At 33.4% G+C, this 115,343-nt stretch carries 91 protein-coding genes (1 of these 91 running past the window's edge); 42 read left to right on the top strand and 49 right to left on the bottom strand.

All coding sequences use genetic code 11. The annotated features are described in order from the left end of the window. The 3 genes from FJV36_RS11055 to FJV36_RS11045 form a co-directional block, all read right to left on the bottom strand. Positions 1-635, bottom strand: partial view of a M56 family metallopeptidase gene (locus FJV36_RS11055; protein WP_158729915.1) — the beginning only. The gene continues 1,204 nt to the left of window position 1, outside the view; only the first 635 of its 1,839 coding nucleotides appear in the window; its start codon is at positions 633-635; its stop codon lies beyond the left edge, outside the window. 37 nt (positions 636-672) lie between these two features. Beyond that, the gene (locus FJV36_RS11050) at positions 673-1,041 is read right to left on the bottom strand and encodes a BlaI/MecI/CopY family transcriptional regulator (protein WP_144892109.1); all 369 of its coding nucleotides are present in this window, start codon (positions 1,039-1,041) and stop codon (positions 673-675) included. 282 nt (positions 1,042-1,323) lie between these two features. Then, a complete protein-coding gene (locus FJV36_RS11045) occupies positions 1,324-2,547 on the bottom strand; it encodes an MFS transporter (protein ID WP_158729914.1) in 1,224 nt (407 codons plus the stop codon). Between the two features lie 211 nt (positions 2,548-2,758). Between FJV36_RS11045 and FJV36_RS11040 the strand changes: the two genes are divergently transcribed. From FJV36_RS11040 to FJV36_RS11020, 5 genes are read left to right on the top strand one after another with little or no spacing between them, the layout of a single operon-like run. Beyond that, positions 2,759-3,361, top strand: coding sequence for a DUF1684 domain-containing protein (locus tag FJV36_RS11040; protein WP_158729913.1), 603 nt, complete (start codon positions 2,759-2,761; stop codon positions 3,359-3,361). Next, a complete protein-coding gene (locus tag FJV36_RS11035) occupies positions 3,361-4,014 on the top strand; it encodes a TatD family hydrolase (protein ID WP_158729912.1) in 654 nt (217 codons plus the stop codon). Before FJV36_RS11040 ends, FJV36_RS11035 begins: the two co-directional genes overlap by 1 nt. 40 nt (positions 4,015-4,054) lie before the next feature. Then, positions 4,055-4,768 (top strand): ThiF family adenylyltransferase, encoded by a 714-nt coding sequence (locus tag FJV36_RS11030; protein WP_158729911.1) that lies wholly within the window; start codon positions 4,055-4,057, stop codon positions 4,766-4,768. Between the two features lie 57 nt (positions 4,769-4,825). After that, on the top strand, positions 4,826-5,500 hold the full coding sequence (locus FJV36_RS11025; RefSeq protein WP_158729910.1) for an HAD family phosphatase: 675 nt from the start codon (positions 4,826-4,828) through the stop codon (positions 5,498-5,500). 51 nt (positions 5,501-5,551) lie between these two features. Further along, positions 5,552-6,397, top strand: a complete 846-nt coding sequence (locus FJV36_RS11020) for a DUF2911 domain-containing protein (protein WP_158729909.1) — start codon at positions 5,552-5,554, stop codon at positions 6,395-6,397. A gap of 307 nt (positions 6,398-6,704) precedes the next feature. On the opposite strand, the gene FJV36_RS11015 is transcribed toward FJV36_RS11020, so the two are convergent. From FJV36_RS11015 to panB, 7 genes are all read right to left on the bottom strand, one after another. After that, the gene (locus FJV36_RS11015; protein ID WP_158729908.1) at positions 6,705-8,432 is read right to left on the bottom strand and encodes a sodium:solute symporter; all 1,728 of its coding nucleotides are present in this window, start codon (positions 8,430-8,432) and stop codon (positions 6,705-6,707) included. Positions 8,433-8,552: 120 nt separating this feature from the next. After that, positions 8,553-11,084 carry a PIG-L family deacetylase gene (locus FJV36_RS11010; RefSeq protein ID WP_158981094.1) on the bottom strand — a complete coding sequence of 844 codons (2,532 nt, stop codon included), beginning with the start codon at positions 11,082-11,084 and terminating at the stop codon, positions 8,553-8,555. A gap of 1,219 nt (positions 11,085-12,303) precedes the next feature. Continuing rightward, on the bottom strand, positions 12,304-13,101 hold the full coding sequence (locus tag FJV36_RS11005; RefSeq protein ID WP_158981092.1) for a hypothetical protein: 798 nt from the start codon (positions 13,099-13,101) through the stop codon (positions 12,304-12,306). A 55-nt stretch (positions 13,102-13,156) separates the two neighbouring features. Beyond that, positions 13,157-14,485 carry an aldehyde dehydrogenase gene (locus tag FJV36_RS11000; protein WP_158981118.1) on the bottom strand — a complete coding sequence of 443 codons (1,329 nt, stop codon included), beginning with the start codon at positions 14,483-14,485 and terminating at the stop codon, positions 13,157-13,159. A 139-nt stretch (positions 14,486-14,624) separates the two neighbouring features. Next, positions 14,625-15,314 (bottom strand): RluA family pseudouridine synthase, encoded by a 690-nt coding sequence (locus FJV36_RS10995; protein ID WP_199251039.1) that lies wholly within the window; start codon positions 15,312-15,314, stop codon positions 14,625-14,627. A gap of 9 nt (positions 15,315-15,323) precedes the next feature. Next, positions 15,324-15,464, bottom strand: a complete 141-nt coding sequence (locus FJV36_RS10990) for a four helix bundle protein (RefSeq protein ID WP_158981090.1) — start codon at positions 15,462-15,464, stop codon at positions 15,324-15,326. A gap of 54 nt (positions 15,465-15,518) precedes the next feature. Beyond that, on the bottom strand, positions 15,519-16,337 hold the full coding sequence (gene panB / locus FJV36_RS10985; RefSeq protein WP_158981089.1) for a 3-methyl-2-oxobutanoate hydroxymethyltransferase: 819 nt from the start codon (positions 16,335-16,337) through the stop codon (positions 15,519-15,521). A gap of 99 nt (positions 16,338-16,436) precedes the next feature. Between panB and FJV36_RS16500 the strand changes: the two genes are divergently transcribed. Together FJV36_RS16500 and FJV36_RS16495 are read left to right on the top strand one after the other, a co-directional pair. After that, the gene (locus tag FJV36_RS16500; RefSeq protein WP_233264944.1) at positions 16,437-16,625 is read left to right on the top strand and encodes a hypothetical protein; all 189 of its coding nucleotides are present in this window, start codon (positions 16,437-16,439) and stop codon (positions 16,623-16,625) included. Between the two features lie 78 nt (positions 16,626-16,703). Continuing rightward, positions 16,704-16,880 (top strand): hypothetical protein, encoded by a 177-nt coding sequence (locus FJV36_RS16495; RefSeq protein WP_233264943.1) that lies wholly within the window; start codon positions 16,704-16,706, stop codon positions 16,878-16,880. A gap of 86 nt (positions 16,881-16,966) precedes the next feature. Here the strand turns inward: FJV36_RS16495 and FJV36_RS16355 are convergent, their stop codons facing one another. From FJV36_RS16355 to FJV36_RS10970, 3 genes are all read right to left on the bottom strand, one after another. Beyond that, positions 16,967-17,137 (bottom strand): hypothetical protein, encoded by a 171-nt coding sequence (locus FJV36_RS16355; RefSeq protein ID WP_199251038.1) that lies wholly within the window; start codon positions 17,135-17,137, stop codon positions 16,967-16,969. Between the two features lie 193 nt (positions 17,138-17,330). Continuing rightward, positions 17,331-18,317 carry a fumarylacetoacetate hydrolase family protein gene (locus FJV36_RS10975; protein ID WP_158729903.1) on the bottom strand — a complete coding sequence of 329 codons (987 nt, stop codon included), beginning with the start codon at positions 18,315-18,317 and terminating at the stop codon, positions 17,331-17,333. A 51-nt stretch (positions 18,318-18,368) separates the two neighbouring features. Then, positions 18,369-19,796 (bottom strand): L-serine ammonia-lyase, encoded by a 1,428-nt coding sequence (locus tag FJV36_RS10970; protein WP_158729902.1) that lies wholly within the window; start codon positions 19,794-19,796, stop codon positions 18,369-18,371. Positions 19,797-20,043: 247 nt separating this feature from the next. Between FJV36_RS10970 and FJV36_RS10965 the strand changes: the two genes are divergently transcribed. Next, positions 20,044-22,551: a M14 family metallopeptidase gene (locus FJV36_RS10965; protein WP_158729901.1), complete on the top strand. Its 2,508-nt coding sequence runs from the start codon at positions 20,044-20,046 to the stop codon at positions 22,549-22,551. 63 nt (positions 22,552-22,614) lie between these two features. On the opposite strand, the gene FJV36_RS10960 is transcribed toward FJV36_RS10965, so the two are convergent. From FJV36_RS10960 to FJV36_RS10950, 3 genes are all read right to left on the bottom strand, one after another. Beyond that, positions 22,615-24,909 (bottom strand): BamA/TamA family outer membrane protein, encoded by a 2,295-nt coding sequence (locus tag FJV36_RS10960; RefSeq protein ID WP_158729900.1) that lies wholly within the window; start codon positions 24,907-24,909, stop codon positions 22,615-22,617. Positions 24,910-24,972: 63 nt separating this feature from the next. After that, entirely contained in the window at positions 24,973-29,931 is a 4,959-nt protein-coding gene (locus FJV36_RS10955) for a translocation/assembly module TamB domain-containing protein (protein ID WP_158729899.1), read from the bottom strand. 264 nt (positions 29,932-30,195) lie between these two features. Continuing rightward, a complete protein-coding gene (locus tag FJV36_RS10950; RefSeq protein WP_158729898.1) occupies positions 30,196-30,615 on the bottom strand; it encodes a thioesterase family protein in 420 nt (139 codons plus the stop codon). A gap of 329 nt (positions 30,616-30,944) precedes the next feature. On the opposite strand from FJV36_RS10950, the gene FJV36_RS10945 reads away from it, so the two are divergent. From FJV36_RS10945 to FJV36_RS10930, 4 genes are all read left to right on the top strand, one after another. Then, positions 30,945-32,063, top strand: coding sequence for a VWA domain-containing protein (locus FJV36_RS10945; protein ID WP_158729897.1), 1,119 nt, complete (start codon positions 30,945-30,947; stop codon positions 32,061-32,063). A 143-nt stretch (positions 32,064-32,206) separates the two neighbouring features. Further along, the gene (locus FJV36_RS10940) at positions 32,207-33,664 is read left to right on the top strand and encodes a magnesium chelatase (RefSeq protein ID WP_158729896.1); all 1,458 of its coding nucleotides are present in this window, start codon (positions 32,207-32,209) and stop codon (positions 33,662-33,664) included. A 114-nt stretch (positions 33,665-33,778) separates the two neighbouring features. Continuing rightward, the gene (locus FJV36_RS10935; RefSeq protein WP_158729895.1) at positions 33,779-34,372 is read left to right on the top strand and encodes a 2OG-Fe(II) oxygenase; all 594 of its coding nucleotides are present in this window, start codon (positions 33,779-33,781) and stop codon (positions 34,370-34,372) included. Positions 34,373-34,421: 49 nt separating this feature from the next. Beyond that, the gene (locus FJV36_RS10930) at positions 34,422-35,273 is read left to right on the top strand and encodes an EamA family transporter (protein WP_158729894.1); all 852 of its coding nucleotides are present in this window, start codon (positions 34,422-34,424) and stop codon (positions 35,271-35,273) included. On the opposite strand, the gene mptB is transcribed toward FJV36_RS10930, so the two are convergent. The 5 genes from mptB to FJV36_RS10905 form a co-directional block, all read right to left on the bottom strand. Next, positions 35,270-36,559 carry a polyprenol phosphomannose-dependent alpha 1,6 mannosyltransferase MptB gene (gene mptB, locus FJV36_RS10925; RefSeq protein WP_233264602.1) on the bottom strand — a complete coding sequence of 430 codons (1,290 nt, stop codon included), beginning with the start codon at positions 36,557-36,559 and terminating at the stop codon, positions 35,270-35,272. The genes FJV36_RS10930 and mptB overlap by 4 nt on opposite strands. Before the next feature lie 116 nt (positions 36,560-36,675). Further along, entirely contained in the window at positions 36,676-38,157 is a 1,482-nt protein-coding gene (locus FJV36_RS10920; protein ID WP_158729893.1) for a cellulose synthase family protein, read from the bottom strand. 1 nt (position 38,158) lies between these two features. Further along, positions 38,159-38,848: a glycosyltransferase family 2 protein gene (locus FJV36_RS10915; RefSeq protein WP_158729892.1), complete on the bottom strand. Its 690-nt coding sequence runs from the start codon at positions 38,846-38,848 to the stop codon at positions 38,159-38,161. Positions 38,849-38,852: 4 nt separating this feature from the next. Then, positions 38,853-39,251, bottom strand: coding sequence for a toxin-antitoxin system YwqK family antitoxin (locus FJV36_RS10910; protein ID WP_158729891.1), 399 nt, complete (start codon positions 39,249-39,251; stop codon positions 38,853-38,855). A 41-nt stretch (positions 39,252-39,292) separates the two neighbouring features. Beyond that, positions 39,293-40,012 carry a DUF547 domain-containing protein gene (locus FJV36_RS10905; RefSeq protein WP_158729890.1) on the bottom strand — a complete coding sequence of 240 codons (720 nt, stop codon included), beginning with the start codon at positions 40,010-40,012 and terminating at the stop codon, positions 39,293-39,295. A 905-nt stretch (positions 40,013-40,917) separates the two neighbouring features. On the opposite strand from FJV36_RS10905, the gene FJV36_RS10900 reads away from it, so the two are divergent. From FJV36_RS10900 to FJV36_RS10855, 10 genes are all read left to right on the top strand, one after another. Continuing rightward, positions 40,918-42,363 carry an MFS transporter gene (locus tag FJV36_RS10900; RefSeq protein WP_158729889.1) on the top strand — a complete coding sequence of 482 codons (1,446 nt, stop codon included), beginning with the start codon at positions 40,918-40,920 and terminating at the stop codon, positions 42,361-42,363. 90 nt (positions 42,364-42,453) lie between these two features. Next, positions 42,454-43,290 carry a 5-dehydro-4-deoxy-D-glucuronate isomerase gene (kduI, locus tag FJV36_RS10895; RefSeq protein ID WP_158729888.1) on the top strand — a complete coding sequence of 279 codons (837 nt, stop codon included), beginning with the start codon at positions 42,454-42,456 and terminating at the stop codon, positions 43,288-43,290. Positions 43,291-43,295: 5 nt separating this feature from the next. Then, positions 43,296-44,081 carry a gluconate 5-dehydrogenase gene (locus tag FJV36_RS10890; protein WP_158729887.1) on the top strand — a complete coding sequence of 262 codons (786 nt, stop codon included), beginning with the start codon at positions 43,296-43,298 and terminating at the stop codon, positions 44,079-44,081. Positions 44,082-44,097: 16 nt separating this feature from the next. Further along, complete coding sequence (uxaC, locus tag FJV36_RS10885) at positions 44,098-45,498, top strand: glucuronate isomerase (protein WP_158729886.1); 1,401 nt, start codon at positions 44,098-44,100, stop codon at positions 45,496-45,498. A gap of 11 nt (positions 45,499-45,509) precedes the next feature. Beyond that, complete coding sequence (locus FJV36_RS10880) at positions 45,510-45,857, top strand: cupin domain-containing protein (RefSeq protein WP_158729885.1); 348 nt, start codon at positions 45,510-45,512, stop codon at positions 45,855-45,857. 14 nt (positions 45,858-45,871) lie between these two features. Then, complete coding sequence (locus tag FJV36_RS10875) at positions 45,872-46,894, top strand: sugar kinase (RefSeq protein WP_158729884.1); 1,023 nt, start codon at positions 45,872-45,874, stop codon at positions 46,892-46,894. 11 nt (positions 46,895-46,905) lie between these two features. Then, positions 46,906-47,586 carry a bifunctional 4-hydroxy-2-oxoglutarate aldolase/2-dehydro-3-deoxy-phosphogluconate aldolase gene (locus tag FJV36_RS10870; protein ID WP_158729883.1) on the top strand — a complete coding sequence of 227 codons (681 nt, stop codon included), beginning with the start codon at positions 46,906-46,908 and terminating at the stop codon, positions 47,584-47,586. Then, on the top strand, positions 47,587-48,402 hold the full coding sequence (locus tag FJV36_RS10865; protein ID WP_158729882.1) for an SDR family oxidoreductase: 816 nt from the start codon (positions 47,587-47,589) through the stop codon (positions 48,400-48,402). Positions 48,403-48,588: 186 nt separating this feature from the next. Then, entirely contained in the window at positions 48,589-50,034 is a 1,446-nt protein-coding gene (locus tag FJV36_RS10860) for a tagaturonate reductase (protein WP_370514397.1), read from the top strand. Between the two features lie 27 nt (positions 50,035-50,061). Next, positions 50,062-51,678, top strand: coding sequence for a UxaA family hydrolase (locus tag FJV36_RS10855; RefSeq protein ID WP_158729880.1), 1,617 nt, complete (start codon positions 50,062-50,064; stop codon positions 51,676-51,678). Positions 51,679-51,769: 91 nt separating this feature from the next. On the opposite strand, the gene FJV36_RS10850 is transcribed toward FJV36_RS10855, so the two are convergent. After that, complete coding sequence (locus FJV36_RS10850) at positions 51,770-52,798, bottom strand: LacI family DNA-binding transcriptional regulator (protein ID WP_158729879.1); 1,029 nt, start codon at positions 52,796-52,798, stop codon at positions 51,770-51,772. Between the two features lie 306 nt (positions 52,799-53,104). On the opposite strand from FJV36_RS10850, the gene FJV36_RS10845 reads away from it, so the two are divergent. The 7 genes from FJV36_RS10845 to FJV36_RS10815 all read left to right on the top strand — a co-directional run bounded on the left by FJV36_RS10845 (position 53,105) and on the right by FJV36_RS10815 (position 64,759). Further along, positions 53,105-54,550, top strand: coding sequence for a glycoside hydrolase family 28 protein (locus tag FJV36_RS10845; RefSeq protein WP_158729878.1), 1,446 nt, complete (start codon positions 53,105-53,107; stop codon positions 54,548-54,550). A gap of 34 nt (positions 54,551-54,584) precedes the next feature. Next, on the top strand, positions 54,585-57,662 hold the full coding sequence (locus FJV36_RS10840) for a SusC/RagA family TonB-linked outer membrane protein (RefSeq protein ID WP_158729877.1): 3,078 nt from the start codon (positions 54,585-54,587) through the stop codon (positions 57,660-57,662). Positions 57,663-57,674: 12 nt separating this feature from the next. Beyond that, complete coding sequence (locus FJV36_RS10835; RefSeq protein WP_158729876.1) at positions 57,675-59,303, top strand: RagB/SusD family nutrient uptake outer membrane protein; 1,629 nt, start codon at positions 57,675-57,677, stop codon at positions 59,301-59,303. 157 nt (positions 59,304-59,460) lie between these two features. Beyond that, positions 59,461-60,420 carry a DUF4861 family protein gene (locus FJV36_RS10830; RefSeq protein WP_158729875.1) on the top strand — a complete coding sequence of 320 codons (960 nt, stop codon included), beginning with the start codon at positions 59,461-59,463 and terminating at the stop codon, positions 60,418-60,420. Positions 60,421-60,439: 19 nt separating this feature from the next. Beyond that, a complete protein-coding gene (locus tag FJV36_RS10825; RefSeq protein WP_158729874.1) occupies positions 60,440-61,627 on the top strand; it encodes a glycoside hydrolase family 105 protein in 1,188 nt (395 codons plus the stop codon). Between the two features lie 182 nt (positions 61,628-61,809). Continuing rightward, complete coding sequence (pelA, locus tag FJV36_RS10820) at positions 61,810-63,831, top strand: pectate lyase (RefSeq protein ID WP_158729873.1); 2,022 nt, start codon at positions 61,810-61,812, stop codon at positions 63,829-63,831. Between the two features lie 196 nt (positions 63,832-64,027). Beyond that, positions 64,028-64,759: a rhamnogalacturonan acetylesterase gene (locus FJV36_RS10815; protein ID WP_158729872.1), complete on the top strand. Its 732-nt coding sequence runs from the start codon at positions 64,028-64,030 to the stop codon at positions 64,757-64,759. A 152-nt stretch (positions 64,760-64,911) separates the two neighbouring features. Here FJV36_RS10815 and FJV36_RS10810 read toward each other — a convergent pair whose 3' ends face one another. The 3 genes from FJV36_RS10810 to FJV36_RS10800 form a co-directional block, all read right to left on the bottom strand. Beyond that, positions 64,912-67,146 carry a cation:proton antiporter gene (locus tag FJV36_RS10810; protein ID WP_158729871.1) on the bottom strand — a complete coding sequence of 745 codons (2,235 nt, stop codon included), beginning with the start codon at positions 67,144-67,146 and terminating at the stop codon, positions 64,912-64,914. A gap of 89 nt (positions 67,147-67,235) precedes the next feature. Next, positions 67,236-68,582 (bottom strand): adenylosuccinate lyase, encoded by a 1,347-nt coding sequence (purB, locus tag FJV36_RS10805; protein WP_158729870.1) that lies wholly within the window; start codon positions 68,580-68,582, stop codon positions 67,236-67,238. Positions 68,583-68,697: 115 nt separating this feature from the next. After that, on the bottom strand, positions 68,698-69,393 hold the full coding sequence (locus tag FJV36_RS10800; protein WP_158729869.1) for an NAD-dependent deacylase: 696 nt from the start codon (positions 69,391-69,393) through the stop codon (positions 68,698-68,700). Between the two features lie 223 nt (positions 69,394-69,616). Here FJV36_RS10800 and FJV36_RS10795 point away from each other — a divergent pair, with 223 nt between their 5' ends. Beyond that, positions 69,617-70,282 (top strand): RNA methyltransferase, encoded by a 666-nt coding sequence (locus FJV36_RS10795; protein ID WP_158729868.1) that lies wholly within the window; start codon positions 69,617-69,619, stop codon positions 70,280-70,282. A gap of 89 nt (positions 70,283-70,371) precedes the next feature. Here the strand turns inward: FJV36_RS10795 and FJV36_RS10790 are convergent, their stop codons facing one another. The 23 genes from FJV36_RS10790 to FJV36_RS10680 all read right to left on the bottom strand — a co-directional run bounded on the left by FJV36_RS10790 (position 70,372) and on the right by FJV36_RS10680 (position 104,791). Next, positions 70,372-70,572 carry a DUF4177 domain-containing protein gene (locus FJV36_RS10790; RefSeq protein ID WP_158729867.1) on the bottom strand — a complete coding sequence of 67 codons (201 nt, stop codon included), beginning with the start codon at positions 70,570-70,572 and terminating at the stop codon, positions 70,372-70,374. 139 nt (positions 70,573-70,711) lie between these two features. Next, complete coding sequence (locus FJV36_RS10785; protein WP_158729866.1) at positions 70,712-71,440, bottom strand: hypothetical protein; 729 nt, start codon at positions 71,438-71,440, stop codon at positions 70,712-70,714. A 2-nt stretch (positions 71,441-71,442) separates the two neighbouring features. Continuing rightward, complete coding sequence (locus tag FJV36_RS10780) at positions 71,443-71,934, bottom strand: hypothetical protein (RefSeq protein WP_158729865.1); 492 nt, start codon at positions 71,932-71,934, stop codon at positions 71,443-71,445. 307 nt (positions 71,935-72,241) lie between these two features. Beyond that, complete coding sequence (locus FJV36_RS10775) at positions 72,242-73,573, bottom strand: serine hydrolase (protein WP_158729864.1); 1,332 nt, start codon at positions 73,571-73,573, stop codon at positions 72,242-72,244. Further along, positions 73,563-74,012, bottom strand: a complete 450-nt coding sequence (locus FJV36_RS10770) for a MarR family winged helix-turn-helix transcriptional regulator (RefSeq protein WP_158729863.1) — start codon at positions 74,010-74,012, stop codon at positions 73,563-73,565. Before FJV36_RS10770 ends, FJV36_RS10775 begins: the two co-directional genes overlap by 11 nt. Before the next feature lie 483 nt (positions 74,013-74,495). Continuing rightward, entirely contained in the window at positions 74,496-75,146 is a 651-nt protein-coding gene (locus FJV36_RS10765) for an SCO family protein (protein ID WP_158729862.1), read from the bottom strand. After that, positions 75,115-75,708: a toxin-antitoxin system YwqK family antitoxin gene (locus tag FJV36_RS10760; protein WP_158729861.1), complete on the bottom strand. Its 594-nt coding sequence runs from the start codon at positions 75,706-75,708 to the stop codon at positions 75,115-75,117. The genes FJV36_RS10765 and FJV36_RS10760 overlap by 32 nt, the downstream gene beginning before the upstream one ends. Beyond that, positions 75,708-76,487 carry a YHYH protein gene (locus tag FJV36_RS10755; RefSeq protein WP_158729860.1) on the bottom strand — a complete coding sequence of 260 codons (780 nt, stop codon included), beginning with the start codon at positions 76,485-76,487 and terminating at the stop codon, positions 75,708-75,710. The genes FJV36_RS10760 and FJV36_RS10755 overlap by 1 nt, the downstream gene beginning before the upstream one ends. A gap of 1,314 nt (positions 76,488-77,801) precedes the next feature. Further along, positions 77,802-78,122 carry a hypothetical protein gene (locus tag FJV36_RS10750; RefSeq protein ID WP_158729859.1) on the bottom strand — a complete coding sequence of 107 codons (321 nt, stop codon included), beginning with the start codon at positions 78,120-78,122 and terminating at the stop codon, positions 77,802-77,804. A gap of 196 nt (positions 78,123-78,318) precedes the next feature. Next, positions 78,319-80,256 (bottom strand): glucosamine-6-phosphate deaminase, encoded by a 1,938-nt coding sequence (gene nagB / locus FJV36_RS10745; RefSeq protein WP_158981086.1) that lies wholly within the window; start codon positions 80,254-80,256, stop codon positions 78,319-78,321. Between the two features lie 139 nt (positions 80,257-80,395). Further along, complete coding sequence (locus FJV36_RS10740; protein ID WP_158981084.1) at positions 80,396-81,277, bottom strand: DMT family transporter; 882 nt, start codon at positions 81,275-81,277, stop codon at positions 80,396-80,398. A 54-nt stretch (positions 81,278-81,331) separates the two neighbouring features. Next, positions 81,332-82,453, bottom strand: a complete 1,122-nt coding sequence (nagA, locus tag FJV36_RS10735) for an N-acetylglucosamine-6-phosphate deacetylase (RefSeq protein ID WP_158981082.1) — start codon at positions 82,451-82,453, stop codon at positions 81,332-81,334. A 225-nt stretch (positions 82,454-82,678) separates the two neighbouring features. Then, a complete protein-coding gene (locus FJV36_RS10730) occupies positions 82,679-88,276 on the bottom strand; it encodes a LamG-like jellyroll fold domain-containing protein (protein WP_158981080.1) in 5,598 nt (1,865 codons plus the stop codon). A 56-nt stretch (positions 88,277-88,332) separates the two neighbouring features. Further along, entirely contained in the window at positions 88,333-89,520 is a 1,188-nt protein-coding gene (locus FJV36_RS10725) for an AGE family epimerase/isomerase (protein ID WP_158981078.1), read from the bottom strand. A 207-nt stretch (positions 89,521-89,727) separates the two neighbouring features. Beyond that, entirely contained in the window at positions 89,728-91,824 is a 2,097-nt protein-coding gene (locus FJV36_RS10720) for a GDSL-type esterase/lipase family protein (RefSeq protein ID WP_158981076.1), read from the bottom strand. A 129-nt stretch (positions 91,825-91,953) separates the two neighbouring features. Beyond that, complete coding sequence (locus tag FJV36_RS10715; RefSeq protein ID WP_158729852.1) at positions 91,954-93,195, bottom strand: MFS transporter; 1,242 nt, start codon at positions 93,193-93,195, stop codon at positions 91,954-91,956. A gap of 63 nt (positions 93,196-93,258) precedes the next feature. Further along, entirely contained in the window at positions 93,259-94,419 is a 1,161-nt protein-coding gene (locus tag FJV36_RS10710) for a galactose oxidase (protein WP_158729851.1), read from the bottom strand. A 29-nt stretch (positions 94,420-94,448) separates the two neighbouring features. Then, on the bottom strand, positions 94,449-95,369 hold the full coding sequence (locus FJV36_RS10705; protein ID WP_158729850.1) for a dihydrodipicolinate synthase family protein: 921 nt from the start codon (positions 95,367-95,369) through the stop codon (positions 94,449-94,451). Positions 95,370-95,449: 80 nt separating this feature from the next. Next, positions 95,450-96,913, bottom strand: coding sequence for a RagB/SusD family nutrient uptake outer membrane protein (locus FJV36_RS10700; RefSeq protein WP_158729849.1), 1,464 nt, complete (start codon positions 96,911-96,913; stop codon positions 95,450-95,452). A 17-nt stretch (positions 96,914-96,930) separates the two neighbouring features. After that, positions 96,931-100,365 (bottom strand): SusC/RagA family TonB-linked outer membrane protein, encoded by a 3,435-nt coding sequence (locus tag FJV36_RS10695; protein WP_158729848.1) that lies wholly within the window; start codon positions 100,363-100,365, stop codon positions 96,931-96,933. Between the two features lie 505 nt (positions 100,366-100,870). Then, on the bottom strand, positions 100,871-102,103 hold the full coding sequence (locus FJV36_RS10690; protein ID WP_158729847.1) for an ROK family transcriptional regulator: 1,233 nt from the start codon (positions 102,101-102,103) through the stop codon (positions 100,871-100,873). 291 nt (positions 102,104-102,394) lie between these two features. Then, positions 102,395-104,431 carry a tetratricopeptide repeat-containing sensor histidine kinase gene (locus FJV36_RS10685; protein ID WP_158729846.1) on the bottom strand — a complete coding sequence of 679 codons (2,037 nt, stop codon included), beginning with the start codon at positions 104,429-104,431 and terminating at the stop codon, positions 102,395-102,397. A gap of 129 nt (positions 104,432-104,560) precedes the next feature. Beyond that, positions 104,561-104,791 carry a hypothetical protein gene (locus tag FJV36_RS10680; RefSeq protein WP_158729845.1) on the bottom strand — a complete coding sequence of 77 codons (231 nt, stop codon included), beginning with the start codon at positions 104,789-104,791 and terminating at the stop codon, positions 104,561-104,563. 99 nt (positions 104,792-104,890) lie between these two features. On the opposite strand from FJV36_RS10680, the gene FJV36_RS10675 reads away from it, so the two are divergent. From FJV36_RS10675 to FJV36_RS10630, 11 genes are all read left to right on the top strand, one after another. Further along, entirely contained in the window at positions 104,891-105,565 is a 675-nt protein-coding gene (locus FJV36_RS10675; RefSeq protein ID WP_158729844.1) for a response regulator, read from the top strand. 645 nt (positions 105,566-106,210) lie between these two features. Beyond that, a complete protein-coding gene (locus FJV36_RS16585) occupies positions 106,211-106,345 on the top strand; it encodes a hypothetical protein (RefSeq protein WP_255470377.1) in 135 nt (44 codons plus the stop codon). A gap of 152 nt (positions 106,346-106,497) precedes the next feature. After that, positions 106,498-106,665 carry a hypothetical protein gene (locus FJV36_RS10670; protein WP_158729843.1) on the top strand — a complete coding sequence of 56 codons (168 nt, stop codon included), beginning with the start codon at positions 106,498-106,500 and terminating at the stop codon, positions 106,663-106,665. Then, entirely contained in the window at positions 106,658-106,945 is a 288-nt protein-coding gene (locus FJV36_RS10665) for a hypothetical protein (protein ID WP_158729842.1), read from the top strand. The genes FJV36_RS10670 and FJV36_RS10665 overlap by 8 nt, the downstream gene beginning before the upstream one ends. 132 nt (positions 106,946-107,077) lie before the next feature. Further along, positions 107,078-107,281 (top strand): hypothetical protein, encoded by a 204-nt coding sequence (locus tag FJV36_RS10660; protein ID WP_158729841.1) that lies wholly within the window; start codon positions 107,078-107,080, stop codon positions 107,279-107,281. A gap of 83 nt (positions 107,282-107,364) precedes the next feature. Continuing rightward, a complete protein-coding gene (locus tag FJV36_RS10655; protein ID WP_158729840.1) occupies positions 107,365-107,613 on the top strand; it encodes a hypothetical protein in 249 nt (82 codons plus the stop codon). A 565-nt stretch (positions 107,614-108,178) separates the two neighbouring features. Further along, complete coding sequence (locus tag FJV36_RS10650; RefSeq protein ID WP_158729839.1) at positions 108,179-108,466, top strand: hypothetical protein; 288 nt, start codon at positions 108,179-108,181, stop codon at positions 108,464-108,466. Continuing rightward, entirely contained in the window at positions 108,463-108,915 is a 453-nt protein-coding gene (locus tag FJV36_RS10645; RefSeq protein ID WP_158729838.1) for a CHAP domain-containing protein, read from the top strand. The genes FJV36_RS10650 and FJV36_RS10645 overlap by 4 nt, the downstream gene beginning before the upstream one ends. Before the next feature lie 111 nt (positions 108,916-109,026). Continuing rightward, positions 109,027-109,515 carry a hypothetical protein gene (locus FJV36_RS10640; protein WP_158729837.1) on the top strand — a complete coding sequence of 163 codons (489 nt, stop codon included), beginning with the start codon at positions 109,027-109,029 and terminating at the stop codon, positions 109,513-109,515. 49 nt (positions 109,516-109,564) lie between these two features. Then, positions 109,565-111,733, top strand: coding sequence for a hypothetical protein (locus FJV36_RS10635; RefSeq protein ID WP_158729836.1), 2,169 nt, complete (start codon positions 109,565-109,567; stop codon positions 111,731-111,733). 3 nt (positions 111,734-111,736) lie between these two features. Further along, positions 111,737-113,566, top strand: coding sequence for a hypothetical protein (locus FJV36_RS10630; protein WP_158729835.1), 1,830 nt, complete (start codon positions 111,737-111,739; stop codon positions 113,564-113,566). 34 nt (positions 113,567-113,600) lie between these two features. Here FJV36_RS10630 and FJV36_RS10625 read toward each other — a convergent pair whose 3' ends face one another. Continuing rightward, positions 113,601-114,407 carry a leucine-rich repeat domain-containing protein gene (locus tag FJV36_RS10625; protein WP_158729834.1) on the bottom strand — a complete coding sequence of 269 codons (807 nt, stop codon included), beginning with the start codon at positions 114,405-114,407 and terminating at the stop codon, positions 113,601-113,603. A gap of 483 nt (positions 114,408-114,890) precedes the next feature. Here FJV36_RS10625 and FJV36_RS10620 point away from each other — a divergent pair. Continuing rightward, a partial coding sequence (locus FJV36_RS10620) for a hypothetical protein (RefSeq protein ID WP_158729833.1) occupies positions 114,891-115,343 on the top strand: 453 nt, incomplete at its 3' end.

The raw sequence follows: 115,343 nt of genomic DNA, 5'->3' as shown, positions 1-115,343 counted from the left end.
GCTTCACTATCTGCAATGAATTCTAGATTTTGCAATATTGCTTTTTTGTACAACCAGATAAAGGGATTGAACCAAAAAACAATACAAAACAGTCTTGAAATTAATACGTCAACAGTGTGATTTTGCTCACTGTGTACTTTTTCATGCTCCAAAATATTTTCTAATTCGGCTTTGCTGTACAACGTGGAATTATAAACAATAGTTTTAAAAAAAGAGAAGGGCGCTATGTTTTCTGTGGTGTCAATGTATTTAAAATCAGCTTGATTTTTAAAGTGTTTTCCTTTTAATACACGGTGTAAACTATAAAAATCAAATGCAAGTTTTAGTATAAAAAGAAGCATGCCAATGGCGTATAGCATTCCAATAACTAAGTACCAATTGATTTCCGAAATATCCTTTTCAGAACTGGTGGTTAGTGGAATTTGGGACCAGTCAATGGTGTTGGTGCTTGGTTCAACCCAGACAATTTTTGTAAAAGCCACCAATGGCAAAACAACCGAAGTGAATAAACCCAATACTAAAAACCATCGGTTACTAGTAAAAAAAGTTTCTTTGCGCAGTAAAAAATGATACGCTACAAAAAAAAGTGCTAGTAAGCCGCTGGATTTTATGAGATATAAGTAAAGTGCTTCCATGCTGGTTTTATTTTTTGGTTAGTTGGTTTTAAATAGCTTAGTTGTTTTGTTCTTGTTGCTCAATCATGGCCAAAATTTCACGTAATTCAGCAGCTGATATTTTTTCTTCTTTGGCAAAATGGCTTACCATATTTTTATAAGAACTGTTAAAGTAATGATCAATAGCAGTGTGCATAAAACGTTTTCTGTACTCTTCAAGGGATACTACGGGAAAGTATTGGTGTGTGTTCCCAAAGGCATTGTGTGATACAAATCCTTTTTCTTCAAGATTGCGCACTATAGTAGAGAGCGTGTTGTAATGCGGTTGCTCCTCGGTGATTTCGGCCAAGATTTCTTTTACAAAAGCTTTTTTGAGCTTCCATAATATGTGCATGATTTCCTCTTCTTTATTAGTCAGTTTTTGCATGATGTTTTTTATTTGATTCAAACTTACAACTATTTTTATAGTTTGAAAACTATTTTTATAGTTATTTAACTAAAATTATAGTTTTTGTAATGGGTTGTATGTTTTCAAATAGTCTAAATATCTGTTATATATTGTTTTAGTGTTTCAGGTTGGGCCGCGTGAGGGATAGGGGCAAACCGCCGCAGCGGTGCGGATAGCCCGACCGTAATCTAAAAAAGGGGCTTATTCAACGCTATGTTGATAAGCCCCTTTTTGGATTAGGGTCACGCCCAAATTATAAAATTATTTAGATCGTTTTTCCTGCTGAACTAGTTTTTGCAACCACATGCAACCTGCAACGGCAAAAATCCCAAGTGTTCCCATAATGAACCAATTTGCTTGATAACCCCAACTGTCAATAATTTCCAAACCTGTTTTTGAACTGGCAATATGCGCCAAACTAAAACTCATGGTAAACAATGCCATGTAACGTCCCTCATGACCTTTTGGTGCTCTACTAAGGGCAAAGGAATTGGAGAATGGAAATATAAACATCTCGCCAAAAGTGATGAACAATATGCTAATAACAAGAACACCAGCCCACATATTAAATAATAAAACGTAAAAACTAAGTGCCATAAGTAAGGAACCCCAAAGGATTATCTTAAGTTTTTTGATATTTTTTCTTTGGCTAAAACTTACAATGGGCATTTCTAGAAAGAAAATTAAAAGCCCATTCAGGGACAATAAAAGTCCGCTTTGAAACTCCGTTAATCCAAATTTTTCATTGTGATACAGCGGTAAAGTGGTAAAAAGTTGGAAAAACAAAACTGCAGTTATAAAGCATACAAAAAGAAAAATCCAAAATATTTTGTCTTTGAAAACTGATGCTGGAATCTCAGTTTCACTAGTGCTGCTATTCAAATCAGATGGTTTTTTGCGTTCTTTTACGAGCAGTGTAAAAATTAAAATAGAGATGATACAAGAACTCCCATCTACCCAAAATAAGCCGCTATAGCCCATATTCATGATGATTAACCCACCCAATGCTGGTCCTGCCGTAAAGCCAAGGTTCACCGCAAGGCGCACTAATGTCAAGGCTCTGGTACGATTTTCAGGTTTTGCATAGGTAGCTAGTGAAACGTACATGGCGGGACGAAACATATCAGCAACGGTCATGATCACAAACATTCCGGCACACAATCCCCAAAATGTTCTTATATATTGTACCATAAAAAGCAATAGTCCGCTAGTGAATAAGCTGAATATCATAATTTTGTAAAACCCTATTTTGTCTGATAATTTACCTCCCAACCAAGAGCCAAGCATGGATCCAAAGCCAAAAGCCACCATTATCCATCCCACTTGCGCGTAAGTAAATTGTAAATCCTCCTTTAAATATTTAGATAAAAACGGAAGCACCATGGTTCCGGCACGATTAATAAAAGTAATTAAGGTAAGGATCCAAATTTCTCTGGTAAATCCTCTAAAATTATTGATATAGCGTTGAAAAGCAGTTTGCAGCATAAAGTAGTTTTGTGAGTTGCAAATTTACAATGTTTTTTAGGAGCTTTTTCCAGCTATTCGCTACAATCTTGTATTTTTTCGAAAAGAAAAAAATACAAGGATTTTCGCTGCTATCTGGGCTAAGGAATAGGCTTTTCATAACGTTTCTTGCTCCTTAATTTTCGTTGTGGTATTGTAACTTTTACACTATTTTTGCATAAAAATCAAACCATTGAAAACTGTACTGTCCTTTTTTTTATGTTTACAACTCACTTTTGTTGCGGCGCAAGAGTCTTATAATGCTGATGCCGTAGCTCAGTTTCAACAAGAATTAAACGCACAGTATTCAAATCCAGAAAAAAGTCCGCTCACGGCACAGGATTTAGCAGTTTTTAAATATTTGGAATTTTTTCCTGCAAACCCAACTTATTTTGTGACTGCAAAATTAGTTAAAACACCTAGCGAGAAACCTTTTTTAATGAAAACATCAACCGATAGAAAACCAACTTACATTAAATACGGTGAAGTTTATTTTACTATGGATGATCAGGAATTTAAGTTAAATGTATATCAAAATATAGAGTTGTCTAAACAAAAGGAATACGTTAATTACTTATTTCTACCATTTTCGGATACAACATCAGGTCATGAAAGTTACCTTGGCGGGCGATACATAGATTTACAAATACCAGAAGGGGATCTCATTACAATAGATTTTAACAAGGCCTACAATCCGTATTGTGCCTATAATCCCGATTATTCTTGTCCCTTAGTTCCATTAGAAAATGATTTGAGTATAGCTATTAAGGCTGGTGTTAAAAAGTTTCGCGAGTAATGGATTTTTTTAATTTACATACGCATCACTCTACAAATCAACCTGGAATACTGGAGTTGGTTAATCAATATCCTCATGAATTTGATGCGAAATTCCCTTTTTATTCTATTGGGATTCATCCTTGGTACATTACAGAAGAACGAGTTGACGCTGATTTGAAAATCATTGAAACACAATTACAACAATCCAATTGTCTTGCAGTAGGCGAATGTGGGTTGGATAAACGCATTGAAATCCCGCTAGAATTGCAGCAGTTGGTTTTTGAAAAGCAGTTGCTTTTAGCACAAAAATACAATAAACTAGTTGTCATTCATTGTGTGGCTGCTTTTGATGAATTGATTGTCATTAAAAGAAAGCTCAACATCTCAGTTCCCATCATAATTCATGGATTTTCTAAAAATGCAATTGTAGCTAAGCAATTGTTAGAGCAGGGATTTTACCTTTCTTTTGGAAAATATTTGTTACGTAATCCAGCTTTAGAGTCGGTTTTTAAAAGCATTCCCCAAGATCGTTTTTTTCTAGAAACCGATACTGTAGAAGATGGGATAGAAGCCGTTTATGAACGTGCTGCCCAATACAAAGAAACCACAGTCAAACAAATTCAAAAAATAATAAATAATAACTTTAGTACTGTTTTTGGAATTCAATTTTAATTGGATCACATATAAATAAAACACTTTTAAACATAAAAAAATGGCAGAATGGACAGAACGAGCAGAACTTTTATTTAAAAAAGAAGGTTTGGCTAATTTACAAAATGCAAACGTATTAGTGGTAGGATTAGGAGGCGTAGGCTCATTTGCTGCTGAATTTTTGGCGAGAGCCGGAGTAGGCAAAATGACAATTGTAGATGGGGATGTGGTAGATATTACCAATATTAACAGACAATTGCCAGCTTTACACTCTACAGTTGGACAACCAAAAATCACTATCGTTGGCGATAGATTGATGGATATTAACCCAGATTTGCAATTAACAAGCGTACAAGAATTTTTATCACCTGAGCGTGCTTTTGAGATTGTTACGGAGGAGTTTGATTATGTTTTGGATTGTATTGATAGTGTGACGCCAAAACTAAATTTAATCGTTGCAGCAAAACGCAAAAGAGTGAAAATCATCAGCAGTATGGGTGCAGGTGGAAAAATGGAAGCCTCTAAAGTAAAAGTGACTGATATTACGAATACTGTAAATTGCTTTTTTGCCAAAACCATTCGCAGACGCTTGAAAGAGTTAAAAATAGATAAATTAAAAGTTGTTTTCTCCTCTGAAATCCAAGACGAATCTAGTTTGAGAATGACCGACGGATCTAATTATAAAAAATCGTTTTACGGAACCAATAGTTACATGCCAGGATTATTTGGCTTGTATGCCGCAGAAACCGTGATACGCTACTTGCTAAAAAAATAGTGTTCCGTTTTTTAGTTCTCTTTTTAGTGATTCATAATTCATAACTCATAATTTAAAATGATACAAACAGTAATTTTCGACATGGATGGCGTAATCGTAGATACAGAGCCGGTTCACCGCTACGCGTATTTCAAGCAATTTGAAGAGCTAAATATTGCTGTTACCGAGGAAATGTACACTTCGTTTACGGGTTTTTCCACACGAAATACCTTTCAGAAATTGAAAGAGTTATTTACAATTGACCAAGAAGTAGAGGAATTAATTCAGCGGAAACGTACTATTTTTAATGATGCTTTTGATAGTAAGGCTGATTTAGAATTGCTAGAAGGTGTTGAAAATTTAATCAAAGAATTACATCAAAATGGGATACAATTAATTTTGGCCTCGTCAGCATCTAAGGTGACCATTGAACGTGTTTTTAATAGGTTTAAGTTGCACGACTATTTTACGCATAAAATAAGCGGGGAAGATTTTGTACAATCAAAACCACATCCAGCTATTTTTGAACATGCCGCAAGCCTCTCAATTGCCCAAAAAGAAAATTGTATCGTCATTGAAGATAGTACTAATGGCATAAAAGCTGCAAATGCAGCTGGAATTTTTTGTGTGGGTTATAACAGTGTACATTCTGCTGCTCAAGATTTGTCAATTGCAGATGTGATCATCAATCATTTTAACGAATTGAATTTCGAATTAGTCCAGGAAATCAAATCTAAATTAGGAAATAATTAACATTTGAAAGCTGTTGAATTTGTAAATTTGAAGCTCATAAAATAAAAAACCATGAAAAAAATGATTATCGCGCTGGCCCTTTTTGTGGCTGGGTTAAGTGCCGAGGCACAATTAAAAACACCGCAATCGAGTCCAAAATCTACAATAACACAAGCCGTAGGTTTGACTGATGTTGAGGTTGTATATTCTAGACCAAGTGCAAAAGGCCGAGTAGTTTTTGGTAATTTAATTCCATTTGGAAAAGTGTGGAGAACAGGAGCAAATGAAAATACAATTGTTTCTTTTAGTGACGATGTAATTATTGATGGAAAAACTTTAAAAAAGGGTAAATATTCATTATTTACGATTCCAAAAATTGAAAGTTGGGATGTTATTTTCTATAAAACTACTGATAACTGGGGAAATCCAGAAGAATGGAAAGAAGAAAATATTGCTTTAAAAACAACTGTTAGTCCAGAAGTATTGAACAAAAAAGTAGAGACTTTTACCATTGGATTGAGTGCCTTAGATAATAACTTTGCCTTTTTAGAAATGTATTGGGAAAATTCATATGCAGCAGTAAAATTTGAAGTTCCTACACAGCAAAAAACTACTGCTAATATAGACAAAGTGTTGGCAGGTCCATCGGCAGGAGATTATTTCTCTGCAGCTCAGTTTTTATTCCAATCAAATGGGGATAATGCTAAAGGGTTAGAATATGTAAACAAAGCTTTAGACTTGACAAAAGAAAAGCCATTTTGGTACAACAGATTAAAATCTTTGATTCAAGCAAAATTAGGCGATAAAAAAGGAGCTGTTGAAACTGCAAAAGCTTCTCTTGCAGCAGCAGAAATTGCAAAAAATCAAGATTATGTAAAAATGAATAAAGATAGCATTGCAGAGTGGAGTAAAAGCTAATTGCAAAACAAATTATAAAAATCCCGAATTACTATAGTAGTTCGGGATTTTTTTATAGGGGATAATTTTGGAGTATGGGATTTTCAGCAAGCTACTTTCTTATTGAATAATCTGTTTAAAGTTTATTGCGCAACTTCATGTATTCAAGTTGAAAATTTGATAAAATCCATTGGAAGGGACGAATCTAAATTTTTTAGCTTTCTCGTATTCAAATAGTTTGTGAATGAAGATAAAATAAAAAAATCTTATTCTGGTTTTAAAACTATAAAACAAGAATAAGATTTTTTATCAGGAATAAGCACAGTATTTAGTGCGCTACTTCTTTTTGGGAGTTTCTAAAAATTGTAAACTGAAATAGCAATGAAATAATTATAGTTAGCATAGCGCCAATGAAATTCAGCCATAAATAACCTAATTTTTCCTGCCCACTAGGATACACATAAATGGCGTAGTAGTAAATAATAAAAATGGTAAGTTGACTTAACACCGCGCTATAAAAAATAGCTTTAGATTGTACTTTGTTTATATAGAAACCTACTAGAAAAATACCTAAAACGGTTCCGTAAAATATAGATCCAATAATGTTTACTAATTGAATTAAATTTTCAAATAAAGTTCCAACACAAGCAAAAAGAATGGCAATTACACCCCACAAGAGAGTAAAAAACTTAGTAGCATACAAATAATGTTTTTCTGATTTTTCACCTTTTACATTTCTTTTATAAATATCGATTGCTGTTGTAGATGCTAGAGCATTAAGTCCTGAGGCAGTGGAAGACATAGCCGCTGATATTATTACAGCCAATAATAACCCAATAAGACCTTTGGGCAAATAATTAAGAATAAAATGAAAAAACACATAATCTTTATCATTGGTTTCGCTGTTACTATCTGCTTTTAGAATGATTTCTTTGGCTTTGTCTCTTAAATCTTTTTCTTTATTAGATAAAGCAACCAATTCTTTTCTCAATATAGGATTGTCATAATCTTGGTTTAACTGATCGATATATAGTAAGTTGATTACTTTTTTATCTTCAGATAGATCATTCAGTTTTTGCTCTAATGCGTTGTACTCTCCTTTGTATGCTGATTTTTCAATCAATGTTTTATTATTTGGATTAAAATTTAAAGGCACTGGATTAAATTGAAAAAAAACAAAAACCATGACACCAGTAAGTAATATAAAAAACTGCATAGGAACTTTTAAAAGTCCGTTCATAATCAGTCCCATTTGACTTTCTCGTACAGATTTACCCGATAAGTAGCGACCCACTTGGGATTGATCTGTTCCAAAATAGGCTAGTGCCAAGAAAAAACCGCCTGTTATACCACTCCAAAAAGTATATTTTTCTTCGGGATCAAAAGAGAAATTGACAATGTTCATTTTATCATTGGCACCTGCAATATGAAGAGCACTAGAAAATGTCATATCATTAGGTAAATAATACAGAATAAGAAAGAATGTGATAAACATTCCAGACATGATTACAAACATCTGTTGTTTTTGGGTCACATTTACAGCTTTTGTCCCTCCAGAAAACGTGTAAATAATTACCAAGAAACCAATTATAATATTCATATAAGTCAGGTTCCAACCGAGTATAGCAGATAGAATTATTGCGGGAGCATAAATAGTTAATCCAGTTCCTAGACCTCTTTGAAATAGAAAAAGTATGGCAGCAAGAGAGCGTGTTTTTAAATCAAATCGTTTTTCGAGATACTCGTAGGCTGTATACACTTTGTACTTGTGGTACAACGGAATAAAGGTTACACAAATAATAACCATGGCAATAGGTAAACCAAAATAAAACTGCACAAAACCCATACCGTCATGGTAAGCCTGTCCGGGAGTAGACAAAAAAGTAATAGCACTCGCTTGAGTTGCCATTACAGAAAGTCCTACAACATGCCAAGGAGTTTCATTGTTACCTAAAATAAAATCTTCAACGTTTTTACTTCCTTTTGTTTTCCAAGCGCCATAAACAACTATAAAAAGTAGCGTAACGATTAATATAATCCAATCAAATAATTGCATAGTTTAAGAGTATAATTTCATAATAAGACAAAAAATAGCAATGTAGATAGCATTAGCCACCAATACCCATGTATAATTTTTTTTCCAAGTTTTTTGTTTCAATGGTTCCATAGTGATAAATTAGAGCTTGTTGTTTTGAATGGATATGGTTTGCGAAGGCTTTAAAGAGATAATATTTGAGATTAATTTATAAGCACCCGCAACACCTTCTGGTAGTTCCCTAAAAAAACTAATGCCTGTGTATACATAATGTCCTTTGCCATAAGGCGCAATTAATAACGCACCATTTTTAGGTGTTTCTCCTTTATCATTTGATGAAAAAATAGGGGTAAACGCCTTGTCAAATTCATTTGGGTAGTATAAACCTTGCTCTTGTTTCCAACCCTTAAAATCTTGTTCCGTTATTGTATTTGGATAATTCATGACGGGATGATTTGGAGCCAAAAATCGTATTTCGGCATCTTCTTCAGTGACACGATCTCGAGATAATTTTAAAGGATAAGGTGCAATTTCATTAGTTACTAAATCACCAGCGGTATTATATTGAACAATCATTGTTTTTCCGTTTTTTACGAAATCAAAAAGGATTGCTTGTTTGTTAACCAATGCGTTTATGGTATTGTAAGCTCTAACTCCTGTCATTACAACGTCAAATTTTTCTAGCTTTTCGGGTGTAATTTCATCTGCTTTGATTAATGTTACTTTATATCCTAATTGTGTCAAGCTGTTTGGGACTTCATCTCCAGCACCCATAATGTAAGCAATTCTTTCTTCATTTGTTTTTAAGTCTGTTTTGATACATTTGGCAGATGCAGTTTGTAGTACTTGCTGTTTTGTAATATGATCGTAAGAAATGATAATTTGTTCTTTATCAAATCTTTTATTATCAATGATTGCAACACTTTTGGCTATTGTTTCCTCTGCTTTTTTGGGAGCTGTAACATCAAAATAAAAAATTTGCTCCATTCCCTTTTTTTCAAATGAAAACGGAATATTTTGAGGCATTACAATCCAGTTTTTTGGAAGTTCAAGCTGTAAGTTTCCTTTAATATTATCTTTACCAGCTTTAATTTTAACACTTACTTGTTTAGTTTTTGTATCCTTAAAAAGCAAAACCTTATCTGTAATTGCAGTTGTTACATCTGGAACAACATCAAGATAATTGTATATTTCACCTTTTACGTCATCATTGTATTTGTAAACAATGGTGCGCTCGTATGGAATTTCAATTCCATTTATTAGCATAGTAAATTCTATTTTCGTTTCTCTTAAAATATCAGGAAGGCCTCTTTTATTTTGTTCGTTTACAGTATACATTCCAGTTGTACCCGCCTCTTGCAGCCAATACGGTTGTGTATAATTTAGGGTTTCAGGAAGTTTAAAATCTAGATTTATTGTTTTGAGCTGGTTGTATTTTAAATCTTGATTTTGACTAGAAATGGTATTATTTGGTATTGTTTTAACACTAATCAACTCTATAGGAATTGTACTTCTATTTATTGCTTCCAGTTTTAATTTTACGGTACTTCCAGGAGTTGCTTCTTGGTTTTGGGACACTGCCTCTAGGTATAAACCGGCACATGCTGCAATGATTTCTTTTATTGCGGCTGCTTTCACCGGTGACCATTGATTAGGCTCTAAGACTTGCATCATGGTATAGGCTTTAGCCAAATTTGGAATACTTGCCGATGGGTTTTTGTGATCAAATTCTTTTGCTATGATTGCGAGAAGTTCGCCAATAGGAGCGCCTCCTTTGACACGATTCCATGAGGTATCTACACCTTCAAAAAGAGATTTTTTATCGGTTAAAGCTTCTCCATTTATGAATTCTAAATATTCAGTCTCCTCGCCGCGTGCACCTGTACTACCAAAACCTTGCGATTGATGACGACTGCGACTTAATGCAGCAATTTCTTGGTTTGATTTCCCGAGATTACTATAATATGTTCCCGTTTGAAGGCTAATTAAATTGGTTTTATCAGCAGCATTGAATTTTTCCATGGTACCATAAAACCACCACGAAGTATTAAAAAATTGTCTTTTAGTTTGCCAAGGTTTTACAAATTGTAATTGCTCTGGAAAAACAGTTGGATCATTAGCCATCTTAAAACTTTCAACGCTTAACATGGCTGATGCAGTGTGATGCCCGTGTGTAGTTCCCGGAGATCTGTGATCAAAGCGATTTACAATTACATCTGGTTGGAATTTTCGAATGGCCCAAATTACATCAGCCAATACTTTTTCTTTTTCCCAAATGGATAAGGTCTCAGATGGATTTTTTGAGAATCCAAAATCATTCGCTCTCGAGAAAAATTGTTCGCCACCATCTATTTTTCTAGCTTCTATAAGTTCTTGTGTTCGAATAACACCCAGTAATTCTCGTAATTGTGTACCAATTAAATTTTGTCCACCATCTCCTCTGGTTAAAGACAGGTAAGCAGTGCGAGCCTTTTGATCATTGGCAAGAAAAGAAATAAGTCTTGTGTTCTCATCATCAGGGTGGGCAGCAATGTATAAAACTGAGCCTAGAAAATTGAGTTTCTCAATTTGATTGTAAATTTCAACTGAATTAAGTTTTTGAGGCTGTTGTGCATTTGTGATTTGCAAACAAATTAGCAATACAATACTGATTAAATAGCTTTTTTTGTACATTGTTTAAATATATGATTCCTTTAACTCCAAATGTAGGGATTAAAATTTTTTTATAAAATTTTTTAACGCTGTGTTCACATCATAAGTGTAACTAACTTATTTTTGGGATTTTCAATAGAACTAAGGTAATTGAATTTTCTAAGAGGTACCTTATTTATTGAAAATTCTACTTAATTAACTCTTTCGTTAGTTACATTTCTCAAATCCGTTTTCTTTGGAAAAAAGCGTCCAATAAAACTGATTTTGTTTTTTACTGAACTATTTTTTTGCGAAGTATACGATGTTATATAGTATGTTTTTAGATTGAATATCTATGCAAGTTCAGTATATCAAGTAAACTGTTTCCCGTTGTCAAAAGTTGATTTTTTAATATTGCTGGAATTGTATCTGGAAAGTCTTTCAATTATTTTCTCGGGGACTTGTAATTTTTTTTTCTAAGACTTATCTACCATAGTAATTAACGTAATTCTTTTTTTTAAGACTATTACGGCTGTTTTATTGATTTTTCCTAATATCAAGTCAGTTTCCAAATCTCCAATTCTTTTTCTCTGTTCAATAACTGCTGGCCGCTCATGTATATGTTTACGGTTGAAATGTGCTACAGGAGTGACCTTTATAGTACTTCTTCTTTGGTTGCTTTTACCATGTTTCAATTCTTGGTAAAATATCATAAAAGTTTGTGCTCGATTCAGTTACTATGTTTTGAATCCCATATACTTTTATGGATGGTTTCATAAATAACTATTAATTTACCTTTTAATTTCCGACGTTCTGAAATTAACACCAACCTTACTTACTTAAGATTGTTTTACCGAAGATAGCTTTCTTAAAACTTGGTATTAACATAAAAAAATATATTTTTTTTATGTCGTTTACACCTCTTTCTTTGGGTGGTTAAAGTATTATATTCACCAGAATAGGCACTGCTTTTGGGTATTGATTTATTTAATTCTCTGCAAATGGTACTGTTATCTTTATTTTATTAGATTTAGCTTGTAGCAGAGATTCAATTTAGAATTATTGCGCTACGGTTATTTATATATATTATTCAAGACAAATTTAGGTTTTTGACCTTAAACACTTATGGGATAACTGCAAGTGCTCTAAGTTAGCTGTTGCAATTATGAGTATAGCTTACTTAATATAAAAAAAACAGATAGCTAGTTTTATTTGATAAAGCCAAAATTGATTTCGAAATCAATTTTGGCTTTGTTTTTTATTAAAAAGATTCAAAATTTGTAGGTACTTCCTCTTCTATATTTTCAGGAAAACCAATAATGTATTTGTAAATTACAAAAATCATAGCGTATATAAAAGGAATGGTAAAAAGAATCCCAATACAACAGCCAAAAATCCCTAAGATTACAGCTATTATCCCAACAATCAAGAGAGCAAATAATATAAGTGGTTGTTTAGCCACAACAATTACACTACTTTCTATAGCATTAATAGCTTTTAAATTTCCAAAAATTATTAAAGGAATAGTTAAAAACGTAAATAATGAAATTATAACTGATATTACAGCTCCTAACAAAGGTATTTCTACATAGTTTAGAGCTCCACGGATCAAGCTGTCTAAAACACTTAGTAAAAATGTAGCAATAACAATCTCCTGAAAATACGGTGATTTGTAATAATGAAACATGGTTGATACATGAAATTCTTCATCTTTATCTGCGTTATGAGCCATTTTAAATAATCCAGCTATAAAAGGACTTACTAATGTGCCAATGGCAATACTTATTAAGGATAAAATTAATAAGCCATAAAGATCTAAATTTTCAGGTTTAAAATCTTCTGATTTTAAAATTGTTAAAGCTTCATCGGTTCCAAAAATCACTGAAAAAATGCCACTAAGACCTAATACAAAAACAACAAAAAACATAAAAAGTACAAGACCGCCATACATAGCAATTTTTTTATAGTTTTCTATAGTTTGATTAAATACATCGCCAAAATCTATATTGTAGCCTTGTGATTTAATTTCATCAATACGTTTTTTTACATTTGCATTCATTTTATAATTAGGTTAATGGTTATTAATTAATGTTTAGTTTTAAGGTTAAATACTTTTAAATCAGTTTTAATAATTTCCGAATCATTTTTAGTTTTTCATTGTACGGAGCATAGCGGATGGGTAAATCAAGCCAAGTACCACGCTTTACAATTGCTTTTTTATGTGAAAATATATCAAAACTTAATTTTCCGTGATAGGCACCTAGTCCGGAATGACCCACACCACCAAACGGCAATCTATTGTTTACCAGATGTACTACGGTATCATTGACACAACCGCCACCAAAAGAATAGTTATGTAGCAGTTCATCAATGAATGATTTATTAGTACTAAAAATGTATAGTGCTAATGGCTTTTCATATTTTTTGATTATTCTTTCTAAATCTGTTTTACTTTGGAAAGATAAGATAGGTAATATAGGGCCAAAAATTTCCTCATTCATTACTGGACTTGTACTTTTAGGCTCGTCTAGTAAAGTAGGGGCAATGTATAGCGTGTCTTTATTTGTCTGTCCTCCGTATAAAATGGTTTCACTACTTAATAAATCATTTAATCGCTGCCAGTTTTTTAAATTTACAATTCGAGCAAAGTCTGGTGATTGCTCAGGATTTGTACCTAGTGCTTTTTCAATTTCTTGAATCAAATAAGTTGTGAATTCTTTTTTTACTTTTTGGTGAACCAAAATATAATCAGGTGCTACACAGGTTTGTCCAGCATTGATGATTTTTCCCCATACAATTCGGCGCGCGCTAAGTTGTAAATTAGCCGTTTCATCTACAATACAAGGGCTTTTTCCTCCTAGTTCTAAGGTAACTGGCGTAAGATGAACAGCAGCGGCTTGAGCAACAATTTTCCCTACAGAAACACTTCCTGTAAAGAAGATATAATCCCAACGTTTGCTCAATAATTGTGTTGCCACGGTGGCATCGCCAGTTATGACAACGACATCTTTTACGGCAAAGGCTTCACTAATAATTTTTGAAATGATGTGTGAAGTATTAGGAGTAAGCTCAGAGGGTTTTAGTGTTACTCTATTTCCTGCGGCTACAGCTGCTACAAGAGGACATAAGGCGAGCTGAAACGGATAATTCCAAGGAGCTAAAATTAAAACATGTCCGTAAGGTTCACTGTAAATATAATCTGAGGAAGGAAAATTAAGTATGGAAGACCTAACTTTTTTTGGCTTTGCCCAAGAATTTATATTTTTAATAGTTTCTTTTAAGTCGCTGATAACATAATTAGTTTCAGTTAAAACAGCCTCAAAAGCAGGTTTTTTAAAATCATCATACAAAGCTTTTATTATTGCTTCTTCATGGTTTATGATGACTTGCAGTAATTTTTTCAAAGATTCTTTACGAGTACTTATGTCAGATTGATTCACAATTTAGATTTTAAATATTACAGTATTCTTTTAGAATAAGATATCGTATAATTAGCTAAACAAATAAACTAACTAGACTCTTTATGTACTGTTAGTAGCTAAAAAGTAAATTTTGTTACTCCTTGTATAAATATGCTGCTTATTAAATTGCATTCCATATAGCATCATCTGGTGTGGGAGCAATAATGGTAGTTACTTCTTTAGAGACTGGGTGGGTGAATACTAATTTTCGGGCGTGCAAATGAATGCCACCGTCTGGATTGCTCCTGTCAAAACCATATTTTAAATCTCCTTTTATGGGCGTATTTATGGCAGCGAGTTGCGCTCTAATTTGATGGTGTCTGCCAGTATGAAGATTTATTTCTAACGCATAATAATTATTGAGTTCCTTAATAATTTTATAATCTAAACTTGCTAGTTTACTATCAGGAACTTCTTTTAAATGTGCTTTTGAGCTGTTGTTTTTTTCGTTTCTTTTAAGATAGTGCACGAGTTTATCCGTATCCTGTAAGGGTTTGTTTTTTACCACACACCAATAGGTTTTTTGAGTCTCTCGGTTACTAAACAGCTCATTCATTCTAGTCAACGCTTTGCTGGTTCTAGCAAAAACTACAATTCCTGTTGTAGGTCTGTCAAGCCTATGTACCACTCCTAGAAATACTTCACCTGGTTTATTGTATTTATCTTTTATGTATTCTTTAACCACATCAGACAAAGGTTTGTCACCCGTTTTATCACCTTGCACAATATCGCCTACACGTTTGTTCACTACAATTAAATGGTTGTCTTCGTGTAGAATTTGTAAGTTATTTTTATCAGAAACTATTTTCATTTGGATATTTTAGATTGTTAGATTTTTAGACTGGTTAGACTTTGTTAGTCCAAATTTTTCTTCGTTAGGAAAAGACGAAGTCACTGTGTAAATTTTTGAACAAAAAAATCTACTTTTTTTCCAAATTTCTAAATCTTTAAATCGATGCATTTCATTTTTTTATTCTAACAATCTAAATAGTCTGATAATCTATGTGGTCTATATTTAATATTGTTCGTTTGCATTAGGGAAATCACTTGACTTTACATCCGTAACATATTGCCCTATTGCAGCTGTCATTTCTTTGTATAAATCCATATAGCGTCTTAAAAAACGTGGACTAAATTCATTATTCATCCCTAGCATGTCATGAATTACCAGTACTTGACCGTCTACACCACCGCCTGCACCAATACCGATAACCGGAATAGAAATGCTTTGCGCTACTTTTTCGGCTAAATGAGCTGGTATTTTTTCAAGAACTAATGCAAAACAGCCTAATTTTTCAAGTAATTTAGCATCCTCAATTAGTTTGTCCGCTTCTTCTTCTTCTTTGGCTCGAACGGTATATGTACCAAATTTATAAATTGATTGCGGCGTAAGACCTAAATGTCCCATAACCGGAATTCCAGCATTCAATATTTTTTTTATAGAGTCTTTAATTTCTTTACCGCCTTCAAGTTTAACAGCATGACCACCGCTTTCTTTCATGATTCTAATAGCAGATCGTAAGGCTTCTTTTGGGTCTGATTGATAACTACCAAAGGGTAAATCAACCACAACAAGTGCTCTTTCTATGGCGCGTACTACAGATGAAGCATGGTAAATCATTTGGTCAAGTGTAATTGGCAATGTAGTTTCATGACCCGCCATTACATTTGATGCCGAATCACCTACAAGAATCACATCAATTCCTGCGGTATCTACAATTTTTGCCATTGTAAAATCATAAGCTGTTAGCATTGAAATTTTTTCGCCATTGGCTTTCATTTCAATCAACGATTTAGTTGTAATTCTTTTATAATCTTTTTTAGCTACAGACATAATTTTATATTTAAGTTTGTAAAGGTACTAAAATGAATATTTTTATTCTTTAATGTCTAACTAAAGTTTTTGTATTCAAAAACTCGTAAATCATCTGCTATGAGAACTATTATTGTATTATTATTTCTAACTGTAAGTAACTGTATTCAAGCACAAAATAAGGAAGCGCAAAATGCAATTGAAAAATTTTTCTTGGCTTTTCATGCCAAAGATACAATGACGTTAAAATCTCTTTGTGATAAAAAAATGATTTTAGAAACCATTTCAGAGAAAGAAGGAAGTGCTTAATTAGAGAATAGCGATCCAGATGCGTTTTTTATAGCAATAGCCAATATTCCAAAAGGAACTGTATTTCATGAAAAAATATTGTCTTATTCAGTTCAAATAGAAGGAAGTTTAGCCCACGTATGGACACCTTATGAATTTTACAGTAACGGTAAACTGAGTCACAAAGGAGTTAATTCATTCACTTTGTTTAAAGATCAGATTGCAGTAACTTCAAATTGGAAAATCATTCATTTAATTGATACTCGCCGAAAATAATAGATGTTTTTGAGAATTTTTCTGGTCGAATGGTACTCAAATAGAAATTAGGATCGATTAAAATTGCAGTTCAAAAAAGGGAATGCTTAGTAACTTTCATCGTTTAAGTCGGACTCTTGTTCTTCTTGTTTTTTAAAATCTTGGTTTAAGAAATTAGTATAGTCTTTTTTGTCTTTATCGTTTTTTCTTATCAAAAAACAAATTAAAACTAGAATCCCTATAGCTAATCCAATAAGTAGTATCCAATTGATTTTCATGATTTTGATGGGGATTAATATATGAGAAAGTATAATGTAGATTGTCTCAAAAGTAACGCGCTGTTTCGGCGCTTGGCAAGTTTGGAATTATGAAAACTTTTTTTTTAAAATTAAATACGAAACTTTGAAAAGAACAAAATCATCTTTAAATTATATCTAAAACCCAAACTTGCCAAATGCCTTTTTACAACAGTTATTTTTTATACTCTTTTATAATTTGATTTATTTTACCAAAAATTGACTTACCATCATTATCTTTCATTTCAATTTCTATTCTGTCCCCAAAACTCATAAATGGAGTAGAGGCTTTTCCATCTTTTATTATTTCTAAACATCTAACCTCTGCTAGACAGCTAGAACCATCGAGACTTCCTTGATTTGCAACTGTTCCTGAGCCAATAATTGTTCCAGCCATTAATGAACGAGTTTTAGAAGCATGTGCAACTAATTGACCAAAGTCAAAAGTCATATCAATCCCAGCATTTGGCGAACCAATAAGATTTCCATTTAAGGTTGAATGTAGTGGCAAATGAAGTTTTGCATTTTTCCAGCTATCAGCAAGTTCATTTGGAGTTACAACCACAGGTGCAAATGATGTCCAAGGTTTAGATTGATAGAATCCAAATTGTTTGGATAGCTCATTTGGTATTAAATTACGTAAAGACACATCGTTAATAATGGTGATTAACTTAATATGTTTTAAAGCATCTTCTGAATTAGTTCCTGCAGGAACATCATCTGTAATAACAGCTACTTCCGATTCAAAGTCAATACCCCAATCTTCATTTTCGATTTCAATGTCATCATTTGCTCCAATAAATGCGTCAGAAGCTCCCATATACATTAATGGATCTGTCCAAAAAGATTCAGGTAATTCAGAATTTCTAGCTTTTCGAACTAGTTCTACGTGAGTTACATAAGCACTTCCGTCAGCCCAATGATACGCTCGAGGAATTGGCGCTAAGACTCTAACAGAAGAAAAGGGAAACGCATTAGGCAACTTATCAGAGTTTAAGTCATTATAAACACTTTCTAATTTAGTTTCTGTTTCTTTCCAGTTATCAATTGCGAATTGCATTGTTACTGCAATTTCTGGTACTGTAACTGCTTTTGTTAAATCTTTATTTACAACAACTAATTGTCCATCTCTGGTCTTATTGTCAATTGAAGCTAATTTCATTTAGAATTTGTTTATGAGTTTATTATTGTAGCTTAAATATTTATTTCAAGGTTAACAATCGGCCATGTTTACTGCAATTGCAAGTCCACCTTCAGATGTTTCTTTGTATTTATTATTCATGTCCTTGGCAGTTTCCCACATCGTGTCAACTACTTTATCCAATGGAACTTTTGCATTCTTTGGATCAGTTTCAAGAGCCAGTTCAGCAGCATTAATGGCTTTTATGGCTCCCATTGTATTGCGCTCAATACACGGAATTTGAACTAAGCCTCCTATTGGGTCACAAGTTAAACCTAAGTGATGTTCCATTGCAATTTCGGCAGCCATAAGTACTTGCTCAGGTGTGCCACCCATTACTTCACAAAGTGCCGCCGCTGCCATAGCTGATGATACTCCTATTTCTGCTTGACAGCCACCCATAGCAGCTGATATTGTGGAACCTTTCTTGAAAATACTGCCTATTTCGCCAGCCACCATCAAGAATTGTTTGATTTCTTTATTACCTGCGTTGTGATTTTCTATTACTAAATAGTACATTAAAACTGCTGGAATTACTCCAGAACTACCATTTGTAGGGGCGGTAACTACGCGACCTAAAGCTGCATTAACTTCGTTAACGGCCAGTGCAAAACAAGAAACCCATTTTAGAATTTGACGAAATTTTACCTCCGTTTTTCTGATTTCTTCTAACCAAGATTGTGGCGAATCATAATTTGCCAAGCCAATTAAATTTTGATGCATATCAAAGGCGCGTCTGCGTACATTGAGTCCGCCTGGGAGAATCCCTTCAGAGTGGCAACCGATGTACATACATTCTAGCATGGTTTTCCAAATACGCATGAGTTCATGATCAATTATCTCTTCAGTACGCATTGATTTCTCATTCTCAAATACTATTTCTGAGATTGATTTTTTTTCTTTGGTACAAATTTCTAGTAATTCAGATGCCTTATCAATCGGATAGGGAAATGCACATTTTACTTGTGTTTTCTTTTTAGCATTGGTTCGTTCTTCTTTTACAACAAAACCACCACCTATGGAATAAAATGTAGCTGTGTAGTTTAAATCGTTAGTAAGAAATGCGGTAAAGGTCAATCCATTTGCATGAAAGGGAAGGAAGTTTTTATTGAAAACAATGTCTTGTAAAAAATAGAAAGGAATATTTTTTTCGTTCCCTAAATTGATTTCGTTTTTATTTTCGATAGATTTAATGATGCTATCGATATTTTCAACAGGAATGTATTCTGGATCTTGGCCACTTAATCCTAGCATAACTGCTAGATCTGTTGCATGGCCTCTTCCTGTTAAGGAAAGTGAACCGTATAAATCTATTTGTACACGAGTCACAGTTGAGAGTAATTTTTCAGTTCGTAGTTCTTCTAAAAAGCGTTCAGCTGCTCTCCAAGGCCCTAATGTATGAGAACTTGAAGGACCAACACCAATCTTTAGCATGTCAAAAACAGAGATACATTCTTCCATCTAGATTTAATTTTGTTTACTGCAAATATAATAGAATGTTGCAACGAAACGAATTTTTGAACTCCTAAAAGTGCTTTTTTAACAATGAGAATGTAGTTTTTATTCATTTTTATTAAAATTGAAACATCGTACATTTCGATATCTTTTGGAGCAATAGTACTTTCAATTTTTTCATTTCCTTAATTAAAGGTTCATTGTAGAAAACTAATTTTATAGTTAAATTTGGAGCATAACTAATTTTAATTCTATGAAAAAAATCGTTTTTTCAGTTTTGTTCAGTGCAGTAATGGTGCTGCAAGCGTATGCTCAAATTCAATCTCCTGAGCAATATTTGCCTAACTATGGCAATCAAATTTCGCATTACCATCAAGTTGAAAACTATTTCAAACAGCTTATTGATAACTCTTCTGCCATTGTAAAACATAAATACGGAGTAACGGCGGAGCAAAGAGATTTAAATGTGTACTATATTTCAACTCCAGAAAACTTAGCAAATCTTGAAGAAATCAGAACTAATAATCTGGCATCAATTGGGCTTTCGCTAAAGAAAAATCAAACTGTAGGTAATAAAGTCATTGTCTGGTTGAGTTTTAATGTTCATGGCAATGAATTTGCTGGAACAGAAAGTGCGATGACTGTTGCTTATGAATTGCTAAATCCTTCCAATACAACAACCAAAAAATGGTTAGAGAATACCATTGTAATTCTAGATCCGTGTATTAATCCAGATGGATATTCTAGATACGGGAATTGGCTAAGAGAAATTTCTGGAAAGAAAACACATCCTGAACTATCCGATAGAGAACACATGGAGGATTGGCCAGGTGGAAGATTCAATCATTATCTTTTTGATTTAAATAGAGATTGGGCTTGGCAAACTCAGCTAGAATCGCAACAGCGCATTGCTTTGTACCATCAGTGGATGCCTCAAGTTCATACTGATGTGCATGAAATGGGGTATGACTCTCCTTATTTTTTTCCTCCGTCAGCTGAACCTTTGCATGAATTTATTGAAAAATATCAACGGGATTTTCACCAAACTTTAGGTCAAAATATTTCTAAAAAATTTGATGCGCAAAACTGGATGTACAACACCGGAGAACGTTTTGACTTGTTTTACCCAAGTTACGGCGATACGTATCCTACGTACAACGGAGCTGTGGGTATGACGCTAGAACAGGGCGGAATAGGAGCTGGGCGCGCGGTACAAATGAGTAATGGATCTATATTGACCATTAGAGATAGAGTAGCGCATCATGCAACTGCGGTTTTAACAGTGGTCGAGTCGGCTTCTAATAAAGCAGAGGAATTACTAAAGGGTTTTCGTGGATTTATGAACAATTCTCGAAAAACAGTTAAGGGAGCTTACAAAACCTATGTCATGAAAAGCAATCCGAAATTAGTTCAAATGACTGATTTACTTTCAAAAAACAAAATTGAATTTAGTTTTGCTGCAGCAAGTGCAAAAACATCAGGTTACAATTATTCCACAAAAAAGGAAACCAGTTTTACAATAGAACCTAATGATTTAATTGTAAAGGTAGACCAACCAAAGGCGGTACTGACTCAAATTCTTTTTGAACCCAATCAAAAATTAAATGATAGTTTGTCCTATGACATTACCGCTTGGGCTTTGCCGCTTGCTTACGGAGTTCAAGGTTATGCTGTAAAAAATGAGGTTGCCATTTCAACTAAGACATCTGTAGAAACTCCAGTTCGTGAAGTTTCAAAAAATGTATATGCTTTTCATATTCCTTGGAATAATAGAGTTTCAGCGCAAGTTTTATCGGTTTTACATCAAAATAGTATTAAAGTTAGGACAGCTGCAAAAGAAGCCATTTTTGGTGCTGTTACAGTAGCTCCAGGAGGATTAGTAGTGACCAAAACGGACAATCCACAAATACCAAATTTTGAACAAACCATTTCTAATTTAATCAAAGACAAATCTGATTTTAATACTATTTCAACGGGTTTTTCATCGAATGCTAGGGATATTGGCGGTGAAAATTTTAGTCTTTTAAAAGCTCCAAAAGTGGTGTTGCTTTCTGGAAAAGGAGTGAGTCCAACAGAGTTTGGAGCCACTTGGTATTATATGCAAGAAACATTAGGATATCCTGTGGGTGTTGTTGAAACCAATAATTTTAACAGATTGAATTTAGCTTCATATAACACATTGATTTTAGCAGATGGCTATTATGATTTTACTGAGGCACAGCAGAAAAAAATATCAGAATGGATTAACAATGGCGGAAAAGTGATTGCCATGAATAATGCTATTTCCCTTTTTGATGGAAAAGAAGGTTACGCTTTGACGCCATTTGCTTCAGAAGAAGAAAAACTGTTAGCAGAAAAAGAGGCGGATGAGGATGTTTTATTAGAACGAACACTTGATTATCAAAATGCAGAGCGTAGGTTTATTTCTAAAGCAATTCCAGGAGCAATTATTGAGAATAAATTAGATCAATCACATCCTTTAAGTTTTGGATTAGGAGATAGCTATTTTAGTTTAAAAACAGATGACAAACGCTATTCATTATTAAAAAATGCATCTAATGTAATATATGTTCCTACTGATTACAAAAGTTACGGGTTTGTAGGTAGTAAAATCAAGAAAAAACTAAATAATACAGTAAGTTTTGCAGTAGAATCAAAAGGGGCTGGATCTGTTGTTTACATGATTGATAATCCCTTGTTTAGAGGTTTTTGGGAAAATGGAATTCTCTTATTTAGTAATGCACTATTTCTTGTGGATTAATTATAAGAATTTCTTTTAACAAAAAAAGCACGTTGATTCGTGCTTTTTTTGTTAAAATTAATTTTAAAAAGGATAACCAATTGCTAGGTTGAATATTAAATTTTCTTTTCGCCAAGCACCACTACCAAAATTGATTTGGTCTATAACCCAACGGTTCTCTTGGGGTAAATTTGGTTTTCGTAAAGGAAAAGCAAGATCCGTACGCAATACTAAAAAAGACAAATCAAAGCGTAATCCGGCACCCGCTCCAACGGCCATTTCACTCATAAATTTATTTGAAAATTTAGCGCCTGGCTTTTCTGTATTTTCACGTAATAACCAAATGTTTCCTGCATCAATAAACAAAGCTCCTTTTACGAGTCCGTAAATTTGTGCGCGGTATTCTGTATTGAATTCGAGCTTAATGTCACCTGATTGATCGGGTAAAAAAGAATTTGTATTTTGGTTTTCATTTTTAAAACTTCCTGGTCCTACAGATCGAGCTCTAAAAGCACGTAAACTATTGGTTCCACCAATGAAGAATTGTTTAATAAAAGGCATTTCTCTTGAATTTCCGTATGCAATACCTGCGCCAGCAATGATTCTGGTTACCAATTGGGAATTTTCTGAAAATTTATAATAATGCCTAAAGTCATTTTCTATTTTTATAAATTGACTAAAAGGAACATCAAATACGGTAATTGGGTCTTCTTTTTTTGCATTTGCACCTGTGGCTAATCCTGCAATATTTCCAGCTAAATCAACGGTACCTTTATAGTAGAACGTATTTTTTCTACGTTTTTGAGTAGTATTGGTATACGTATACGAATAGGTAGGACCAAAAATCAATTGTTTTTCGATTACTTTATTTAAAGATGGATTTTCTGCAATTTTTTCTAAATACAATTCGGTAACATTCTGAGGACTTGCGTATGTTATTTCACTTACATTAAGTTGGTGTTCTTTTCTTTCATTTTCTTTCCAAAGGTATCCAAAAGAGCCTTTAAATGTTTGCAAAGAGTATAATTTTGTTCTATTTTGAAACTCATAGCCTATTGTTGCTTTCGTTTTTGGTACAAAACCTGAAGGCGATTTAAATTTAAAAGGAGCGATAATTCTTGGCCAAATTAAATTAGCTTCAGTACCAAAACGGTAAACATTAAAGCCATTATTTTGTCCAGAAACTTGTACTTCAACACCACCAAATGCTGAAATAGTTAGCAACTCAGCACCTCTAAAAGTGTTGCGATTACTCCAGTTTAGGTTTAATTCTGTCCCAGTATAATTAGCTGAATTGGTTTTACCCAAAAGCTCTAATTGAATAGATTTCCTTGGTAAAGGTGTTAAATAATAATAGGCATCAAGATAATTTCCTACGGTATCAGAAACTTTGAATTGATTTTTTACAAATTTAAAAACGCCCAAATTTACAAGTCTGTTTAAGGATAGATTATGATTGGTACGGTTGTATAAATCCTCTTTTTTAAAATACAAAGCCCTATCAAAAATGCGAGGTTTAAATAAATTTTCGGGATCAATAATAGCAAGACCATTTTGTTTTTTAATGGTATCAATTTTAAGGGCTTTGTTTTCAGCATCAAGAGTATAATTAGAAAACACTACTATTTTATTTATTTTGTAGGGTGTTGTTGCAAGTTTAGATGCATCAGACTTGACTTTAACAATAAGGTCTACTTTATTTTTTGCAACAGTTGAGTCTACTTGAACAATAATATTATCAGGATTAAAGTAAAAAAAACCTTTTTCTTTTAGTCTAGCATCAATCCTATTTCGTTCCTCTTTTATTTGTTCTAAACTGTATGGATCTCCTTTTTTTAATAAGGATCGTCGTTGCGTATTGCGTATTTCAATTCCTATTTTTGAGGAGTCAATTGGGAACTTTACTTCATTAATTGTATACTGTTTTCCTGTAGTTACCGTGTATGTAGCGCTAGCTTTTTTATCAACACGTGTTGAATCGGCTTTGCTTTTTCCATTAAAATACCCATTGTTTTCAATGTAGTTTTGCAAGACACTTTTGTTATACTCTAAATCAACTTGGCTATATAATACAGGCGGTTCTCCCACTTTTTTTTTAAGCCAGTATCGCAGTCCTTTTTCTTTTTTTGGAGTTCCAGCAAGGTTATAAATGTATAATTTTGGTTTTAACCCTAAAATAGATTTATTGGGCTTGGGTCTTACTAGTGCTTCTAAATTGTTTTTGAGTTCTTTTCTGGATTTCTTAGTACTGTCATTTTTTTCAATAGTAACATCGGCACCTGTATACAACAATTCACCTTCAGGTAAAAAACGGGTGTTGCTGCAGGATTGAAGTAAAAAAAATAAAATTATTAAGTTAAAAACACCTTTGCTTTTCATTGTGATAGGGTATGAAGTAAATAAAGTCATTTGAAATAAATCAGCTTTATTTATGATTTGAAATTATTTTTTTGATGCATTTTTTCGAAACAATTCACTGAACTTGTTGTAATCCATAGTGATTACAAATGCAACTCCAGTTTCTACAACCTCACCTTGAAGTGCTACTTGGTATTTATTGACACGATAAGCTCTTACTTTGTATCTTCCATCTTTTGTAAGTTGATAATCTATAGAAACATCACCAGCTATATTGTTAGCATTTTGATTGGTTTGTTGAGAACCTTCTATCCCAAAACTACTTCCTACGGTTATTTTGAGTCGGTCATTGAGTAGTTTTTTGGAAACACCTACACTCAAATCGGTTTTATTTTGACGTTGTCCTGATGTGAAATCTTCAGTTGTATTTAAATCAAAATTCAATTCGATTCCTTGAATTAAATCTCCTGCCAAGTTATTGAGTTGTTGCGATAAAATTTTGCTGGCGCTTTCTCTAGCTAATGATGAAACGGTTGTACCACCATTTTCACTAGTAAAAGGATTCTCCCCAATAAAACGATTTAATAACAACAACGCAAAAACTTGTTTGTTCAACTCATCTTGTTGTTCTCTTAATTGACTAAGTTTAGCTTGAGTTGTATTAATAATTTCAGTAGAAACATTGTTGTTGCCATCAGGTAAAATGATATCAAATGAAATGTTTGGTTTCATTAGTTCGCCATTCATTTTTAGGGCTGTTTCAAAAGGAATTTTTTCTTTGTATGTATTTCTTACCGTAGCTGTTATGTCACCCAATTGATCGTTTACTAAATCAATAGGCGCAGCATTAGTTTTATAAATAGCTGTAATATTAATATCTGCACTAGTTGGTTCGCCAGTCCATAAAATGTAACTACCTTCTTTGATATTGAATTTTCGTTTAATACCGTTAAAATTCATTTCGTAGCTTCCTTCATTCAACTCATATCGACCTGTTAAGTTCGTTTTCCCTGATGCATCTATGCCACCAGTTAATTGAGCCTCGCCTTTTAATTTTAAATAATCTCCATTTGCTTTGTCAATAACCAGAGAAAGCTCTGCATCTTTATCTATTTCAATATTTACTGATGCATTAATACCTTTTACGGTTGATTCACTGCTTATAGTTTCAAGATTTGTATTCGTAATTATTTGAGGATTATCTTGATCAATAAATTCAACAATTCCCTCTCGATCAGCAATTGATGGATCAGATTGCGGTAATACAATGGTAAACTTGGTGTCCTTATTGATTTTTATTGTACCATCAATTATTGGATTATCAATACTACCAGCTATCCTGATGTTGTTATCCAGAAATAATTCACCGTAGTATAAATCATTGTCTTTTGCTTTTGAATTTACTGCTTTAAAATTTTTAGCATCAACAGTTAGATTAAATCCGAAATTACTAAAAGTTGAGGTGTCAATTGTCCCATTAACGTTCAAAGCATTGTCATTTTCGTCCTTTATGGTAAAGGTTTCAAAAACAATTGTGTTGGGTTGAAAAACAATTTTATCATTTATAGATTTGAATCTAGCATTAAGTGGGGTTACCTTAAAACCAACATCGTTAAATCCGATTTCACCTTGTACATTAGGTTGGCTTGTACTTCCCGTTATTGATAATTTTCCGTTTAAAAAACCAGTACTTTCTGTTAGATTATTTAAAGTAAATCCTTGTATACTTTTAAGGTTTAACCTGTCAATAATTAAATTCATATCAAAACTACTGGTGGTAGTTTTATAATTCCCTTCAAGATTTACTTGATTTCCTTGACCTGTTATTGCAACAACGGCATCATACTGATTTGCAATAGTGTTCTTTACTTGAAGCTTTATATTTCCAATAGTATCTTTTTTGAATGTAAAATTTTCGACATTTAAATCAGAAGTGAAAAGCGGAGATGTGTTTAAATTACTAATTTCTGCCGTTCCATTGATTTTTCCACTAAGTTGTAAATCCTTTTTCTCTACAAAACTTGTAATAGTGTTGATATCAAACTCCTTAAAATTGACTTGTAACGGAGCATTGGCATTACTTGATTTTGATTGCACTTGAATAGTACTTCCGTTGTTTTTAAGATTAAAATTATTAATAAACAAGCCTTTAGTTAAACTCCTAACTACGTTTTCTTTATCAATGTTCCACGGTTCATAATTCAAAATTAATTTCTCAGGATTCAATCGTATTTCTGTCCCACCATTTTGAGATTGAACAGCACCTGCAATGAGGTAGCGTTCTTCTTCTTTAGTGTTTTTTAACTGAAGTGCATACGTTATGATGTTATTTTGAATATTCCCGGTCAGTTCTGTATGCGGAAGTTCAAACTGTTCGTTTTGGATATCATCAACCATAAAATTATAAAGCAACTTTTTATCTTGTGTATCCAGTTTTAAGGTAGCATTTGTCACAGTAATGCTCTCATAAACTAGTTTTGGAATGGCTCCATTTAAAACAATCGTATCATTTACACTGTTGTAATTACCTGTAATAGTTATCGGTTCAAGACTTTTAATTTGAGGAATCAATTGCATCACAATTGGGCTATCCTTGATTTGAACCTTAAAATCAAACTGTTGATTTTCTTTAGTTTTCTTTTTCGCTTTTTTAGGAGTAGTATCGTAATAAGCAGCAATCGAGTTGGTAATAGCAGTTCCTATTTTTGATAATTTGTATTTCCCTTCTAAAAACGCATCCATAAAAGGTGCTTTTACTTCAATAGAATTTTTTTGAGCAGTTGCTATTGCATAAACTTGGATAGAATCAATAGTATAGTTTTCTTTGGCATTGGTGATATTAATATGATGAGCAGTTAATGAACCATTGAGATAATCTAAATCCCCCGATTGTATGTCTGCATCTACAATACCACGAATTTTTAAAGGTCCAGCATGTAAATTCAGTTTTTCTAAATCAGCAATATCTACATTTAATTTTATTTTTCCGGACGGATATTTATCTTGAAATCTACCATTACCTACTAAATTAAATGTCAAATTAGGGTCTCTAGCCACTGCTGTAGCGTTAAAATTACCTTTTTTGATAGTCCCTTTTACAGCTATATTTTTATAGGTATACTTGTTAAAATACGCTTTTTGGACATTTGCATTAAGCGCTACTATTGCTGTTTTTGGGTTGAAACCAGTGCCTTTGATGGTGGTTTTTAGGGTGATTTTACCAATGGAGTCGTTCTTGATAAATTTTCCCAAATCAAAGTTTACAAAATCAGCTTTGGCATCATATTTTTCAAAGTTTTTGCGACTTTGATCAAATTTGGCTTTGATATTTGCATTTCCATAACTACTTATGAGCTTCAAATCAGTCAAAAAAGTAGCAATAGTTCCCTTAAAAGTTCCTGTAACAGTCATTCTCGAAGGTAGTTGAATGGTGTTAGGAATGGTTCCCTTGGGGACAAAATTATTGATGTCTTTTTGACCAGATTGAAATTTTTTAATAGTAATGTCAAAATAGGTTTTATCAACATTTGGTAAACCAATTATTGTACCGCTTGCTGCCAGTGAGGTTGAGCCGATTCCGCTGATTTCCATTGACGGAATTATTATATTTTTTACTTTTCCTTTTACCTTTCCGTTTATAGAAATGATTGCTTTTGGATTACTTTTAAATGGATTTGTAGAAGCTAAATTAGGTGCAAATAACAGAATGTCTTGAAAACCAATACTACTTTTGGTAAGGTTTGCTATTAAACTCAGATCTCCAATATTTTTGGAAATAGTAGCAAGAGATGAATATCCTATTTGTATTTCATTCTTTATTTCGGTTTGAGGAGTTTTTAAATACAAATTTTTGATAAAAGCATTTTTATTACCATAGAAAAAGTCACCGTTTAGCTCCGTAATATTCAATCCGCTTTTATCTCTTGCAGATAAAGATTTGAGTTCACCTGATATGTTTTCAGTGTTGTAATTAAGAACCTCTAGGTCTAGATTCAAGTTTTTGATATCTAAATGATTGTAGTCTAGTCCTTTTGAAGTAAAAGAAACGTTATTGTTATCATATTTAAAATTGATTCTCTTAAAAACACTCTTTTTTACTTTAATATCCCAATTGTTTGAACTGTTTGAGGCTTTAGTATTTTGGGAAACTAATTTTTTTATTTTTCCCAGTTCTAGCTGGCCTTCAACTCCAGTTAACTCTAAATTTTCTAGAATAGCATATTGATTGTTCAAGTCTATTTTATCTACTTTGGTGATCAATTTTTTCACGTAGATATTGGTAGCCAATTTAGATTCTTGGCTTTTGTATTCAATTTTTATTTTACCAAGGTCTACATCACCAAATTTTAATTTCAATGGCTTTTCCGTGGCATTATTCTCTGTTACAATATTTGATTTTTTTATAGAAGTAATGCCCTGAATTAACTTGAATTGCAAACCATTAATCTTGATTTTTGGAATATCAAAGTTCATTTGGTTTAAATCAAATGTTTTGATACTAGTTTTAAAATGATTGAGATAGGTTGCAATTTCATTATTTGAAATAGCATCAGAATAGTGAAAATTAATTCTATCCAACTGAATTTCTTCTACCGAAAATTCCATTGGGGCTGAATCAGTCTTTTGTTTTCCTTGAGATGCAAGGGCTTTAATAATGTAGTCAAAATTAAAAGTTCCTTTGCTATCTTTTTTTATGTGCGCCGAAATACCTGATAAATCAACACTATTTATGGCTACTTTATTGTTTATAAGTTGAAATAAACTGATGTTTACAGCAAGAGTATCTCCAGCAAAAAGAGTGTCTTTTTTTTGGTCTTCAAAGTAAACTCCTTCTAAAATGACTTTTTTGGGGAAGCCTATTTCTAAGTGGTTAATTACAACCTTTGTTTTGATTTTTTCTTCAAGATAGTGTACCGCTTTGTCCTTGGCATAATTTTGAACGGATGGAATTTGAATCACCAAAAAAAGTATCAAAAATAGTGATATCAAGGAGCCAACTATCCAGAGGAACACTTTTAAAAGAAGCTGTAAATATTTTTTCAAACGAAGTTTTTTATCTATCAAAATCATGTGATGTATGTGCTAATGCAGAAACATAAATGTCTACAAATATCGCTACAAAACAACAATTACCATTATAGAATTGTATAAAATAGTTATATAATTCTTTCAAAAAAATAGTTTGGCAATTGTTCTTATTTTTATTTTCAAGAAGAAGAAGTAATTCGTTATGCTTAAATACTTTGGGTGAAATATTTTAAGTATGTATTTCACCCAAAGTAAGTAAGTGTGTTTGATAAGAACGTATTATTCTTTTGGAAAAACACTCAAAGCTTTTTTGGCCAATTCAGGTGTAGGCAAAGCTAATTTTCTCAGTTTAATATCCATCCAAGCACCATCAACGGTTATGGTTGCACAAACTTGATCGGCATCATTTCTAAACTCGTGAATAATAGACCATCTTGAGCCGTCTTCATTAACTTGAGAACTTCTGGTATGCATGACAATTTTGTCTGAAAGTTTGATTTCTTTTCTAAAAACACATTCTTCTCTAAACAAAATTGGACCAAAGCCTTGGGATTGCATTACTTTCATGGTTAAGCCTAGGCTTTCTAGTATTTCAATACGGTGTTGTGCTCCAAAATCATAATACGCACTGTGTCTTACATGAAAGTTAGGATCAAGATCAGACCAACGAAAGGACAATTCTTTTATAAATACGCTCATTTTTAATCGGGGTTTTTGTTTTTAAAATGGATTGCTAAGGTGCGAAAAAGTTTTTAGAGTATTCATATTCTTATTTTACAATTACACTCTGAATTTACTTTTATAGGAAATATGTTCTTTTTAAGTGGTTTTGCGTGAGTGATGGTAGTGGAAATCCTCCCTTTTTTTGGGAGATTGAGAACGTACAGCACGACCTCACCGCAACGGTAGTGGAGGTGAGGGCACGCCCAAATCATTTTTGTAACGTTTATATTCTTGAAATTGCTTTTAACTAAAAATTAATAAACGTTTGTAAGCTGTCGTTTTAAAATGATGTAATTTTATGTTCTATGAAAAACGATAATAAAAAAGGATTTTATTTCAAGCAATACGAAGCACCTTTCCAGTCTCCGTTTGATAAACTCTTTGGTATTTTCAAGGAATTGATCACACATACTTCGGGAGATTTTGATGAGGCAATTGATTGGTTGCGAGAATTAGATGTAGAGTATAAACTTACTGATGAGGCTTATACCATTGATGATTTTGTTGAAGATTTAAAGAAGAAAGGCTATATCCGGGAAGAGTTGAAAGAGGATGGAAGTTCTGGAATGGGGATTACAGCCAAGACCGAGCGCGCCATAAGGCAGCAAGCTCTGGATAACATTTTTGGAAATCTTAAACGCTCTGGCAGTGGCAATCACAAAACTAAGCATGTAGGCAATGGCGATGAGCATACGGGAGAGTTTAGAGAATTTCATTTTGGTGACGGACTCGAACGCATTTCTTTGACGGAGAGTTTGCGAAATGCTCAAATTAATAATGGTGTTGGCGATTTTATGCTCACCGAAAATGATTTGGTTGTAGAGGAAACTCAATTTAAGTCGCAAATGAGTACGGTTTTAATGATTGACATCAGTCACAGTATGATTTTATATGGCGAGGATAGAATTACGCCCGCTAAAAAAGTTGCCATGGCACTGGCAGAATTAATCACCACGCGATATCCCAAAGACACCTTAGATATTCTTGTTTTTGGTAATGATGCCTGGACTATTGCCATTCGGGATTTACCTTATTTAAAAGTGGGTCCGTATCACACCAATACGGTAGCTGGCCTGCAACTAGCCATGGATATTTTGCGCAGAAAGCGTAATACAAACAAACAAATTTTCATGATTACGGATGGGAAACCAAGCTGTGTTCGTGAAAAAGATGGTTCGTATTATATGAACAGCAACGGTCTTGATGAATATATTGTGGATAAATGTTACAATCAAGCGCAACAAGCTAGAAAATTACACATCCCCATTACTACCTTTATGATTGCTAATGATCCTTATTTGCAAAAATTTGTAAATAAGTTTACGGAGTCAAATCAAGGAAAAGCCTTTTATACAGGATTAAAAGGATTGGGCGAAATGATTTTTGAGGATTACGAGACCAATAGAAAAAAGAGAATAAAGTAATTTTGGGCGTTTCCCTGCGGGTCGGGCTATTCGTTTCAATCTTTTTTGAGTCCCGATAATTTCGGGACTCAAAAAAGGATTTACACTGCTATCCCTAACGCAAACCCCAATACGAAAGCAATATCAATTTCAATAAAAAATAGATGAATACTATAAAAACATTAGGAGAATTAAAAAAATCAGGATACGAAAGCAAAAGCATTAAAGATGAATTGCGATCGAACTTAAGAGAAAAAATAAAATCAGGAAAACCCACTTTTGAAGGGGTTCATGGTTTTGAGAATACCGTAATTCCAGAACTTGAACGTGCTATTTTATCCCGTCATAACATCAATTTATTAGGTCTTCGCGGTCAAGCCAAAACGAGAATGGCTCGCAAGATGATTGAATTGCTTGATGAGTACATTCCTTTTGTAACAGGTTCTGAGATCAATGATGATCCGTTGCAGCCGATATCTCGTTTTGCCAAAGATCTTATCGACGAAAAAGGAGATGATACCCCAATATCTTGGTTGCACAGAAGTGAACGTTTTTTTGAAAAACTAGCCACTCCAGATGTAACGGTTGCCGATTTAATAGGTGATGTAGATCCTATAAAAGCTGCAAATTTAAAATTATCGTATGCTGATGATCGCGTAATTCATTTTGGGATGATTCCAAGAGCGAATCGTTGCATATTTGTGATCAATGAGTTACCTGATTTACAAGCAAGAATTCAAGTAGCATTGTTTAACATTCTACAAGAAGGAGATATTCAAATTCGCGGATTTAAATTAAGAATGCCTCTGGACATGCAATTTGTCTTTACCGCAAACCCTGAAGACTATACTAATCGTGGCAGTATTGTAACTCCATTAAAAGATAGAATTGGGTCACAAATCCTGACGCATTATCCTGAAACCATCAAAATTGCTAGAACTATCACAGAGCAAGAAGCAAAACTGGATGTTACACAAAATGACATGGTGTATGTACCCTCATTAGCAAGAGATTTATTAGAACAAATAAGTTTTGAAGCTAGAGAAAGTGAATACATTGATAATAAAAGTGGGGTGAGTGCCAGATTGAGTATCACAGCTTTTGAAAATTTACTAAGCACTGCAGAAAGAAGAGCATTAAAAGCTGGTGCAGATAAAACTACTTTGCGTTTGTCTGATTTTATGGGAATTATTCCAGCCATAACTGGAAAAGTTGAGCTTGTTTATGAAGGAGAGCAGGAGGGAGCTGCTGCCGTAGCACAACACTTATTGGGTGATGCCATTCATACTTTCTTTCCAGCGTATTTTCCTAAAATTGAAAAACTAGAAAAAGAAGGTGTCAAAAATGCGTACACCGATATCATAGAATGGTTCTTTGCCGAAAGTGGTTTTGAATTACTTGATGATTGCTCAGATGAAGAGTATGAAAAAATTCTAGGTGGAATAGCACCATTGGAAGTTTTGATTAAAAAATACCAACCGCAAGTAAGTTCAGAAGATAAATTTTTCATGATGGAATTTATACTTTGGGGATTGGTAGAATACAAGAAACTAAGTAAAGATCGTTTTTCCGAAGGATATCAGTTTAAAGATATTTACGGTAGTTTTATCAGTAAATTATAAATGCAAAAGGGTTTAGTTTTTACTAAACCCTTTTTTTTATAAAAACAGCCTTTGTAATTTTATTTCATCTACCTTGCTACGTTGACTGTATTTTCAGTCTTTCCCAAAATTAAAATGGAAAATTCCTTTGAGAATTTGATATCAAGTTATGTTGAAAATAAAGTAGGTATAGCAGAGCATTTTTTGACTCCAGAACTTTCAGATCATTTAATACAAAACATTCTTAACTTAAATGAAAGAAGTTTGCTTACTGCTGCTGGCATTGGCAACTCAGATAAATTGCTTTATGATGGTGCCATACGGAGTGATTCTATTTATTGGTTGGATAAAAAGCACAATAATGTTTTTGAGAATGAATATTTTAAATTAATTGAAGCCTTCATTTTATACTTGAATCAAAGTTGCTATGCTGGAATTACAGGTTATGAATTTCATTATTCCCTGTATGAAAAAGGAGATTTTTACTTAAAGCACTTGGATCAATTTAAAAGCAATCCTAGCCGAAAATTTAGCATGATCAGTTATTTAAATGCAGACTGGAAAGTTACAGATGGCGGTGAGCTAATGATACATCAAAACGATATTCCTCAAAAAATTGCTCCTACTCTGGGAAAAACAGTTTTTTTTAAGAGTGATGAGCTGGTTCATGAAGTATTGGAAACAAACTGTCCCCGCATGAGTATTACGGGATGGCTCAAAAGAGATTAGGTTGCTATTTTTAAAATTGGTACTTAAATAGTAATTTTGAGGAAAAAACATGATTTATCTTTTACTTAGTGTAGTTTGTAGTGTTACTGTAGGCGTGATTTTTAAATTATCTAGACAATATAACTCTAGTGCTATTCAAATGGTAGCAACTAACTATGCAGTTGCCGTACTTCTATGTTTCTTTTTTTTCGATTTTAAATTCACTTCTTTATCCACTGCTCCATTGGCATTGTATCTAAGTATTGGTTTTTTATTACCAACAGTTTTTTTGTTTTTGGCAACCTCAATTAAACAAGTGGGGATTGTAAGAACAGATGCAGCTCAAAGACTGTCTTTATTTATTCCTATTTTGGCAGCTTGGTTGATTTTTGACGAGACTTTTAATTCGTACAAACTTGTAGCGCTAATTATTGGTTTCCCAGCTATACTTATGATATTGATGAAACCTGTTTCAAAAGAAAAAACAAATTGGACTTACCCCTTATTAGTTTTACTAGGTTTTGGGATCATCGATATTCTTTTCAAGAAAATTGCACTTTATACAACGATGCCTTTTACCAGTTCATTGCTTGTAGTTTTTTCGATAGCTTTAGTTATTATGCTGTTGGTGATATGTTATGATACAGTTGTAAACGCATCTGAAATAACTCTAAAAAACATTTTGTTAGGTGGTCTCGTGGGTGTGTTTAATTTTGGGAACATCCTTTTTTATCTCAAGGCGCACCAAGTATTTACTGCAAATCCATCTACTGTTTTTGCAGGAATGAATTTAGGAGTTATAATTTTAGGAAGTGTTATAGGTGTTGTTGTTTTCAAAGAAAAGTTATCTGTAAAAAATTATTTAGGTTTACTTATTGCTTTAATCGCGATACTCTTGATTGTGTTTTCTCAGCAATCTTAAGCTTTTATAGAAAATGAATTTAAAACTTTTGATTGTAATCTTTTATAAATTTCTATGGGTTTAAGTTCTAATTCTCGAAACATAAACCAAAAAACCACGGCATATTCAATAGCAATAAGCATTAAATTCTCTTTGAATATTTGACCTGAGTAAGCAAAATAGCTCAGTACAACTGTAAAACTCCATATAATTGGGAATTTATATTTCGTAAAAACCGAAACTAAAACAAGATTTATTACATACCAAGGATGTATTGTTGTAGATACAAAAAAGTAAATACTTAGCACAAGTAATATACTTTTTAGTAAGTCTGGTGTGGTTTTATTTTTCCCAAAAAAGGACTGTAAGAGGATAAAGATTATGATTAGTATTGGGATTACTTTTCCGGTGCTATGAATGATATTATACCCTTTATAGTAAAAACCTATTTCTCTGATGATATAATAAACACTGGCATTAAATTCAAAATTTACAAACCATAAAGCAATTGTATTTGAATAATTCTCAGCCATTGTGGTTGATAAAAACGGCAAGAAAAGCAGTATGTTAATGCCAATAATTATTGTATAAAATACAAAGCTTTTTTTCCATCCTAATTTTTGAAAAAATAATGGAAGTAGTATAAGTGGTAACAGTTTAGTTGCAATTGATAAGGCTATTGCTACTGCAGCCGTTTTCCACTTGTTTTGGTGTAATAAATAGATGCCCCATATAAAAAAGAACAGCATAACACCTTCAAAATGTAAGTTTCCTGTGAGTTCGATAAGTACCAATGGGTTTAATATGTACCAGTATATTTTATACTTTTCGAAACCCATTGATTGTAGTAATCTTGCTCCAAAAATAGCTGTACCAAAATCAGCTACAATGATAATACATCGCAAAACAATGGTTGCCGTAACTATGGATTGGGTGCCAAAGATCCCCGCGATCACAAAAAAAAGTTGGTTAATTGGCGGATAATTTGAAAAATGAGAAGCACTCAAACTCCCCATCGATTTAAATAATTCTTGTGCCTGAGCAATATTAAAATTAGGTTTAACAATTAAATCATTGGGCAAATTGGTGTAAGGATTAAATCCTTCTATGAGTATTCTCCCGTCCCAAATAAATCTGTAAAAATCCTGAGAAAGATTAGGTAAGGCAAATGCAAATAGGATTCTAAAACAAAGACCTAAACCAAGTAAATAGTTAATGTTTTCTTTTTGTTCCTGAATGATTTTTACAAGTGAGAAAAATAAAACACCAAATAATAAAAGCAAAACAACAAAATCCTTTCGGTCCATAAAATAGCCTATGTAGGTATAGCATAGAGCGCTCAATAGTGTATAAAGTTTACATGAGTTACTAAGTGCTTTCATTTTGCGTAAGCGAATAAAATTTTAAATAATGGAATTACATTTTAGTTTCCAATTCGGAAAGAATTAACAATCACAAAACCATAACCAAAGGATAACATAATATGAAACGGAAGTAATCCATAGTCATTTAATTGAATTCCACTATAAATCCCAAAAAGAAAATAGAGTAGTAGCAGACTTTCAATGATAATATTTTTTGATATCTTTTTATTAATGTAACTGTTTTGTTTCCATTTCTCTTTTAAGCTTTCAATGTTAAACTTAGGGGTACGGATAAAATCAGTTTTTTTTCCAATAAGCCCTTGAACAACAGCAATGGTATTGTGAAATGTAAAACCCATGGCAATGCTATAAAAAGTAAAAAATAAACCAATGTATTTAATGAAATTTATAAATCCTCCACCATATATTTTTTTGTAAGTAAACCAATAACAAGTAAAAAAAACAACTGAGGTAAATACAAAAAACGCTAAAATTTTAAAAAAAACTTCTAGCTGTGGAAACCAACTTTTTATAAACAATACAGGTACACTAAAGATTGCCATTGTAAAAACAAATAAAAACATAGAACTATTTAGCAAATGTAGTAATCCATGAATTTTTGTTTTAAAATTGATATTTGTAGCGCTAATGATGCGCTGATTCATTTTTACAAAATTTTCAGCGCCACCTTTATTCCAACGAAATTGTTGTGAACGGGCAGCACTTATAATAACTGGAAGCTCTGCAGGAGTTACAACATCAAGTAAATATTTGAATTTCCAGTTTTTTAATTGTGCTCTGTAACTTAAATCTAAATCTTCGGTTAAAGTATCACTTTCCCAGTTTCCAGCATCAATAATACAAGATTTACGCCATACGCCAGCAGTGCCGTTAAAATTTATAAAATGGGACTGTGAATTTCGGCCTACTTGTTCTAATGTAAAATGAGCATCAAGTGCAAAGGCTTGAATTTTTGTTAAAATGGAATAATCTCTATTCAGGTGACCCCATCTAGTTTGTACCACTCCAATTTTTGGATCTTTAAAATGCGGAATAGTTTGCAACAACCACTCTTTTTGTGGCACAAAATCAGCATCAAAAATCACAATAAATTCGCCTTCAGCAGTGATTAAACCTTCTTTTAGTGCACCTGCCTTAAAACCGATTCTAGTGCTTCGGGTAATGTGTTTTATGTTTAAACCAGTTGCAGCTAATTCATTTACAATATGAATATTTTCGGTTAAACTTTCGTCAGTGCTATCGTCTAATACTTGAATGTCTAATTTGTCTTTTGGATATTCTAAATTAGAAATAGTATGCAACAAGCGTTCTACCACATATTTCTCATTGTAAATAGGCAGTTGAATGGTAACTTTTGGAATTTCATTTGGATTATCAAAGTCAAATTGATTCGATTTTAAAATTTTCTTGGAACTTTTAATGTAATTAACCAACAAGTTCAATTGAGAAAGGCCATAAAAGAAGATCAATATAATAGATACACTATAAAAAAATAGTATGATATATGATAGTACTAACATATTATTTGAAAGCGTATTTAATGATCCAACTAATAATTTTAACTCCTGCCATAATAGTCCCTTTTACAGTGCCGGATACTTTTGAAACTCCAATTCTATTTTTGTAGCGAACAGGGATTTCAGTATAGCTGATATTTTTTTTTAGTACTTTCAATTGCATTTCAACAGTCCAACCATAGGTTTTATCTACCATGTTGAGTGACTGTAAAATGTCATATTTTATGGCTCTAAATGGTCCTAGATCAGTAAATTTAGATCTAAAAAAAACACGCATTAACACAGTGGCTAATTTGTTTCCAAAAATTTGTTGTGGTGTCATGGAACCATGTTCTCTTAATTCAGGAACTCTCGCACCAATGACAAAATCAGCTGTATTATTTAAGATGGGAGCAATTAATTTAGAAAGATCTTTAGGGTAATCCGAATAATCACCGTCAAGAAAAACAACGATATCGGGTGTATTGGGAGTAGTATTTATGTAATCAAGTCCTTTTAAACAGGCATAACCATATCCTTTTTTATTTTCTGATAATACAGTAGCACCAGCTTGTTGAGCTACTGCTACCGTGTCATCAGTAGAATTGTTATTGATTACTATTATTTCGGCTACATAACTCGGAATTTCTTGAATTACATGTTTAATTGCATGTTCCTCGTTATATGCAGGGATGATTACTTTAATTATTTTCATCGTGTTATGGATTGTCTTTTTTATAACTCGCTATGGATGTCCATTCTTTTATTTTAGATCCGGCATTGTATCTTGCTGCTTTGTAAATTTTACCTTCGTGGTAAAAAATGCTTAAGCCATTTTCAAGATTGTTATTAAATTCAATTTTCCTTTGAATTTTACCGTTGACATCATATACAATCCACCACTTTGTTTTTTTATCGTTAAAGTAATGTCCTTCTTCTTTCTTATTGCCGTTTTTGTGATAAAAGAACCAGTAATCTGTTTTTTTGTTTTGGTTTACCCAACCCTCAGAACTTAGTTTTCCGTTATCGTAATAATTTTTTATATATGTTTTTTGTGCTTTTGCAGCTATAAAACATAGTAAAAATAATATTGTAAGTAATTGATTTTTGTTTTTCATATAATTCTATTTGCCCTACACAGCGGTAGGGCCATATAGGATTATAACTTATTTAATGTCCAATCAAATTCATAAGTTTTTACGGTCAACTTATTGTCTATTTTTTTCTCTAAGAATAAATTAATGAAGTCAATTTCATTAAAATAGTTTACTGCAAAGTCTTTTTTGTACCACTCAAATATTTTTGGCAATTCTATTGTCTTATTTTCCTTGTCAACATAAAAGTAATACTTAGAGTTGATTACTAATGTTGCTCTTGCTTTTATTTGTTCATCAACTGTTGTTGGCAAATAAGCAGTATTTAATAAAGGTGAACCACCATTTGCAGCACTTGTTAGTGTAAAGTGAATAGCTGGATCAAAAAATAAATCTCTCAAGATAACATTTTCAATATCATCTAAAGTCAATTCTTGATTTCCTACTAAAAAACTTTCAACACTAAAAAATCCTGGAACTTTCTCTACTGATTCAATTGGGAATTTATCAACTACACTTTTAATGACACGTAAATTATATACATTAATCCAGAATGCTTTTGCTACTTTTTTATCGCTAAATTTTGTATCTAGTTTTTCTATATTACTTAAAATATAAACAAGTTCTCCTGGACTTTTTTTGATTGAAAAGTAATCTACTTTACCCTCTGGAGATACGTTTTTCTTCAAGAACATTGTTGCTTGTTCAAAAAACAATTCTGTAGTTTGAGCTTTAGAAACTAATGTTAAGCCAAAAAAACAAAGCGTTAAAATAATTTTTTTCATTTTGAAATTCTTTAATTACTATTGGTTATAAATCTATTTAATTGAAAATTTAATTTTTAATGTTGTTCTCACTGTTTTTAAACATAAAATGTTTTGCAAGTCCATTATGTATGAATATTATGCAATTAAAAACTTTGATTCCTAAATTTTTAAATGAAATGATTATTAATGTATTAGTTATAAATGTTTTAACTAAGATAGTGAATTAATAATACCATAACATGCAATTCATTTGACTGTTCAAAAAATCAGTACTTCAAACTCTATTCCAAATTTTGCGCAAAGATATAATAATTATATAGACAATCGAAAATATTGTTCATTTAGCTCATAATTCAATAATTCCCACTATTACAAAGAACGTATTTTAATTAAAAAATCATTTTTATAAGATCTTAATATATTTTATAGGAGCACTTTTTACAAACTATCGTATTCCTATTATTATAAAGATAAAGATTTGGAGTATGTATCTCCTTTATTTAGCTATCTACGAGTTATTAGCTTATGTAGTTTTAGGATTTAGCAATTAAAATTTATAAGCGTTTTTTTTTAAAGCAAGAAGCTAAGCTATGTTGTTGCTTTATAATGAGTTGTTAACTTTAAAAGTTTAATTTATTTATGTGCCAGTGTATTTTTAATTCTGTGAAAATTACTTAATCGTTAATCTGTATTTTAATTTATTAACATTTAAATTGTCTATTATGCAGTTTCTACTTGTGGTTTTTTATTAGTGTATTTTTTTAGTCTGTTTATTTAAAATTATATGCAATTAATTTGGATAGTCATTTTTTACATCTATATTTGTGCAATCGATTACATTTTGTGTTTTTTAATAATTATTTATAAAATGTTTTATCGTTCAATAGTCAATAATTAATGAAATAAATGATACCCACAACAATATGAATCAAAAAAATAATAAAATTGGAAGCTATCGTTGGTCTATTTGTGGATTGCTATTTTTTGCAACAACAATTAATTATCTAGACAGACAAGTTTTATCTTTGACTTGGAGTGAATTTATTGCACCAGAATTTCATTGGACGAATAATGATTACGGAAACATAACTGCGTTATTCTCTATTTTTTATGCTGTTTCATTGTTGTTTGCAGGTCGTTTTGTAGACTGGATGGATACCAAAAAAGGTTTTTTGTGGGCTATCGGGATTTGGTCATTTGGTGCTTGCTTGCATGCTTTTTGTGGTATTGCCACTTCTGGAATTATCACTGGCAATTGGTTTGTGGGTTTTGAAGGCGCAAAAGAAGCTTTGAAAACAGTTAATGACACGGGACTAATCATAAATGTTAGTGTAACCTTATTTATTTTTGCCCGATTTGTTTTAGCGGTAGGTGAGGCCGGTAATTTTCCTGCTGCAATAAAAACTACGGCAGAGTATTTTCCTAAGAAAGATAGAGCTTTTTCGACCAGTATTTTTAATGCTGGTGCAACAGTAGGTGCCTTAGCAGCTCCTATCTCAATTCCGTTTATTTCTAAAGCATTTGGTTGGGAAATGGCTTTCATAATTATTGGTGCACTTGGTTTTGTTTGGATGGGTTTCTGGGTTTTTATGTATGATAAACCTGAAAAACATCCTAAAGTTTCACAATCAGAGTTAGAATACATTCAACAAGATGATATTGCCGATAGTAAACTAGTGGGCTATGCTCCAGAGTCAAATTCAAAAGTTACACTTAAAGATTGTTTTAAATACAAACAAACTTGGGCATTTGCTTTTGGCAAATTCATGACTGATGGCGTTTGGTGGTTTTTCTTATTTTGGACACCAGCCTATTTAAGTTCTGTTTATAATATGGGTTCAACACAATCAGCATTGCCATTGTTTGTGCTTTATATGATTACATTATTATCAATAATTGGTGGTTGGTTGCCAACGTACTTTGTTGAAAAGAAAGGTATGAATCCTTATGAAGGCAGAATGAAAGCCATGCTTATTTTTGCTTTTTTTCCACTCTTAGCACTCATAGCGCAACCACTTGGGCATATTAGTTATTGGCTTCCAGTAATTATTATTGGGATTTCAGGAGCGGCACATCAATCGTGGTCTGCTAATATTTTTACAACCGTGGGAGATATGTTTCCTAAAAAAGCAATTGCTACAATAACAGGAATAGGAGGTCTGGCAGGAGGAATAGGTTCAACATTAATTAATAAAGGTTCTGGTGTTTTATTTGATTATTCAAAAGAAACGAATATGGTTTTTATGGGTTTCAAAGGTATTGAGGCTGGATATTTTATTATTTTTTCAATCTGTGCTGTGTGTTATTTAACAGGCTGGATAGTAATGAAGTCTTTGGTGCCTAAATACAGTCCTATAACCTCTCTGTAATTCTTAATTTAAAATATTTATAAACTATTTTGCCAAAGTTTTATTTTATCAAGTACCTTTGTGCAATCGATTACATAAAAAAAATAATACATGACAAATTTTTCTTTTAGATATGCAACCAATCCTACTGATTTCAAAAAGTATGGAACTGATGAATTGAGAGAACAGTTTTTAATAGAAAATATATTTGTTCCTGATGAAATTCAGCTTACGTATTCCATGTATGATCGGTATGTTGTTGGTGGAGTTATGCCAGTACAATCAAGCTTAAAATTAGAAACAATTCCATATTTAAAGTCTGAAAACTTTTTAGATAGGAGAGAATTGGGAATAATCAATGTAGGTGGAGCTGGAGTTGTAACCGTTGATGGAGTTGTCTATGAATTGAATACTAAGGAAGCGCTTTATGTAGGTCAAGGTTGTAAAGAGGTTCTTTTTGCAAATGCTGATGGACAACAAGCCTTGTTTTATATCAATTCGGCACCAGCTCATACTTCTTATCCAACAAAAAAAATTGGTAGAGAAGATGCGGAAATCATTCCACTGGGAGATGAAATTACAGCTAATAAACGCATTCTAAATAAGCTGATAGTAAATAGTATTGTACAAACCTGTCAACTTCAAATGGGACTAACAGAGTTGTTACCGGGTAATGTTTGGAACACCATGCCCGCTCATACTCATGATCGCAGAATGGAAGCTTATTTTTATTTTGATATAAAAGCTCCACAAACAGTGTGTCATTTTATGGGAGAGCCACAAAATACAAGGCATCTTTTTATGCAAAATCACCAAGCAGTTTTATCACCAGAGTGGTCTATACATTCAGGTGCGGGTACAAGCAATTACTCTTTCATTTGGGGTATGGCTGGAGAGAATTTAGATTATGGAGATATGGATATTGTAGCACCTAATGAACTAAGATAATACCTATGAATTTATTTGATTTAAATGGAAAAAGAGCTTTGATTACCGGTGGAACCCACGGATTAGGTTTGGCTATGGCCGAAGGTCTCGCTCAAGCTGGTGCAGCACTTGTCATTACAGGAACAACACCCTCTAAAATGGAAGAAGCTCTTGCCTATTATTCGCAAAAAGGATATACCGTTTCGGGTTATTTATTTGATGTTACGGATGAGAATGCAGCAGCAGAAAATCTTGAACGCATTACAAAAGAGCAAGGTGATATTCATATTTTAATAAACAATGCGGGTATTATTAAGAGAGAATTAGCTGTTAATATGCCTATTGCTGATTTTAGAAAGGTGATTGATGTAGATCTTGTTGGTCCGTTTATTATGTCTCAACTTGTTGCTAAACAAATGATTGAAAGACAAGAAGGCAAGATAATTAACATTTGTTCTATGATGAGTGAGCTAGGACGCAATAGCGTATCTGCTTATGCTGCTGCAAAAGGTGGACTCAAGATGCTTACTAGAAATTTAGCTACAGAATGGGCAAAGTACAACATTCAAGTTAATGGGATTGGTCCAGGATATTTTGCCACTACACAAACAGAACCTATACGCGTAGATGGTCATCCGTTTAACGATTTTATAATCAATAGAACACCAGCTGCACGTTGGGGAAATCCTGAAGATTTAGCAGGTACAGCTGTTTTTTTAGCTTCAAAAGCTAGTGACTTTGTAAACGGTCAAATTGTATATGTAGATGGTGGAATTTTGGCCACTATTGGGAAACCTACAAACGAAAATTAATTCAAAAATTAAAAAAATGAGTGCGCCATTTATACACGATAATTTTTTATTAGAAAATAAATATGCAGAAGAGTTGTATCATGATTTTTCTAAAAATCAGCCTATTATAGATTATCATAATCACCTTTCACCACAGTATATTGCTGAAGATAAAATTTTTGAAAATTGTACTCAAGTTTGGATAAATGGAGACCATTACAAGTGGCGTGCCATGAGAACTCTGGGTATTAAGGAACAATTTATTACTGGAAATGCAACTGATAAAGATAAGTTTTTACAATGGGCTAAAACGGTTCCTTATACTATGCGTAATCCATTGTATCATTGGACACACCTAGAACTTGCCAGATATTTTGATATTCATGAGCTATTAAATGAAAAAACAGCCGAAAAAATCTATGAGGAGTCATCGGCAAAAATAGCTTCAAAAGAATACAGTACTCAAAACTTGTTGAAAAAAGTAAATGCCAGTTTTGTGTGTACAACTGAGGATCCAATTGACACTCTAGAACACCATCAGTCTTTGACTAAAAACCCATTTGAAACGAAAGTTAGTACCGCTTTTAGACCAGATAAAGCTATTCTTATTTTAAACGATGGTTATAATGCTTACATCAATTCATTAGGTGAAGTTGCAGGTATTTCTATTGATTCGTATGCTGATTTGTGCATAGCTTTAGAAAAAAGAATTGATTATTTTGATCAAAACGGTTGTAAACTTTGTGATCATGGCTTGGATCAAATTTATTTCGAAAGTTTTACTGAGGTTGAAGTAAATCGTATTTTTAGAAAGAAAAGAGAAAATGTGTCTATAACTACTGCGGAGGCTTTTAAATTTCAATCAGCGATTTTATTGTTTTTATCCGAAACGTATCACAAGTATGGCTGGGTGCAACAGTTTCATTTAGGAGCATTACGAAATAATAATGAGCGAATGCACCGTGTTTTAGGGCCAGACACAGGATGGGATTCTATAGGGGATTATCCGCAAGCTTTAAAACTTTCTCGTTTTTTAAACGCTTTGGATAGCCAAGATAAATTAACAAAAACGATAATTTATAATTTGAATCCTGCTGATAATGAAGTTATGGCTACTATGATTGGTAATTTTAATGATGGTAGCGTAAAAGGAAAAGTGCAATTTGGTTCAGGATGGTGGTTTTTAGATCAAAAGGATGGAATGACAAAACAATTGAACGCACTTTCTAATATGGGGTTAATAAGTTGTTTTATAGGAATGTTGACTGATTCTAGAAGTTTTTTATCATTTCCAAGACATGAATATTTCCGTAGAATTTTGTGCAATTTGTTAGGTGATGAAATTAAAAGGGGAGAGTTACCACCAGATATGGAATGGATTGGTAAAATGGTTTCTGACATTAGCTACCACAATGCAAAAGAGTATTTTAATTTGTAATTCAAAAGCTTATGTCTCAAAATAGTTCTAATCAATTATTTTTCTTGGCAGATAAAATGCAATGGGAAATTGCTAGTACTGGTGTTTTAAGACAGCTAACAGGATTTGATGATCGTGTTATGATGGTGAATGTTAGGTTTAAAGAAGGCGCTATAGGACCTATGCACAAGCACACGCACACACAACTGACGTATGTAGCCGAAGGCAAGTTTGAGGTTACCATAGAATCTGATACCTGTGTTTTAAAAAAAGGGGATTCATTTCAGGTTCCTTCTAATAGTTTACATGGTGTTTTATGCTTAGAAGAAGGCATTTTGATTGATGTTTTTAGTCCTATGAGAGCTGATTTTATTAAATAGTAAAGGAATATTGAATGAGTAAAGTAGTCACTTTTGGCGAAATAATGTTAAGACTTTCAACAGAAAGGCATTTGCGTTTTGAACAAGCCAAAACTTTTACTGCATCTTACGGTGGAGGTGAATTTAATGTAGCGGCATCATTGGCAAATTATGGAATTGAAGCTGAATTTGTTACTAGAATTCCTGATAATGAGATAGGAGTTTGTGCAGAGAAAGAAATGAGAAAAATGAACGTAAGTTCTAAAAACATTCTTCGGGGCGGGGAACGTTTGGGTACTTATTTTTTAGAAACTGGAGCAGGAACAAGAGGTAGTAATGTGGTTTATGATAGGGCTCACAGCGCTATGGCTACAATTACTAAAGGGTTAATTAATTGGGAACAGGTTTTTGAGGGTGCAACATGGTTCCACTGGAGTGGTATTACTCCAGCAATTTCTAATAGTGCTGCCGAAGCTTGCTTAGAGGCTGTTCTTGTGGCTCATAAATTGGGATTAACTATTTCATGTGATTTAAATTATAGATCTAAATTATGGCAATATGGTAAAACTCCTAGTGAAGTTATGCCAGAAATTCTTAAATACAGTAATGTCATTTTAGGTGATATTGATACAGCATATTTTATGTTGGGTTTATCTAAAGTGCAACCTAATTATCAAGACTTAGTTTCGTTGCCGTCCTTATATGGTAAATTATTTCAGCTATGTCCTAACTTAAAAATTGCAGCTACGACACTCCGCTATTCTGTGAGTGCATCACACCAAAGAATTGGAGGTATATTATATGATGGTAAACATATAAGTAATGCAGCAGTAAAAGAAGTAACGCCTGTGGTGGATAGAGTGGGTAGTGGTGACGCTTTTATGGGTGGTTTAATTTATGGATTATTGAATTTTCCAGTAAGTAATCAACGTGCTTTAGATTTTGCAGTTGCCGCTTGTTGTTTAAAACATACCATTGCAGGAGATTATAACTTGGTTACAATAAAAGAAATAGAAAACATGCTAGATGGAGACGGGTCTGGTTTAGTTTCACGATAAAATAGTAATATATGGCACGATATTCTAGAATTGAAGTAGCAAATGCAATGGCGGCAACGGGTTTAGTCCCATTGTTTTTTCATAATGACGTAGAACTTGGAAAAAAAATTATAAAAGCATGTTATGATGGTGGTGCCAGATTGATGGAGTTTACCAGTCGTGGTGATTTTGCTTTTGAAGTTTTTGGAGCCTTAAACAAATATGCATTATCAGAACTTCCAGGAATGATTCTAGGTGTAGGTTCTGTTACTGATGCTGCTGCAGTATCGCTGTACATGCAACTTGGAGCTAATTTTATTATTACGCCTGTATTGCGGGAAGATATTGCACTTATTTGCAATCGTAGGAAAGTACTTTGGTCACCGGGTTGCGCATCCCTTACAGAGATTGCTCGTGCAGAGGAATTAGGATGTGAAATTGTAAAACTTTTCCCTGGAGATGTATACGGTCCTCAATTTGTTAAGGGGATCAAAGGTCCTTGTCCTTGGACTAGTATTATGCCTACAGGTGGGGTAACTACAGATAAAGCAAACTTAAAAAGTTGGTTTGATTCAGGTGTAACTTGTGTAGGTATTGGTTCTCAATTAATATCACAAGTTGTAATAGAAAATCAAGATTTTTTTGGACTTGAAAACACAGTAAGAAACACCCTTGAAAATATAAAACAGATTCGAGACGAAAATAAAAAGTAAATGGAAACTAATTTTTCATTAAAAGGGAAGGTGATTGTAGTCACTGGAGGAACTGGAATTATAGGATATTCATTTATAAAAAGTATTGTTAGTGCAGGTGGTATTGTTGGTATTCTGGGCAGAAATGAAAAAATAGCTCATCAACGAGTTCAAGAAATACATGATAAAGGTGGTAGGGCCATTGCCTTACTTGCAGATGTTACAAATGAAGCCCAATTACTTTTAGCAAGGGATAAAATGTTAGATGCTTTTGGAAGGATTGATGGTTTAGTAAATGCTGCAGGAGGAAATATTCCAGATGCCGTTGTGCAACCAGATCAGGATATTTTTAGTCTTAACATTAATGCTTTAGAACAAGTGATGCAGTTAAATTTACTAGGAACAATTTTACCTACACAGGTTTTTGGTGCAAGTATTCAACAAGCAGGATCGGGCAGTATAGTTAATATTTCATCTGTAGTATCTCAACTGGCGGTAACTAAAGTTTTAGGGTATAGTTTAGCTAAATCATCAATAGACAGTTACACTAAATGGTTTGCAACAGAACTTGCCAAACGGTATGGAGATGCCATCAGAATGAATTCTATTGCGCCAGGTTTTTTTTTAACAGAACAAAACAAAACCTTGCTTACAAACCAAGATGGAACTCTTACTGATAGAGGAAATCAAGTATTGCAAAGTACTCCTTTCAAACGTTTTGGTCATCCTGATGAACTTGCAGGAGCATTAATATGGTTGTTAAGTGACGCATCAAAATTTGTCACCGGTTCTAAAATTACAGTAGATGGTGGCTTTACAATTTTTAGTGGAGTATAAATATAGTATTATAGTAAAGGTATAATAAGCGACTTATACTGTGTTTTTTTGATCGTTATTCTTAACTCCTCATAGAGAATAAAAGGATGTAAGCATAAAAGTAAGTCGTTTATAATACTCTTTCAGAAAATTTCTACTTTTTTAGGTCTATTATAAGTGCCATAAAAGAGTTTTAAATAATTTAAAATCATGAATTTAAATAGAAAAAATACAAACCTAGAGGTCTTAAATCCTATAAAAGTGGTGCAATTTGGCGAAGGTAATTTTTTAAGAGCTTTTGTTGATTATGCTTTTCAAGAGCTTAATGATTCTTTAGAATTTAATGCAGGAATTGCGGTTGTTCAACCCATAGAGAATGGTATGGTCGACTTGCTTAACAATCAAGATGGTTTGTATACGCTATTCTTGAAAGGATTAGCTAAAGGTCAAGAAATCCAAGAGAAAAAATTAATTACAAACTTGGTTACAGGGATTAATCCTTATGTAAACTTTCAGGATTTTTTGGCTTTAGCCAAAGAAAAGGAGCTTCAATTTGTGATTTCTAATACTACTGAGTCTGGAATTGCTTATGTCTCATCAGACACTCCTACAATGCAACCACCTAGTTCTTATCCCGCTAAGTTAACACTTCTTTTATACGAAAGATTTAAGTTTTTTAACGGTGATCCTAATAAAGGTTTGTGTATTATTCCATGTGAGTTAATTAATAATAATGCAGATACGCTTAAGGAATTCATTATCAAATACAGTAATGATTGGAATTTAGGCACTGATTTTATGGATTGGATAAACCAAAATAATAGTTTTCATAATACGCTAGTTGATAGGATTGTACCTGGTTATCCAAGAACTGAAATTGAGGAATACAACAATCAATTAGAGTATACCGACAATTTAATTGTAACTGCTGAAACCTTTTTTCTGTGGGTTATTGAAGGTGGTGACGCTTTAAGAGCCAAATTACCTTTTCATAAAACCAGTTTAGATGTGAAAATTGTAGATGATATGCAACCGTATAGAACGAGAAAAGTTCGTATTTTAAATGGTGCTCATACTGCTATGGTTCCATTTTCATTGCTATTTGGTAATAAAACTGTAAAACAAACTGTAGATCATATTTTTACAGGATCTTTTGTCAATGATGCTATTTTTAAAGAAATAAATGAAACCATAGCAATGAACAAGGTTGAACTTGATCTTTTTGCAGAGGACATTTTAGACCGTTTTAGAAATCCATTCATAAAACATAATTTATCAAGTATTGCGCTCAATTCTATTGATAAATTTAAAGTTAGAGTGTTGCCAAGTATTGTGGAATATGTTAAAAAGTTTGATAAAACACCAACAAATCTTACCTTCTCTTTTGCTTGTCTTATTATGTTTTATCAAGGAACTTGGAACGGAGAAAAACTGCCGCTTGATGACAATCCCGAAATTATAACTTTTTTTCATGAGATTTGGAAAACAAATAGTTTAGAGGAAGTAGTTCAGAAAACGCTTTCAAATATTGGTTTTTGGGGGCAAGATTTAAATGCAATTAATGGATTATCCCATGATTTAGTGTTAGCATTGACGGAAATTGAAAAAAATGGGATTGAAAAGGGCTATGCTAATTTCAGTCAAAAAAAATAACTTCATCAACGAATTACATTTTTTATTATGCAAAAGAAATTAATAAAAGTAAACCCATCAGATAATGTAGCAGTTGCATTAGTTAATCTTGCAGCTGGTGAAAATATCAATTTTGAAAATGATACAATTACCATTACTGCTGCAGTAAAAATGAAGCATAAAATTGCCTTGAATGATTTAAATTTAGGGGATAGAATCATCATGTACGGAGTTTTAGTTGGCAAAGCGAGTGCATTTATAGAAAAAGGTGGATTACTTTCTACTGATAATGTAAAGCATGAAAGTGATGCTGTATCTGGAAAAACAGATACTATTGGTTGGGAGGTTCCTAATATTGATAAATGGAAAAGTCGAACTTTTAATGGGTATCACAGAGAAGACGGTCAAGTAGGGACCGAAAATGTGTGGCTTTTTTTTCCGCTTGTTTTTTGTGAAAACAGAAATATTGAAATCTTAAAAGATATTTTTGAAAAAGAACTCATGAAGCCTAAAGAGAATGATTATCAATTGTTATTGAGGTCATTAGTAAGTGCTGAAAACGGGGAAAACGAAACGATTTCAAAGACAAAAAATTCAGATTTGTTTCAAAATATTGAAGTGAAATTTATAACTCATCAGGGTGGTTGCGGTGGTATTCGTCAAGATTCACATAGTTTAGCTAAATTATTAGCTGGTTATGTAAATAATCCTAATGTTGCTGGTGCAACTGTTTTAAGTTTAGGGTGTCAAAATTTACAAATCCAAATTTTTAAAGATGCGCTACACGAAATAAATCCTACGAGTACAAAACCAGTTTTGATTTATGATCAGCAACAAATAGGTACTATTGAAGCTATGTTAAATAGTGTTGTTAAAGACACTTTTGAGGCGATTAAAAAAGCCAATGAATTGGAAAGAAAACCAGCTCCTTTGTCTAAACTTTCTATTGGTTTAGAATGCGGTGGATCTGATGGTTTTTCAGGTATATCGGCAAATCCAACTTTGGGAGTTACCTCAGATTTGTTGACGGCTCTTGGTGCAACTGCCATACTCTCAGAGTTTCCAGAATTGTGTGGAGTAGAACAAGAATTAGTGAACCGTTGTGTTGATGATGAGGCTGGCGTTCGATTTTTGGAACTAATGAAATGGTACGAAAAAACAGTAGTTGATGCAGGCTCAGGATTTGATATGAATCCGTCACCTGGTAATATTAAAGATGGTTTGATTACAGATGCAATGAAATCTGCTGGCGCTGCAAAAAAAGGAGGAACTTCACCTATTGTTGGTGTTTCTGATTATGGAGAATATATTACAAAACCAGGCTTGAACTTACTTTGCACACCCGGAAACGATGTTGAATGCACTACTGCTATGGTAGGATCAGGAGCTAATATGGTTCTTTTTACCACAGGTTTAGGAACGCCAACGGGGAATCCTATTGCACCAGTTGTAAAAATTTCTTCTAATACTGACTTAGCGCAAAAGATGTCTGATATTATTGATATTGACACGGGAGGTATCATAACAGGAGAAAAATCAATTGATGAAATGGCCGATGAAATGCTGGAATTTATTATCCAAGTGGCAAGCGGCGACATAAAAACAAAAGCTGCTTTGTTAAATCAGAATGATTTTATACCTTGGAAAAGAGGAGTTTCCTTGTAAATCAAAGTATTAAATTTTTTCAAGTATTTTTAATTGAATACTAAATAGAATTAATTAAAAACGGGTGTTGCTCAACAGTAACACCCGTTTTTTATTCCTGATTTCTTAAGGATGATTTTCTGATGTGTAATATTGGATTGAGAACAATCTTTTTTTCAATTTTAAAATTGTCAGAAGAACTCATTTGTTCTAAAAATACTTTTGCAGCCATTTTACCCATTTCTTGTGGGGATTGATCTATAGTTGTGATAGAAAGTTCCATAAATTTTGTAAACGGTTCGTTTCCAAAACCCACTACACAAAAATCTTGTGGCAAAGTATAACCTTGACTTTTTAATTCTTGTATGGCTCCTAATGCAGCAAAATCACTCGCCGAAAATATAGCGTCTGGTGGCGTTTCTAGTTGTAATAATGTTTTGGTTACCAATGCTCCTTCCTCTAAATTACTTTTTGATCGAATAACATATTCCTCTATAAAAGGAAATCCATGGTCTAGTAATGCTTTTTGATATCCTTTAAAACGATTTTCATAAATTTCAAGAGATTGATCACCACTCAAATGAGCAATTTTCGTACAGCCTTGATCTATCAAATGTTTAGTAGCCATATAACCCGCTTTGAAATCATCAATAGTAATGGAGCTTACGCCATCTATATTTTTCTTTCTATCAAAAAAGATTAGCGGTACATTTTTTTCTAAAACCCTATGAATTATTTTTTCATTTTTCTTTGACTCGTTTGTAATAGAAATCATAATCCCATCTACTTGAGCGTCAAGTAAGGTGTTTATGTTTTCAATTTCTCTATTTTCATCTTCATGAGTTTGACAAATGATGACGTTGTATTTATTAGGGTGAAGTTCTTCTTCGATACCACGAATAACAGAACCAAAAAAATTAGTATTGATACGAGGAACAATTACACCAATATTTCCGCTTTTTCCACTGCGTAAAGCTAGAGCAAGTCGGTTTTGCTTATAGTTCATTTTTTCGGCAGTATCAAGAACAAGCTTAATGGTGGACTCACTAATTTTGGGGTTTTTATTTAGCGCTCTTGATACAGTTGCTGCTGATATGTTGAGCTCTTTAGCGATATCGTAAATTGTTGTTTTCTCACTCATTGGGAATCAGTAGTTTATATTGATGTTGTAAAGTTAGTGCTTTTTTATTAATAATACGGCTATGTTATCGATTGTATAAATCTAAATTTAGTTTCATTTTCACAAAAGTAATACTAGTTATAATGTAGTTTATATAACAATATATTACATTAAGTGAATAAAAACAATATTTTTTTTATAGTACTGATATTTTTATCGATTTAATTTTGGTAAAATGAAAATAAATATTTACGTTTGTGTAATCGATTGCATTAATTGATTGCATTATTTAATAAGTACACGCATTTTTTAATTTTGAAAAATAAAATGATAGCAAAATACTCTTATACAGTTCAGTTATTCTTATCTATCGCTCTATTGTGTTGCGTGGTACTTTCTTGTTCTACAACTAAGACAAAAGTAGCTGTAGGTGTTGATCCATGGAAAGAAATGGCTTTAATATTAGATAGTATCAAAGCTCCTCAATTTCCAAATAAGAATTATATAATTACTGATTTTGGGGCTCAATCTGGTGGAGTAATTAATGCAAGTGAGGCTTTTAAAAAGGCAATAAATGCTTGTACAAAGAATGGAGGAGGGAAAGTGGTTGTCCCTGCGGGAAAGTTTTTAACGGGACCTATTCATCTTGAGGATAATGTAAACCTACATTTAGAGCAAGGTGCAGAAATTGTGTTTAGTATTAACCCAAAAGATTATCCACTAGTGCATACCTCTTGGGAAGGAACTGAATTAATGAATTATTCTCCACTAATATATGCATATCAAAAAAAGAACGTTGCTGTGACAGGCAAAGGAGTTTTAAATGGTCAAGCCAATAATGAAAATTGGTGGTGGTGGTGTTCTAAAAAAGAATATGGATGGGAAGAAGGAAAACCCAATCAAAACGATCCTCTAAACCGATTGCGATTGATTGATTTGGCTGAAAAAAGAGTGCCTGTTGAAGAGCGTATTTTTGGCGAAGGCCATTACTTAAGACCTAGTTTTGTGGAATTTTTTGATTGTAAAAATGTGCTTTTAAAAGATGTGAAAATAATAAATGCTCCTTTCTGGATTGTGCATCCTATAAAATCAGTAAATGTTACCATTGATGGAATTACGGTGGAGAGTCATGGTCCTAATAATGATGGTTGCGATCCTGAATATTCTAAGAATGTATTAATTAAGAATTGTGTTTTTAATACAGGAGATGATTGTATTGCAATAAAATCAGGAAGAGATGCTGATGGTAGACGTGTGGCTATGAAAAGTCAAAATATTATTGTTCAAAACTGCAAGATGATTGACGGTCACGGCGGTGTGGTGATAGGCAGTGAAATATCTGGAGGAGTGAGTAATGTTTTTGTTGAAAATTGTGTGATGGACAGTCCAAATTTAGACAGAGCCATCCGAATCAAAACCAATTCGAATAGAGGAGGGCTAATAGAGAATGTTTTTGTTAGAAATTTAAAAGTAGGTCAGGTTAAAGAAGCGGTTTTAAAACTGAATATGTTTTATGAAGTCTATGGCGCTAAACCAGGTACTTTTATACCCCAAATTCAAAATATACATTTAGAAAATATAACCGTTCAAAACGGCGGAATGTATGGAATACTTGCTAAGGGTTATGAACAATCTCCTATAAGAAACGTGACTTTAAAAAATGTAAAAATCATAAAAGTTAAAGAAGCTTTCTCTATAGAAAATCTGGTAGGGCTTAAGTTGTCCAATACTTTCATTAATGGTGTAAAAGTAGAAGCACCAGCAAAAAATTAAATTTTATTATACTAACCAACCAAATTATTAAATTATGAATTTCAGACATTTATTAAAAAAAGGCTCTGCATGTTATGTTGCCTTTTTCTTATTACTGAGCTTGTTCACAGTTCAGGAGATGAAGGCTCAGCAACCTTCCTCTGTTACAGGAACTATTACTGATGCTGCAGGATTGACATTGCCAGGAGTAAATGTGGTTGAAAAAGGAACGCGTAATACAGCAAGCACAGATTTATCTGGTAATTTTACTATAAAATTGACAAATGAAAAAGCAGTATTACAAATAAGTTTTGTAGGTTTTGTTTCTCAAGAAGTAAATGTAACAGGTAAGGAAACTATAAAAATTGCTTTAGTAGAGGAATCTCAATCCTTGAAAGAAGTAGTAGTGGTTGGATACGGTAAGGTTAAGAAAAGTGACTTGACAGGTGCAGCAACAACATTAGATGCTAAGGCATTAACAGAAAGAGCGGTAACAAATGCTGTAGAAGCGCTACAAGGAAATGTTGCTGGAGTTCAAATTTCTACTTCAACTGGAAGAATTGGTGATAAATTTCAAATTGCTATTCGTGGTAAGAGTACTTATGGTGACGCTACTCCACTCTTTGTAGTTGATGGCGTATTAACTGATGGAATCGATTTTTTAAACCCACAAGATATCGCTCGTATTGATGTGTTAAAAGACGCCTCTTCTACAGCGATTTATGGGTCAAGAGGTTCAAACGGGGTAGTAATTGTAACTACAAAAAGTGGAAGTACAGCAAAAAAAGGAATGACTGTTACCTTCGATTCGTTTTTAGGAATAAAAGAGGTGGCTCGTATGCCTAAATTTATGGACGGTCCAAAATGGTTTTTGTACCATCAGTCTGCATTTATTACAGAACCAAATGTAACGACACCAGCTACTTTAGAAACGGCTGTTGTAGGTACTCAAAATACGTTGTTAAGACAACGTGTTAACAATAATGAAACCTACGATTGGGTAGATGGTATTTTACAATCTGGAATACAAAAAAACAATTATCTTTCTATCTCTGGATTGTCTGGAAATGGAATAGGATATAACTTAGGGTTGGGTGTTCAAAATGAAACTGGTAGTATTGCTAACGAGTCATTGGATAAATACAATTTTAAGGCAGGAATTACAAATAAGGTAAATGAGCAATTTAATTTTGGTGTAAACACAACAATCGCTGTGAGTGATCAACAGCAAGGTAGTGCTGTAGCTATGCGCGAAGCATTTAGATTAAGCCCATATTATTTACCTTACGATAGCAGCGGACAATTAACACCAACACCAGGTAGAATTTTTGCGCCAGGTACTACAAACACAATACTTAACAAGACAACGACTTATAATCCTTTTTTAGAGATACAAAATACATCTGACGAAACAAGAAGATGGAACGGTATTATGAATGTTTTTTTAGAATACAAACCTTTACAATGGCTTACTTTTAAAACTAACTATTCTGGTAATTATGATAGTACAACTAGAGGAAGATCATGGGGGCCCTTAACAAACACTGGTACTACAAGTGACAATAAGCCATCTGGGGAGTTGACAAAAACGCAACGCTATATTTTTAACTGGGATAATCAATTTAATATCAATTATACTATCAAGAAACACGCGTTCAATTTTTTAGGACTTCAATCTATTTACTCCAATACTTTTGAAAGTGCATTTCAAAGCTCAAGAAATTTACTTCAAGATACTGGATATTACAATTTAGGTTTTGGACTACAATCTACCTTTAATTTATCTAATACCTTTTCTAAAGAAACTTTAGCTTCTTTCGCAGGAAGATTAAATTATAGTTATAATGACAGATACCTTTTAACTGTATCTAACAGATGGGATGGCTCTTCGAAATTTGCAAAAGGAAATCAATGGTCCTCTTTCCCTTCTGCAGCTATTGCGTGGAAAATCAATGAAGAATCATTTTTAAGGAACGTAAATCAAATTTCACAACTAAAAGCAAGAGTAAGTTACGGTTTTACAGGAAATAATAATATAGATGCTTACAGCTCTCAAAACTTAACTAACTTGCAAACTTTTTATGACTTTAACGGTGTATTAGCATACGGATTGTTTGCTAATTCACTTTATAATCCTAATATTACTTGGGAAAAAAATAGAGAGTTAAACTTAGGATTGGACTTTGGTTTATTTCAAAATAGAATCTCTGGAACTGTCGATGTGTACGATAGATTATCTAAAGATCTTTTGTTTAGACGTCAATTACCAAGAGAATCTGGATGGGCTTACACGAATGATAACGTAGGTTCTGTGAGTAATAAAGGGATTGAAGTACTTTTAACTACAAAAAACATTAAAACCAGTAATGTTCAATGGGAAACGACTTTCATTTTTAACAAAAACACCAATAAGATTAAATCCATTTACGGACAAGATCAAGTGAGTGATGTAGTCAATAATTTATTTATAGGTCAGTCTATTGATGTGTTGTATAATTTTCAATTTGATGGTATCTGGCAACCTAATCAAGCAGCTCAAGCAGCTGTTTATGGACAGGCTCCTGGTCAAGCAAGAGTAGTTGATATTAATAATGATGGCAGAATAACACCTGAAGACAGAACCTTCCTGGGAAATACTAATCCAGATTGGTCTGGAAGTATCACTTCCAGATTGACCTATAAAAACTTTGATTTTACAGTATCTGCTTTTACAAACCAAGGGGTATTAGCATTCAGTCAATTCCACCAAAATTTTACTGACTTAAATGATAGAGGACGTCAAAAATTAGACATCGATTGGTATATTCCTGAAAATACAGAAGGTTTACCTGTTAACTTTTCAAATGAATATCCTTTTCCAAGAAATGAAGGGACGTATTGGAGAGATAATGGTGTAGGATATTACAAAGATGCATCATTCATTAAAATCAAGAATATCAATTTCGGGTATACCTTAAATAAAGAAGTAAGTAAAAAAATTGGGTTAAGCGATTTTAGAATTTATGCAAATGTTCTAAATCCATTTGTTTTCACTAAATATGAAGGCTATGATCCAGAATGGGCAAGTGCAGGTTTCAATGTATCTCGTGTAAGTACCATTACATATCAACTTGGTTTAAGTGTTAAATTTTAAATAAAAATGAAAATGAAAAAAATAGTAAAACTATTAAGTGTTTTTATAATACTTGCAACTTATTCTTGTAGCGATTTTCTAGAAGAAGATAATAGAACTTTCAATGAAGCAGATCAATATTATCGTACTGCTGATGGCTTTGAATCATTAGTAAATGCAAATTTTTCGCAACTAAGAGAAATTTATGGAAATGACCCTTGGTTGTTCGAAGCAGGCACCGATTTATATGCACGAGGCAGAAATGTTGAACCTCTTGGATTAAGTGAATATAAAGAGCTAAATTCAACTTCACCAGGTGTTGAGATGCTATACAATGCTTGTTACAACGCAATATTGAAAGCCAATACAGGTTTATATTATTCAACTTTAACACAACAAACTTCAACTATTCCTGCTAGAAAAGGAGAATTAAAATTTCTTCGTGCAAATGCTTATTTTCTATTGGTGCAAACCTATGGCGGTGTTGGATTAGTAACTGACTATAGTCCCAATGCGGTCCTACAATTTGACAGAAGTTCGGCTGAAACAATTTATACTTTTGTAGTAAAAGAATTAGAAGAATCTCTTGCTTTAATTTCTGCTAATGCGTCTAGTTCTAGAATAAACAGAAGAGCTGTACAGCATTTATTAGCAAAAGTGCATTTAACAAGAGCCTATGAAACTTTTGCTGCTCCCACTGACTTTGCTACTGCTGCTTCTTATGCAGACGCCGCCATTGCAGGCAATGGTTTAACTCTTTCTTATAGTGCTTTATGGACACCTGGTTTTGAAGCAAACTCAGAAGTTCTTTTTTCAGTGCAATATGACGCAAACTCTGTGACAGCTGATCCACAAACTTTAGGTAATAAGCAAGCGAATTACTTTAGTTCTTACTTGGGCGGACCAGGTTTAGGTGCACCATTTAAAACCTATACTTTGTGCCCAACTGCTTTTGCCATTGGTTTATTCGAACAAAATGATACTAGATGGTCAGCAACGTTTATGACAGAGGTGTACACAAGATACAATGACTTCTATGAATCTGCAAATTTGACAGCCGCTAACGTGAGACATTTCTATGAACCAAAATGGTTTACACTTGCTGATAGAGCCGCATATAAAGCTACTCATCCTGGTGTTCTTTCTCCATCAACTAATTATCATAATTATGGTACTTATATGGCTGCTGGTGGTTTAAGTAGAGATTACCAAACTATACCTGTGAAAAAATTTGATGATCCTAAAGCGCCTTATGCCTCTGGAAATAACTCTAGAGTAAGTAGAAGAGATTTCATTGTATCACGATTAGCAGAAACTTATCTAATTGCTGCTGAGGCTTATTTAAACACAAATCCAACTACAGGTTTGGCTAGGTTAAATGTAGTAAGAGCAAGAGCTGGAGTGGCTAATGCTACACTTGCACAATTTAATATTGATTTCATTTTAGATGAAAGAGCTCGCGAGTTATTGGGTGAATACCATCGTTGGTTTGATTTGAAACGTACTGGAAAACTAGTACAAAGAGCTTCTCTACACCATTATTTAATACAACCTAGCAATTTTAATGGTACTGGCGGAAATCTTAAAATATTAAGACCAATACCACAAGAAGCATTAGACCTTAATCGTAATAAAAACTATCCGCAAAATCCTGCGTACTAAATATATTGAAGTTTTGGTTTAATGATTTTTTTTGAGTTTGTTAAAAAAGGGGTTTGATGTTTGTATCAAGCTCCTTTTTCTCTTAAATTTCATTATTCTTAAAGTATAAAATAGCTAAAAAAACTTATTTATATCATTTCTTTAGTCAAAGACAATTATGAAAAATTTAAAAATAATAGCAGGTGTTTTTTTGTTGAGTTCTCTTGCTACACTAGCACAAAAAACTCATAATAGTAGAAAAACCTACGCCGAAATCTCTGTAAAAGAGGGCGGCAAATGGGAAGGTCGAAAATACATTGGTGGTACCTTCAAAAATGTTCAAAAATTGAAACTAGCGCCAGAACATATTGATCATTCGTTTGATATTCGCTACGAAGGTCCAGGCTGGGAAAGCAACAAAATTGGCTACCGTTTGTATCTAGATTGGAGAAATGCCATTGACATTTTTGGAAAAAAAACCGAAGCGATTGTTTTGCCGCAAGTCGGACAAGATGGTTTTGACTCCTATCACGAAATGAGTGATTGGGGTGCCGACATCCTTAAAGCGGGAAAAGGAATTGGAATTGGTTCCATAGATCGATATGTTAACAACCAAAGATTGCACTTTTATGAGGTCGATTCTACCTTAGCAAAAGTAGAGAACAAATCCAAATCATCTGGGGTAAAAATCAATTACTACGGTTGGAAAACAGCGGGGAAAAAAATTGATTTTATGTCTAAATTAACGATTAGCCCAAACCAACGTCATACCCAACATACCATTCAAGCCTCTAAAGCAATTAGTGGTATTTGTACAGGAATTGTAAAGCAAAAAAATACGGAAATTTTAAAAAAAGTGAGCCAAAACAAAAAATGGGCTTATCTCGCCACTTACGGCACTCAATCGCTAATTCCAGACCAGCTAGGCATGGCCATTTTCTACGAAGTGAGTACAATAGAATCTGAAGTGAATGCAGAATTTGATCATCTTTTAATTTTTAATCCTTCAACTCAACCCGTAACCTTTTACTTTTTAGGTGCTTGGGAACAGGAAAAAGACGGAATTAAAAATAAAGAAGCTTTTGTAAAATACTTGGACGAAAAACTAAACGAACTCAACAAAAAAGGTGAAATTTAATTGTAAAGAGCAAAAAATTATGAAAAAAAATAGCTTCAACTCACTCATTGCAGTTCTTCTAGTAGTATTTGGAGGCAGTATCCTTAATGCGCAAACCATATCTCCAAAACTAAAATGGTCAGAGCGCATGGCCGCTACAATAATGCTGCAGCACAAAGAATCCTTCATGATTGATCACGCTACTTCTTCAAAATGGGATTACGTTCATGGACTAGTTTTGACTTCCATGGAAGAATTGAATAAAAAACATCCTAACCCAAAATATAGCGAGTACATAAAATCGTATGTAGACAAACTCATCCAAAACGATGGAACTATTGATAGCTACAAATTTGATTCGTACAATATTGATATGGTAGTAGCCGGTAGATTATTATTTGATATTTATGGTAAAACCAAAGAGGAAAAGTATCTAAAAGCATTGCAAACGCTCAGAAAACAAATCGAGGAACAACCCAGAACTGCTAGTGGTGGATTTTGGCACAAAAAAATATATCCTAACCAAATGTGGTTGGACGGATTGTATATGGGAGAGCCTTTTTATGTGCAATACACCATGACTTTTGAAAACGGAAAAAGTTTAGACGACATCGCCAAACAATTTGAACTCATTCAAAAAAATGATCGCGATCCTAAAACTGGACTGTTGTATCACGGTTGGGACGAAAGTAAACAAATGCCTTGGGCCAATAAAACGACTGGAACGACTCCAAATTTCTGGTCTCGTTCTTTGGGTTGGTATGCTATGGCCTTGGTTGATGTCTTAGATTATATGCCCAAAAATCATCCAAAACATAAGGAATTAGTAAGTTATTTGAACCAATTGGCCTCAGCATTGGTTCCTTTTCAAGATGCTTCCGGACTTTGGTACCAAGTAACCGACAAAGGAGCAGTTGGTGGAAATTATTTAGAAGCGTCTGGAACGGCTATGTTTGCTTATGCTTTTGCCAAAGGAGCCAACAAAGGATACTTACCCAAAAAATATAAAAAAATCGCTCAAAAAGCCTTTAATGGTCTTACAGGAAAATTGGTTAAAATTGGCTCAAATGGCGAAGTGATAATCACTCAAGCCTGCGCTGTGGCAGGGCTTGGGGGAAATCCTTACCGCGATGGCTCTTTTGAATACTATGTAAACGAAAAGAAAAAAGACAACGACCCAAAAGCTTCGGGTCCGTTCATACTTGCTGCATTGGAACTCAACAAATAACAATGTAATTCAAGTGTTTTATATGGTAAAAACGAATAAAAAATAGTAAGACTATCGGAACTTAGTTGCCGAAAAACGAGCAATGGAACACCTCAACGGTGTTGAATTACAACTGTTTTTTGTGATTAGGTTGGAACCAACAAGCATCACAAGCTAAAAATTAATTTTGTTAGTATTCAAAAATGAAAAGTATAAATATTTTAAGATTACTGTTTTTAATCTGTATTTTTAGTAGTGCAGCACAAGCTCAGGTTCTTGCGCAAAACTGGAAGGTCATTACCGAAATGAAAGACGGCCCTTGGTTTAGCAGCCCTGAAGCCATTGCCATTGCCGAAAATGTTTTGTTGTACCAACGCTCTATTGGCGGTTGGCCAAAAAACATACAAATGCAAAAAAGCCTAAACGATACCGAGAAAAAAAAGCTACTTTCTGAAAAAGACAGCACAGACGAAATCACTATAGACAATGGTGCTACCTCGCAGGAAATGCTTTTTCTATCCAAAATGTATCGCCAAAATCCAGACGAACGCTATCAAAAAGCTTTCATGCTTGGATTAGATTACTTGCTCAAAGCGCAATATGACAATGGAGGTTGGCCTCAGTTTTTCCCTTTAAAAAAAGGATATTACACCCACATCACTTTCAATGATGATGCAGTGGCAAACCTGCTATTTATGTTCAAAGAATTGAAAGACAAAAGCGACTATTTTGTCATAAAACTCTCAGAACCATTGGTCAATAAAATCAATTTAGCTTTCGGAAAAGGCATTGATTGCATCCTAAAAACACAATACAAACAAAACAATACCTTAACGGCTTGGTGTGCGCAACACGATGAAGTGACCTTGCTTCCTGCAAAAGCCAGAGCCTACGAATTGCCTTCGCTGAGCGGAAAAGAATCGGCAAAAATTGTCTTGCTGTTGATGTCTATCGAGAACCCATCGCCAGAAATTATTCAAGCCGTAAAAAGTGCGGTAACTTGGTTTGAAGCAACTAAGATAACCAATTTAAAAGAGGAACGAATCCTTAATGAAGCTGGAAAAATTACCAATAAAAAAATGATTGCCACCGAAAATGCAGAGCCTATTTGGGCTCGATTTATGGAGCTTGACACCAACGAACCTTTCTTTTGTGACCGAGATGGTATCAAGAAAAAAACAATAGAAGAAATTGGTTTCGAGAGACGAAACGGTTACGCTTGGTACACTAATGACCCCAAAGAAGTGCTAAAAAAATATCCCAATTGGTTAAAAAAAATTCAAACAGAGGAACCCAAAAAAAAAGACCAACAACCACTAACCAATGAAAATTATTTTGTGGTAGACGCTAACGGCTCTGGCAATTTTACCAAGATTCAAGATGCCATAAATGCGGCTCGTTCCTATCCCGATCAACGCATTGTAATCTATGTCAAAAACGGAAAATACTACGAAAAAGTAAAAATCCACGCTTGGAATACCAAAATTTCCCTCATTGGCGAAAGCAAAGAAAACACCATTATCAGCTTTGACGACCACTTCAAAAAAATGAATGTGGGAAGAAACAGTACCTTTCACACTTACACCGTTTTGGTAGAAGGAAACGATTTTATCGGACAAAACTTAACCATCGAAAATAGTTCGGGCGAAGTCGGACAAGCGGTTGCACTCAATGTCAACGCCAATCGGGTAAAAATTGAAAACTGCAATCTCTTCGGCAACCAAGACACGCTGTACACCTCAGGCGAGGGAACCAAAAACTATTTCAAAGATTGTTACATCCAGGGCACCACCGATTTTATTTTTGGCGACGCCACGGTTCTGTTCGAAAACTGTACGCTACACAGCAAAAAAGATTCCTATATCACTGCAGGTTCAACGCCTCAGGACAGCACTTTTGGCTACGTTTTCAAAAACTGTAAACTCACCGCCGACACTAGTGTCAAAGAAGTCTATTTGGGCAGACCTTGGCGAATCTATGCGAAAACCGTTTTCATAGATTGCACGATGGATGCCCATATTCTCCCGCAAGGATGGCACAATTGGTCAAAACCCGAAGCCGAAAAAACCAGCTTTTATGCCGAATACAATTGTTCTGGCCTAGGCTTTCAACCTCAAAAAAGAGTCCCGTGGTCGCATCAACTCACCAAAAATGAATCTAAAAAGTACACTATAGGTAATATTCTCAGTGACAAAATAAAAAAATGGTACCTAACCGCTAAATAATTAATTTTTACGAGCAGCAAAAATGGGCATTTCAGGAAATAAAGTCCCGCTGTCCCTCTAATCTTTTTTTATACTTGTCAGGTTTTAGCAACCTTACAAGTATAAAAAAAGGATTTTCCCTCCCATCGGGGCTAGCAGTCAATATAGTACATTCTAGGATTTAAACTCTATAATCAAAACATCAATGCCACCAAAAATGAAAAAATACCTTTTATTCTTTGCCTTTATCACCCTAAGCGGTTGGGCACAAAAAACGACCATTTACATCATTGGCGATTCCACTATGGCAAACAAAGAAGCACCAGAACAAAATCCAGAAAGAGGATGGGGACAAATGTTACCTACATTTTTTTCAGACAATGTGGTGATAGACAACCGAGCCATCAACGGCCGCAGTACACGCAGTTTTATTGATCTAAAATTATGGGACGCCGTATATAATTCACTTAAAAAAGGAGATTATGTCTTTATCCAATTTGGTCACAACGATGGCAAAGTAACCGACCCAACTCGCTACACCAACTCGCACACAAGCTACAGACACAATTTGATTCGTTTTGTAGAAGAAACCAGGAAAAAAGGAGCGACCCCTATCTTATTTTCTTCCATAACCCGAAGAACCTTCAACGAGCACCGTGTTTTGATTGACTCACATGGTGATTACACGCAAGAATTAAGGCTAGTCGCTCAGGAATACAAAGTCCCTTTTATCGACATGCAATATTATACAGAACTTCTGGAAGAATCATACGGAATGGAAAAATCAAAAGAATTACATCTGCACTTTGCCCCGGGAGAAAATAGCTATATCCCTAAAGGAATCGATGACAATACCCATTTATCTATAAAAGGAGCCACAGAAATTGCTAAAATTGCGGCGCAACAAATCAAAGCACTCAACATTCGATTGTCCAAAGATGTATATTAAATCTAACAATTGGTCCGAAATCTAATAATTTTGAAGTTATAGATTATTTATATTCTTGCTCTTGTGTACATTAAAACCATTAAGAAAATTAAACAAGATTTCAATTGCTGTTGAAACTTAATTTTCTTAATTGTTTTTTTATGAAAGTTAAACTAAGTTCTCAAAAATGCGGCAATTTTTTTCTTCTCGCCTGCAATCCATAAAATATCGCTTTCCTCTAGTATCAATTGAGATTCAGGATTTAAGGTGCGTTTTCCGTTGCGTTCTATACCAACAATAATGCTATGAGTGTTTTCTCTTATTTGCGAATCGCGGATACTTTTGCCAATATAAACTCTGTTTTTTAATTCCAATTTTTGAAGTATAATGTCAGTCTCAACCACTTTTTCTGCAACATCAATTTCATTTTTATCCAAGTAGATTTTGAATTCCTTAACTTGTTTATCTGTTCCTATAACGCTTATTTCATCTCCCGGAAACAATCTTTCTGTTCGTAAAGGAATATTGATGACCACTTCTCCTCTTTTTATTGAGGCTATATTGATTTCAAATTGTTCTCTAATTTTTAATTCTTCAAGGGTTTTTCCAGCTAAATTTGATTCTTTAGCAATGTCAAACTCTGTCATGTGACCATCCCAAGGAGAGAGCGTATTTTGACGTTTGTTTTCTTTTTTAATTTCTCGATCATTGTAATTGGTCATAAAATGATCTTCAATTTTATGATAAACGGCATGTAATTTTTTTGGGAATAAGATATAAGCACCTATGGCAATTAAAAACGCAATTGCAGCAATCCCTGCAGAGAAAAAAGTATTTAAAATAAAACCCACATAAAATAGTGAAAGAGCAATTCTAAAAAGAACCAGCATAATAATCGGGCCATAATGTTTTTTTTGCTCCAATAAAATATGAACTTCTTGTACCGCTACTCTTCTTAATGATAGCGCCCACAAGAATGGTGATAATATAATCAGTGTAATCAATGCAGCAATTGCATTTCCAAATTTGGAATGTTCTACTAACGGAAGTATAAAATTTGACGAAAGTAAAATAATGGCAACAATAATGATAGAGTGCAGCACCACTTGCGTCAGATAACTTCGCATTACAATTTGCCAATTGCTTAATGATTTTATTTCTTCGGTATTAGAGCTGTAGAGTTTAATTCTTTTTACCCATCTTTTAGGAAGTTTCTTTTCAACAAAAACCGAAAATGGTTCGGCAAACTTAACCATAAAAGGTGTGGTAAAAGTGGTAATTGCGGATACCGCCACTACAATAGGATATAAAAAATCACTAGTTACTTTTAGGGTGGTTCCCAATGTGGCGATGATAAATGAAAATTCCCCAATTTGAGATAAACTCATACCAGATTGTATGGATTGTTTAAGCGGTTGTCCGGATAGCAATGAACCTATTGTAGAACTTATGGATTGCCCAAAGATTACTATTAATGTTAAAACAGCCACAGGAAAAGCATATTCTAGCAGTGTATTGGGATCAATTAACATTCCCACAGATACAAAGAACACGGCTCCAAATAAGTCTTTTACCGGTTTTACCAAATGTTCTATGTGTTCTGCTTGTGTCGTTTCGGCAATGATAGATCCCATGATAAAGGCACCAAGAGCTGGCGAAAACCCAACATTGGCAGCAAAAATCACCATTAGTAAACATAAGGCTAACGAAATGATCAACATCATTTCATCGGTTAATAAATGTTTGGCTTTTTTTAATAATGTTGGTATAAAAAAGATTCCGACTACAAACCAAATCGTTAAAAAGAAAATCAGTTTTAATACGGACTGCACCAATTCCATTCCAGAAAACTGCTGACTCACCGCAACTGTTGAGAGCAAAACCATCATTAAAATGGCAATAATATCTTGAACAATAAGGGAGCCAATTACGTTTCCAGCAAATTTTTGTGATTTTACGCCCAGTTCATCAAAGGTTTTTAAAATTATGGTGGTGGATGAAATAGACAATATTACTCCAAGAAAAATACTGTTCATTTTACTCCAACCCAAAAATTGACCTGTAAAAAAGCCCAATGTCACTAGTGTAATTATTTGTGTAAACGCTGTGATAGAAGCCGTACCGCCCACTTTTACCAATTTTTTAAAACTGAATTCGAGTCCTAAACTGAATAGTAAAAAAATAACGCCAATCTCAGCCCAAACTTTTACACTATTAACATCTTTTACTGTTGGGAAAAAATCAAATTCAGAACTAGCTAAAAATCCTGCAACCAGATACCCTAAAACCAAAGGCTGTTTCATAATTCGAAATAACAATACAGCTATGGCAGCAGTGATTAAGATTAAACCTAAATCAGTTATTAAATCGGGTAAATGAACTACTGAAGTTGCTAAAAAGGGAAACATAAATTTTGAATTTTTACTAAAATAACAAAAAAATCTGCTTTTATCACGTGACAAAAGCAGATTTTAGAAAAGTATAACAAAATCGGGGTTTAGATTCCCAAGAAATTGCTTGGTGTAATTTGCAGTAATTCGGCTTTTATAGCTTCAGATACATCTAATGTTGCAATAAAACCATGAATGGCGTTTTTATCAATTGCTTCATTAGTTCTAGTCAACCCTTTCAAGGCTTCATACGGATTTGGATATCCTTCACGACGCAAAATAGTCTGAATTGCCTCTGCTACCACAGCCCAGTTTTTCTCTAAATCTTCGTGAAATTTAGGTTCGTTCAAGAGCAATTTATTCAATCCTTTCAAGGTAGCTTCAAATCCTATGATGGTATGACCTATTGGTACGCCTACATTTCTTAAAACAGTACTATCTGTTAAATCACGCTGCAATCTTGACAGCGGTAATTTCGCCGAAAGGTGTTCAAAAATAGCATTGGCAATTCCTAAGTTCCCTTCTGAGTTTTCAAAGTCAATAGGATTTACTTTGTGCGGCATAGCTGATGATCCTATTTCACCTGCTTTTATTTTTTGCTTGAAATACTCCATTGAAACATACGTCCAAATGTCTCTATCCAAGTCAATAATGATAGTGTTTATTCTTTTTAACGCATCAAAAAACGCTGCAAAATGATCGTAATGTTCTATTTGTGTGGTTGGGAAGGAGTGGTGTAATCCTAAAATATCTTCCACAAATTTACCTCCAAATTGTTTCCAATCAATTTGTGGGTAAGCTACATGGTGTGCATTATAATTTCCAGTAGCCCCACCAAATTTAGCTGCAAACGGAATATTGAATAACAACCGCATTTGCTCCTCTAATCGTTCTACAAAAACGCCAATTTCTTTACCCAATCGAGTAGGTGATGCGGGCTGTCCGTGTGTGCGTGCTAGCATAGGCACGTCTTTCCATTCTACGCTCAACTCTTTCAGCTTTGCTGTCAAAGTGATTAACGAGGGCATGTATACTTTTTCAAAAGCTTCTTTAGTCGATAACGGAATCGCAGTATTATTGATGTCTTGGGAAGTCAACCCAAAATGAATGAACTCTTTATATTGTGATAAACCTAGTTTTTCAAAAGCATCTTTGATAAAGTATTCTACCGCTTTTACATCGTGGTTGGTTACTTTTTCTGTTTCTTTAATCCAAAGGGCATCTTCTGTCGAAAAGTTTTGGTAAATGTTGCGTAAACTTTCAAATAAATCCGAATTCACCCCAGCAAGTTGTGGCAAAGGCACTTCGCACAAAGCAATGAAATATTCAATTTCAACCAGTACGCGGTATTTGATTAAAGCTTCTTCTGAGAAAAATGGAGCTAAAGAAAGGGTTTTACTTCTATATCTTCCATCAATTGGAGAAATAGCATTCAATTCGTTTAAAGTAGTCATTGTTGTGTTATTTGTTGTAAAGGCACAAAAATAGTTATAAGTTACAAGTAATTGATTATAAGTTTAGACTTTTATTGCTCTAATAATTGATTTCTTGCCATTGCTATTGCCATCCTTATGGTATTTTATGTAGTAATTTATTTCTCATGATTTCAACTCCTTTCGAAGCCACTTCAGGAATTACCTGCAGTTGATTTCTCAAATTCGGAATTTTAATCGGTTTGGGATCAATGTAAAACAGTGGTGTTGTCACTTTGGTAAAATCAATCAAACCTGCCGCGGGATAGACTTGTAACGAGGTTCCTATCACGGCAAAATAATCAGCAGTTTCTGTAATTGAAACCGCTTCTTCAAGTGCAGGAACTTCTTCGCCAAACCATACAATGTGTGGACGCAATTGATTTTGATTTTCATCAAAGTCGCCAAAATTCAAATCTTCGGTCCAGTTCAAAATATAATCAGGGTTGCGCGTACTACGCACTTTCAACAATTCCCCGTGCAGGTGCAATACTTGCGTACTGCCAGCGCGCTCATGCAAATCATCTACATTTTGAGTGATGATATGTACATTAAATTCCGACTCCAGTTCTGCTAAAATATAATGAGCAGCGTTCGGAGTAACCTCTTTGAGCTGTCGGCGCCTTTGGTTGTAAAAATCGAGTACCAAAGCCGGATTTTTGTGCCAACCTTCGGGCGTGGCCACATCTTGAACGTTGTGCCCTTCCCAGAGTCCATCACTATCTCGAAACGTTTTAATACCACTTTCAGCACTAATTCCAGCGCCAGTCAAAACAACTAATTTCTTTTTCATGTTCTATTTTTTTGGGCGTGTTAGCCGCGGCGAACGGGCTTTCTGCTCTATTTTTATGGGCAAAAAAAAAGCCCAAAAAGGATGCCGCGTCAATCCCTCACGCAAATCCCGTAAGTGTACTTTTTTTATCTTTCAAAGCACAACCCGTTAGAGATCAATACTAGTTGTTCTTTAAAACATAAAACTACTCTTTTTTACTATTTTTGCCAAAAAATAATCCCACATGATCGATTTAAAATATCTCGAATTTCTTGAAAATATCCTCACAGATAATCGCAAAGAGAAATTCTTGAAAGTATTGCAAAACAGAACCAAACATTTCACCATAGCTGTTGAAGATGTGTTTCAAATGCACAACACCAGCGCCGTGATGCGCAGTTGCGAGGTTTTTGGTATTCAAGAACTGAACGTGATTGAACAGCGCTACGGAAAAAGTATCGATAAAGAAATTGCCATGGGCGCCCAAAAATGGGTTGACATTAACACTTTCGATAGTGTAACAACTTGTGTTGATACTTTAAAAAATAAAGGGTACCAAATTATCGCTACTACACCACATGACAACGATTGTTTGATGGAAGATTTCGACATTAGTAAACCAAGCGCCTTATTTTTTGGCACCGAACGTGATGGTTTATCTGAAGAAATCTTGCAACGTGCAGATGGTTTTTTAAAAATCCCCATGGTGGGTTTCACCGAAAGTTTGAATATCTCCGTTTCGGCTGCAATCATCATTCAAAACCTAACCAATAGATTGCGAAATTCTAATATTGGTTGGCACTTAACCGAAAACGAAATCCTAGAAAAACGTTTGGCTTGGGCCAAAAATTCTATTAAAGATATTAAAAGAATTGAAAAACGGTATTTTGAAGAGAACCCTCGGGTATGAAATAAAAAAACCATTTCAACAGCCTGCGATTGAAATGGTTTTTAGTAATATATCTGTATAATTTAAATAAAGTATGTTCCTAACAAGGATTAAATATCTTTCTCAAAATACAAATGAATGTATATCGCAGCTCCAAAATTTGTTGAAGTTGAGGTTGTAAACCTGTATCCTTTGGCGGAGTACTCATCTAGTTTTTCTTGAATTTCTTTTTTTGAATCATTAGCAATGTGCTTTGAATCAAGCGTCAACTTAGAATAATAAATCAAACTTTCTACTTTGTATTCTTTCATAATAGTGGTTGGTAATTAAATAGGTTTTTATTTTATTGTAAAAATAGCAGAATAAAAATATAAAAAAAAACATTTCTTATTAGTTACTAAGGTCTTTACTTACTAAAAAGTCGTTTTATTTTTTACACAAAAGAAAAAATTAAAAATTTGTTTCGCTCTCTAGTTGTATGTCTTTAATATCGTTCGGATTCATTTTATAGCGGTAAACCCCTTTGTTCCCAATTGCAAATAAAGTATTGTCTCGTATAATTATGTCAAAACAATTTTTGTCGATTGAGTGAACCAAAACCGGTTCTGCAGGATTTTCGATGTTAAATATTTTCAGAACATCGTCACAAACCAATAGGTATTTTGCAGTATAAAACCCAATTCCTTTCGGTTGCATAAGATTCCGACTATGAATTAGTTTAGGATTTTTAAGATCCTTCGTGTCGTAAACTTGTAAAACGTTGATGTTATTGCCACAGGTAGTATTTGAATTCAAGGTTACATAAGAATGTGTGCTGTTTGCAATAACAGGGTCGCAAGCGGTAAAGTGTCGTACACTTGATAGTTTGGTTGGGTTTTCAGGATTGCTAATCGAATATATAAACATTCCGTTTCTAGATCCTATAAACAAGTTGTCTCCATAAGAGAATAGCGTTTCGATGTCAAAGCCAATAGGAATATCGTTCACTTTAACGGGTTTTTCGCCGTCTATTAACGAAAATACATTTAATTTCATGTGGTCTACGCTATAAAGATAGTTGTCTTTTAGGGCAAAAACAGCGAGGGAACCGCCTTGTCCAGTACTATCCTTTGATGCGTTATCACTGTTAGAACAACCGATTGTAACTATCAAAAGGAAGAAGAATATAATTTTTTTCATGATTATTTTTTTAAATTCCAGTCAATTATAATTTCACTGTCTTTTGTGTAGCCAAATGTCCCGTTTGGAGCTTGCTTTTGCGGAAACACATTTTTATTTCGGTTGGTAACCTTAAAAATTTTTGTGTCGGGATCAAATGTTGCGGTGACTAAATCGACAGCTTGATTAATGTACACAGTATTGCCTTTGATGGCTAGATCAGTGGCTCCTGGCGCCTTTATAAAATAGAGTCGTTCAGGTTTACTTGGATTTGCATAATCGTAAACATGAAACCCTTTGTTGACATCATTAATAAACATTAAATCTCCTTTAATGTAAATTTTTCCTGATTTAACAATGGGCTGAGCGTTTTGAAAAGCGATTGAGGTTTCTAGGGCGCTACGAGTGATAATTACGGGCTGGTATTCTTGTCTCGGAATTTCATTAGGTTCATTTGGTGGCCAACATGATACAAACAAAATTGAAGCGAGCAGGAGAAATACTATTTTTTTCATAGTCAAATATTTCTTTAAAGATAATTAATGGGGTTTTTGGTTGCGTTACCTTTTGGTTAAATTTAGATTTACAAGGAATTAGCAATCAGAAATCTATTGGTTTAATTCAAAGAGGTTTTCTAAAAAAGCGATTTTTTCTTTTTCTTCCCACAGTTTGGTGTAAACGAGTAAGTTCAAAAATTCGGTTTTGCTGGCACCAAACAGAAAAACAGTATCTAATTTCTTTTTGTTGTATTTCCAAATGATGTAACCAAGTGTTGCATTTTCCTTGATTTTCGAAACCTTAATTTTTTGTTCTTTAAAGTTGTTAGTTTGGGTTATTTTTTGTGAAGATTTCTTTTACGCCTCCTTTTGTGACCACAATCAAATTGTAATTGCCATTTTTGTCCGCTATAAATTCTACTGTTCTGTCGTTGTCATCTGATCTAAAAAATTTTGTTTTTGATTCAGGGATGAGTTCAAGTTCCATACTATTGTAATAAAGTTTGTTTCCTATTTTTATGATTTCAATTGTACCAAATTGCCCTGTGTATTGATTATAAATGGATGGGTTTGCCTTTATTTTTTTGTGTTTGTATGGCAGTGTAACTTCTTTTTGAAAAACCAGAGCCGAAAGTCCGTAGGCAATGATATGTGAAAGAGATTCATTGTTGGAAAGCACAGTGACCAAAACGCGATCTTTTGTAAACCGGTTGAAGGATGTCATGGCTCCAAAAAAGCCTCCATCATGCGCAATCAGTTCATGACCGTGATTGTAAAATGGATTGATTACAAAACCATATCCCCAATTTTCTGTGCTATAAGGTGTGAACATTTGTTGTTTCATTTTTTCTGATAAAATACTTGTGCCATAGAGCGCTTTGTCCCAAAGAGCCAAATCTTCAACAGTTGCATACACACCATCATGACCATAGTTGATGTCCCAATTGATGTAAGGGTTACTAACATAGTGATTGTGTTCTTTGGTATAATTTTTAGCTTTTTTAGGAATCAATGCGTCATTAGTAATTACACCTGAGTTGTACATACCTGCTTTTTCAAATACATGTTTTTGAAGATAGGTGCTATACTTTTCGCCAGAAACAGATTCTATAATTTTAGCTAATAAATAATAGCCAATATTGCTGTAGGCTGTGTTTGTGCCGGGTTCAAATTCATAGGGCATTTTTTTTATTTCGTTGTAGGCTGAATCAGCAGATATGGCACTTGTTGCAATGTTTTTGAAACCCATGGCTAGTCCAGACGAATGAGACAAGAGCATGTGTATGGTAACCTGATTTGCTTTGGGGTAGTCAGGTACGAAACGACTTAGCGGATCATTCAGAGATAATTTTCCTTCCTGCACCAATTGAAGGATTGCCGCTGCAGTAAATTGTTTAGTAACCGATGCCAATTGAAATTTAGTATCAATCGTATTTTTAATTTTTTGTTCGTAATCAGCAAATCCATAGGCTTTTTTGAAGAGTACAGTATCGTTTTTGGATACTAAAACAGTACCGCTAAACTGATTGATATCATGCTGTGCTTGCATGTATTTTTCAATAGCTGCAGCTGTGTTTTTTTGACAAAAAAGAACCGTTGGCAAAATTGTGAATAGGAGTACTGCGAAACTTACACTAGTTTGATTTCTATTTTTCATGATCCGTTTTACAGTTGATTAGTACTTTAGTTAATAGTTGGTCCAGAAGAATTATTTCATTTTCAGATAATCCGGCTAGAGCATCTGTTCTGTTTTTTTGTATTGTGGGAGTAAGTATTGCAATGGTTTCAATTCCTTTTTTTGTGATTTCAAGATTGAATTTGCGTCTGTCCGTCTCATTAATTTTCCTACTTATATAGTCCTTTTTCACCATCAAATCAATAATTCTTGTTACAGAAGCATTGTCTTTGAAAATCATTTCTGCTACTTCTTTTTGGGAATACTGAGGATTTTTGTGAAGAATTATGAGCACCAAACATTGGTCAACGGTGATATCGTGTACAATGGAGCTTATATTTTTTTGAGCCATTTTTCGGTATTCTTTTATTGTTTGCTCTAAGGTGTAAAGTACCGTACCTGTGGGATTTGTATTTTTCATTTGTTTAATATTTGATACAAATATAATTGATATGTCAATTAAAAAAAACATTTTTAATGAAAAGTATTTTTTTAAAATTTTAAAGGGGTTTGCGCCCTTATGTTATTATAATGAGTTGATTGACTGGTTTGAAGAGTGTTCTGAAACTAGTAGCAATTGTAAATTGACGTAGGCTGTACCAAGCGAAAACTTAGCTTTGGAAAACTTGCAAAACATTATTTCGTCTAGTTTAAGTTTTATGCGGCACTTCTTTTTTCGCATCAGGTCCTAAGAGCTTGCTTTGTAATAATTGAGTAAGTGTTAACAGGGCCAATAGCGCATAAATAAGCGCAAGCGAAAGAGTTAGTTTGGTGTGTTTTACAACATAGAATGGTAGCGGTGGTAGTATTTGTAAAGCATGCATTCCCATAAAATGGGACACTTTTAAGTAACAAACAGCAATTTTTACACCTTAGTTACTTATAATCTTTGTGGGTAGTGGTATTATTTTTCATCATTTTTTAATGTTACAATATCATCAATCAATTGCTCCATTTCTAGTTGTAGTGTCCCGTTGTAAATACCTCTAATTCTTTTATTTTTGTCGACTAAAATAAAATGTTCTGTATGTAAAAACTCTGAACTGTCTTTACTAAAACCAATATCTTCTTCGGCAAAATACGATTGACGTGCCAGACTATATATTGTTGCTTTTTTTCCCGTAAGGAAGTGCCAGTTTTTATTAGTAATCCCATAATTCGATTTAAATTTCTTTAATACACTTGGGTTGTCAATCCATGGAGTTACAGAATAGGATAAGAAAACGATGTCTTTACTATCTTGTAAACTATCAGAGACTATTTTTAAATTCTTAGTCATTGCTGGACAAATACTTCCGCAACTTGTAAAAATAAAATTTGCTACATGAATTTTATTCTTAAAAACATTTTGATTTATTACGATGCTATCTTGATTTAGAAACGAAAAATCAGCAATAGTATGACTTATGTTCCTTTTAATTGCTGCTTTGTTTTTTAAAAATATAGGTGTAAAATTAGGTTCATTGTAATAAGGCAAAGCAATGGAATTATCTTCCTTCTTTGAACAACTGAACAGAAGTAAACTACTTACTATTAAAAATACTATCCGATACATTTTTACAATTTTTAGTTCCTAATAAACCATATCTCTTACCGCTTATTATAACATAATTTGCTTTAATCTTTCCGTTTTCATAAAACAATTGCTGACTACCATTCTCTTGACCATTTTTATAATGAAAATGTTTAAGTAATAATCCATTGCTATTCCATTCTTTAAATTCATTGGTATATTCATCATTAGATACTGCAAATTCAAATTTTCTCTGCCCATTTTCCCACCAGCCTTTATGAATACCTTCCTTTTTTCCATCAATATACAACCGTTTTTCTGCTAGTTGTTTGTTAGCGTACCATTTTTTGGTGATACCTTCTTCTAAACCATTTAAATAAGGTTTAATAAAAGCCGTATCTCCTGGTTTATATAAAGAGTATTGGATTCCAGAAAATTTTTTATTGTTAAAGTAAACAGTATCCTGATGCATCTGAAATAAATAATTTGAAGCATCTTTGTAAACTAATGGAACTTTTTTTAATGGTTTAGAAAAAACAATTTTCTTCTCTTCATTTTTACAAGAAAAGAAGAAAATTAGTGTAAGGAGTACAATTTTTTTCATTATTGCGTAACTGTGCCAGGTGTACCATAAAATCCGTTACCATTTATGTAAGGAGCAGTATTCGAAATATGATAATGATAAATTCCTGAAGGAAAATCAATAGTAACATGAGTGTGACCATGATAAACATCAAGATTAGAAGGGTCTGTATTATTTTCTTCTTTAGGGCCATAAACAGGAAATCCATCTAATAAGAAACCCAATAACCCCCATTTGGTTGCGCCAGATTTAACCGTTGTTAAATAATAGGGTTCAACATGGTAATGGTACATACCTGATGCTTGTGGATGCCCCCAAGCTTGGTCAAAACCATTTACTTCTCCACCCAGCGAAACACCTCCAGCAGCATATTGATTAAAAAAAGGAACGCCATCTAGCGCCACACCCATAACACCCATTGGTGTGGCGCTATGGGTTGTTGCAACTTTAGGATTTAAAGGTATTTTTAAGGTAATTGTTTGTGCAGTAATATTATTTGGAGCCCTGATAAATGCGCCACCAGTAAACGATGGACTAGTTGTAGATGGAGTGAAGGCTTCATACAAAGAATTAGTATTAGCCCAATAAGCACTTTTGTGGTTGGGTTGATCACTGGTTTTAATGGTAATAAAAGTACCATCAGAAGTAATACTTGTAGCTCCATATATTTTTGAATAAACAGATGGAAGTGCAGTTGATTGCGTAGTGGGTGGAGGCGTATCATCATCTTTAGAACAACTAAAAATGGTTAAGGCAATTGCTAAAATATTTACAGTAAAAAAATGCTTTTTTGATTTCATACTATTTAATTTATTAATTGGACTTTTCTTTTTTGAAATGGTTTAACGATTTCGTAATCAATACTTCAATTCAACACTGCTATTTATTTTCTGGTTATCCAAATATACTACTTTATTAATTGTTAATTAGTTGCAGGATAAATATTTTAGCTTTTTTAAGTAGCAAAACATATTCCCGAATATGTTCTATAGCAGATTTAGATTTGCTGTTTTAATGGATATTTACAATGATTTAAATAAATGCTTTCCAAGTAAAATAATCTGAGCGAAGTTTTTCTAAATCATTGACATAACCGCTTTCTGTACAAAAGCTTCCGTTTACTTGTGAGTAAATATTGCAAAAAAAAATCACACAAAAACAGGAATTTCTGGACATCATATGCATATTTGCAGTTAGTAAGACGCTAGAGGAACCTAAAATTGTATTAAAATTGATTTCTGTTTCTCAGGAGAAGTATTTTAGAGTACTTTTTCATTTGGCAGTAGGAATAGTCACAAAATGTTATTATGAGCGAATAGGGTAAGAAGTTTTATGCTAAAAAGTGCAGGTAAATACTAAAAAGTAATCTTTAATACTATTTCAAAAAAAGAGGATACTAAATCCTCTTTATATTCTCTCTCAAAAACTATACGATAAATTCATTGTTCGGCTTGCAGCCGCAGCGAAACCTTATCTGTCGTAGTATAACTGGTAGGTGGACCGCACCAAATTTGAAAAGATTTTTTTTATTTTTCCAATTGGGTATTTTGGTTAAGTAAAATGTTTTTTTTAGCAATTAAATCCTCAATGGATGATTTCTATTTGTATAAAGCTCTCTGCTTAACTTTAATGCTTCCATTTGTTTTCTTTCATTGTCAGAAAGTTTTAACTTTAACAACAAATCTATTTTTTGAAGGCAATCATCGGATAATAGGTAGAGTTTTTCTAAACCCCCTTTAGATGCAAGTTGTTTGGAATTATGAAGCAGTTGCCCATGTATTTAAATCTCTTTTATATTTTTTGAAGATTCTTTTAAACTAGAAATTATCATTTGATCGGCAAAAACGCTAATCTTTAGTACTCTATATTTTAAATTTACGCTAGCATGTTTTGATGGTTACTCCTTCTGATGTTATGATTGTAAGTAGAAAACGGTATCAAAAACAGGCGCCTTAGATGCTAGAAATATTTTCAATCAATTAAAAGTGAGTGTGCTCAGTAGTTTTTATATTCCTACCGAGTCACACTACCAGTTTACCACTTTGGTTCGTCATAGGGCCTATTACCAAGAAACTCAAACATAGTAAATCGCAGATCAAAAAAATGTTGCTCTTTCATGTCATTGAAAACACCTCCAACGTTTGATAATCCAACTTAGAATAAAGAGAAATCTGAACCGAATCTTTTCCTTTTTGGATGATTAGCATCGGTTGCTTCAGACAAAACCAACGCTCCTTATTTGGATACATTTCCGATGAGGTTTCACCGTCTTTAGACATTGTCATTGGATAATTTCCGTTTTGTAAATTAATGACATATATACTAGCCAGATGGGTAGGGGCGTAGCTGCTCACTTTTGAGTTATCAGCACCGCAACCAACCAATTTATTTGCAAAGTTGAGAAAGGGTAATAAATAAGAAATGTTTTTATTCATAGGTTTCTAGGTGAACAAAGAGGTTTGATTAGGAATACATTAAAGAAATATTGATAACAGAAAAGAATGTGGCAACATATTAGCTTTTAATATTTTTAGATATAGTACTAGTGAATTTTTGGACTTTTAGATGTGGTTGAAGTAGTTAGAATTTGAATCGTTTAACGTTTATGTCTAATACTTTTATTACTATTATCTAGTAGTCAAAACGTTTAAAAGCTTCTATCGCCTCATATTCAGCAAGACCTAAATTATCATATAATTTTGCAGTTTTTTTGTTGCGATCTTCTGCACGTACCCAAAACTCTCTAGAGTCATTTCCTTGAAACATAACCCTATCTTTTTGAGATTGATGGTATAAAATAGCATGACGTTTCAACAACACTTCAGATGGAGAAAGAGGAACAGCCATGTCAATTTCATGAATGTCCCATTCGTGCCATGCTCCTCTGTACAACCACAACCAACAATCATTCATGTATGGTTCTGGTTTTAATTCCTTCATGGCAGCAAAAATTGCATTCAAGCATACTTCATGCGTACCGTGTGGATCGGCAAGATCTCCAGCTGCAAATACTTGATGTGGTTTTATCTTGGCAATTATAGCTTTTACGATGGCAATATCATCCGGTCCTAATGGTTTTTTTTGAACCAATCCTGTTTCATAAAAAGGCAGATCCAAGAAATGTACATTTTCATCTTTCAATCCGATATGTCGAACACCGGCAAATGACTCTCTTCTTCGAATTAAGCCTTTCAATTTTCGTACCTCCAGCGTATCCATCTGACCTTGTGTTTTTGCATTTATGGTATCAATCACCGACTGAAAATCTATTCCAGTTTTATTTGCCCCTGTAAAATCATTACATACTTCGGCAAATTTCAACGCTTCATCATCCGTAACGGCAATATTTCCAGAAGTTTGATACACCACATGCACATCATGTCCTTGCTTAATCAATTTGGCAAAAGTTCCTCCCATAGAAATCACATCATCATCAGGGTGTGGACTAAAAAGAATTACTCTTTTTTGCGAAGGATTTGATCGTTCTGGTCTATACGTATCATCTGTATTTGGTTTTCCTCCAGGCCAGCCTGTAATGGTATGTTGTAATACATTAAACATGTTGATATTCAAGTCGTAGGCAGAGCTTCCTGAAGCCAAAAGATCTGACATTCCGTTGTTGTTATAATCTCTATCCGTTAATTTAAGAATCGATTGATCTGTTTTTTGACATAACCACACAATCGCTTTACTTTGTAATTCTCGTGTCCAATTACACTCGCATACTAACCAAGGGGTTTCTAGCCTTGTCAATTCAGAGGCTGCACCTTCATCTAGTACAAAAGTGGTATTGGTATGATTTTGCAAGAAAGTAGCAGGAACTTCAGAGCTAATATCTCCTTGAATCGTTCTTTTAATAATAGAGGCTTTGTTTTGTCCCCAAGCCATTAACACAATTCTTTTGGATCTAAGAATTGTGGCAACTCCCATAGTAATTGCTTTTTTAGGAACATTTCCTATTCCGTTAAAGTCACTAGAAGCATCAATTTTTGTGATATGATCTAAAGTTATGATTCGAGTTCCAGAATTAATATGAGATCCTGGCTCATTAAACCCTACATGCCCTGTACGTCCAATGCCCAATAATTGAAAATCTAGACCACCAGCATTTTTAATTTTCATTTCATAATCAATGCAAAACTGTTTTAAATTTTCTATTGCCACAGTTCCGTCCGGAATATTTACATTCTCTGGTTTAATATCAACATGATTAAAAAGGTGTTGGTGCATAAAGTAATGGTAACTTTGATTGCTTTCCTTTGACATCGGATAGTACTCATCTAAGTTAAAAGTCACCACATTAGCAAAACTCAACCCTTCTTCTTTGTACATGCGAACCAATTCTTGATACACTTTTATAGGAGAAGAACCTGTTGCTAATCCTAATACGCAAGATTTACCTTTTTCTTGTTTAGAACGAATTAAACTTGCAATTTCTTGAGCGACAACCAGTGAGGCTTCTGATGAATTTTTAAAAATTTCGTTGTGAATTTTTTCAAAACGTGTCTCTTCAAACTGTCCAGCCGTTTTATAACTGATGTCTCTTTTTGATTCTAATGTAGTACCCATTTTATTGTTTTTTATTTTTTAACTTTTTTTTATACTGATATTTAATATTTTAAATACATGTAAAGATTGCTTCTTTTGTTTCTTAGTACTGTCTTGTAATAAAGAGTTTTCTTTATAGGTAAAAGATTAAGTATTAAATTTATAATTTGATTTTCTTCTGAACTATATATAACCCACAAACAACAAAAGCAACACCAATAAAGGTATAGATCGAAATAGGTTCTTTCATTATCAAGTGGGCAATTAGGAATCCGAATATTGGACATAAAAACAACCAATACGACGCTTTTATTGGATTATTCTTCAATAGATACAGCCAAAATTGAACTGCGCCAATGGAGACTGGAATTGCTAACCAACAAACAGAAGCCCAGAAAGAGGTGTCAAAACTGTTTTTTTTGGGATCGTATGTTGCATATAAAACTGGTAGCAAGAAAACACCTCCTAGAATAGTCTGCCAGCCATTTATAGTTAAAATGGGCAAATCATTCCAATTCATGCAAGAATAATATATCGTCCCTAACGAATAGGCGATCATACTTACCAATAAAATAATAATTCCCAAAGGAGTTGCATAACTACTTTCTAAAAGTGGATAAGCCGCCAAAACCACTCCAATGAAACACAATAGCAAACTCAGAACATTCTTATATTTGATTTTATGAGAAAACCAAAAAGCTGACATTAATGCTATAAAAACAGGATTCGTAGCTACCGCTAAACTTCCTAAACCAGCTGATACTTGTTGGATGGCGATTACATATAAACCCAAATAAAATGTAATATTTAGAAATCCATAGATAGAAATCTGAATCCATTCTCGTTTTACAGGCAAGCGATTTTGCAATACTATATGAGTAACAAAAAGCATAATCCCACCTGCAAAAAGAAACCTAAAAATAGAAATTACAAAAGGTTGAGCAGACGTAAGTCCAATCTTGGTAGCTGTTGAAGCAGAGGACCATAAAAAAGCGAATGCTATCCCCGCAGTAATGAGTTTGAAGTTTTTCAACTTACTCATATTTAGTAAATTTTCAACTTTATTTTTTTTACTCAAAATATATTTTCTTTATACTTATTTGAAAATCAATGATTCTATTTTCGAAAAATCAGCATCAAAACGCACAAAACTAGCTGGATATCCGGGTTTTATTTTACCTAATTTATCCTCCAGTTTAATCGCGCTTGCTACCCTACAGGTTGCCATTTTTATAGCTTCATCTAAAGACACTTGTAAATTTTCATAAGCATTTCGAACAGCTTCTTCCATCGAAATACTGGCTCCGGCTAAATTGCCCTCTTCATTTCTATAAAAACCATTTTCTAGATGGGCATCAAAATTTTCCCATTTGAAACTGTTTACTTTTCGACCTAAAAAAGCGGCATCGCTAATTAAAAAGAATTTATCTTTTTTTAATTTATAGGCTAATCTTGCGGCGGCATAATCACAATGTGCTCCATCTAAAATAATGGGTGCATAAATGGCTTCATTTTCTAAAGTCGCTCCCACTAATCCGGGTTCTCTATGTCCAAGCTGAGTCATCGCATTAAATAAATGAGTCACTAAGTTTATCCCTTTAGAAAAGTAATATTGCGATTCTTTGTAAGTCATTGTTGAGTGCCCCGCTGAAATGACAATATCGCTTTCCAAAAGCATATCCAATTGTTCCTCTGAAAAGCATTCTGGTGCAATTGTGATGACTTTTATAATATCTTTTCCATATCGAATGATCTCTTCTAATTCTGAATTTGTAGGCATCCGTACTTGATTTATACTATGTGCACCCCGTTTCAAAGGATTTAAGAAAGGCCCTTCTAGATGCATTCCCATTACTCCGTTATTGTGTTTTGTCTTGTAATTACGAATAGCGTCAATTCCTTGAAGAATCGTTTCCTTTGAAGATGACACTAAACAAGGTAGCGTGTGTGTGGTTCCGTATTTTAAACTGGATTCATATATATCTTGTATCGTTTCCTCTGTGGGATACTGACTGAAATACTGTTTTTCTCCTCCATTGATTTGAATATCGATAAATCCGGCCGAAAGATGACTGCCTTTCAAATTTTTAATAACGTCAATTCCATCTGGGATTTCTTTTTGAACTGAAAGGATAGTTCCGTTTTCAATAATAATGACTCCGTTGGTAAGGATTTCATCACCAGTGTGCACGGTTGTATTGATAATCGCTTGTTTCATTTTTTATAATTACATCTTATTTAGTACCCTTTTTAAATTATATTTTATAAGCTCACAAAGTCAATAAGAAGTTGCAGTTGACAATGCTTCTTTCTTTACGTCTCTGCGAGCCTTTTTAAAACTAAGCTATTGTATTGAGTTACACTTTTTAGTTTAAAGAACACAATAGCTTGAATTAGTTTTTAGGTATTTATATCGGACAAAAATGAACCGATATAGATACTTTTATTTTTTTATGATTTTTATATTTACAACTTTTTCTAAATATATTTTTGCCATATAAACTCCACTAGCTTCATTTTCAACACTCAATCTAACCAAATTATTTACGACAGGATAAACTGATTTTGAAATTAATTGAGAAGTCATAGTGTACAATTCAATAAGAACCTCTTTTCTAGCGGTAGGTAGTGAAATCTCAAATCTTCCGGTTGTAGGATTTGGAAATGATGAAATAGAACTCCTTGCAGCAATGTTGAAGTCATTTGTGTTCAAAGTAGTATTTGGATTAACAGTAACATTGATTGTGGCACTATTTGATACCAATCCTAGGTTGTCCTGCACCGTATAATTTACCGCTGTAGCCGCTCCATTATAATTTAATACTGGAGTAAAAGTTACAGTCCCTAAAGCATCAACCGCGTAGGTTCCTTCTCCTGCAACGCTAAGCGTTGTTTGGATTCCTGAAGTAGCCGGATTTAAATCTACTGTAGCCGGATCAATTGTTCCGTCTACGTCATTGTCATTGATTGTTACTGCTATAGTAACTGGCGTGTTTTCAATGGTAGTTTTTAAATCATCGATTGCTACTGGCACATCGTTTACGGCCGTAACAGTAATATTGATTGTAGCACTATTTGAAGTCAATCCTAGGTTATCATTTACCGTGTAGTTTACCGGCGTAGCCATCCCATTGTAATTAAGTACTGGAGTAAAAGTCACAATTCCGGAAGCATCAACGGAGTAGGTTCCTTCATTTGTAGCCGTAAACGTTGTTTGAATTCCTGAAAGAGCTTGATCTAAATCTACTGTAGTTCCATCAATCGTTCCATCTGCATCAGTGTCATTGGTTTTAATAGCGATAGTAACTGGTGTGTCCTCATTAGTGCTTTTTGAATCATTGACCGCTACTGGTACATCGTTTACAGCCGTAACAATAACATTGATAATGGCACTATTTGATACCAATCCTAGGCTATTATTCACTGTATAGTATATTGGTAAAGCGATTCCATTGTAATTTAATACTGGAGTAAAAGTCACAGTTCCTAAAGCATCAACGGAGTAGGTTCCTTCGCCTGAAACGCTAAAAGTTGTTTGGATTCCTGAAGTATCTGGATCTAAATCTACTGTAGCCACTTCAATCGTTCCATGTGCATCAGTGTCATTAGCAGTTACTGCAATAGTAACTGGTGTGTCTTCATTAGTCGCTATTTGGTCATCATATGCTTTAACTGGAAATAGACTTAAGGGATAATCATTAAAAGTTAGCGCTCCAATATTTTTGGTATTTGTTAAGTAAGGACCTGCATAAACCGTTGAATTATCATTATACAAACTATTAGATAAATAGGAAATCTTTTGTGCTGCAGAAGGAATTGTTAAATTCAAAACCACCGTATTTCCAATAACTGACAATGATGAAACATTACCTGAAACTCCGTCTAAATAAAAATAATCCTTTAGATTGTAAGTCCCTACATTGCTTTGAGCTACTAAATTATTATTATCAAATACTAATCTAATTTGTGTATTATCACTTTTACTGTAAAAAGCTTTGATGATATTGGGGGCCAATGGATTTTCAGTAGACGGCAAGTTATATAAATCTTTTTCCAATACTTGAGCAACACGATCTCCCATTGTTTTATAACCTAGTAAACCATAGTGACAGTAAGGTATTTCATTACCATCACCAGCATTCATACCAGGTGTTCCGGCCATAGGGAAAACAGTAATATCAGCATGAGTTAAAGGTAAAGTACGTTGCCATTCTCGCATCTTAGCTTGATTTACACTTGCACCTCCATAACATCCATTTAAATTGGTTTGAAAAACATAAACTTTAGAAAGTGATGGAAAATCGGTTTTCCAAGCATTGTACATTGTTTCGAAGTTTGTTGGGTAATTGGTAAATGTCCCGTCAGCATTTTTTTCACCTTGATGCCAAAATACAGCTTTAATATTGTTTTTAAGCCCTGCTTTTTGAACTCTGTATAAAGTACGACCATATACTGTAGCAAGATCCAAACGGTTAGTTGTACTCGGTAGATTCTGTTCAATAGAACTAGACCCAGCTCCTCCATTTATAACACAAATAGGAATCTGTAAAGTAGTTGAAAGTTTATCCATCATCTCTAATCCCCAAACACCTACCATATACGAGCCTGCAAAATAGGTAGGATTAGTAGAACTCACCACCCCTATTTGGTTTGCTTGACCAAGACCCCATAAATGTTGATTTGGATCATTACTATTATAAGCATCATAATTAGTATTGTTTGTTTGTATACCATAACTTCTTAAAAAAGGATTAGTATAAGTATATCCAACACGTGTTGGATGAGAATTTGATTGTCCCATAATTACATAGGCATCTCCGGCTAATAAATCTTTTCTTTCTGCTACTACGTTTACATTTCCAAGTAAATCAATAGTGCTGACAATAATTTTATATTGAGCCAACTCCGCTTTGATTGTTCCTGATAAATCAAATGGAGCACTCCCACTAGTGTAAACTAAATTTTGATCTACCGTTTTTACAAAAACAGCGTCTCTATAAAAGTCTACTTTAATTTTATCCAAATTTGGAATTGCAACAGTACCCGCAACTTTAACGGTCGCTAAATTTTGATTGTCTCTTCCGTAAAACTGCATATCTTGAGGTATCGAAGAAAATGAAACCGCAGAGTTTGGGGCGGTATAGGTATCTGCCCCATTGGTCAACCATTTTAAACTGAAACGTGTAAAATACATTTGATACGTTGAGTTTTCTCCATTTTCATAATAGATTCCCATGGTTCCATCAGGTAAAACCGTTATACTTGAATAGGCAGAAGCTCCAGAGAAAATGGTTTTACGAACTGGCCAAGAAGCGCCTTCATCAGTACTCATTAAAACAGAAACATTAGTTCTATTTCCTGCAAAAGGAATAGTGTGCAACAATCTATTTTTATCATATCCATCTAATGTAGAAGTATAGCGTATAAAATCGCCATCACAATTGGGATCAGTCAAATCGGCTTGATTGTAAGCGGTTCCCCAAGTCAATCCTTTATCAGTTGAAATATTGAATCTTCGGGTTCCTGAATTACGAATACTCATCATCAGATTCCCATTGTTCAATTCTACAATTTTAGCTTCGTCTCCACCAGTTTCTGCTCTCCCTGTTGAAGGTGTCCAAGTGATACCTCCATCAGTACTAGACATCATATAATTGTTTATTCCACCGCTTGTTTCTCTAACAACAAGTGCAGCTACAATAGTCCCATCGCGCAATTGATGGGCTCTTCCTGCACCTATAAATACCCCTAACCAATTTTGAGTAATTGGATTACTGCATCCTGCACCATAAATTTGATTGGTAATATCTACTGGAGCTCCCCAAGTGATTCCGTTATCGGTGCTTCTACAGTATTGTAATTTAATTGGTGCGGTTGCTGTTGAGGCAAAGAAACCTTTTTCGGCAACAAATAAGCATATCAAATTCCCAGTTGCTTTATCCATAACCAATGCTGCATCCCCAGCACCGTTTGGCCCTCCGAAATTCGCAATGGTTAAGGGAGCTGACCATGTTTTTCCGTTATCAATACTGCGACGCACCACAGGATCAATTTTGGCAGCTAAATCTCCTGCATGATTCCATCTTTTATCTGTTACCGTTACCAATGAACCATCGGCTGCAGTGATGATTGCCGGAATACGATAGCTCGTAGATCCTGCATCTCCAGGTGTAAACAACAAGGTATTGGCCAATAATATAACTCTATTACCTGTAACTGTATTGACTACTGAATTGTAGGTAACTGAATTGGCAACAATAGATTCACAAGTTGCATCTAGTAAATTTCCTTCGGTAGCACCGGCAGCAACATCATACGTTATGAAGAAATAATTATCCCCAGGAACCAAGGCTTTACTGCCAGTAACCGTTAGAGCACCCGTTGCTGGAGCTGTACTACCAAATAACGTAGCCGTAGCAAGATTAAAAACAGCTGTTGTTCCGTTAGAATAAACTTTTATATTGGTAACATCGGCTATATTGGTCGTTCCTGCCATAGTAAATTTCAAGGCACTTACTGACAGTGGAGAGAGTGAACCATTAGCAGAAACTTTTACCGCAACTATACGCTGGTCTGTATCTCCCATACCTGTTGGTAATTCGGTTTGAACCAATGCTACTGAATTAATTTGCATAGTATTCGATTGAGCAATTACCGTAGCACCTCCATTTAATGTTCCTGGGTGGTTGTGTCCCGATATATCTGGAACGGTAGTCCCACTTATATTTTCAAAATCCCATGCCGCCAAAAGATTTGCTTCAGTCCCAATAACAATGGCGGTTTTATCAGTCAGGACTTCGGTAGCCGTCATTGCTTTATTCCAAAAGCGAATATCGTCTAATTGCCCATTCATAAAAGAAGACAAACTATTTAAAGTTCCAAAAAACAGATTTCCAGTATTCGAAACCGTATTTGTTCCCCCAATATTGGCAGTAGTTTTAGTTTGTTGCAAAGTGCCATCAACATATATTTTACAACTTGTGGTAGCTACATCAATGACCATGGCAAGATGATGCCAAACATTGTCAGCAATAGTAGTTGTTCCAAAAGGAGGACCTGCAGATCCAGCACTTGTGGTTAAATTAACTCCAAACTGACCTCCAGTTGATGAATTATTAATAAACTCATAACCAATTCCTGACCCGCCAGGTCTTTTACTTAGGATGCGTTTATTGAAATCAGCAGTTTTTACTCGACAAGTAACCGTTAAACTTTGTCCAGCAGCCAAATTAAAATCGGAATGATTTGCAACCGACATGTAATCATTTATACCATCCAAAGCTAGAACTATTGGAAAAGCATTTGGAGTTGTTGGAGAACCAAAAAGTGTCCCAGGATGATTATTTCCTGAAACATCTGGAACTGTTGTACCTCTAACGTTTTCAAAATCCCAAGCTCCTAAAAGATTAGTAGTAGGACCCGTAATTGTGGTAACCATATCGGCTTGTAATTCAGTAGCTGTCATGGCTAAATTCCAAATACGAATATTATCTATTTGACCAGCCCATTTAAAACTATTGGTTGCATCGGATGTTGCTCCAACTATAAAACTTAAGGCATTAGAAAAATCAGAAGTACCTGAGAATGTTTTTCCAGTATTTACCAAAACACCATCTAAATAACCATATAAAGTTCTTGAACTGGATGCATCCAAAACTAAGGCAACATGATGCCAAGTAGCATCAGCTATAGAAGTACTTGAATAACCCGCAGTACTAATACTATTTGGTGTACCTGTTCCTTGCATATTCAAAGCAAATTTACCAGCATTGCCACCGCTTCCTGTCCAAAATTCATATCCGTTTCCAGCACCCGCATTTCGTTTGGCAAAAATTCTTGGAGTTCCCGTAGAAGTGGTAGTTTTTACCCAACAGGTAATTGTTTTATTTTGGCTTATGCCAAAATCTAAATCGGTATGATCAGCCACTGACATATACGTATTGACCCCATCTAACTTTAAAACCTTCCCGCTTTGAGCACTAAGGTTTAAACAATGGACAAAACAAAAAAACAAACAAAACTGGTGTAATAATTTCTTCATAATCTGTGGTTTTAGTTAATAGTGAAATTTAATTATACTCTTTGGTCATTTTAAAACTATGCGTTTTTCAAATGCTCATTTAAAATCTGAAGGCAGTACCATTCCTGACGCGGTAAATGAAAAGGTCCTTTGAAAAGATTTCCTTTGGCCGTTTGCGCTACTGTACCATCTCTGTGTAAATACCCAAACCATTCTCCATTTTCTTTATCATGAAATTTATTGTATGCATAATCGTGAATCATTTTATGCCATGTTGCATATTTTTCATTTCCAGTCATGGTGTACGCCAGTAATGTAGCAATAATAACCTCATTATGCGGCCACCAAAATTTCATGTCCTGCCAATATTCCTGAACGGGTTTGCCATAAACATCGCAGAAATATAAAATACCGCCGTGTTCCTTGTCCCAACCGCGTTCCCACATATAATCGATCATTTTACAGCCTAATTCAATTAAATGAGGATCGTTGTTTCTATATTTTGCTTCATGCAATATAAACCAAGCGCCTTCAATAGCATGTCCCGGATTTAGTGTTCGGCCGTCAATATGATCAATTATTGAACCGTCTGGTGCTACTTGTTCCATCACACATTTGATGTCGTGCTTTACAAAGTCATTCTCGATTTCGGTAATCCATTTCATGATCCATTCATCGCATCGTGGATCTCCTATGGTTTCACGTACTTGTTGTGCTGTATTGATCATAATCATTGGCGATCCAATACCTTTGGACGGACGCTCTCCTGTGTATTTTTGTTCTAATAATCCTGGAGTACTCGAATATTTAATGCATTCTCCAAATAAATGACGTGCCTGTTCTGCAATTTTTTCGTCTCCGCTGGCTTTTGCGTAAGCGCCCATGGCAATTACAGCAAAGGTTTCAGAGAAGTAGTAACGACGTTTACGGATTGGGTTTCCTTCGCGGGTTACATGAAAAAACATTCTTCCATCAGTATCAAAACAATGTTGGTTGATAAAATCAATTCCGGATTTGGCCCCGTTGAGCCATTCTACTTTGGGTTCAATTGTGTTGTAAAGTGTTGATAATAACCAAGCAGTTCTACCTTGAAACCAAACCGATTTGTCATCGTCGATTAACTCGCCATTTTGTCCGCGCATTAGTAAATAACCGCCATGAATAGTATCTATCGATTGTGGAAACCAAAACGGAACAGTATCATTTAATAATTGGTTCTGATAAAAATCTTTTAGGTGTAAGAGATTAGTATTGGAGTAACTCATTTTATATGTTTTTTAGACTTAGTGTTTTGTTTGAAAGTGTTGATTTCATATCTGTTTGTGTATATTTTTTTAAACACATAGGTACATAACTCGCGAACTCTTTAAAAAAGGCTGTTCACTTAAAAATAAATCTAATAGCGCTATGTGAAAAAATGTATTTTCTTTAATTCTCTTTTTTACTTCTTAAAATCTATGTTTTTATGTATTTCAATTTTTATGATCTAAATCTAGTTGAAACGTTGAGCACGGTAAATTAGCTTCATTGACTAAATTTGCATTGGTATAAGGCTTCCAGGCATATAAAACGGTTTTTATCTTGTCACCTTGCGGAATGTTTATTGAAACGACATTTTTAACAATCGTAGCTTTACTTTCTATACGGATTCCTTTTTCGGTAATCAATTCAAAACCGGTTAGTTCTTTTTTATTTGCTGTAGCTAATTGTATGGTATTCGAAAAAGAAACTATTATGGCATTTCTTTTTTGTGTTGCTTTTATAGCTGATGGTCCGTTTGCAGTTATATTTTTTCTGTAGGTATATTTTAAGGCCAAAAGTGCCAGTCGTTCTCCAATCTGCTTTTTTTGAATAGGATGAACATTTGTAGGATCACCATAATCCATACTAATGACCATCCCGCTATTGGCGATGTTTTTCTGTATTTTGGTTTGTGCATCTCTAAATGAGGGCCATGCTGGACGAGCTGTTCCAGACAATTGAACAAAATAAAAGGGCAGGGAGGTTCCCCACGCTTTTCGCCAGTTTTTAACTAGGACCGGCATTAAATGTTCGTATAATTCGATGTTGTGTACATTGCTTTCACCTTGGTACCAAATAATTCCTTTTATGGGAAAATCAGTAAAATGAGTCACACCGGCTTCATAATTGTAACTGGGACCGTAAGGATGTCGTTGTTTTGGATTTTTTGTGTTTTTCAAATTTTCATCGGCTCGGGATCTGACCCACGGCATCATAAAATCAGATTTTTGCCAGTTGGTCAAAACATCAACCACTTTATCATCATGTTCTAAAGTATAGCGGTCGATCCAAGATTCTATAGGAGATCCGCCAACGGTAACTTGTATTAAACCTACTGGAATATTTTCTTCGTGCGCAATATTTTGTCCGAAGTAATAGGCTATGGCTGAAAAATCTTTGGTACTTAATGAATCGGATACTTTCCATTTTCCAGAAAAGAATTCTAAACGATTGGTCTTTTCTAAAGTAATTGAATCCCAAGCTTTTTCATCGGTCTCGGCAATGGCTTCAAAATTAAATAATCTAAGATGAGTATTGTTGATTGCTTTTTTAACCTCAGCCATTCCGTTTTCTGATTTTTGAAGAGGGAACGCCATATTTGATTGCCCCGAACAAAACCACACATCACCAATTAATATATTTTTTAAAACTATATTTTTTTCTTTTGATGAAATTGTAATTTGATGTGTTCCGCCAGATTTCATGGCCGGAAAAATAACTTTCCATTTTCCGTATTCGTTTGTGGTGGCAGTTTCTTTTATATTGTCTAAAGTGATTTCTACTTTGTCTCCACCATTTGCATTTCCATAAATTACAATTGGTTGATTTCTTTGAAGCACAGCGTTATCAGTGAAAACAGGAGGTAGTTTTAATCCTCCAAAATCTTGCGTAATATTGCTGTAAACGGTTTGTGCTAGAATTGAAGCGCCTTCTTTTGTGGGATGTAATGCATCGGGGAAAAGATCAGGACGATTGTATAATTTTTCATGAAGATCAATTAAACCAACATGATTCGCTTTTGCAATTGCAGAGATATGTTGCTGAATCTGCCAAAACCAATCTCTCGTTCCTGATTTAAAACGGGGATGTTCATTGAATATCGGTGTCATTCGGCAGATGAAAATTTTTACCTTGGGATTTTGTGTTTTTAAAGCATCAATTAGCCATGAATAATCAGCATTAAAGTCGTCTTTATAATTGGGCCAGTTCCTGGGATCAGTATCGTTTAATCCTAAATGAATAATTGCAATATCCGGACGATAGGCAATGGCTTCGGCACATTTTTCGGTTTTAAAATACGGAGTGCTTCCTTGTTTTAAAAGTGTTGCACCACTATATCCAAAATTTTTTATTTCATACTGACTGCCCATTAAAGCTTGAAGCTGTGATGGATAAGATTCAGTAGCCGGATTAACTAATAGGTAACCCGCAGTTACAGAATCACCCATGCAAGCTATTTTTATTGGGGTTTGTGCCATCATTTCAAGATTCAAAATCATTGAAAGAAAAAGGATTGTAAGATGAATATTGTGATTTTTTGTTCTCATTTTCTTTAGAACTAGTATTAAAACAGGTGGTATTTATAAGCAGGGCAGAACGCATGGCTCCGCCCCGGCTTAACAAAAAAACCAAAAAAACAACTATTAAATTATAAAAAAGGGGTGAACAATTACATGCTACACATCTGTAAAATCATTGACTTTGGGACGTAAAAAACTAATTTGAACCACTAAAGCTAGCACTACAACTCCCGCCATTAAGGCGAATCCCAAACCTAAAGTTCCTGAATCTGCCGATTTGCCCAATAGTGATGTAACTAGTGCTCCGCAGCCCACTCCAGTCATATTGAGAACACCATAAGCGGTTGCCCGATGTTTAGAGGAAACAAACTGACAGATAATCGGCATATTATTGGCATCAAACATTCCGTATCCTATACCAAAACATAAAACAGCTCCAACAACATGAAACAAAGAATGTCCAAAACCAATTAATAATAATGCAGGAATAGTTAAACTCAGCCCGATAGCACTGGTGTAAACTCTTCCTTTTATGTTTTTCTGAACCCATTTATCTGATAAAATACCTCCTATGATAACGCCTATTAGCGAGGAGAATGAAATGGTAATGGTAGCAATAGGCCCGGCTTGATCCATTGAAATATTTAAGTTGTCCGAGAATAGGGTAGGAAGCCAGTTTTTTGTTGCCCAGCCCGGTAAACTTATAATAGCGAAATAAAATAAAATTACCCAAAATGAAATATTGGAAAACAAAAGCGCCAGCCCTTTAAAAAGCGAGTCTTTTTCTTGGGTAGAATTAAACTCTGAATCTAAAACTTTTGTTGAAGCTTTTTTATCGTATAAAAAGAAAACCAACACGATTGAGTATACAATTCCGATAATACCAAAATGATGAAAAGTAGTATGCCATGAAAATTTTGCTGCTATTGTAGCTCCAAAACCTCCTAAAGCAGATCCTACATAAAGCCCTGTCATATGAATACCAATGGCAAGCGATCTGGTTTTTTGCTGATGATAATCGGCTATTAGAGATAATCCTGCCGGAATATACAAGGCCTCGCTCACACCCATAAGTGCTCTTAACCAGTAAATTTGATTATAGGTTGTAGCATAACACGTGGCATACGTAACCACAGACCAAACAAATAAACTACCAATAATTAACCATTTTCGGTTTAATTTGTCTGCAATTATACCAGAAATAGGGCTCATTAAAGCGTAGATCCAAAGGAAAATAGCCATTAAACGTCCAAAATTTTCGCCCGAAACTAGTTCAGGAATGTCGGCTTCCATAGACGGTCTCATCGTCGCTAGCATTTGTCTATCCATATAGTTCAGCAATGCTACGATCCAGAGTAAGGCCACGACTAACCAAGGATAATATTTAGAGTTTTTCATATTTTGATGCTTGTCAGACCTAACGGATTTTAAACGCTGTTAAGTCTCTTCGATTAATTTTAATTATTTGATGGTCCCCAACATGACATCAGGAGTTCTAATTCCAGGTTTTATTTCTCCATTCGATAAAACTACTTTGTCATTCCAGATGGTCGCTGTTGTTGTGACTTGAGCAAGAAAGGGCAATTCGCCAATTTTTGACCACTTGTTTGTATGTGTATTGTATAGTAAAATATCGTTGTAAAAACCTTGGTGTGTTGTATTTAAAGTATTTTTTTCGGCTATGAGTTTCGATCTTTCTTCTTCAGAATTGGCTTTGGCTATTTGTGATAAATAAGTTTCGATTTTATGAAAAGTAGTTCCGTTATCTCCACCAAGTATCAAAACGTAGTCATTACCAACAGGAACTCCGGCACCGGCAGAAAAGTTAGTTGTTTGTCTTCCGTCGCAGATATTAGCTTTTGTTTCCCAGGTTTGTTTTTGTAGATCAAAAGCTAATGTGGTGTTGTGTAAATCGCTTATTCCGGATGCAGTTTTGGTTCTACCTCCAATAACATACATTTTTTCATTTTGGATTACCGCTACTGAATTCGCTAAAGCAAAAGGCAATTTGGTCAGTGAATTCCATTCGGGTTTTTCAGCGTTTAAATTAATACTAAAAACTAAATCTGAGGATTGTTTTGCTTCATCTCCGCCAATAGCATAAACTATATTTCCTAAATGAGTAAGCCCAATATTGGTAATCGCTAACGGAAAGTCAGGTAATGATTTTGTTTCGATTTCATTTTTATCGGTATTCCAATTTAGGATATAAGCTTTGTTCGAAAGCCCATTTTCATTCTCACCGCCCACATAAACTACTCCTAGATTTGTAGTTGTATTTCCGGGATAGGCAATAGGTTCCGGTAATGTATGGATTACCTTTTTGTTCCATTGAAAATCATCTCCTTTTTTTTCTAAAACATGAATTTCATTTGAATAGTGTTTTTTTCCTCCTTCCCAGGGCATTTTATCTGGAAAATTAGCACCGCCGGCAACAATTAGAACGTTATTGGTTACTCCGGTTATTGGGCCTGCAAAACCTAATGAAATACTCCCATCAGCATTTTGCAATTGTGCTGCTTTAGTCCATTCGACATTTGTAATCTTTGTTTTTTGCGAAAAACTAACGTTTTTAGACATAATAAAAATGATGAAAATTAAGAGAAAAAAGGTTTTATTCATGATAGTTAGTTGAAAGAAAACGAACGGATTTATTTGGATTTGAAAGCATCGAAATCTAAACCAGCAACATCTTTTTTGAATAATTCAAATTGTTCAGCACTCATGTTTTTAACTGGTAATCTAAATTCTCCTAAATCATGACCTACTAATTTCATATAAGCTTTTCCTACTGAGATTCCGCCATATTTCCCTAAGAAACGAATCATATCAATTGATTTTTGCTGTAGCGCTCTTGCCTTAATTAAATCATTATTATTGAAAGCATCAATTAAATCGTAGTACAATGGAGCAGCATAGTTGAAGGTACTTCCAACAGCACCTTTTGCACCTAATACCAAGGCTGACAACATATTTTCGTCACGTCCCCAAAGCATATCAAATTTTCCGTTTTCGTAGCTCATACAACTTTGGAAATCCATAAAATCTTCGTGTGTATATTTTACTCCTGCGAAGTTTGAAAGTTTATTGTCTAAAGTTCTAACCAAATCATACATCGTAACATTTACGCCTGTTAACACCGGAATGTGATAATAATAAAATGGCATATTTGGAACACTTTCTCCCACTTTAATACAGATTTCTGCAAGGGTATCTGCATTAGATGGTTTGAAATAAAATGCACCAGTTAAAGAAACAGCGTATAAACCAATTTCGTAAGCGTGTTTAGCCAGTTCAATACAATCTGCCAGACAAGTTCCTCCAAGAAAAACCATTACTTTAAAATCAGCATCGTGATTGGAGCAATCTGCCCAGGCTTGTGCAACGGCCTTTTTTTCTTCTAAGGTTATAGAGACCCCTTCTCCGGTTGATCCGTTGATAAAAGCTCCGGTGATTCTGTTTCTTTTTAAGAAAGTATAATAAGGCGGAATAAGGCTTACGTCTAATTTTCCGTTGCTGTCAAAAGGGGTGAAAGGAGCAGCAATCAGACCTTTTAAATGTTCAATTTTCATGAGTATTTTTTTTGCTGTTTGTGTATTTTAATATTAGACTGAGAACTTTTTTGAATTCCCAGTCTAATTTTTAATTCTAATTATTTGCTAAGCGGATTTTGAACAATTTTTGGATTAAAGTTGATGGTGTTTTGAGAGATTGGAAACAAAACTTGTTTTCCTGCTGTCATTGATGGTGCTAAGTTTGTCTTATTAAAACGAACTAGATCCCACCATGCTTTTCCTTCAAAAGCCAATTCTTTCAAACGTTCATTCAAAATCACATTGTCGTTATTTACAGGAGAATCATTTGTGAACGATGCAGAAGGATCTGCTCTTTGCATAACCAAATTCATTTCTGCAGTAGGATCTTGTCCTAAAGCATTTTTAATTTCTGCTTTCATTAATAAAATATCTGCCCAACGGTAAATTATAATATCACTTACAAATCTTCTTAAATTTCCGTCAACGGTTCCGTTGTATTTGACTAAACCTGTAACTACAGGAACGGCTCCGTTGTATAGCGTCAGGAAAGTAGCTGCTTTTCGGGTATCTGTCGCAGCAAAGTTGAATCTTCTAATATCCGGCTGTACTCTTGAGATTCCAGCATTACCAGAACCGGTTCCTAATGTTCCAAAAGTTGCCGTTGCTGTTGCTGCAGTTAAAGGAGCAAAATCACTTGGTCCTACAAACATAAACTGATTCCAGTTGTCTGCTAAATTTGATGGTGAATCAGCTAGAGAATAACGAACGGCAAAAACTACCTCAGCATTTGCTTTTTGATCAAAAGCAAAAACATCTTTAAACTTAGCAATTAAAGTTGGAGTTCCCGGGATTGTATTTATAGCTGTTAGAGCGGTATTTAAATCTGCAGTTCCTCCACCTAATTGCTTTGCTGTCCATAAATTGACATCGGCCTTTAAAGCGTAAATTGACGCAAGTGATAATTGTGTTTTATTGTTTGTGGCATCTGGAAAGTTTGCAATGGCGGCATCAATATCTTTTTTGATGAATGCAAATGTTTCTTCGATTGTATTACGCGGAATTATGTATTGTGACTGAATGGCATTTTCAGTAGGATTTGTAACAATTGGTACACCACCCCAGGAACGTGCCATGATAAAGTAGCACAATGCGCGCATTGAATAAGCTTGAGCAATATAACGTTTTTGCTCGTTTAATTTTGTTGGACTAAAGGTAATTTGTGGTACATATTTTAAAACTAAGTTTGCTGAATGTACTACTGTATATAAACCAGCCCAGTCAACGTCAATGTTTTGTGGTGTAAGTAGGTTATTATAATAATTAGCTAGCGTTAACGGTGATTGAACTCCACTAGTTATTTCGCCACTTCTTGCTCCGCCTAACAAATAATAATTTTGCTGGGTTTGGATTCTAAAGTTCACATACATGCCGTTTACACCGGCTTTTGCATCATCTTCTGTTTTCCAAAAACTATCAGATGTAATAACACTATCAGACGTTATTTCTAAATCATCCTGACAAGAGTTGAAAAGTGGTAGAGTAGTAAAAAGTAGTGTATATAGAAGAAATTTCTTTTTCATGATTTTAGTATTAAAATTTACAAACTGATATTTAAACCGAGGATAATATTTCTTGGAACAGGGTAGGTTCCAGTGGAACCCGCTGCAGATAATCCTAAACTAGATCCTCCGTCAATACCTTGTACTTCAGGGCTTAATCCGCTGTATTTAGTGAAATAGTATAAGTTGCTTCCAGTAACATACATACGTATAGAGGCTAATTTTACTCTCTTAACCCATTCCTTTTGGAAATTATAACTTAAGGTAATTTCTCTAATACACAAATAGTCTCCGCTTTCATAATAACGGCTGTTTCCCTGAAACATATTTGTATTGTAGGCAGCTCCACTAGATTCTGATCTAAATAAGTTGTTTTGGTTTGTTTGATCTGCCCAGCGGTAGCGCGGTACATTTGTAATGTCACCTTCTTTTTGCCATGATTGTGCGCTTTCGGCTAATAATCCATAATTACCCTGAAACTGACCTAAGAAACGTGCTCTTGCTTCATTGTAAATGGTAGCTCCTATAGAGTAATCCGTTCTTACTGTTAAAGCGAATCCTTTATATGATGCATCAAAATTAAAACCTCCTACAAATTTTGGAAACATATTTCCCATATATTTTCTATCTCGGCTGTCAATTATACCATTGTTGTCCGTATCTTCAAATACTGCATCTCCAGCGAATTTTTTTCCATCAGGATTTCCTCCATTTGCTGCTGTTTTAGTTACATAAGTATCACGAACTTTTAAGTTGTAAGCATCTGCTTCTGCCTGAGTTGAAAGAATGTATAATTGTTTGTGTGCGTAGAAGTTGCCAATTTTTTGACCTTCCTGTAAACCTCCAACATATTTATAGGTTCCGCTATTTTGATCGTATATCTCTGTCCCACCAATTCTGTTGTTTAAATTTCCATTAAATGGAAGTTTTTCAATTGTATTGGTATTACGAGAAACATTAGCTCCAACATTGATTTTCCAATCATTCTTATTGTAAAGGTTAGCTTGTATTTCTAATTCGAAACCTTTACTTCTTAATCCTCCAAGATTTGTTAGCACCGTAGAGAAACCACTATTAGACGGAAGCGTTAAGTTAGTTAATAAATCAGAAGTCAGTTTGTTATAGAAATCTCCAATAATCCTGATTCTATCTTCGTTGAAACCTAAATCAAAACCACCATTTACAGTTTCAGATTGTTCCCATTTTAAGCCTGGATTAGCAATTTGTGAGTTGATAATTGCCGATTGTCCGTTATAGCTGTTGGCAATACCATTTGTTGATCCTGAATACAATCCTCCGGCTTGAAAATCTCCCAGAGTTCCTAAGTTACCATTTACACCAAAACTTCCTCTAAGTTTAAGCGAGGAAATAACTTTTGGCATTGTAGCTTCCCAGATTTTTTCTTCCTGCAAGTTCCATCCTGCAGAAATCCCCGGAAAAAAACCATATCTATTATCAGGACCTAAGCTTGATGAACCATCATAACGGAAAGAAGCTGTTGCAAAATACCTGTTTTTGTAATCGTAATTTAAACGTCCGAATACACTATTTAAAACTAATTTTGTATTGTTGCTGAAAACTGAAACTGGAATAGGAGACGAATCTAAAGTTTGTGCAAGATCTGATGGACTTCCTTTTCCTGAAGCGTTAAAAGCTTTTATGGTACGGTCGTATTTTGAAGCTCCCAATTTAGCATCAAAATCACCAATATTTTCCCAGTCTTTTTTATAAGCAAAAACTCCTTCGTATTGAACTTGCGAGATTTGATTGCTTAATCTTGTTGCTGTACGCGTATTGTCTACTAGACCATTGTTACCGCTCAAGAATGCTTGTTGAAAAGTATTGTTATTTTCATCTTCGCTATAAAGCGACATCGAAGGAGTAAAGGTAAAATCCTTGGCAAGCCTTAATTCCCCATCAACGCTTATTTGTAATTTATTATTTTCGTTGATTCCTTTAACTTTGCCCATTTGATATAGTGGATTCCCGTTGATGTTATTCTGACCCGGAGCCAAAGTCCCATCTTCTAAATACAGTTTTGTAGTAGGGGAGTTTCCTAAATATCTGTTAAAAACTACACTGTTGGCAACCACCTGATTGTTACTTGCTTTAGAAAATAACATACGCCCATTAATAGTAAAATTATCGGCTATTTTTAGGGAAGCATTTAATTTACTGGTAAACCTTTGATATCCTGTAAATATGGTAATACCATCGCCTTTTAGATACCCTAAACTCAGATCGAAAACACCTGTGTCATTACCGCCGCTAAAACCAAGTGTATGGCTCTCTGTCATGGCAGATTGAAATAAAACATCATTCCAGTCTGTACTTTTGTACATAATAGTACTTGCAGGATTTAAAGGGTCTTGTAATTCTTGCCAGCCTTTTGCCTGGAGTGTACTAATAGTTTCAGATGATAAACTAGACTTTAATAAAGTAGCAAATGGAGTATTATTCTGGAGGTTGTTTCCTGTACCTGCAGGCGTTGCACCAGTCAACTGGCCTAATCTTGCAATACCAGTTGTAGTAGAAAGCCCTGCAAGCTCTGCAGCATTATAAAGTCCTTTACGCTGAAATTTAATGTAATCTCCGCCATCCATAAAATTGTATTTTTGACCAATTGTACTTCTTTGAGTAGAAACATTATAGCTAATTTTCATTTTGCCAGCCTTACCAGTGTTGGTAGTAATAATAATAACACCATTTGAAGCACGTGCCCCGTAGATTGAGGTTGCTGCGGCATCCTTAAGAACCTGTAGTGAAGCAATATCAAGAGAGTTAATATCATCAATTTGTGTACGAATAACACCATCTACTATATATAAAGGAGTTGCTCCGGAAGGATTATCGATAGAAGTCCCTCCACGAACCAAGATGTTCGAAGCTTTTCCAGGCTGACCAGAGGAAGTTTTCACCACCAGACCAGTTACGTTTCCTTGCAAAGATTGTGTAACGTTTGAGTAAGGTACATTTTCTAAAACTTTCTTGTCTAGTTTAGAGACGGCAGTACTTAAAGTTCTTCGGTTTTGAGAACCATATCCTACTACAAGGACCTCGTTCATCTGTTGTCCTATTTCTTTAAGGACGATAATAAGGGGTTCATTGCCTATGGCTACTTCTTGTTCTTGAAGTCCAATATAAGAAACAACTAAAGTTGTAACATTATCAGGTACTTCAATCGTAAATTTTCCGTCAAAACCAGTTTGTGTACTAAATTTTGTTCCTTTTCCAACAATGTTTACACCCGGTAAAGTTTCTCCTTTTTCATTTGTAACAGTACCAGTAACTTTCTTTTGGATAGGATCATTTTTTATTACATCTTTAGAGGTAAGAGCAATATTTTTTTCTGTTTTTGCAGTTGCTAACTGCAAGGTAAAAACTAAAAGCAACGTGGAGGTCAATTTGATAACTTTTCCGTGTTTAGGAGTAAACCCATAATTGATAGGTTTACTTTTAGGCAATAATTTCATACTTTTGTAATGGTTTGGTTAATAATAACTTTGTTAAAGGTCTGTTTATTAATTTTCAAATCATTGTTCCTATCAGGGAAACTGCCGGCAATGTTACAAGCATTTGCTGGCTTTTTTTATGATTAAAAAACAAATTTTGTATACAAAGGTTTTTATTTATATTCCTTAGGCTTGATCTTTAATTTTTTTATTTTTTATATATAACTGATATTCTTCTTTAAGATATTTTTCTATCTTCTTGATGTGAAATTTTATTTTCATTTTTGAAATGTAGGTATAATAAAAACTATTCTTTGATGATTTTAATTTTTCATATTTAGGAATGTTTTACAAACCTATATAATATTATTTTCATCTTTTAACATTAAAATTTAATAAACCTTTTTAATGTTGCTAATACCTTGTGGATAAATTAATTTATTATAACGAAGTAAAGATATAAAATATTTTAAAATAACAACGTTTGTTATTAAAATATTTTAATAATTAAAAAATTTTCGGAGATTTAGTTATTGATTAACGGGAATAACATCTTTTCTTTTATGACACAGCAAGCACCTATAACGCCCGCACGACGGCCTAAAGTAGACTTTTTGAGTTTCATATCACGGTTGACTAAACCTAATGAATATTTTTTTAAGGCAGATTGAATTGGTAGTAAGGCATAGTCGCCTAACTGTGCGAAATCACCTCCAATTACTAAGAGATCAGGGTTGAAGATATTTAATAAAATAGATAAATAGCGTCCCATTTTTTCACTTTGCTGTGTAACCAGATCAACACAAAGCGTGTCTTCCAGATTTACAGCTCCGGCAATAATAGCATTATGTTGTAGTGTAGAAGAGCTTTCATCCAGTACTACTTTTGACTGTTTCCCCTCTTTTATTGCTTTTTTAAATTGGTTGACCAGTGACCAACCGGAAATTTCGGTTTCAAGACAACCTAGTTTTCCACATTGGCACATTATTTCGTTATTGAAAATAGTACTGTGTCCAAATTCACCTGAATATCCTGATTTTCCGTAATATAATTTCCCATCAGTAATCATTCCAATAGCGACTCCCCAGCTGTAATTCACAAAGATTATATTCTGCTCATCGTCGACGACACCTTCGCAATATTCGCCAAAAGTCATTGCTCGGGTGTCGTTTTCTAAATGAACCGGGAGATCTAATTGTTCTGAAATGATTTCGTTCAATGGTCGGTTTTCACTAAAGAAATAGTTATAACTAAATCCTTCCATTGAATTGATACGCCCTGAAAAGTTGATGCAAACACCCACAATTAGTTTTTTATCTACAAAACTATCTTCGATAAAAGAGTTGATTAGCTCGCAAAACTTTAATAATGATTTTTGGTTGTTTTCTAAAATAAAAGATGCGCCAAGTTCTACGCTAAACAGTTCATTTTTTATGTTTTGTAGTCCAATAGACATGCTGCTGATACCAACCTCAACACCCAAAAAATAAGCGCAGGTTGGGTTTATACTATATAAGGAAGGTCTTCGTCCGCCGCTATTGGTAATTTTACCCATATCAACCACATAACCTTCGTTTAATAATTCATTGACTGCTTTGGTTACTGTTGGAACACTAGATTGTAGTTCGGTACTTAATTCGGCAATTGTCGAATTACCACCCGATAGCAAACGTTTCGTTATAGATTGTCTTAGCATATGCCACTTCTGGCCTGAAAGACTTTTATCTTTACTATTGTCTAATAAATCTTTTAAACTCATCGTTTGTTATAATTACAGGTCTTGTACAAACTTACTATATTTTTAAATAATTATAAGAATTGAGTTTAATTATTAAAATATTTTTTTAATTACTAAAAAATTAATAGTTGAAAAATTAAACAATCGTCTTGATGTTTTAAAATTTCAGATCATTTTTAACTTATTAAAAAGTTATTTTATATTAAATGCTCTAAATCAAACTGTGCAGATATATTTCTAAAAATGCACCTTAATTTTTGTGGCAAATGATGTATTCCGTCCAAAGTTCTAGAGAACTAATTTTAAAACTTTTTAGATAGGAGCGTTTGATAATTTCAATGTAATTCTTTTTTTTAACAATAAACTGTTCAAACTAAAAATTATCTTTATTTTTGTTCCGTTCCCTTTAACGGATTCAATTTTAAAAGATCCTTTAAGAGATTTTACCCTTTCATTTAGATTAATTAAACCAATTCCTTTTATTCTTTGATTTACATCAAAACCGCTACCGTCATCAATAATTATTAATTCTAGAAAATTATGATGTGTAATTTTAATAGTGCAGTTTTTTGCATTTGCATGTTTACTAACGTTTAAAATAGACTCTTGGATTATTCTATATATATTTATCTTATAAATATTAGGTATTGATAACCAGTTAATTTGTGGGTCATTTTCTATCTTAAACTTTGTTTCTATTGTATTTTGATGATTGTCAATCAATCCTTGTAAAAGAGAATTAAAGTCATTTTTATTTAAAAAGGTAGTGTAGTTTAAATCATGTGAAACTGTCCTTATTTCATTTTCAATATTTTGTAATTCATCGATATATTTTCTTCTTTTTTGTATCATGTTGTTGTCAATTTTGGCATTCATTAAGCCTAAATTCATTCGAACACCATAAATTTTATTCATAATACCATCGTGTAATTCTTTTGCTATTTTGGATTTTTCATTGTTTTTAACAAGATTCATTTTTTCATGTTCTTGAGATAATAATAGATATATCTCTTCATTTGCCTCGTTCTGTCTTTTTAAATAGGATAGTTCTCTATTTTTATATTTTATATGTCTAAAGAGTGAAATTATTGTAAATAATAGAAGTAATCCTGTACAAATTGTTATGAGATACAAATTATTCTTATTCAAAATTTTATTTTCATCCAGTACTAGTGCTGTTTCATATTCAATTCTGGCATATTTATGATGCGCATTTTTTTGTACTAAGTTTATGCTATCGCTAACCTTAATATATTCGTTTTTATAAAATAAACTGTTATTTTTATCTATCGTTGAAAGTAATTTTAAAGAGATTAAAATTTCATTACTATTTTTAAGCTTTACTGCTAATTCATTAACTTCTTTAAAAATTTCAATTGACTTTGTTGTATCTTTTTGGATCAAGAAAAACTCTCCTAAGTATATTTTTTTATATAAAATATCTGATTTAGTTTGCGAGTGCTTTACAAGATTTAGTGCCTCAATAAACATTGATTTTATGTTATAATAATCTCCATTCTTCATTTTAGAATAAGCTAAATTGCTTAAAACATTAGCATAAAGTCTAGGGCATTTAATTTTTAATGCTGGAGTTAATATTGGTCGTAGTGTGCGTATAGATTTAGTGTAATCTCCTTTTAAATCATAAAGATTACAGATATTAATGATAGAAGTTACGTTATAATTGTTTAATTGATCTTTGTTTAAATTATGTAATCTCATAATATCTAAACATTCAATTGCTATTTTATGATAGCGTAATGCTTCATCATAATTAGTTAATTTTTCTAAACAATTGCCCATTAAATTATTACAAGAATAAATTAAATCATAATTTTTGCTTTGAACTAAAAAGCTTAAGGCCTTAGAAATTTCTACTTCACATTCAATGTAATTTCCGTCATAGAATAAAACATGAGCTTTGTTTAGTAGCATTCGAGCTGTATTATCAAAATCCTTAATTTTGATATATGATTTTTCAGCATTTAAATAATAAAAATAAGCACTGTCTTTTAGTGTATTGCGATAACAATCACCAATGTAAAATAAAGCTTTGGGTTCTCTACTAATATCATTTACTTCTTTTGCAAGTTTTAGTGCTTTTTGGCTATGATACAAAGATTTTTTTAAATTATTATAGATATAATATTCTGTTGCTAATTGTAAATGTAGATCTCTGCTACCGGTGTCATTTTCTGTATTTTTTTTTAAAACGGAACCTAAAGAATCAAGAATGAATTCTTTTTTTAATTTTGTTAGACTTTTGTATTTTTTAGTAAAAAGAATAGCTTCATTTTTTTTATGTAAGACACTAGTTTTTTTTATACAACTGATAAAAAAAAGTAACATTAAGATTGCAATTTTGCATATTTTACTCAAAATAGAATGATTAAATTATATTATTTCAAAGGTAATACAATTTTAAAAAAAAAGAATATGTAAATAACTAGCTACATATTCTTTTTCATGATTTTAGGTCTAATTTTTTCTTGGAGGTAATGGATTACTAGGTTCGCCGTAATTAATATCGCTATTTAAATTGTTGAGTTTAATAGAATCAATTACTATTTTGGGTGTTAAATTTAATACTTCAGATTTAGTATTATTTTTTTCAAAGGTTTCCTTTTTTAGTAGGATTTCATTTTCTTCATTTGAGCATGAGTACGTTACAAAAGAAACAAGTACTAAAATAAATAATTTGCATTTCATAATAAATTTGTTTTAAGTTATTGAATGCAAATAGACACATTTACTAAGTATGTATTTTACGGTAAAACCGTAATATTTAGTTAGTTTTGTAATAAAAAAATGAAAAAAACGCTTAATATTTTGATTGTTGATGATCATCCAATGACAGTTGATAGTTATATTAATTTGTTATTAGAAGCTGATTTATATGGTTTTAGCCTTAATTTTATTAAGTGTTACAATTGTAAAGGAGCCTATGAAGCAATTATTTTTCATTTAAAAAAAAATGTAAATATTGATTTAGCACTTATTGATCTTAATCTTCCACCTTACAAAGATTTTAATATTAATAGTGGTAGTGATTTAGCTTCTCTCATTAAGAGAAAAGGATTTGAGTGTAAAATCATTCTTCTTACTATGCATAGCGAACCGCTGATAGTAGATAAAATTACTAAAGAGATTAATCCAGAGGGTTTTATTTCCAAGAGTGATATTAATTTTGAATTATTTCCAATTATCTGTAAAAAAATAATTGAGGGAGATACATATAGAAGCCCTTCGATAGATCAAGCTCTAAAAGAATTATATAATAGAAATATCAATTGGGATATTCATGATATCCAGATTTTGACATTATTGTCACAGGGAATAAAAACGGTAAATTTGTCAAAGTATATTCCTTTGTCTATAAGTGCAATTGAAAAACGGAAAGCCAATATAAAAGATCAGATACTTTTAGGGAAGGGTACTGATGAGGAATTAATAAGTATTGCAAACAAGCTAGGAATTATATAGTTGAAAAAGTATTTTGTTGTTAAATACAATCTCATTGTTAATTTTTAATTGTTTTATCATGATTCCTGTTTTTTATCATTATCATTTTTTAGATTTATTAATAGGACCAATCAGATCGTTTTGATTGAAGTTATATATTCCTATTGTGCATTTTCCTGTTTAATCTATTCTATGATATTTGGCTTTATTTCAGATATAGGCCTATTTTATATTTAATCATTATTTAGGATTAAATTCTTTAATATTCTTCAAAATCTACTGTTGATTGAGATTTTTCAGTTTGGTGAATATTTGCTAAAATTAACTATACTTCTTTTTTTTTTGATTTCCAGTGTTATTTATTTAGTTTTAAAAGCGTTAGAGTTTAGATCCTAAAATTAAAAGTGATTCTCGTTTATTTACTTTACAGCTTTGTCATGAAGCAATACAGAACAGTTTTAAAATTGTACAAGTATTTTTTTTAAAATTCCATTTAATTAATATTTGTAGGTAATCAATTCATTCAGCTGAATTTGATTGACTAAACATGTATTTTACAATATAAAACTAAGCATGACAATAAATATTTTAAATATTAATACCGAAAAACCATAATTTAATAAATAATGTTAATGTCATTTTTGTAGCCTAATTAAAATAAACGATATGCAAGCTAGAAAAGAAGAATATTTAAATTTATCATTTGAGAGAAACATTGACTTAGATAATACAACACCAAACTTATTTACAGAAAAGAAGCAATTAATTGATTTTTTTCTGGTAGGCTTTCCATTTTACTAATTTCTAGATCAATTTACTTGGTGGTATCGTTTTCTATTCCTTTTGTACCTCTAGAATGTCCAGATGTCCATTCCTTGTGAAAATAAATTAGCTGAACTATTGCAATTCAGTTTATTTATAAAAATATAAAAATCGAAAAACTACTCAAATCAATGTATAAAAAACAGAATCAAAATTCAGAAATGACTACAGCGCAACTAAAAGAAAAAATAAAAGAACTCGAAACATGGCTTATCAAAAATCCGGACAGTACTGAACGTGCTTTGATAGTTTCTGATCTAAAAAAAATGATAACCATTTTAAGTAAAAATAATGAATAAGATTTTAATACATGAACGAATAAAAATGCTTTATGTTTCGCTTAAATTTTGTTCCACCCAGCATAAAGTATTTACTGTTGGTGAAAGAATCTGTATTAATCAGGAGCGATTGCAATGGTTGCATATTTTAACAAACCCTGAATCAGAACCTCGTTCTGTCTCCGTGCACATTGAATTAAAAATTACAGATATTACAGAGCTTATTGCTATGGGGGATTACAATATTTTTCAAGAGGACCCTCTTTTAGTAGAATTATTAACCACTAATGATCTCATTTAATGGAACAGAATAACAACATAAGTACAATAGTACTACTGGTGATTTTTTTAATAATTACACATCTAAAATCAATATTATCATTTAGGGAATGGATTCATTTCAAGCTTACTACAATGTTTAAACAGTATCAAAATGAGCGTAAGAATAAAACCGATTATAGATCATAAATGCTATGAAGTAAACGGGAATACCGTTTTTAAGGATGAAAATGGATTTTGGAAGAATAAGGATAATTTGTCTTTTCAAGAAATTGTAGCCTTTGTTCAATACCTAATCACCGTCATTAGCAATCCACAATTTAAAAAACATACACAAGCGGAATATAGGAGTTTGTAGAAATAAAAATTGGTTTTACACAAAAGTATTTACTTGTATAACAAAATTAAAAACGATTAAAGGTCATCAATATTTTAAATTTTATGTCAATATCAATAAACAGAAGTTTGGGAGCGCAACGAAACAAGTTATTACGCTATAGATTAATTAAAGATTTGTATTATAAATATAAAACCGAGGATATACCTACTACAGTAATTTGGCGTAAATATATCTGTCCTGTTTATCCTATATCCAGAACAACATTATACGAAGTTCTTTGCACTCCAATTACTTCAGAACTTCAAAAAGTAGAGAAAGCTATAAGTGAGCAAACAACCAGTATTTCGTAAAAAATGATTTTTAAAAAAATGGCATTAGTTCTAATGCCATTTTTTTTGCTTTTTTTTGAAATAATTAAAAATCATTAAAAAATTATTCGAGGTCCTGTGGCTATTTTTCTATCAACTACTATTTTAATTCTTCAATGGCTATTTATAGCTACGCCTTGTTACCAAAAAAAATGTTTAAAAAGTATGCTATAGATCTTTAACTAACAGTTAAAACGATCTACTTTATTTCATTTAGTTTTAAATGCGGTAAGCTCTAGATTAAACAAATAAAATGTGATATTATTTTCATCCAATACTAAATTCTGGTAAGTCTTTTGATCAGACTGTTTTTGATAAAAATGGCAAAAAAAAGCTACTTGCTTTGGTGCTCTTTACAACTGTGTTTAGTCCTTAACCACAAGTGTTTTAGAGCTTTTCACTATTTTTTTTAAGATGGATTTTAAACTAATCTTTGTAAAGTCAAAAGGAAATAGCAGCTTAATTTATTGATTGAATAACAGCGAATACCCTCCTTTTTTCCAAATAGATTTCTTTTAAATATTTACCTCTTTTTTACTTCAATTAAATGGAACAATTTGTTTACCCAACACTTACCGCTTTTTTTGCAACATTAATAACCTGGCTTTTTTCAAAGCGAAAATCACTAGCCCAAGATCGAGCCGCTGAACTAGATAATGCGGTAAATGCAGTCAAATACTATCGGGACTTGCTGGATGATATTGCGATTAGATTAACTGCAGCCACAGAGACTATTAAAACCATGGAAACACAGCATCGGGAATTGATGCTAATTAATCAACAGCTAGTAGATGAGTTACAAAAATTCAAACAATTAAATGGAAAACAGTTATGACATTATCAAAAAAAACACTTGAGATTGCTATTACCCAAATAGGGGTAGAGGAAATTCCCAGATATAGTAACTCTGGTCCCGAGGTTGAAATATACTTAAAGAGCGTTGGTCTAAATAAAGGGTACGCATGGTGCATGGCCTTCATATACTGGTGTACTCAAAAAGCAGCTCTTAAATTGGCAGTAAAAAATCCTTTAAAACGAACGGCAGGAGTACTGGATCAGTACAATTCAAGACCGCTTTTAGTAACATTTGTTCCACAGCCTGGAGACATTTTTATAATGGATTTAGGAAAAGGTTTAGGACACGCAGGCATAATAGAAAAAATAGTAGGAAATACAATTTATACCATCGAAGGTAATACTAATGCTGCGGGTGGAAGAGAAGGTTACAAAGTGAGTAGAAAAAAAAGAGAAATAAATACAATAAAAGCTTTTTTAAGACTATGAGCTTCTGGTGTCAAATTATGATTCCGCAATGTAAAATAATAATGGTTTCATCAATTTGATATCAAAGTTTCTAATGTCGAGATATTTTTTAAAATATAAACAAGTGATCAAATGAAGAAAAATGTAAAACATATTGTAATGGTATGGCTAGTTGTAGTACTAGTTTCTTGTACTAGTTCAAAACCAGCTCTAACCGAAAGCAAAATACATACCATTACCCTCACCGAAACGGTGCACGATACCGTTTTTAAAATTGAAAAAGACAGCAGCTTTTTTAAAGCTTTGCTGGAATGTCAAAATGGTAAAGTCGTACTTAAAAATGTTACTCAAGCCGAACCAGGGCGTACATTAAAAAGCCCAAGGGTTCGGGTTGAGAACAACAAACTTAGTGTAGACTGCCAACTAGAAGAACAAAAACTCTATGCCTTTTGGAAATCCAAACAAGTAAAAGAGATACAAACCGAAACCTTGAGGATTCCAGAATACATCAACCAGTTGACTTTTTTGCAAGAAATACAAATCTGGCTGGGGAGAATTTTTCTACTGGTACTGGTCTATTATGTAGTGCTATTTGCATTGAAATTCTACCCGCTAGTATAAGTTTTTACTAGAAAAACATTTTTTCAAAAACCATTTCACACTACACTATATGTCTATACAGTCTCATTTTTTTATAGAGTCAGGGATTTTTTCTCAAAATGGCGAAAATCAATCTTTTGGTCCTGTCACTAATAATGAATTCAGGTTGACTTCAAAGTTTACTTTAACTGGTTCCAAAAAAGCCTTTGCCATTTGCAAAGGGGTGATTTTATTGCAACCGCAAGCAGGAGCGGGAAACCAAGATAAGGTAAACCTCATTCTTCGTACCTTCAAACAACCCTTCCCGGGACTAAATGTAAAATACTTCATCTACAGAGGTTTACAAAAAAGTGATTTCTTTACTTCAGATTCCGCTCCTAAAATCATCGAAAAAACAGCAACGACTTCTGATTTTATCAACAAAATCAACGAAGATTTTCATGCCTTTCACGACAGTCGCAAAGATGCTCAAAACAATCCAATTCCCTTACCTGTATTTACGGCTAAGTACATTGGTTATGATCCCCAAGTTCCAGATTCTACTTTATTATCTAGCTTCTTCTTCAAAGAATCGGAATTTGTTGCCGTAGGAGAAACATTCAACGAAAAAGACGATTTCGAATTGCCGATGATTGATATGGGTAAATCACTGGGGAATTTTGCTGAAGGCGAATGCGGTATAGATGTGGTCTTGAACTACGGCGATTACAAACACAACTTTGATAACGGCGAATTTACTTTCAATTTAGAATATGCCCGTAAAACCGAAGCTAAAATTGTACTAGGTGGTACTGATATAAACAAAAAATTATTACGTGAGCAAAGTACACAATTTATTGATATTGCAGCGTTTTATGGTTTGTTTGTTAATGAAGGTAAAGTAAAAGTATCTAATGCAACAGGTAACATTACCTCCAAAAGTAGAAATGCGATTTATATTGATTTGCTATCTAATTTTTTTAATAAGAATAGAGTTTATTTATATATAGAAAGCAATAGAAATCGTTCATATAACTATTATGATAATTATAAATTATCAGAAATTAATAGTAATAATTTGAAATTTGGTATTCCCAACAATTTAACGGAAGATAATTATGGATATTTAGACTGGCCAGTTCATGTTTTTGAAATAAAACAACAAGGTAATTCAACTGATTTTAATGATATTTCCATTCAGTTAGTGTCCTCTTCAAGTTATGAAGAAATAGCTTTATATGTTGCATTGGGTAACGGAGATCTTGATAGAGGGTTTATTACTAGAGAAAATTTAATAGATCCGCTTAATACTAGTGAAGATGTCAATTTTAGCAAGGTTATCAATTTTAAAGTCCCAAATATTGACGTAAATGGAGAAAAAAAAAATATTTCATCCCTAATTCAAATTATTTATGTTGGAAAAGAGTTAAATTTTTATGCAACAAGCAATAATACTGTTTGGGGTGATAAAAAAAGACATTCATTATATAATAACCTCTTTTCTAATTTAACTGTTACACCTATTTTTACTAACAATCAAAATTTATTAATTGCACCAGTTAATAAACTCTCATTGATTAGTTACAAAGGATTCTCTAATTATATGAATGAGTCTGTTTTACATGGATTTGTAGTTTTTCAACAAGGAAAAAAAGATGTTATAAATACGGATTTAAGCATAGAAACTCTTACTAAAGAAAAAGTATTATTCATTGCAAAAAAAATTGAAACCTTAGATGCTTTTTCGATCCATAAAACCGAAATATTTGCACAAGGAGTATTTGCAAAGAAGATGAATATCAATTCTAATGTAACTGATTACTCTAATTATTTCACATCGCTATACGGCTCAAAAGATTTTAATTTAAAACATTATATCATTAATGATTCCGAAGCAAATATTAAGACCCTGTCTTTAAATTTCAAAGAAGAATTAGATTTTGACTTCTATAATTTAGGTGTAACTAAGGATGAATTAAATATTCTAAAAGGAATCATACCTGCCAATTCATCAAATATTGATTTTTATTTACATGATCCATTAGATAATCCACATATTAGTACTACAACAAATACAAGTTATTTTAGATATTCTCTTGGAATAATTTATGAAAATGGAGACGGAATACTTTCTGTTTCAATGCCTCAAGACCCTATTTTTATATATGGAATTAGTCATAAATTCTTAGCAACTAAGGAGTATGCTGAATACGAAGAAAAATCAATTATAGGAGACATCGTTATCGAAACTAATATATAAATTATGAAAGAAACTGCAAGATATTTAGAGTTTATAAAATACTTTACACTAAAGCAAAAATCAATAAAAACAACAACAAAAGCAAATGTCGAAAAAGTTGAAAAAATAAAAGATAAATACATACAATTATCAGGCAATAATAGTTTTAACATTGAAAGTATTATAATTGACTTTGGAGCAGATTATTCTTCTTCTTTACAAGAAAAAGAACAGCATTTTTATTTCGCTAAAAATCCAATAAATAATTTAGGTAACTATAAAATTATTCAAGATCCAGACGGATTAATGAAACCTGCCATAATTAATGATTATGTTAAAGATGGGAAATCTTTTAAAAGATATATTTTTCCATCAAACGAAGATAATACATACAGCTTTGATTATAAATTATTTGATGAATGGTATCAAACTACTTTAGTCGACATTGACAAAAATTATAGTAGACCTCGTTCCTTGAATATATTAGTTGAACAATCTAGTACCGGCGTTTTTGACATTTTTTTAAATGAAACTTTTCCAGAATGGAAATCCAGATTTACAACCGCTAAAGATCTAGCTATATCAGGTGAGTTTTATTGGTTTAGTTTATATGACCCTAGAATTTATGAATATGAACTCTCCTTTGAAGACAGAAAAAGTATATTAAATTATATGGTTTACTCCTTATACTGGCCAATTATTATTGAGGGTATTGATGGTACTAATAATGTCGATGAATACGAATTATTTACTTCCTTAATTACTATTGCCAATAAAGCTGATAGTGCAAAACTATATAATTATATGTTTGCCATTGGTGATTCATCAACACAAAAGACCAATTTGCAAATTTATGAGGATAAATTACCTAGTAAACTTTACGATATTCTGTTAAAAACATTAATAAGTTCATTTTATCAGACAAAAGAACTTTCGGAATTACAAAATGGATTTAGAAAAGACTTATTATATCCTATTGGTTTTCTTGAGAAGGGGAGTTGGGAGATGGGATACAGTACCTATTTTGATCTTGACGAACAAAAAGAGAAAGGGGCAGGTCCTTTTCGATTAGGTGTTAAGTATAACATCGAAATAACTAATAACTTATCAATACATATCAAATCAGCCGTACGATATCGATATAATTATATCCCTTATTTTAAAAGAATAGAATATGAACAATGCAAATTTATAGGAGATGGTACACCCATATTAAAATATGATGATGTTATATACGTATCCCCCTTTTTAGCTAATGAAGAATTTAATGGATTAAACATTGCTTATGGCAACATTATGCCTATACCTGCCTTTGCCTTAAAATGGCTAGTAGACCAAAACGAAGATACTAAAAATATAATTGATCTAATAGAAAGAGGAGCAACACTTGCAGGGGTAATATTTCCTATTCTTGAAATTTATCAAGCCGCTTTTTTAATTGATATAGTTTATGAATCCATCGGACTTGGTTTTACTTTAGCAAGTAATACATTAGGAGCTGGTCTACAAGATCAAATCAAAAAATATGATGAATCAAAATCAACCTCGGGCAATCCATACAGAAAAGGGCAGGAATTGTTAAGTTATTATTATTTATTATCATCTCTATATGGACTTCATGGAATAAAAAATGCAATTTCAGATGCCGCCGTAAAGGATAAAATTAAAGTTCTTTTTCAATTTGAAACCATACTTTCTGCAAAAGGTGTAAGAGATGATTTTAGATCTTATATGTCTCTTCAACATCCAGACGATAATATTGATTCATTTAATATTATGAGTAACGATATAGACCAAATCGAAAAAGAATTTAATAAATATAAGTATCTAAGAAATCAAAAATCAAAAATTTAATAGATTGATTTCTTAGATACTAAAATTTGGAGAATTATTGACAAGTAAATGAAGGTAGTACTTCAGAATAAGTGCCGAACAGATTACCTCCTCTGTCTTTAAAAACCTTTATACTTGGGTGACTACATATAATAAAACTATCTATATATAGTCGTGATAATTTATTTGGGTCTATAACAACAACGGTATTACGGGGATTGTCAATACAATTAAGTTCAATCAAACCTTTGTTCTTGCTTACATCTAGAAGAGTAAGTTGATTATAGGGACAATAAATTTTTCTCAAAACTTCATTGTTACCCAGGTTAAGAGTAGTAATTAGATTACAGCAGCAAATAAGCTCAATCAGATTGAAATTTTTACTAACGTCAAGAACAGTAAGTTGATTGTTACTGCAATCAAGTTTTGTCAAATTTGTATTCTTACTTACATCAAGGCTAGTAAGTTGGTTGTAGCCACAGTAAAGATTAGTCAAAGCAATATTTTTACTTATATCAAGAGTTTTGAGATGGTTGTCTAAACAATCGAGCTTTGTCAAGGAAGTAAAATATTCAATCCCAGACAAAGAAGTAATGTTTTTTCTTCTAATACTCATCAATTCATTATAAGAAACAACAGAAGGATGATTTGAAATGAATTTATTATCTGGAGTAAAAGCCAATGGCACTATTGTTTTTAAATAGGCTTTAAAGTTTGGATCTGGTATTTCACTATAAACAGGTGCTAAATTATTTTCTTTAAAGCAACTGTAGCTTATTTGACTTACTATTAGTATTGTAAAAAATAGTACGAACCGTTTTTTAATTCTATTTTTTTTATTTAGAAATGTATTATTTTTCATTATTTATTAAGAGTAAGAATGTTTTTTGATTTTAAGAGGATTAGATTTTGTTCTTTAATACGATTTAGAATATTTCATAATGAAATTCAAAAAGATTTTAGTTTGTGATGTAAGTATATAAATTAAATTTTTTCCTACCAAAAGTATTTACAAATATTTTAAAAAAAAAGAGAGTCCAGATCCTGTAGATTGCAATAAACTATTCGAAGTCCACTTTGGAAAAACAAGCACTCTTTATATAAATTAATCATTCCCTAAAAATACATTTCATATAATGTTACTACTGAACTTATCCCATAAGTTCTATAGCATACTATTGGCTTGTTTATACCCAAAAAACATAATTATCACCACTCTTTTTTACGAATCAATCCTATAAAATTCCTTGATTGTCAAAATCGTAGGAATGCAACACGATAAAACTTAAGCTAAATACAATAATTATTTAGTCAAGTATTCAAAAACCATTTCACACTACACTATATGTCTATACAGTCTCATTTTTTTATAGAGTCAGGAAGCTTTACACAAAGCCCAGCGCAATCTTTTGGCCCTGTTACTAATAATGAATTCAGGTTGACTTCAAAGTTTACTTTAACTGGTTCCAAAAAAGCCTTTGCCATTTGCAAAGGGGTGATTTTATTGCAACCGCAAGCAGGAGCGGGAAACCAAGATAAGGTAAACCTCATTCTTCGTACCTTCAAACAACCCTTCCCGGGACTAAATGTAAAATACTTCATCTACAGAGGTTTACAAAAAAGTGATTTCTTTACTTCAGATTCCGCTCCTAAAATCATCGAAAAAACAGCAACGACTTCTGATTTTATCAACAAAATCAACGAAGATTTTCATGCCTTTCACGACAGTCGCAAAGATGCTCAAAACAATCCAATTCCCTTACCTGTATTTACGGCTAAGTACATTGGTTATGATCCC

This window comes from Flavobacterium sp. I-STPP5a (assembly GCF_009764685.1).
Lineage (GTDB): Bacteria > Bacteroidota > Bacteroidia > Flavobacteriales > Flavobacteriaceae > Flavobacterium.
The sequence above is the reverse complement of the archived record's forward strand: the minus strand, read 5'-3'. Positions and strand labels throughout refer to the sequence as shown.

Excerpts from the sequence above, each read along its gene's own strand:
- FJV36_RS11050 (WP_144892109.1), bottom strand. The coding sequence starts at position 1,041 with ATGCAAAAACTGACTAATAAAGAAGAGGAAATCATGCACATATTATGG.
- FJV36_RS11045 (WP_158729914.1), bottom strand. The coding sequence starts at position 2,547 with ATGCTGCAAACTGCTTTTCAACGCTATATCAATAATTTTAGAGGATTT.
- FJV36_RS11035 (WP_158729912.1), top strand. The coding sequence starts at position 3,361 with ATGGATTTTTTTAATTTACATACGCATCACTCTACAAATCAACCTGGA.
- FJV36_RS11030 (WP_158729911.1), top strand. The coding sequence starts at position 4,055 with ATGGCAGAATGGACAGAACGAGCAGAACTTTTATTTAAAAAAGAAGGT.
- FJV36_RS11025 (WP_158729910.1), top strand. The coding sequence starts at position 4,826 with ATGATACAAACAGTAATTTTCGACATGGATGGCGTAATCGTAGATACA.
- FJV36_RS11020 (WP_158729909.1), top strand. The coding sequence starts at position 5,552 with ATGAAAAAAATGATTATCGCGCTGGCCCTTTTTGTGGCTGGGTTAAGT.
- FJV36_RS11015 (WP_158729908.1), bottom strand. The coding sequence starts at position 8,432 with ATGCAATTATTTGATTGGATTATATTAATCGTTACGCTACTTTTTATA.
- FJV36_RS11010 (WP_158981094.1), bottom strand. The coding sequence starts at position 11,084 with ATGTACAAAAAAAGCTATTTAATCAGTATTGTATTGCTAATTTGTTTG.
- FJV36_RS11005 (WP_158981092.1), bottom strand. The coding sequence starts at position 13,101 with ATGAATGCAAATGTAAAAAAACGTATTGATGAAATTAAATCACAAGGC.
- FJV36_RS10995 (WP_199251039.1), bottom strand. The coding sequence starts at position 15,314 with ATGAAAATAGTTTCTGATAAAAATAACTTACAAATTCTACACGAAGAC.
- FJV36_RS10990 (WP_158981090.1), bottom strand. The coding sequence starts at position 15,464 with ATGCATCGATTTAAAGATTTAGAAATTTGGAAAAAAAGTAGATTTTTT.
- panB (WP_158981089.1), bottom strand. The coding sequence starts at position 16,337 with ATGTCTGTAGCTAAAAAAGATTATAAAAGAATTACAACTAAATCGTTG.
- FJV36_RS16500 (WP_233264944.1), top strand. The coding sequence starts at position 16,437 with ATGAGAACTATTATTGTATTATTATTTCTAACTGTAAGTAACTGTATT.
- FJV36_RS16355 (WP_199251038.1), bottom strand. The coding sequence starts at position 17,137 with ATGAAAATCAATTGGATACTACTTATTGGATTAGCTATAGGGATTCTA.
- FJV36_RS10975 (WP_158729903.1), bottom strand. The coding sequence starts at position 18,317 with ATGAAATTAGCTTCAATTGACAATAAGACCAGAGATGGACAATTAGTT.
- FJV36_RS10970 (WP_158729902.1), bottom strand. The coding sequence starts at position 19,796 with ATGGAAGAATGTATCTCTGTTTTTGACATGCTAAAGATTGGTGTTGGT.
- FJV36_RS10965 (WP_158729901.1), top strand. The coding sequence starts at position 20,044 with ATGAAAAAAATCGTTTTTTCAGTTTTGTTCAGTGCAGTAATGGTGCTG.
- FJV36_RS10960 (WP_158729900.1), bottom strand. The coding sequence starts at position 24,909 with ATGAAAAGCAAAGGTGTTTTTAACTTAATAATTTTATTTTTTTTACTT.
- FJV36_RS10950 (WP_158729898.1), bottom strand. The coding sequence starts at position 30,615 with ATGAGCGTATTTATAAAAGAATTGTCCTTTCGTTGGTCTGATCTTGAT.
- FJV36_RS10945 (WP_158729897.1), top strand. The coding sequence starts at position 30,945 with ATGAAAAACGATAATAAAAAAGGATTTTATTTCAAGCAATACGAAGCA.
- FJV36_RS10940 (WP_158729896.1), top strand. The coding sequence starts at position 32,207 with ATGAATACTATAAAAACATTAGGAGAATTAAAAAAATCAGGATACGAA.
- FJV36_RS10935 (WP_158729895.1), top strand. The coding sequence starts at position 33,779 with ATGGAAAATTCCTTTGAGAATTTGATATCAAGTTATGTTGAAAATAAA.
- FJV36_RS10930 (WP_158729894.1), top strand. The coding sequence starts at position 34,422 with ATGATTTATCTTTTACTTAGTGTAGTTTGTAGTGTTACTGTAGGCGTG.
- mptB (WP_233264602.1), bottom strand. The coding sequence starts at position 36,559 with ATGGACCGAAAGGATTTTGTTGTTTTGCTTTTATTATTTGGTGTTTTA.
- FJV36_RS10920 (WP_158729893.1), bottom strand. The coding sequence starts at position 38,157 with ATGTTAGTACTATCATATATCATACTATTTTTTTATAGTGTATCTATT.
- FJV36_RS10915 (WP_158729892.1), bottom strand. The coding sequence starts at position 38,848 with ATGAAAATAATTAAAGTAATCATCCCTGCATATAACGAGGAACATGCA.
- FJV36_RS10910 (WP_158729891.1), bottom strand. The coding sequence starts at position 39,251 with ATGAAAAACAAAAATCAATTACTTACAATATTATTTTTACTATGTTTT.
- FJV36_RS10905 (WP_158729890.1), bottom strand. The coding sequence starts at position 40,012 with ATGAAAAAAATTATTTTAACGCTTTGTTTTTTTGGCTTAACATTAGTT.
- FJV36_RS10900 (WP_158729889.1), top strand. The coding sequence starts at position 40,918 with ATGAATCAAAAAAATAATAAAATTGGAAGCTATCGTTGGTCTATTTGT.
- kduI (WP_158729888.1), top strand. The coding sequence starts at position 42,454 with ATGACAAATTTTTCTTTTAGATATGCAACCAATCCTACTGATTTCAAA.
- FJV36_RS10890 (WP_158729887.1), top strand. The coding sequence starts at position 43,296 with ATGAATTTATTTGATTTAAATGGAAAAAGAGCTTTGATTACCGGTGGA.
- uxaC (WP_158729886.1), top strand. The coding sequence starts at position 44,098 with ATGAGTGCGCCATTTATACACGATAATTTTTTATTAGAAAATAAATAT.
- FJV36_RS10880 (WP_158729885.1), top strand. The coding sequence starts at position 45,510 with ATGTCTCAAAATAGTTCTAATCAATTATTTTTCTTGGCAGATAAAATG.
- FJV36_RS10875 (WP_158729884.1), top strand. The coding sequence starts at position 45,872 with ATGAGTAAAGTAGTCACTTTTGGCGAAATAATGTTAAGACTTTCAACA.
- FJV36_RS10870 (WP_158729883.1), top strand. The coding sequence starts at position 46,906 with ATGGCACGATATTCTAGAATTGAAGTAGCAAATGCAATGGCGGCAACG.
- FJV36_RS10865 (WP_158729882.1), top strand. The coding sequence starts at position 47,587 with ATGGAAACTAATTTTTCATTAAAAGGGAAGGTGATTGTAGTCACTGGA.
- FJV36_RS10855 (WP_158729880.1), top strand. The coding sequence starts at position 50,062 with ATGCAAAAGAAATTAATAAAAGTAAACCCATCAGATAATGTAGCAGTT.
- FJV36_RS10850 (WP_158729879.1), bottom strand. The coding sequence starts at position 52,798 with ATGAGTGAGAAAACAACAATTTACGATATCGCTAAAGAGCTCAACATA.
- FJV36_RS10845 (WP_158729878.1), top strand. The coding sequence starts at position 53,105 with ATGATAGCAAAATACTCTTATACAGTTCAGTTATTCTTATCTATCGCT.
- FJV36_RS10840 (WP_158729877.1), top strand. The coding sequence starts at position 54,585 with ATGAATTTCAGACATTTATTAAAAAAAGGCTCTGCATGTTATGTTGCC.
- FJV36_RS10835 (WP_158729876.1), top strand. The coding sequence starts at position 57,675 with ATGAAAAAAATAGTAAAACTATTAAGTGTTTTTATAATACTTGCAACT.
- FJV36_RS10830 (WP_158729875.1), top strand. The coding sequence starts at position 59,461 with ATGAAAAATTTAAAAATAATAGCAGGTGTTTTTTTGTTGAGTTCTCTT.
- FJV36_RS10825 (WP_158729874.1), top strand. The coding sequence starts at position 60,440 with ATGAAAAAAAATAGCTTCAACTCACTCATTGCAGTTCTTCTAGTAGTA.
- pelA (WP_158729873.1), top strand. The coding sequence starts at position 61,810 with ATGAAAAGTATAAATATTTTAAGATTACTGTTTTTAATCTGTATTTTT.
- FJV36_RS10815 (WP_158729872.1), top strand. The coding sequence starts at position 64,028 with ATGAAAAAATACCTTTTATTCTTTGCCTTTATCACCCTAAGCGGTTGG.
- FJV36_RS10810 (WP_158729871.1), bottom strand. The coding sequence starts at position 67,146 with ATGTTTCCCTTTTTAGCAACTTCAGTAGTTCATTTACCCGATTTAATA.
- purB (WP_158729870.1), bottom strand. The coding sequence starts at position 68,582 with ATGACTACTTTAAACGAATTGAATGCTATTTCTCCAATTGATGGAAGA.
- FJV36_RS10800 (WP_158729869.1), bottom strand. The coding sequence starts at position 69,393 with ATGAAAAAGAAATTAGTTGTTTTGACTGGCGCTGGAATTAGTGCTGAA.
- FJV36_RS10795 (WP_158729868.1), top strand. The coding sequence starts at position 69,617 with ATGATCGATTTAAAATATCTCGAATTTCTTGAAAATATCCTCACAGAT.
- FJV36_RS10790 (WP_158729867.1), bottom strand. The coding sequence starts at position 70,572 with ATGAAAGAATACAAAGTAGAAAGTTTGATTTATTATTCTAAGTTGACG.
- FJV36_RS10785 (WP_158729866.1), bottom strand. The coding sequence starts at position 71,440 with ATGAAAAAAATTATATTCTTCTTCCTTTTGATAGTTACAATCGGTTGT.
- FJV36_RS10780 (WP_158729865.1), bottom strand. The coding sequence starts at position 71,934 with ATGAAAAAAATAGTATTTCTCCTGCTCGCTTCAATTTTGTTTGTATCA.
- FJV36_RS10775 (WP_158729864.1), bottom strand. The coding sequence starts at position 73,573 with ATGAAAAATAGAAATCAAACTAGTGTAAGTTTCGCAGTACTCCTATTC.
- FJV36_RS10770 (WP_158729863.1), bottom strand. The coding sequence starts at position 74,012 with ATGAAAAATACAAATCCCACAGGTACGGTACTTTACACCTTAGAGCAA.
- FJV36_RS10765 (WP_158729862.1), bottom strand. The coding sequence starts at position 75,146 with ATGTATCGGATAGTATTTTTAATAGTAAGTAGTTTACTTCTGTTCAGT.
- FJV36_RS10760 (WP_158729861.1), bottom strand. The coding sequence starts at position 75,708 with ATGAAAAAAATTGTACTCCTTACACTAATTTTCTTCTTTTCTTGTAAA.
- FJV36_RS10755 (WP_158729860.1), bottom strand. The coding sequence starts at position 76,487 with ATGAAATCAAAAAAGCATTTTTTTACTGTAAATATTTTAGCAATTGCC.
- FJV36_RS10750 (WP_158729859.1), bottom strand. The coding sequence starts at position 78,122 with ATGAATAAAAACATTTCTTATTTATTACCCTTTCTCAACTTTGCAAAT.
- nagB (WP_158981086.1), bottom strand. The coding sequence starts at position 80,256 with ATGGGTACTACATTAGAATCAAAAAGAGACATCAGTTATAAAACGGCT.
- FJV36_RS10740 (WP_158981084.1), bottom strand. The coding sequence starts at position 81,277 with ATGAGTAAGTTGAAAAACTTCAAACTCATTACTGCGGGGATAGCATTC.
- nagA (WP_158981082.1), bottom strand. The coding sequence starts at position 82,453 with ATGAAACAAGCGATTATCAATACAACCGTGCACACTGGTGATGAAATC.
- FJV36_RS10730 (WP_158981080.1), bottom strand. The coding sequence starts at position 88,276 with ATGAAGAAATTATTACACCAGTTTTGTTTGTTTTTTTGTTTTGTCCAT.
- FJV36_RS10725 (WP_158981078.1), bottom strand. The coding sequence starts at position 89,520 with ATGAGTTACTCCAATACTAATCTCTTACACCTAAAAGATTTTTATCAG.
- FJV36_RS10720 (WP_158981076.1), bottom strand. The coding sequence starts at position 91,824 with ATGAGAACAAAAAATCACAATATTCATCTTACAATCCTTTTTCTTTCA.
- FJV36_RS10715 (WP_158729852.1), bottom strand. The coding sequence starts at position 93,195 with ATGAAAAACTCTAAATATTATCCTTGGTTAGTCGTGGCCTTACTCTGG.
- FJV36_RS10710 (WP_158729851.1), bottom strand. The coding sequence starts at position 94,419 with ATGAATAAAACCTTTTTTCTCTTAATTTTCATCATTTTTATTATGTCT.
- FJV36_RS10705 (WP_158729850.1), bottom strand. The coding sequence starts at position 95,369 with ATGAAAATTGAACATTTAAAAGGTCTGATTGCTGCTCCTTTCACCCCT.
- FJV36_RS10700 (WP_158729849.1), bottom strand. The coding sequence starts at position 96,913 with ATGAAAAAGAAATTTCTTCTATATACACTACTTTTTACTACTCTACCA.
- FJV36_RS10695 (WP_158729848.1), bottom strand. The coding sequence starts at position 100,365 with ATGAAATTATTGCCTAAAAGTAAACCTATCAATTATGGGTTTACTCCT.
- FJV36_RS10690 (WP_158729847.1), bottom strand. The coding sequence starts at position 102,103 with ATGAGTTTAAAAGATTTATTAGACAATAGTAAAGATAAAAGTCTTTCA.
- FJV36_RS10685 (WP_158729846.1), bottom strand. The coding sequence starts at position 104,431 with ATGTTACTTTTTTTTATCAGTTGTATAAAAAAAACTAGTGTCTTACAT.
- FJV36_RS10680 (WP_158729845.1), bottom strand. The coding sequence starts at position 104,791 with ATGAAATGCAAATTATTTATTTTAGTACTTGTTTCTTTTGTAACGTAC.
- FJV36_RS10675 (WP_158729844.1), top strand. The coding sequence starts at position 104,891 with ATGAAAAAAACGCTTAATATTTTGATTGTTGATGATCATCCAATGACA.
- FJV36_RS16585 (WP_255470377.1), top strand. The coding sequence starts at position 106,211 with ATGCAAGCTAGAAAAGAAGAATATTTAAATTTATCATTTGAGAGAAAC.
- FJV36_RS10670 (WP_158729843.1), top strand. The coding sequence starts at position 106,498 with ATGTATAAAAAACAGAATCAAAATTCAGAAATGACTACAGCGCAACTA.
- FJV36_RS10665 (WP_158729842.1), top strand. The coding sequence starts at position 106,658 with ATGAATAAGATTTTAATACATGAACGAATAAAAATGCTTTATGTTTCG.
- FJV36_RS10660 (WP_158729841.1), top strand. The coding sequence starts at position 107,078 with ATGAGCGTAAGAATAAAACCGATTATAGATCATAAATGCTATGAAGTA.
- FJV36_RS10655 (WP_158729840.1), top strand. The coding sequence starts at position 107,365 with ATGTCAATATCAATAAACAGAAGTTTGGGAGCGCAACGAAACAAGTTA.
- FJV36_RS10650 (WP_158729839.1), top strand. The coding sequence starts at position 108,179 with ATGGAACAATTTGTTTACCCAACACTTACCGCTTTTTTTGCAACATTA.
- FJV36_RS10645 (WP_158729838.1), top strand. The coding sequence starts at position 108,463 with ATGACATTATCAAAAAAAACACTTGAGATTGCTATTACCCAAATAGGG.
- FJV36_RS10640 (WP_158729837.1), top strand. The coding sequence starts at position 109,027 with ATGAAGAAAAATGTAAAACATATTGTAATGGTATGGCTAGTTGTAGTA.
- FJV36_RS10635 (WP_158729836.1), top strand. The coding sequence starts at position 109,565 with ATGTCTATACAGTCTCATTTTTTTATAGAGTCAGGGATTTTTTCTCAA.
- FJV36_RS10630 (WP_158729835.1), top strand. The coding sequence starts at position 111,737 with ATGAAAGAAACTGCAAGATATTTAGAGTTTATAAAATACTTTACACTA.
- FJV36_RS10625 (WP_158729834.1), bottom strand. The coding sequence starts at position 114,407 with ATGAAAAATAATACATTTCTAAATAAAAAAAATAGAATTAAAAAACGG.